This is a genomic window from Faecalicatena contorta (assembly GCF_021531895.1).
Taxonomy (GTDB): Bacteria; Bacillota; Clostridia; order Lachnospirales; family Lachnospiraceae; genus JAFBIX01.
Genome location: NZ_JAFBIX010000014.1, coordinates 1 through 93,675, shown reverse-complemented (window position 1 = coordinate 93,675; position 93,675 = coordinate 1). Strand labels below are relative to the sequence as shown.

91 protein-coding genes, 1 tRNA gene and 3 pseudogenes are annotated in these 93,675 nt (G+C 40.4%); 16 read left to right on the top strand and 79 right to left on the bottom strand.

Translation table 11 applies throughout. The features are described 5' to 3' along the window. Positions 1-78 precede the first annotated feature (78 nt). The 11 genes from JQM81_RS07220 to JQM81_RS07170 all read right to left on the bottom strand — a co-directional run bounded on the left by JQM81_RS07220 (position 79) and on the right by JQM81_RS07170 (position 10,102). Positions 79-1,194 carry a tyrosine-type recombinase/integrase gene (locus JQM81_RS07220; RefSeq protein WP_235232846.1) on the bottom strand — a complete coding sequence of 372 codons (1,116 nt, stop codon included), beginning with the start codon at positions 1,192-1,194 and terminating at the stop codon, positions 79-81. Between the two features lie 3 nt (positions 1,195-1,197). Further along, entirely contained in the window at positions 1,198-2,151 is a 954-nt protein-coding gene (locus JQM81_RS07215; protein ID WP_420370572.1) for a helix-turn-helix domain-containing protein, read from the bottom strand. 99 nt (positions 2,152-2,250) lie between these two features. After that, positions 2,251-2,436, bottom strand: a complete 186-nt coding sequence (locus tag JQM81_RS07210) for a helix-turn-helix domain-containing protein (protein WP_075671598.1) — start codon at positions 2,434-2,436, stop codon at positions 2,251-2,253. 298 nt (positions 2,437-2,734) lie between these two features. Next, on the bottom strand, positions 2,735-3,676 hold the full coding sequence (locus tag JQM81_RS07205; protein ID WP_235232844.1) for a hypothetical protein: 942 nt from the start codon (positions 3,674-3,676) through the stop codon (positions 2,735-2,737). Positions 3,677-3,828: 152 nt separating this feature from the next. Continuing rightward, positions 3,829-5,280, bottom strand: a complete 1,452-nt coding sequence (locus JQM81_RS07200; RefSeq protein ID WP_235232843.1) for a DNA/RNA non-specific endonuclease — start codon at positions 5,278-5,280, stop codon at positions 3,829-3,831. Further along, on the bottom strand, positions 5,277-7,229 hold the full coding sequence (locus JQM81_RS07195) for a hypothetical protein (RefSeq protein WP_235232842.1): 1,953 nt from the start codon (positions 7,227-7,229) through the stop codon (positions 5,277-5,279). Before JQM81_RS07195 ends, JQM81_RS07200 begins: the two co-directional genes overlap by 4 nt. Before the next feature lie 11 nt (positions 7,230-7,240). Continuing rightward, positions 7,241-8,461 (bottom strand): hypothetical protein, encoded by a 1,221-nt coding sequence (locus JQM81_RS07190; protein ID WP_235232841.1) that lies wholly within the window; start codon positions 8,459-8,461, stop codon positions 7,241-7,243. A gap of 57 nt (positions 8,462-8,518) precedes the next feature. Beyond that, positions 8,519-8,737 carry a helix-turn-helix domain-containing protein gene (locus JQM81_RS07185; RefSeq protein ID WP_154580909.1) on the bottom strand — a complete coding sequence of 73 codons (219 nt, stop codon included), beginning with the start codon at positions 8,735-8,737 and terminating at the stop codon, positions 8,519-8,521. A 173-nt stretch (positions 8,738-8,910) separates the two neighbouring features. Beyond that, the gene (locus JQM81_RS07180; RefSeq protein ID WP_235232840.1) at positions 8,911-9,183 is read right to left on the bottom strand and encodes a hypothetical protein; all 273 of its coding nucleotides are present in this window, start codon (positions 9,181-9,183) and stop codon (positions 8,911-8,913) included. A 31-nt stretch (positions 9,184-9,214) separates the two neighbouring features. Beyond that, the gene (locus JQM81_RS07175; RefSeq protein ID WP_235232839.1) at positions 9,215-9,625 is read right to left on the bottom strand and encodes a peptide deformylase; all 411 of its coding nucleotides are present in this window, start codon (positions 9,623-9,625) and stop codon (positions 9,215-9,217) included. Between the two features lie 21 nt (positions 9,626-9,646). Continuing rightward, on the bottom strand, positions 9,647-10,102 hold the full coding sequence (locus JQM81_RS07170; protein ID WP_235232838.1) for a hypothetical protein: 456 nt from the start codon (positions 10,100-10,102) through the stop codon (positions 9,647-9,649). A 365-nt stretch (positions 10,103-10,467) separates the two neighbouring features. Between JQM81_RS07170 and JQM81_RS07165 the strand changes: the two genes are divergently transcribed. From JQM81_RS07165 to JQM81_RS07140, 6 genes are all read left to right on the top strand, one after another. Then, complete coding sequence (locus JQM81_RS07165) at positions 10,468-10,854, top strand: plasmid mobilization protein (protein WP_235232837.1); 387 nt, start codon at positions 10,468-10,470, stop codon at positions 10,852-10,854. After that, a complete protein-coding gene (locus tag JQM81_RS07160; RefSeq protein ID WP_235232836.1) occupies positions 10,832-12,508 on the top strand; it encodes a relaxase/mobilization nuclease domain-containing protein in 1,677 nt (558 codons plus the stop codon). The genes JQM81_RS07165 and JQM81_RS07160 overlap by 23 nt, the downstream gene beginning before the upstream one ends. Further along, on the top strand, positions 12,505-12,825 hold the full coding sequence (locus JQM81_RS07155; protein WP_235232835.1) for a hypothetical protein: 321 nt from the start codon (positions 12,505-12,507) through the stop codon (positions 12,823-12,825). Before JQM81_RS07160 ends, JQM81_RS07155 begins: the two co-directional genes overlap by 4 nt. Then, positions 12,818-13,585: an FAD-dependent thymidylate synthase gene (locus tag JQM81_RS07150; protein WP_235232834.1), complete on the top strand. Its 768-nt coding sequence runs from the start codon at positions 12,818-12,820 to the stop codon at positions 13,583-13,585. Before JQM81_RS07155 ends, JQM81_RS07150 begins: the two co-directional genes overlap by 8 nt. Beyond that, entirely contained in the window at positions 13,582-13,995 is a 414-nt protein-coding gene (locus JQM81_RS07145) for a dUTP diphosphatase (RefSeq protein WP_235232833.1), read from the top strand. Before JQM81_RS07150 ends, JQM81_RS07145 begins: the two co-directional genes overlap by 4 nt. A 65-nt stretch (positions 13,996-14,060) precedes the next feature. Then, entirely contained in the window at positions 14,061-14,345 is a 285-nt protein-coding gene (locus JQM81_RS07140) for a helix-turn-helix domain-containing protein (protein ID WP_235232832.1), read from the top strand. 98 nt (positions 14,346-14,443) lie between these two features. Here the strand turns inward: JQM81_RS07140 and JQM81_RS07135 are convergent, their stop codons facing one another. From JQM81_RS07135 to JQM81_RS06995, 29 genes and pseudogenes are all read right to left on the bottom strand, one after another. Continuing rightward, positions 14,444-15,427, bottom strand: a complete 984-nt coding sequence (locus JQM81_RS07135; protein WP_235232831.1) for a helix-turn-helix transcriptional regulator — start codon at positions 15,425-15,427, stop codon at positions 14,444-14,446. 22 nt (positions 15,428-15,449) lie between these two features. Beyond that, the gene (locus JQM81_RS07130) at positions 15,450-16,625 is read right to left on the bottom strand and encodes an HNH endonuclease domain-containing protein (RefSeq protein WP_235232830.1); all 1,176 of its coding nucleotides are present in this window, start codon (positions 16,623-16,625) and stop codon (positions 15,450-15,452) included. Continuing rightward, entirely contained in the window at positions 16,586-17,182 is a 597-nt protein-coding gene (locus tag JQM81_RS07125) for a class I SAM-dependent methyltransferase (RefSeq protein ID WP_235232829.1), read from the bottom strand. Before JQM81_RS07125 ends, JQM81_RS07130 begins: the two co-directional genes overlap by 40 nt. Positions 17,183-17,286: 104 nt before the next feature. After that, on the bottom strand, positions 17,287-22,557 hold the full coding sequence (locus JQM81_RS07120; RefSeq protein ID WP_235232828.1) for a DEAD/DEAH box helicase: 5,271 nt from the start codon (positions 22,555-22,557) through the stop codon (positions 17,287-17,289). Positions 22,558-22,560: 3 nt separating this feature from the next. Beyond that, positions 22,561-23,580 (bottom strand): hypothetical protein, encoded by a 1,020-nt coding sequence (locus tag JQM81_RS07115; protein WP_235232827.1) that lies wholly within the window; start codon positions 23,578-23,580, stop codon positions 22,561-22,563. A 19-nt stretch (positions 23,581-23,599) separates the two neighbouring features. Next, entirely contained in the window at positions 23,600-25,507 is a 1,908-nt protein-coding gene (locus JQM81_RS07110; RefSeq protein WP_235232826.1) for a hypothetical protein, read from the bottom strand. Continuing rightward, complete coding sequence (locus JQM81_RS07105; protein ID WP_235232825.1) at positions 25,508-27,058, bottom strand: hypothetical protein; 1,551 nt, start codon at positions 27,056-27,058, stop codon at positions 25,508-25,510. Positions 27,059-27,078: 20 nt separating this feature from the next. After that, the gene (locus JQM81_RS07100; protein WP_235232824.1) at positions 27,079-27,819 is read right to left on the bottom strand and encodes a PmeII family type II restriction endonuclease; all 741 of its coding nucleotides are present in this window, start codon (positions 27,817-27,819) and stop codon (positions 27,079-27,081) included. Then, the gene (locus JQM81_RS07095; RefSeq protein ID WP_235232823.1) at positions 27,809-29,014 is read right to left on the bottom strand and encodes a DNA cytosine methyltransferase; all 1,206 of its coding nucleotides are present in this window, start codon (positions 29,012-29,014) and stop codon (positions 27,809-27,811) included. The genes JQM81_RS07100 and JQM81_RS07095 overlap by 11 nt, the downstream gene beginning before the upstream one ends. Continuing rightward, the gene (locus JQM81_RS07090; protein WP_235232822.1) at positions 29,014-29,223 is read right to left on the bottom strand and encodes a phage regulatory CII family protein; all 210 of its coding nucleotides are present in this window, start codon (positions 29,221-29,223) and stop codon (positions 29,014-29,016) included. Before JQM81_RS07090 ends, JQM81_RS07095 begins: the two co-directional genes overlap by 1 nt. A gap of 259 nt (positions 29,224-29,482) precedes the next feature. Then, positions 29,483-30,100: a GNAT family N-acetyltransferase gene (locus tag JQM81_RS07085; protein ID WP_235232821.1), complete on the bottom strand. Its 618-nt coding sequence runs from the start codon at positions 30,098-30,100 to the stop codon at positions 29,483-29,485. 29 nt (positions 30,101-30,129) lie between these two features. After that, a complete protein-coding gene (locus JQM81_RS07080) occupies positions 30,130-30,474 on the bottom strand; it encodes an HIRAN domain-containing protein (RefSeq protein WP_235232820.1) in 345 nt (114 codons plus the stop codon). Positions 30,475-30,488: 14 nt separating this feature from the next. Continuing rightward, positions 30,489-30,737 carry a hypothetical protein gene (locus tag JQM81_RS07075; protein ID WP_235232819.1) on the bottom strand — a complete coding sequence of 83 codons (249 nt, stop codon included), beginning with the start codon at positions 30,735-30,737 and terminating at the stop codon, positions 30,489-30,491. Positions 30,738-31,098: 361 nt separating this feature from the next. Then, positions 31,099-31,953, bottom strand: a complete 855-nt coding sequence (locus tag JQM81_RS07070) for a DUF4316 domain-containing protein (protein ID WP_235232818.1) — start codon at positions 31,951-31,953, stop codon at positions 31,099-31,101. Then, positions 31,943-32,203 carry a transposon-transfer assisting family protein gene (locus tag JQM81_RS07065; RefSeq protein WP_235232817.1) on the bottom strand — a complete coding sequence of 87 codons (261 nt, stop codon included), beginning with the start codon at positions 32,201-32,203 and terminating at the stop codon, positions 31,943-31,945. The genes JQM81_RS07070 and JQM81_RS07065 overlap by 11 nt, the downstream gene beginning before the upstream one ends. Beyond that, positions 32,200-34,197 (bottom strand): YodL domain-containing protein, encoded by a 1,998-nt coding sequence (locus JQM81_RS07060; protein ID WP_235232816.1) that lies wholly within the window; start codon positions 34,195-34,197, stop codon positions 32,200-32,202. The genes JQM81_RS07065 and JQM81_RS07060 overlap by 4 nt, the downstream gene beginning before the upstream one ends. 63 nt (positions 34,198-34,260) lie before the next feature. After that, positions 34,261-35,316, bottom strand: coding sequence for a DUF5688 family protein (locus tag JQM81_RS07055; protein WP_235232815.1), 1,056 nt, complete (start codon positions 35,314-35,316; stop codon positions 34,261-34,263). Between the two features lie 28 nt (positions 35,317-35,344). Next, complete coding sequence (locus JQM81_RS07050; protein ID WP_235232814.1) at positions 35,345-37,453, bottom strand: DNA topoisomerase 3; 2,109 nt, start codon at positions 37,451-37,453, stop codon at positions 35,345-35,347. 73 nt (positions 37,454-37,526) lie between these two features. Beyond that, positions 37,527-38,228, bottom strand: a complete 702-nt coding sequence (locus JQM81_RS07045; protein WP_235232813.1) for a DUF4366 domain-containing protein — start codon at positions 38,226-38,228, stop codon at positions 37,527-37,529. Beyond that, the gene (locus JQM81_RS07040; protein WP_235232812.1) at positions 38,197-38,505 is read right to left on the bottom strand and encodes a DUF4315 family protein; all 309 of its coding nucleotides are present in this window, start codon (positions 38,503-38,505) and stop codon (positions 38,197-38,199) included. The genes JQM81_RS07045 and JQM81_RS07040 overlap by 32 nt, the downstream gene beginning before the upstream one ends. A gap of 26 nt (positions 38,506-38,531) precedes the next feature. After that, complete coding sequence (locus JQM81_RS07035) at positions 38,532-40,781, bottom strand: CD1108 family mobile element protein (RefSeq protein ID WP_235232849.1); 2,250 nt, start codon at positions 40,779-40,781, stop codon at positions 38,532-38,534. 49 nt (positions 40,782-40,830) lie between these two features. Then, a complete protein-coding gene (srtB, locus tag JQM81_RS07030; RefSeq protein ID WP_235232811.1) occupies positions 40,831-41,610 on the bottom strand; it encodes a class B sortase in 780 nt (259 codons plus the stop codon). Beyond that, positions 41,607-44,066, bottom strand: a complete 2,460-nt coding sequence (locus tag JQM81_RS07025) for a VirB4-like conjugal transfer ATPase, CD1110 family (RefSeq protein ID WP_420370571.1) — start codon at positions 44,064-44,066, stop codon at positions 41,607-41,609. Before JQM81_RS07025 ends, srtB begins: the two co-directional genes overlap by 4 nt. After that, complete coding sequence (locus JQM81_RS07020; protein ID WP_235232810.1) at positions 43,963-44,352, bottom strand: PrgI family protein; 390 nt, start codon at positions 44,350-44,352, stop codon at positions 43,963-43,965. The genes JQM81_RS07025 and JQM81_RS07020 overlap by 104 nt, the downstream gene beginning before the upstream one ends. Before the next feature lie 27 nt (positions 44,353-44,379). After that, entirely contained in the window at positions 44,380-45,252 is an 873-nt protein-coding gene (locus tag JQM81_RS07015; RefSeq protein ID WP_154432965.1) for a VirB6/TrbL-like conjugal transfer protein, CD1112 family, read from the bottom strand. Positions 45,253-45,271: 19 nt separating this feature from the next. Next, on the bottom strand, positions 45,272-45,487 hold the full coding sequence (locus JQM81_RS07010; RefSeq protein ID WP_154580940.1) for a Maff2 family mobile element protein: 216 nt from the start codon (positions 45,485-45,487) through the stop codon (positions 45,272-45,274). 159 nt (positions 45,488-45,646) lie between these two features. Next, the gene (locus JQM81_RS07005; protein ID WP_235232809.1) at positions 45,647-45,949 is read right to left on the bottom strand and encodes a hypothetical protein; all 303 of its coding nucleotides are present in this window, start codon (positions 45,947-45,949) and stop codon (positions 45,647-45,649) included. Further along, a pseudogene (locus tag JQM81_RS07000) lies at positions 45,939-46,799 on the bottom strand (VirD4-like conjugal transfer protein, CD1115 family); the annotation flags it as partial. The pseudogene JQM81_RS07000 and the gene JQM81_RS07005, both read right to left, overlap by 11 nt. Positions 46,800-46,909: 110 nt before the next feature. Beyond that, complete coding sequence (locus tag JQM81_RS06995) at positions 46,910-47,101, bottom strand: transposon-encoded TnpW family protein (RefSeq protein ID WP_235232808.1); 192 nt, start codon at positions 47,099-47,101, stop codon at positions 46,910-46,912. A gap of 294 nt (positions 47,102-47,395) precedes the next feature. On the opposite strand from JQM81_RS06995, the gene JQM81_RS06990 reads away from it, so the two are divergent. Beyond that, positions 47,396-48,607, top strand: coding sequence for an IS110 family transposase (locus tag JQM81_RS06990; RefSeq protein ID WP_235232807.1), 1,212 nt, complete (start codon positions 47,396-47,398; stop codon positions 48,605-48,607). Positions 48,608-49,096: 489 nt separating this feature from the next. Here JQM81_RS06990 and JQM81_RS06985 read toward each other — a convergent pair whose 3' ends face one another. The 22 genes and pseudogenes from JQM81_RS06985 to JQM81_RS06885 all read right to left on the bottom strand — a co-directional run bounded on the left by JQM81_RS06985 (position 49,097) and on the right by JQM81_RS06885 (position 71,510). Then, positions 49,097-50,356, bottom strand: coding sequence for a virulence-associated E family protein (locus JQM81_RS06985; RefSeq protein WP_235232847.1), 1,260 nt, complete (start codon positions 50,354-50,356; stop codon positions 49,097-49,099). Further along, positions 50,307-51,059, bottom strand: a complete 753-nt coding sequence (locus JQM81_RS06980) for a CHC2 zinc finger domain-containing protein (protein WP_235232806.1) — start codon at positions 51,057-51,059, stop codon at positions 50,307-50,309. The genes JQM81_RS06985 and JQM81_RS06980 overlap by 50 nt, the downstream gene beginning before the upstream one ends. 102 nt (positions 51,060-51,161) lie before the next feature. After that, entirely contained in the window at positions 51,162-52,406 is a 1,245-nt protein-coding gene (locus JQM81_RS06975) for a serine/arginine repetitive matrix protein 2 (protein WP_235232805.1), read from the bottom strand. 606 nt (positions 52,407-53,012) lie between these two features. Beyond that, complete coding sequence (locus JQM81_RS06970) at positions 53,013-53,843, bottom strand: methyltransferase domain-containing protein (RefSeq protein ID WP_083655179.1); 831 nt, start codon at positions 53,841-53,843, stop codon at positions 53,013-53,015. A gap of 165 nt (positions 53,844-54,008) precedes the next feature. Beyond that, entirely contained in the window at positions 54,009-54,881 is an 873-nt protein-coding gene (gene ant(6) / locus JQM81_RS06965; protein WP_002582178.1) for an aminoglycoside 6-adenylyltransferase, read from the bottom strand. A 53-nt stretch (positions 54,882-54,934) separates the two neighbouring features. Next, positions 54,935-55,702 carry a nucleoside phosphorylase gene (locus JQM81_RS06960; RefSeq protein ID WP_002582179.1) on the bottom strand — a complete coding sequence of 256 codons (768 nt, stop codon included), beginning with the start codon at positions 55,700-55,702 and terminating at the stop codon, positions 54,935-54,937. 174 nt (positions 55,703-55,876) lie between these two features. Then, the gene (locus JQM81_RS06955) at positions 55,877-56,170 is read right to left on the bottom strand and encodes a hypothetical protein (RefSeq protein ID WP_235232804.1); all 294 of its coding nucleotides are present in this window, start codon (positions 56,168-56,170) and stop codon (positions 55,877-55,879) included. Between the two features lie 2 nt (positions 56,171-56,172). After that, a complete protein-coding gene (locus JQM81_RS06950; RefSeq protein ID WP_235232803.1) occupies positions 56,173-56,454 on the bottom strand; it encodes a hypothetical protein in 282 nt (93 codons plus the stop codon). A 25-nt stretch (positions 56,455-56,479) separates the two neighbouring features. After that, on the bottom strand, positions 56,480-56,773 hold the full coding sequence (locus tag JQM81_RS06945; protein ID WP_235232802.1) for a hypothetical protein: 294 nt from the start codon (positions 56,771-56,773) through the stop codon (positions 56,480-56,482). Between the two features lie 15 nt (positions 56,774-56,788). Further along, entirely contained in the window at positions 56,789-56,977 is a 189-nt protein-coding gene (locus JQM81_RS06940; protein ID WP_235232801.1) for a hypothetical protein, read from the bottom strand. 10 nt (positions 56,978-56,987) lie between these two features. Continuing rightward, positions 56,988-57,371 carry a TnpV protein gene (locus tag JQM81_RS06935; RefSeq protein WP_235232800.1) on the bottom strand — a complete coding sequence of 128 codons (384 nt, stop codon included), beginning with the start codon at positions 57,369-57,371 and terminating at the stop codon, positions 56,988-56,990. Further along, positions 57,368-59,242 (bottom strand): DUF4368 domain-containing protein, encoded by a 1,875-nt coding sequence (locus tag JQM81_RS06930; RefSeq protein ID WP_235232799.1) that lies wholly within the window; start codon positions 59,240-59,242, stop codon positions 57,368-57,370. The genes JQM81_RS06935 and JQM81_RS06930 overlap by 4 nt, the downstream gene beginning before the upstream one ends. Positions 59,243-59,431: 189 nt before the next feature. After that, a pseudogene (locus tag JQM81_RS06925) lies at positions 59,432-60,430 on the bottom strand (type IV secretory system conjugative DNA transfer family protein); the annotation flags it as partial. 287 nt (positions 60,431-60,717) lie between these two features. Beyond that, the gene (locus JQM81_RS06920) at positions 60,718-61,278 is read right to left on the bottom strand and encodes a PcfB family protein (protein ID WP_235232798.1); all 561 of its coding nucleotides are present in this window, start codon (positions 61,276-61,278) and stop codon (positions 60,718-60,720) included. Then, positions 61,279-62,031, bottom strand: a complete 753-nt coding sequence (locus tag JQM81_RS06915; protein WP_235232797.1) for a phage antirepressor KilAC domain-containing protein — start codon at positions 62,029-62,031, stop codon at positions 61,279-61,281. It abuts the gene before it with no gap. Continuing rightward, entirely contained in the window at positions 62,003-62,314 is a 312-nt protein-coding gene (locus JQM81_RS06910) for a hypothetical protein (protein ID WP_235232796.1), read from the bottom strand. The genes JQM81_RS06915 and JQM81_RS06910 overlap by 29 nt, the downstream gene beginning before the upstream one ends. A gap of 108 nt (positions 62,315-62,422) precedes the next feature. Then, positions 62,423-67,714 carry a SpaA isopeptide-forming pilin-related protein gene (locus tag JQM81_RS06905; RefSeq protein ID WP_235232795.1) on the bottom strand — a complete coding sequence of 1,764 codons (5,292 nt, stop codon included), beginning with the start codon at positions 67,712-67,714 and terminating at the stop codon, positions 62,423-62,425. A gap of 456 nt (positions 67,715-68,170) precedes the next feature. Then, positions 68,171-68,827: a sigma factor-like helix-turn-helix DNA-binding protein gene (locus JQM81_RS06900; RefSeq protein WP_154433122.1), complete on the bottom strand. Its 657-nt coding sequence runs from the start codon at positions 68,825-68,827 to the stop codon at positions 68,171-68,173. Positions 68,828-69,336: 509 nt separating this feature from the next. Beyond that, complete coding sequence (locus tag JQM81_RS06895; RefSeq protein ID WP_154580941.1) at positions 69,337-69,573, bottom strand: hypothetical protein; 237 nt, start codon at positions 69,571-69,573, stop codon at positions 69,337-69,339. Positions 69,574-69,618: 45 nt separating this feature from the next. Continuing rightward, positions 69,619-69,747, bottom strand: coding sequence for a hypothetical protein (locus tag JQM81_RS13585; protein WP_268825326.1), 129 nt, complete (start codon positions 69,745-69,747; stop codon positions 69,619-69,621). Between the two features lie 59 nt (positions 69,748-69,806). Next, complete coding sequence (locus JQM81_RS06890) at positions 69,807-70,223, bottom strand: YolD-like family protein (protein ID WP_235232794.1); 417 nt, start codon at positions 70,221-70,223, stop codon at positions 69,807-69,809. A 15-nt stretch (positions 70,224-70,238) separates the two neighbouring features. After that, positions 70,239-71,510, bottom strand: coding sequence for a DNA repair protein (locus JQM81_RS06885; RefSeq protein ID WP_235232793.1), 1,272 nt, complete (start codon positions 71,508-71,510; stop codon positions 70,239-70,241). A 316-nt stretch (positions 71,511-71,826) separates the two neighbouring features. Here JQM81_RS06885 and JQM81_RS06880 point away from each other — a divergent pair, with 316 nt between their 5' ends. From JQM81_RS06880 to JQM81_RS06870, 3 genes are all read left to right on the top strand, one after another. After that, positions 71,827-72,237 carry a helix-turn-helix domain-containing protein gene (locus JQM81_RS06880; protein ID WP_235232792.1) on the top strand — a complete coding sequence of 137 codons (411 nt, stop codon included), beginning with the start codon at positions 71,827-71,829 and terminating at the stop codon, positions 72,235-72,237. Positions 72,238-72,320: 83 nt separating this feature from the next. Beyond that, entirely contained in the window at positions 72,321-72,845 is a 525-nt protein-coding gene (locus tag JQM81_RS06875) for an ImmA/IrrE family metallo-endopeptidase (protein WP_235232791.1), read from the top strand. 490 nt (positions 72,846-73,335) lie between these two features. Further along, a complete protein-coding gene (locus tag JQM81_RS06870) occupies positions 73,336-74,796 on the top strand; it encodes an Lsa family ABC-F type ribosomal protection protein (protein WP_002584327.1) in 1,461 nt (486 codons plus the stop codon). A gap of 235 nt (positions 74,797-75,031) precedes the next feature. Here the strand turns inward: JQM81_RS06870 and JQM81_RS06865 are convergent, their stop codons facing one another. Further along, the gene (locus JQM81_RS06865) at positions 75,032-75,433 is read right to left on the bottom strand and encodes a DUF188 domain-containing protein (RefSeq protein WP_268826466.1); all 402 of its coding nucleotides are present in this window, start codon (positions 75,431-75,433) and stop codon (positions 75,032-75,034) included. Positions 75,434-75,470: 37 nt separating this feature from the next. Here JQM81_RS06865 and JQM81_RS06860 point away from each other — a divergent pair, with 37 nt between their 5' ends. From JQM81_RS06860 to JQM81_RS06835, 6 genes are all read left to right on the top strand, one after another. Further along, positions 75,471-75,845 carry a TnpV protein gene (locus tag JQM81_RS06860; RefSeq protein ID WP_015535394.1) on the top strand — a complete coding sequence of 125 codons (375 nt, stop codon included), beginning with the start codon at positions 75,471-75,473 and terminating at the stop codon, positions 75,843-75,845. A gap of 366 nt (positions 75,846-76,211) precedes the next feature. Next, positions 76,212-78,131, top strand: a complete 1,920-nt coding sequence (tet(O), locus tag JQM81_RS06855; protein ID WP_235232790.1) for a tetracycline resistance ribosomal protection protein Tet(O) — start codon at positions 76,212-76,214, stop codon at positions 78,129-78,131. 253 nt (positions 78,132-78,384) lie between these two features. After that, positions 78,385-79,605 carry a tetracycline efflux MFS transporter Tet(40) gene (tet(40), locus tag JQM81_RS06850; protein ID WP_235232789.1) on the top strand — a complete coding sequence of 407 codons (1,221 nt, stop codon included), beginning with the start codon at positions 78,385-78,387 and terminating at the stop codon, positions 79,603-79,605. A gap of 251 nt (positions 79,606-79,856) precedes the next feature. Next, complete coding sequence (locus JQM81_RS06845; RefSeq protein WP_420370570.1) at positions 79,857-80,711, top strand: hypothetical protein; 855 nt, start codon at positions 79,857-79,859, stop codon at positions 80,709-80,711. Beyond that, positions 80,708-81,010, top strand: a complete 303-nt coding sequence (locus JQM81_RS06840; protein WP_071132118.1) for a hypothetical protein — start codon at positions 80,708-80,710, stop codon at positions 81,008-81,010. The genes JQM81_RS06845 and JQM81_RS06840 overlap by 4 nt, the downstream gene beginning before the upstream one ends. Before the next feature lie 108 nt (positions 81,011-81,118). Continuing rightward, complete coding sequence (locus JQM81_RS06835) at positions 81,119-82,777, top strand: recombinase family protein (RefSeq protein WP_235232787.1); 1,659 nt, start codon at positions 81,119-81,121, stop codon at positions 82,775-82,777. On the opposite strand, the gene JQM81_RS06830 is transcribed toward JQM81_RS06835, so the two are convergent. From JQM81_RS06830 to JQM81_RS13795, 16 genes and pseudogenes are all read right to left on the bottom strand, one after another. After that, positions 82,765-82,956: a hypothetical protein gene (locus JQM81_RS06830; RefSeq protein ID WP_235232850.1), complete on the bottom strand. Its 192-nt coding sequence runs from the start codon at positions 82,954-82,956 to the stop codon at positions 82,765-82,767. The genes JQM81_RS06835 and JQM81_RS06830 overlap by 13 nt on opposite strands. Next, a complete protein-coding gene (locus tag JQM81_RS06825) occupies positions 82,953-83,291 on the bottom strand; it encodes an MmcQ/YjbR family DNA-binding protein (protein ID WP_154432774.1) in 339 nt (112 codons plus the stop codon). Before JQM81_RS06825 ends, JQM81_RS06830 begins: the two co-directional genes overlap by 4 nt. Positions 83,292-83,305: 14 nt before the next feature. Continuing rightward, positions 83,306-84,025 carry a hypothetical protein gene (locus JQM81_RS06820; RefSeq protein WP_154432773.1) on the bottom strand — a complete coding sequence of 240 codons (720 nt, stop codon included), beginning with the start codon at positions 84,023-84,025 and terminating at the stop codon, positions 83,306-83,308. A gap of 57 nt (positions 84,026-84,082) precedes the next feature. Beyond that, a complete protein-coding gene (locus JQM81_RS06815; RefSeq protein WP_235232786.1) occupies positions 84,083-84,406 on the bottom strand; it encodes a helix-turn-helix domain-containing protein in 324 nt (107 codons plus the stop codon). 171 nt (positions 84,407-84,577) lie between these two features. Beyond that, positions 84,578-85,009, bottom strand: a complete 432-nt coding sequence (locus tag JQM81_RS06810; protein ID WP_154432771.1) for a hypothetical protein — start codon at positions 85,007-85,009, stop codon at positions 84,578-84,580. 15 nt (positions 85,010-85,024) lie between these two features. Continuing rightward, positions 85,025-85,321: a hypothetical protein gene (locus JQM81_RS06805; RefSeq protein WP_154581414.1), complete on the bottom strand. Its 297-nt coding sequence runs from the start codon at positions 85,319-85,321 to the stop codon at positions 85,025-85,027. A 17-nt stretch (positions 85,322-85,338) separates the two neighbouring features. Beyond that, positions 85,339-86,331, bottom strand: coding sequence for a DUF6017 domain-containing protein (locus tag JQM81_RS06800; protein ID WP_154581413.1), 993 nt, complete (start codon positions 86,329-86,331; stop codon positions 85,339-85,341). Between the two features lie 47 nt (positions 86,332-86,378). Then, positions 86,379-86,729: a replication initiator protein A gene (locus JQM81_RS06795; protein ID WP_154432768.1), complete on the bottom strand. Its 351-nt coding sequence runs from the start codon at positions 86,727-86,729 to the stop codon at positions 86,379-86,381. Beyond that, complete coding sequence (locus tag JQM81_RS06790) at positions 86,729-87,646, bottom strand: ParB/RepB/Spo0J family partition protein (protein ID WP_235232785.1); 918 nt, start codon at positions 87,644-87,646, stop codon at positions 86,729-86,731. Before JQM81_RS06790 ends, JQM81_RS06795 begins: the two co-directional genes overlap by 1 nt. Further along, on the bottom strand, positions 87,636-88,421 hold the full coding sequence (locus JQM81_RS06785) for a ParA family protein (RefSeq protein WP_235232784.1): 786 nt from the start codon (positions 88,419-88,421) through the stop codon (positions 87,636-87,638). The genes JQM81_RS06790 and JQM81_RS06785 overlap by 11 nt, the downstream gene beginning before the upstream one ends. Positions 88,422-88,439: 18 nt before the next feature. After that, the gene (locus JQM81_RS06780) at positions 88,440-89,315 is read right to left on the bottom strand and encodes a ParB/RepB/Spo0J family partition protein (RefSeq protein ID WP_235232783.1); all 876 of its coding nucleotides are present in this window, start codon (positions 89,313-89,315) and stop codon (positions 88,440-88,442) included. A gap of 579 nt (positions 89,316-89,894) precedes the next feature. Further along, a tRNA-Arg gene (locus JQM81_RS06775) sits at positions 89,895-89,966 on the bottom strand. A 788-nt stretch (positions 89,967-90,754) separates the two neighbouring features. Then, positions 90,755-91,630 (bottom strand): DUF3881 family protein, encoded by an 876-nt coding sequence (locus tag JQM81_RS06770; RefSeq protein WP_235232782.1) that lies wholly within the window; start codon positions 91,628-91,630, stop codon positions 90,755-90,757. An 18-nt stretch (positions 91,631-91,648) separates the two neighbouring features. Continuing rightward, positions 91,649-92,935, bottom strand: a complete 1,287-nt coding sequence (gene serS, locus JQM81_RS06765) for a serine--tRNA ligase (RefSeq protein ID WP_235232781.1) — start codon at positions 92,933-92,935, stop codon at positions 91,649-91,651. Positions 92,936-92,967: 32 nt separating this feature from the next. Beyond that, positions 92,968-93,504 carry a DUF4446 family protein gene (locus JQM81_RS06760; protein ID WP_235232780.1) on the bottom strand — a complete coding sequence of 179 codons (537 nt, stop codon included), beginning with the start codon at positions 93,502-93,504 and terminating at the stop codon, positions 92,968-92,970. Between the two features lie 3 nt (positions 93,505-93,507). After that, positions 93,508-93,675, bottom strand: a pseudogene (locus JQM81_RS13795) (chromosome partitioning protein ParB); the annotation flags it as partial.

Below are 93,675 nucleotides of genomic sequence, written 5' to 3'. Positions count from 1 at the left end.
TAACTTAACTGCCTGTACTTTGTATTCATGGTCATATTTACGTGCCATTTTGAGTACCTCCTTATTCTCTTGATTCTATCATGAAATCCTTGAGAATAAGATGTCAACTTTTTTTATACCACACCAGTGGAAAACAACCGGTGGGAGATCATAGTCCTTAATCAACTGATTTAATGGCTTCCGGATCGCGCCATCCCCCAAAGGAAGACCAAACGTACTTGCCATGACCAGGTTATAGTCCATGTATTCATCTCCAAGAACTTCCTTTGTCTCATCCTGTTTTTCTTTCCATTCGATCAGCATCTTTGCGACAGACTTTGGAAGGAAAACCTTTCGGACACTGCTGTCTGTCTTCGGTGTTTTCAAAACACGGACTGTTTTATTGGTCTTGCTTTTTTCTGGAAATATCAGCAGCACATCTTTTGCATCCAGCTCTTTTAAAGCGGATTTGCTCACCCGCTGGGATTCCTTATTGATAAACAGATATGCCCGGTTTTCCTCAATTGCTTCCTCCGAGATGTCCACACAATCCCAGGTAAGCCCCAGAAGCTCACTGATCCGGAGAGAGCAGGAGAAGGAAAGATTCATTGCCAGCTTTAGCCGATCATCCTCACATACTTCCAGTGCGTACATCAGAGTTTCGGCAGTCCAGATCTCCCGTTTCTTTGTTTTATGTTTTGGTACGGTCGCATAGATACAAGGATTCTTCTCCATCAACTCCCATTTGACAGCCTGTTTAAAACAGCTTCGGAGGAGTTTATGGATATCTCTGATGGTACTGGTAGATACATATTCATTCTTTCTTTTCCCAATCATAGGATTGACCACAGCCGGAGCTTTCAACAACCTCTGATAATATTTTTCAATAAAACGGGTATTGATCTCCGACAGTTTTTCATCCCCGATGATCGGAAGGATATAATTATTTATGAGAGAAACATTTCCATCATACGTAGATAATGCCCAGTTGTCTTTTCCATACAGGGCAACGTATTCTGCCAGAAGATCCTTCATGGTTTTACACTGCGGGATTATCATGGATCCCATTTCTTCTTTATACTCGATTTCTTTCTTGCGTTTCTTTGCCTCTGCCTTTGTAGCATAAGTTTCCCATTTCTGCTTCCGTTTCCCGTCTGCATCAGTATAGGAATAGATCACATTAAATTTTCCGTTTCGTTCTCTGATCGATGCCATAATCTAACAGCCCCTTTCTGTATTTCTCTTTTCCAGCCATGCTTCAAATTCTTTTCGTTTGATCCGAACATGATTCCTTATTTTTACAACCGGAAAATATCCTTTTGTGTACCAGACATTTATCATGGACCGGCTGACCTTTGCCATAAAGGCTGCTTCATCTATAGTAAGATACTGCAGATTGCCATTCCTTCCTCGTTCCCCGGTCTGTGCCAGTTTCTTTCTCCGATAATTCGCCAGTGCCACATTTTCTTCCATTGCCAGTTCTTCATAATCGTTCGCCGGATCCAGATGATATTCATCCTGCCCGTCCAGAAACTTCTGAAAGCTTTCCTTCGTGATTCTTTTTCGATCAGCGATCGTGACGAACTCAAAGAAATGCTGATACTTTTGACTATTCAGGATGCCATATACCTGATTTCTGGTGATTCCCAGCTGTCTGGCCATTTCCGGCATAGTGAGAGTAGCGGCCTCCATTTCGGCATCCCTCTTTTTATCATCCTTCGTGCGGTATCTGGACTGTCCGTCATACCATTTCTGAAATACAGCTTTTGGTACACGTTTCCAGTAATCCACAATCACGACTTCGATATTATTTCGCTTGATCAGGTCATAAACGACACCATCCGTAACTTCCAGCATTTCTGCAAGTTCCGGAACAGAATAAGACCATTCTTTCAATTCCTTTCCCGGTTCTTCTCCGTTGACTTTATGATATTTAATCTGATTTGCATACCACTTTTCAAAACTCTCAATATTGACCCGCATCTTTCCGGCAATCTCTTTGGTCTCAAAAAAGTTTTTATGTACCAGCCAATACCGATCCGTCTTTTTAAGCCCTAAAAGCTCGCCCATCTCAGAAACACTCATCCATTTCTTTTTTGCAGAAGACAGTCTCTTGTATGGGCTGTTTGCTTCCACTCCCTTTATCAGTTCTTCGTATTCCCCAGTATTCATTTTTCCCTTCTCATCCATGAAGCTTTCCTCCTTCTTCCCATACCATACCGCACTTTTTCAAAAAAATTTAGGATGTCGATTTTTCATCCGGATAGGAGATTAGTTGGAAGATTCCGGCAGCTTATCCAGCCAGTCATCAAAGCTCTTTTTGGAAATACGGTACTTTCCGCCATCCAGCTGGATCCACCGGAACTCATTTTTCTTCAGAAGGTTATATATTGTCGGTCTGCTGACTCCAAGAATTTCCTGTAACTCTTTTACTGTATAACATCTTTTCTCTGACATATGTCATTACCTCACATTTCATTATTTTGGAGGCGACATGCCAAATACTCCCGCAAGTGACGGGGCATTTGGCTCTCGCGGCAGTCGCCAAATGGGCATGCAAGCATGTCCGCTTGGCTCGTTGCTCGCGGATATAAATGTCCCTCTATATATCCAAAGTTTCAGAGGGGCTTATACAACATGTTTTAGTAAAAAAATGTCAAGATGAGAAAAATTGGCAAAAAGAAACCTCCGTATGAAATGAATTATACGAAGAAAGGGCAGATACCATTTGAGATATCTGCCCATGCATTTAATTTTATTTAACTTTAATCAATTCATCTAATATTTTCTGGGTAAGCTCTTTTTGCTGAGTTCCGTTGAGATAATTAGAAGTTCTAATTACAAGTGTTCCGTATACGTAATGAGATCCAGAAGCAAATCCTGTCGAATCGAATGTGCCAAGATAATCGCTTCTTGATGTTGCCTCTTCTTTGGTAGTATATACTTCAATCGCTCCGCCGCCGTCTGTTCCGATATCAATAACGTTATCTTTTTCAATATATAATTTGGAACGATCTACCTGCGTGTCCCTAAAATAAATACATCCAATGTAACCACCTTGCTTATTTAATTGTCCATTTGGATCATGGGCTTCTGTAACAGGTGCCATTTCTGCAATTGTTTCAATATTTTTTAATCGATCCATAACAAAGTCATCTGTTGGTGCAGTGATTTGTTTTAATCCTTGAATGCTATCTTCGTAAGCCTTTTTTGCCTCATTAATTGCTGTAATGTTTTCAGAATAATTTGGAACTTCTGGGATTTCATCTGGAACAGCAACTTCTTGAATTGCTTTTGTATCAGATTCTGCCTTTTCTTTCATAGCTTTCAAATCTTCCTTAGAAGCATTCTCATCTACTGTCACTTCTTCATATACTGGAAGAAGTTCAGGATCAGCTACCTGTTTCTCAGAGGCCGTACTGATTGCTGCTTTAAGAGTGGCAAGTGTTTCTTCGTCAAAAGGTTCTTCTCCTTTGTTAATTACCTCCTGGGCGGCAGTCATAGCGCTATTTAACTCTTCGTTTGCATCAACCGTTGCTTGAGATGCAGTTATATATTCTCCAGCTTGTTCGTTGTAGGTTTTAACAGCCTCATTATAAGTTTCAACTGCCTTTTTGGTGTTATCAACTGCATTACCACATGCGGTTAAAGAAATCATGGTCATTGCTATAACAATCGTTAATAGTTTCTTTTTCATAGTCCAACCCCATTCCTTAATAATGTTGTATTTAATTATATCATGTTTTATTGTGTTATCAATAAATATATTACGGCAAATGCTCGTTGCTTGTTTTTTGACTGGCAATCAAAAAAATGGCTGAAGACTTACGTCATCAACCATTTTTTAGTTTATTGAAATGCTGATTTAAAAAATTCCTGTTTTTCTAACATCATTGGAACATAAGTTTTCAATACTTCAAAATATTCATACTCTAGTTCCTTTGTTTCAAGATAACATTTGGCAGGATTTTCGTCGTTTATTCCGACCTTTCTTGCATCTGTTGCTATTGCATCAATCTGACTAATCATAGAATCATAGGTCATTTTTGTATCTGGATTATCAAATAAAATCTTCAAATGCTTTTTCATTTCATAAATCAAATCAGGATTCTGTTCACTTGGATTGTATGTTGCAAATGGAAGGACATTGTCTTTTTCGAATGTTACATCAGAAACTTCACTTTTCCCATTCATATAATTAATACGAACCCCTGGTTGAACATTATAACAATATCGATTAAAACAAATTCCTTCACCAGAATCTTCTATCGAATATGCTTCCATTTGAACCCCCGATGCCACAAGATTATCACTCTTATATACTGGCGTCACTCTGTATAAAACATGATTCCCAGTTTTTTTTATATAATCCATGACATCACTTTCTAATGGTTTCATGATATCTGCATTCATATAACGAGTTCCCGTAATCAGATTATTCTTGTCGTCTGCACCGCCTAGTCCATGCGCAATAAGATGACATCTATTATACAGAAATGCAGCACCGGCATCAGAATTAACTATATTAGGGTATTTGTCAAAACTCCATCCAGACGGAGTAATGCGTGTGATGCTTTTTCGTGGACTAGATTTGGTTACTTCTTCTTTGTCTAAACAAGCATAAGCAACGCCACATCTTCCATAAGAATCCATACCACTATACTCATAATATGATCCAATATTCTTTTTTTCTTGTGCGGTAAAATAAGGCTTATCGCCATTAATTGTTACATACGGTTGACCGGAATATCCTTCAATAGCTTTTCCTTTTACATTGGCAGTTGTTTCAGACGGATCACTTGCTAAATAATCTGACAAAATATGAGAGTAGTAAAGAAGTGCTGAAAAGCTTTCGCACTTACCACTTGAACTACCAAATAAGTTGTTAATGAATCCAAAGTCAAAAACCTTATTTACGCTGTTATTAAGTATTTTCTTTCTTGTATTCTTAACCTCAACGTTGTTTTTATACTCATATTCCCAACTGTTGTGAGAGCAATCCAACAAACAATCATTTTTTATATTAATGTTTGATAATGAAGGTACTTTTCTTACTTTGTGCAACTTCAAATTATCGAGCTTCTCTTGCCCCAAGTTATCAGATTGCTCACTGCACAAATATAGTGCGTCCATCAGCAACTTTACATTATCGTCTGATTGGCGTTGCAAAGCATTGTCTCCAAAAATAATTTGTGTAACATAGGTTTCGCTTTGCTGATTGTTACAGGCGGCATAGGTCGTTATAGGAACACTTGATACCAATACCAATGAAAGGCAAAAAGCAGTTATACGCTTAATCATTTTTTCTTCCTTTCAAAAGCAATACTATTTATAATAAATGCCTTTTTTACTTTTTTGGTGTTATATACAAATACTAGATTTTTGTCAGGTGATTCTGCTACTGGTGTAACGGAAATAGTAATAACGTCACCATCCTGATATTTGTACTTTTCAGCTTTCTCGCTCATGTAAGTAACTGTGTAATCAGATACACCAGCTTTTTTTGGTCGCTTTACTTCATCTACTATCCAATCATCTATAACGGTATCTTTTTTTCCATTTGAAATGGTAAGTGAAATAGTTGAGCGATCGGAAATACATGTTGCTGGAATAATCAACTTTTCGCCATTGAATTCGATAGAAATATCGTCTGCTTTAATATCGCCAGTATTTTTCCCAAACCAAAATCTATTATCTAATGCTTCTGTCAGAAAGATTGGATCACTATTTTCGTGAAGAATAGAAACGATTTTATCTTTTTCTTTCTGCGAAATATCCATTTCATCAGCTAAGGCAAATAATAAATCACAATTTAAATAAAGAGACTCGTTTACAGGTGGCAAAGCAATTTTGCGTTCTTTTTCCAAGGCTTTGTTATATTCTTTGGCTTCTTCTTTCTCTCTTTTGGTTGATCCTTTCTTGACTTCTACTTTCTTAATATCAGCCAAATATATTTCATTCTGAGCTCTTTGACCGTCCGCAAGAATATTTACATTTTCAAATGCAATAACATATGCATTTTCTAGGTATGCGCGATTTTCAGTTTTTGCAAAAAGATCAATATATATCTGAGCTGTAAAATATCGAATACTCCAATCGAAATCTTCTCCATCTTTATATTTTTTTGTATTTGAAAGAATCAAATCACAATACTTATCAGCAAAGGTAATATAATCACTCTCTGACATTGTTTCTCTAGCTGCAATTATTGCCATTGGTAACACTTTTGCGTAATCTAGATCCTTACGGAAAATTCTTGTAGAGATACCTTCATATTTGTATAGAGCATTTAGGCAGTTCGCATACTCTTCAGAATCATAATAATCTTTAACAAGTTCCAACCAATAAGGGCCGAATTGTTCGTAGGTGTTCTGATTACTTTCTAACCAAGAGATTTTGCTTACAAGATTATCCTTTGCGGTCCATGTTACAAACGCTTCCACAGATTCATCATTCAAAGCATAATCACCTGGAAGATCATAATCCCTAACCATGTTATACATGTAATTCAAAGCATTTTTAGTACTATTATGTAATTCATCTGCTGATTCATCATCTAATTCCCATCCATCCTTCAAGTATTGAAGATCTGCCTGAGACGTAGCTGAATCGTAACTGCTCTTAGCATCAACAGCCATATATAACACGGATGCTGCCATTTTCAGTGTACTTCCAGACTGAACTGCACTTAATAATCCCATCGGATTGGGAATGGCCTGCCTTAATGCCTGAGCTCGATTTTGCTCATATATGTACTCTAATCGATCTCTTTTAACGGAAATCATTCGATAACCATTAATGGTATCAAGAAGATTTGTTGATTGCGCTTGCGTTTTACTATCAACAGCATTTGGATAAAGATCATTCTTCAAAGAAGAATAAACATCTTCAAGAAATGCTTGATTATTAGGTGCCTGATTAATTCTTTGAGTCAAAACAGTCATGTAATTCAACATGTTTACGGAATTGCGCTGTGTATTTGATAACACTTCTTCAGCTTCTTCTGTTTCAGCAAGTTCAGCTCCTTCATCTGTAGTTAATGTATTTTCATAATTTTCTCCAATTATATTATCATCTACAGACTCACTCACTTCGGTAGAATCCTCTTCGGTTGGCTCCACTACAACAGATTCTTCTTTTGTATCTGTTGTTGAAATTGATGAATCAGAAGGAGTGGTGTTTCCACCACATCCTACAATTGAGGCCGTCATTGACATTGCCAATAATAGTACAATAATTTTCTTTTTCATAACTCTTATCCTTAACCTGCAATTAAATAAATTTTATTTTCATCAAAACAAATCTGTTCTGTATGATTATATATCTGAATCATATCCTCCATTTTGGCTGTATAAATACCAGTCTGGGGATTGCTTATAAGCGCAAATTCCTGCAAAATTCCAGATTCAATAGCTTCTGCACTCTCTCTAATAGAAGCTCCGCTTTCTTCAAGGAATTCATCCACAGGTCCCTCTTTAACAACCGGTATACTGCCAATTAATTTCCCAACAGCCTTACTTGCATTTCCAATGCCTTTGAGAATATTTGTATCAATAGAACCCTTACTCATTTTTTCAAGGAATACTGAACACTGTTGAAATAACTCACGATATTCCATGGACATCTTTTCAATTTTAGTTTTTATTCCTAAGATATATTCCTCTCTAAAGTTCCCGCTTAGCATTATTTCCATCAATGACGCCATTGAAAATGTATAGAGAGATAGGCGATAGTATTTAAATTTCTTTAACAGGTCTTTTAATGTCATGTTTACCTGTACATGTGCAAGTGCCAATTTTTTCCCTTTTAATATGCCATTGACTTTTTTCTGATATCCATCAATATTTTTTTGTGCTGTACGTTGAATATCAAGGACCAGCTTATGATTATTAGATATAAAATACTCATTGTCCCAATTCGTTTTGTATTTTTCAAGAATATCTGATAACACTTTAACGTCTGCTTCAATTTCAGCTTCCTTTTCAATCTCAAGAAATGCGATTATCTGTTCTTGCATCTCCTTTATTTCTCCCAATTGCTGTTCTACAGAAAAAAGTGCAACAGCCATCAGCATTATTGCAGGATTTACTGCAGCGACAGCTTCCGTGGTAGCTGTGAGAGGTCCAGCTGCTTGTAGCTGAGCAAACTTTGACGTACCTTCTGCTGTTTTGAAAGCACCCCAAAAATTTCCGTTTTTGGCTACCTTTAATGTATCTCCGACAGCTTCATTTGCAAGCCTATATAATCCCTGTGTTTCAATTGTTGTTGTCTGAGTGATTGTTCGTAAAGCTGGTAGCAATGATGACACACCAGCACCCAGAGTTGCTAATTGAGCAATAGGCATACTCAGTGTTTTTCTATTTGTTGTATCGGAAAGGGTATCGGATAGAATGTTTTGTGCACTTTCCATGATTCCCCTTTCATCTCGAATCATTTCTGTATCTCCTTGATTCGCAGAATCAATCTTTATTATTTCTCCCATAGTAAACCTCCATTTGTATTTTACATAGGATATGTAATTTTAGCGTACTATAATAGGTTATTTAGCTTCTTTACGTTCGACATAACGAAATTCGATATCATACCCTAAAGATTCTATCATCTGAACAAAGGTCTTATTTAAAACGCCTTCTTGCTTTTTGATGATACGATTGACATAAGGAGCTGTTGTTCCAATGTCTTCTGCCAGTTGAGCTTGAGTAATTCCATTTTCTATACATTTTGTTTTTACATCAACTTCGATATTATTTCTTATCATATTAGTTCCTTTTCATAAGTTCATCTTATCCGATTCAGACAATTTATTATATCACAACTATAGTGACTAATAAATAAAAGAGTCTCAAATCTCATTTAGTTGCACGGCTTTTGGCAGAAAAAAAGCCCAGGAGAAATTTACTTCCCCTGCGCCTTGAAAGTTTCACTGATTTCCTACAACCCATTTCTGTAGATCTCATTGATCACCGCCTGGGCATGTTCCATCTCTTTTTTCTGGATAATCGCATCCCGGTCACTTAAGATCGCCAGCATCTCATCCACCAGATCTTCAATCCGGGGATTCGTCACCCGGTACAAATATCCTAGCATCCGGGTTGCGGTATAATCTGTATTCATATTTTTATAGGCTATTTCCGCACAGAACTCTTTTGGATATCCTCTGTCCAGCAAAACCTTGTACAATTCGTCCGTTCGTTCCGATGCCATAAGCAGTCACTCCTGTTATTTCAAAAATATCTTAAATCAAAATCCCTTCCAGATGATCCAGCTCATGCTGGCAGATCTGTGCCGACCAGCCGCTCAGTTTCTGCCGCTGCTTTTTCCAGTTCATATCATAATATTCCACTTCGATATTTTCATATCTTGTGGTTTTTCTCACGCCGGTAAGAGAGAGACATCCTTCTTCTGTCTCATACGGAGTATCCTTACTCAGCAGTACCGGATTAAACATCACGATATCTACAAATCCCATATTCACAATAATGACTCTTTTTTTCACACCGATCATATTTGCCGCCATACCCACACAACCGGCACGATTTGCCTGTAAGGTATCCTGCAGGTCTCTTCCAACCTGGATATCTGCCTTTGTCGCCGGTTCTGATTTTTGTCCCAGAAAGAACACGTCTTTCATTATCGGTTTTACCATCTATCGTTCCTCCACGTCATTTCATTTCTTCTTTTTCTTTGCATCACTGAACTCATCCATCATATAAGAAGCACCAGTCACTTCCCAGAATGCATCCTGCTTTTGCTTTCTTCTCTGCCGGATATTTGCTTTCTGTGTTTCGTTTCTGCTTTCAATCTGCTGATTCAGACAATCGATCTGTTCCATTGCCTCATCATATAATTTCAATTGATCCGCATCTGCAAAGGGAAGCAGAGTTTTCAGGTGCTGATATCTTTCTTCAATTAATTTTTTCCGTTCTTCACGAACCTCATAATCAGAAGAACGCATGACGATCTGAACACTTTCTCTAATAATCCGGCAGTCATTTCTGATGCTCTGGTCAGTTGCCTGCTCCAAAAGTGCTTTATCTATCGGCATCCCCTTCTTATATCCCTGGATCATGGCTTTTGCCCATGCATCTATGTCAGATCTTCCTTTTTTCCGAAATAATCCCATCTGTTCACCCTCCAGAATCATATTCTGATTATATCAACAAAATCATATTTCTTCCATAGCGAGGTTTTTTTCATTTCCATGTTGTATAAGGTGCTCTCATCTCCCATATAAGTGAGAGGTTCTTTTTCTAAGAGCAAGATCCACCCGTGTTTAACAGTAGTGCCATTTTGGCAACTGTTACACTTACGGGTTTTCATCTTGATGGGGATTCCGTTTCCCCATGCCCTCGTTTTTGACATCACAGATGTCTTTTGGCTTCCACTGAAAAAGTGGTCGCAGCAACAATGGTACAAATGGAAGGGACAGCCATTTATACCTATGTTGGCATCACAATGTGATGAATGATTCCGTTGGAAGGGAGGAATATGGAGAGAACAAATAAAAGAAAAGAAGTTACACATCCAAATTTTGTAGCTGTACGACTTACTGATGCAGAGATGGCTCTTTTAGATCAGGGGGCATCTATTCTTCGAATTTCCAGATCAGAGTATCTAAGAAAATTACTTCTTGAAAAGGAAATTACAAACACCATCGAGGTGATAGCTGACATGGATGAACTTCGGAAGCTGGTCAGTGAATACGGAAAAATCGGATCGAATCTCAATCAGATTGCAAGGTATTTTAACACCGGCGGAGAATGGTCTGAGGAAATAAAGGATGAAATCCGGCAATGTATTTCCGAGCTGTTCTCTTTGAGAAAAGAAGTATTACGAATGGCAGGTGAATTACATGGCCATAATCAAACACATTAAAAGCAGAAATGCGAACTATTCTGATGCTCTGGAATATTTGCTTTTTCAACACAATGAAAAAACAGGAAAACCGATTTTCGATGATTCCGGCAGAAAGATTCTGCGGGAAGAATTTTATATGGATGGACTGAATTGCGATCCGATGTCTTTTGACAAAGAGTGCGAGAGGACTAATCAGTTTTTTCACAAAAATCAGAAAAGAGGAGATATCAAAAGTCACCATTACATCATCAGTTTTGACCCGGCAGACGCAACAGAATGTGGACTTACCGGAGAAAAGGCCCAGGCTCTTTGTCTGGAATTTGCCCGCAAAAACTTTCCCGGCTATCAGGCATTGGTAGTCACTCATACGGATGGACACAATAGCTCCGGTAATATTCATACCCACATCGTCATCAACAGTGTTCGCAAATATGCGGTTGAACGACAGGACTACATGGATAAGCCTCATGAGCAGGAAGCCGGTTATAAGCACCGGTCCACAAACAAATTGCTGGATCATCTGAAACAGGAAGTCATGGATATGTGCAACCGGGAAGGGCTGCATCAGGTAGATCTTCTTTCTCCTGCACCGGCAAAAATGACCAGAGGAGAATACTGGGCGAAAACCCATGGACAGGATGAACTGGATAAGGTAAATGCGAAAATCCGTGCTGCCGGACTTAAACCGGCTTCCACCGTATTTCAGACACAGAAACAGTTTCTGCGGGAAGCGATTGATGAATGTTCTCAGATGTCCAGAAGTTTTGAAGAATTCCAGTCGCTGCTTTTGGACAGGTTCAATATTTCTGTCGTCGAGAAAAGAGGGAGTTACCGTTATCTTCATCCGGATAGAGACAGACGGATTTCTGCAGAATCTCTGGGTGCCAATTATGAAAAAGATTTTCTGGAACAGGTATTTCAGAATCATGAGAACAGCAAAGCTCTTTCTCACAAAAGCACACTCAAATCGAAGAGTGCTTCAAGTGTCGATTATCATACAGATCCATTTGTCATCTTCTACATAAAATCAGAGCTTCGTCTCGTGACGGATCTCCAGACAAATGTAAAGGCAATGCAGAATCAGGCATATGCCCGGAAGGTGAAGATCAGCAACCTTCAGCAAATGGCAAATACCCTGATTTATATTCAGGATCATGGTTATGACACTAGAAAGGATCTGGAAAAACAGACCACAGACATTCAAGTAAAAATGGAAGAGGCTCAAGAGCAGCTTTCTGATCTCACTTCCAAAATGAAAACTCTGAACTCACAGATCCACTTCACCGGTCAGTATTTTGCTTCAAAATCAGTGTATGCAGAATTTCTGAAATCACGAAATAAAAAGAAATTCCGGCAGGAGCATTCTTCAGAAATCAGATCTTATGAGGAAGCCCGCGACTGGTTAAAAGCATTCTATCCGGACGGAAAGATGTTGTCGATGAAGACACTGAAATCCCAGAAATCAGAATTACAGGAATCTATTGATGCCCAGAAATCAGTTGTAAAACAATTCCGGGATTATCACAAAGAACTGGAAATCGCCGGTGCAAATGTAGATGCCATTCTCGGAATGGAAGAACCATTCGTTCACAATTCTCATGAACAACCGGCACAAACAGAAAAATCAAAAACCAATACACAACACAAAAAGAAGGAGGACAAGACATTATGACACAAACAGAATTTCATTTGATCTTTGAACAGCAGGTGAAACGTTGTGAAGAAACCCTGTTGAACAAAGCAAAAGAATATACCGGAAACAGCCCGGACAGGCTCAGCGCATTTAAAACAGCTGCAGCCTTACAGGAATGTACACCAGAAAGGGCTCTTGCCGGAATGATGGCAAAACACATCATCTCAATTTATGACATGTGCTTTTCAGAGCAGGCAGATTATGATCAGAGTATTTGGAATGAGAAGATCACAGATACCTTAAATTATCTGTTCCTGCTCAATGCATTGGTCAAAGAGGAGGGCAGCCATGAATAAAATAGAAACAAAAATCCTGAACTGCTTTGCAGTAAAAGAGGCAGAAAAGAATATGGTCTTTGCCGCAAGGCTGACCCAGAGAGGGCATATCATCCATTCCATGAATGACCTGATGGATCTGTATAACCAATCCTTTACGAATGAAACATTAACCAATCTGGGAGAACTTCCGCACCCCGCCATTCAGAAATTTACAGTAATTACGCTGGCTGTCGTTGGTGCCAGCAGAAGATTCCTTTCCCAGATCGCTCGGCACCAGAACGAAGTAAAATTCATGAGCGCATCATTACAGTACAGCAACTATTCCGGAGAAGCTGATTTTGCTATTCCATATGAGATCATTTCCGCATCTCCGGAGATCCAGGCACTTTATCTGGAAAGCTGTCAGGCAGACATGGTCTGTTATGACCGTCTGTGCAATGCCGGGATCAGCCATGATGCTGCCGGTTATGCAACACCACAGGGATTAAGAAATGTATTGATCATCAGTGCAACTCCATATCAGTGGAAGCATATGATCGGTCAGCGTTGCTGCCGCAGAAATACTGATGAAATGAGAATTGTGATGCTTATGATCTGGCAGAATCTGTATGAATTGAGTCCAGCTCTTTTTACTCCAGAACAGACAGGTCCATTTTGTCAGAAAGGAAAATGCCTGGAAGGAAAAATGAGTTGCGGCCATCCCATTGACCATATCCTGCTGCCCGATGAAATTCTTCATATGGATTATCCATTACTTTTCAGAGGTGACGCGGTATGAAAATAAGGCTCATTGATTTTGGACTTACTCCCGGACACAATCCACTCCGTGTACATGAAAACGATGCCGGTGCCGATGTGTATATGCCTTATGACTGTACCATCAAGCCAGGAGAAATTGTAAAAATCCCTTTGGGATTCGGATTGATTCTTCCAGACGGATATGCCGGATTTGTATTTCCCAGAAGCAGCATGGCAGAGAAAGGATTGACCTGCGAACTACCGCCGGTTGACTCCGGATACCGTGGAGAGATCCATGCCATCATCAGCAATGTCAGCAATAAAGCTCAGACCATCTCTAAAGATACGAGAGTAGGCCAACTGGTGATCACCCCCATCATTATTGCAGATTTTGTATTTGATCTGGGAAAAGAGAGAGGCACGGATGCCTTTGGAAGTTCCGGAGAATAATTGTTACTTAAAAACTGAGGTGCCAGATCGGCACCTCAACATATATAAAATATGAGGATATGACTATGATTACATTTGGAGAAAAATTACGATATTTAAGACGTAAAACCAATCTTACCCAGAAAGAACTTGGCATGGCAGTTGGATTTCCTGAAAATACCGCTGATGTCCGGATTGCTCAGTATGAGACCAATGCACGTATGCCTAGAGAGGAACTATTAAAAAAGTTGGCACAAGCACTTGGTGTACAGAAAGAAATTCTCACTGTACCGGTACTCACAAAACCAAAGGAATTTTCTGCAGCATTCTTCTGGATGACAGAAATGGGAGAGGATAGATTTCATTTATAATAACAAGATGGATTTACTTATTTCTCATTTAAGCAAATCCATCTTTTATTCATTTTTGAATAAAAGAGATAACTCAATATTCAAATAGCAATACTAATCTAATAGTTCCCCAACACATCCTGTAAATATTCCTTATATTGCTGCTTTACATTTTCTGGAGCAATAATTCTCATTCCAGTCCCAATACCCGTTACCCAGCCGAAAAACTGTGGACTTACTGATACAAGAACTCTTGTTTTAAAATGATCTTCTCCCTGAGGAATCAGCCATACATCATGACCAAAACGGTCAATCACAACACCAGCCAACTCGTTTTTGCATTCCAGTGTAACCTCTGCATCAACTCCACCATACATTCCAAATGTCTTCTTAGCAAAAGAGGCAAGATCAAAATTCTTGAAAGATTCTTCCCCTTTTCGATTTGTTTCCAATATTTCTGTATGCTGCATCTTATCAACACGGTAATGCTTAATAATTCCGGCTGCTGCATCATAGGCTACTAGGTAATAGTTCTCATCATCCCAAGTCAGTGCCCATGGACTGACAACATAGAAAGCACCGTCTTTTTTCAGTTTAAATTTCTTCTCAACGGTCCACTCTGCATAATGGAATTTGATTTCTTTGTTCTCATAGATTGCAGTATGAATGTAATCCACGTTGTAATAAACCGTCTCGTTCTCTGTCTTCGGACGGTTTACGATGAACACATATTTGGAAAGTATAGCAGCATCCGACCTACAACAAAGTTTCTCTAATTTCGTTATCAATTCTTTGGATTTCTTCTCCGTAATAAACTTCGATGACTGCACAGCATCTACCAAAAGCTTTAACTCCGGAAGCTCAAATGCTCTGGAGCCGACATAATACCCTGGATTCTTTCCCTTCTTCTGAATTACATCCAGACCATATTTTTTCAGAATATCCATCTCGGAATAAATCGTCCGGCGTTCAGCGGAGATACCATATTCATTTTCTAATATACTGCACAGCTGAGAAGCATTCAAAAGATGCTCTTCATCCGTGCGCTCCAGCATGATATCCATCAAATATAAGGTGCGGAGCTTCTGGTCCATGGTGGCCATGATATATCACCTCTTTGATTCTTTATACATTCCAAATTTCATAGCCCTGTCGTCTGGCCGAGTCGTACACCGGTTGCATATTTTTCTGCAAAATATGATAAAACTCTTCTTTCGTATTTCCCGGTCGGTATAACTCCTGTCCCGCCCAGATAGAATGCAGATTATCCTTATAGCAGGCTTCGAAACGTTTATGTAACGCTTCTCTTTCATGGATTAGTGTATACATGCTGTACTGATTCTCTGCAAAAACTAGGAAAAACGGATCCCATTGGGGAAGCTTATTACTTTTCGAAGAATTCAGTGAGGAATCCATCGGCATCAAATTCCAAAGTTCATCGTTCATGACAAAGGACCACGGAATAAAATGATCCACGTCGTACTGCTTTACATTAATCGGATTACCGGTAAAGACGTCACGTACTTCATGTACATCCAAAATACCTTCCCAAAGTTTCCGTACATTATTCAGCTTACGCATCTTCTCATCCATCGGTGCTAGCTTGTAAATAAGCCCCGGAACTTCCGGATTATTATTCTGCAGCCATTTTACTTTCTCATACTGGATCCAACCCAGAATATTTACTGTATTGTCCTGGATCATCTTCATCCATTCCGAATTAAAATGAACTTCCTTTTTAAGCCTACTTCTATCACCAAATGTATAGGGCAAACGAGTTACCGTACTATCGATCCGCTTGATGTACTCCGTCAGCCTACGGATACTTCCCCAGGGAACTTCCTCCGCACTCTTCGAAAAAAATCCTGCCAAGGCACGTCCCGGAACCATGTTAGTCAGCTGCTCCTTGGCTTTCTTCAATTCTTCATTATTCTCTCGAATCGCATTCTTAATTTCCACTTTCGATGCATTCGCCGGCAAATCACTCAGTTCTGTCAATGTGAGTATCGCTCGCTCCAATCCGTCCCTTACAAGCCCATCTGACTGTATTCCACTAAGATGAATATGAAATTCCCTTACCGAATACCAGGCATTGCAAATCATCTCATCAATGATTGTATCAAAGGTTGTATCCTGAATACCTTCCGAAATAAGGTCTACAATTGCCTCCAGCCAGTAGAATTTGTAGCAGTAGGAAGGGTCCTTCATCATCTGAGAAAAGCTTTCAATATCCAGGGTGTTATGATATTCTCCGTTAATATTTAGAGAATATCCGATTTGCGAAGTATTAAATTGAGCCATTTCTCATCCCCCCTTCCCGGTCTGACATCCCCAGTGATCCAATGATCTTCTATCATAAGTTCCGGGATATCTTGAATGAATTCCCGAAAAGTATCTTCTGTAAAATCTGTAAAATAGCGACCATTTCTCTCCCCCTCGAAATCACTATATTTGAAGGAGGTATAGATTACGCCTGCGCTCTTAAGTGCAGCACACATCTTGCGAATAACCGGAAATAATTCCTTTTTTGGCAAATGCAGGATAGAAGAACAGGCCCAGATACCATCATATTTATTAATATCATCAAGTTCCTGAAACAGCATTTCTTTTACCTCTATACCGGTAAAAGCACTGGCTAATCTGCAAAGTTCTGCAGAGCCATCGGTTGCGGTTACATGGTAACCCTTTTCCATGAAGTATTTTGTGTCACGACCAGAACCGCAGCCAAAATCAAGGATAAATGATTGGGGATCCAAGAGTTGAAGAAACTTATCCTGAGTCAGATGCATGTCCACGTTCCGGGTATTCTCTATGAAGTTTTTGGCATTCTGATTGTAGTAATCAATTATTCCTTCCATCTAAAACACTCCCTGCCCAATCAGTGCTAGTCTGTCCAAGCCAGTTCCTGCATCGAAGTATATAAAACAACATAAGCAGGGAGTCCGCTACCCCCTTTCCTTTTTTAGATTCCATCTCGTATCTTTGAATACGCATATGGCATCGCACTTAAAATCATTTTATCCGATATCGCAATACAGCCACGTGGAATATTACTATTATTTTTAGTCCACATTGCAGGATAAATATACAATCCGACTTTTTTATTTCCTTTTTCTATCCACATCTTTTCAGTCGAAGACTTTATAACAAAGTCTGCATCCAATAGAGCGGTTTCTTTTATTCCTGAAACGATTCTCAACTGTTTATCAAATGGTATTTCTGTTGGAAGTTGTTCTGCCGTACACCAATCAAGTAACTGTTTTGCCGCATGTCTATCTAATCTATTATGAACTCTTTGATTCCAATAATGCTTTAAACAATCGTGACATGCCGTTGTACAATTAGTCTTGCATTGCAATACTTTGTAAGTTTCCTGTACTAATTCTGGTATCTTATCAGTAAGCATAGAACTGTAGCCTGCTCCACTAGAAAGACTATCAAATAAGAAGATATCGACATATACCCTATCATCTGTATATCGTAATCGATATCCACCCTTTAGGTCATTAAACTCTACATCAAGCAGTGACCCTGCTGCTAAGACCATTGCCTCCGATAAACTTAATGCAGCATTATCAATCCACAACTCTTCTTGTCGTGTATTAACGTTTTTCGGATCCAATTCAATTTCAATCAGCATCATATCCGTCAAAAATTGATGTCCCAAAAAAGCATGTGTTATTCTATCACTAGGATGCGAACACTTTACCATACGCCCATATGGATGTCGATAAGGCTGTGGTATCTTTTGAAGACCAATTTCATCATCCCCTGGTACTGCAGCTCCACAATCTTCACAAATTGTAAAACCTGTGCTATCAGGCCCTTGATTCATTATAGTTAACGGTTGATCCATAAGTCTACCGTAACGCATATGTGCGAACCGGGATTCTTTAAACATTTGTTCATCACTAATAGGCGATGCATAACTAGGTAATTCTGCATACGACATTTCAGCCTCAGCTTCGGCCTCGCGAATACTAGTTCCACCGATTGGTGCAAATCCCCACGGCTTCACCATTTGTTTGCATTTGATGGATTCCTGCCTACAAAATGGGCAAACTTTCCCTGGATCTTTTTCTCCAACCCAGTTACATGATTGATTCTCGCAATAAAATATCCATTTATGATATTCTTTGTTTTCAAAGTATTTTCTTGCCGGATGTTCTTTTCCATCTTCACTAAATTTAGAGTGAAAACTATAAATTCCACCCGACTTATATGTCTTTTTATTTACAACGATGAGACGACCAGGCGCATATTCACTAATTGCCATATCCAGCGATCGGTCAGGTTCCTGTTCAACTTTGTCGCCTTTGCTGTTTTCTATGCTGAATCCGACAACATTTCTTGGGAATGAATATGTAGGAAAAATACCTTCTTCTAATAAAACATCTAGTAATTTTTTCTCATTATTGTTCGAATCATAATAATCATCTTCAAATTCAACAACCTTTTGGGTTAATGCCTCAATTGCAGTTATCAATTCTTCTTTTTGAGATTTGACATAACTCCTCAACCCTTCTGGCACTAATGTTTTTAATTCAGCCTCTGAAAGATTTTTGGTTTTAATATACTCAAAGAATTCTAACTCATAATCTTTTGAAAAAGCAATAATTCCTATGTCATTTGCAGAAACATTATACCTCTGCAAAAAGTCAGCAAAATAAATTACATTAAGGTGTCTATACAAGAGTTTACGATTATCAGTATCTATTGATGGATATCTCGGATCTCCTGCAATAATTTTCTCAGGATTATTGAAATAATAACTATCATGGGGACCATTGTCCGTATAGGTAACAATAGTTGAAATAGCTGATCCTCTTCGGCCGGCACGTCCAGCTCGCTGTTGATAATTTTCACGCATCGGTGGTATATTTCTCAATCCGACAGCCGTCAATGATCCAATATCGATACCGACCTCCATTGTCGTTGTACAACTAAGAACATCTACTGGCCCTTTGTCATCAATATACACATTTTGAAACCTAAGTTCATATTCCTCAGTCGTCGACCACATATCTATTCTCTGATCCTTATGTGATAACTGTGCAGTATGCTCCTCTGTATTGATACGTGTCATCAATGCATCTTTTTTTCCTTCGATAGCATCAAGAATAGGTTGTCTCCAAAATTCCAAGCCTTTGAACTCGTTTTCTGTCATGACCTTGGGCTCGCCTTCGCAACACCATGCACATTTTCCCCACAGAGTATACGGAAAAACTCGTCCACAACTTGGACATTTATACCATTCTCTTTTGTCATCAAATCGTAATGCAATTGCGTGTGGATTCAAATATACATTCTCATTATCATCGCTTCCTTTTTGTGCGAATTTGACAAATTGTTTATAAAGCAATTTTTGCTGCTCATCATTGATGCCATTATCATTTAAAAGCTTTTTAAAACGATTTGGTAACTTTCCTTCCGGATCAATCCCAAAACGAGGTACATTTGTTAAACTTCTTCGCACATTACGATTTATATCGTAATCATAAGCATAACTATCAGTTAATACTTCTGCTGCCCATGCTGTAAATAATGCAAAAAATTGCTCTTCATCTAAATTGATTTTAGAATTTTCAATCTCATCTAATACTTCGTCAATAAGCATATAATTGCAAGGTTCTACCCAACACAATCCCAAATCTGTAAACGATCTGAAATTGCTACACAATATTTTTAGCAAATATCTTGAATACAAATCTGGTACTGTTGCAAATTTCTGATCTTTTAATTCTTTATAGTCAATCTTGCTATATCTTCTTCCTCTCCTTGCCTGTTTTGCATATCTCTCTAATGTTGATCTCATTACTTCAAGATGGTTATGCAGATCTTCTTCATCCGTACCATAGAAGAATCTCAATCTATGATCCAATGCAACTTTTAAGAAGGACACATATAACAAATCCATACTTGGTGCTTTGTCATTTTTTTCTGCCCACTCTTCGAGTTCCTTGGCAGCAACCGTTAAGGCTTTTCTCATCGCATCCTCATCCGCTACAGATGTTAATTCCTTAGCTAATGTTGCCGCTCTCTGTCTACTATCTGAAAACAATAACACTTTTCTTCCAGCATTTGGTGTCAATTCCAGTTTGGCTTCATCCGTAATAACAGGTGGCTGAATCATTAACTGTTCTGATACCAAATGGAAGAATGGTTCATTACCTTTAGTTGAGAAATCACTTACTTTTAAATGCATCTTTTGACATCTTGGACAAGTAGCAAATGTCATTTTGTTCGGCTCATCCTTTGGGGACTTAGTACTATATGCAACATGTATGTAGTTTTTTTCACCAGCATGGGAATCATCTTCCTCGATTCTTCCCGCTAAAGCATTTAGCCATCCCACTCTGTAATCCTTTTTAGGCAGAAATACTACATTGTTCGGAATGACATAATAATGAATCTCTTTAAAATTATTTCCAGATATTGCACCCTTTTTATTCCAAATAAATCTATCTTCCGGATAATCTAAGTCCATATATCCTCTTAAAAAAAGAGCTCCACATGTTCTATCATTCAACAACTCATATACTTTTCCGCCACACTCACAAATATCTGGATGATTACCAATATATATTTTCCCAAGTGGTAAATTTGTAACGTGTTTTTTTGCATGACAATTAGGATTAGAGCAAGCATAAATGCCTCTAATCCCTCTGAACATCATGTGCAAACGTGATGGAAACAACACTTGTCCCTCTTTGTTTTTCGCCAACGGCGCAACAGATAGTAGTACACTTGTTGCTTTTTTTGCCACTGTAGAATTTGCATCAGGAAATACTTTCTTAGCCAGCTCGTCAAAAGCTATTGCGTTTCCACGACAGTTTTTCATAATTGACAGGAGTGGTTTGATTTTTACTAATTCCTTATATAACCAGTTTTCAACTTGCTTTTCATCTGAAAAATCACATGAATCGACATCTAATTTAGCCAGTTTACCAAACTGTCTTATCCCCGTCATTCTTGATTTGCCGTGTAATAAATCAATATCAAACTGAGCTAGTAATTCAGCATCTAACTTAATGGAAGAATGATTGTCAATTATCTCCTGGCTTCCTCTTATAATAGCAATATTTGAACTATCATTATCATCCATAGCTGTTAAATCCGCGATGAATTGCTTTACTTTGTTCTCCTCGTTCTTAGGAATACTTGCACTAGTTAAAATAAATTGAATCTTCTTTCTATCAACACCCAGTTTATTGATAAAACGGCGAATTAATAATGCTACTTCTCCGCCTGAAGCACCTCTGTACATATGTGCCTCATCTATGATAAACAACAACTTATTCTCATCATCTGCTTTTAACCATTCAGATGTATCTTTCCATATGCTTTGTTCTTCCTGACGCATTAACATATATTCAAGCATAGAATAGTTAGTAATCAAGATGTCTGGGGTATGTTGTTGCATTTCAAATCGAGTGATCATTTCAGCATCTTTGTCATTTGTTATATGCTTCTGCTCTAATAATCCATCTATAAAATGCTCCAGGTCATGTTTCGCTGGATATTTTCCCATCTTTTTTAATTGATCAACGGTTTCTTGATCTCGGTCAATCAAATTCGCCTGTAATGTAGCCGCTAATGCTTTATCCTGCTGGTACTTTATCTCTCCAGCATAAGGTGTTCGTCCAGTGTACATACCAAACTGTGGACGTCTGTTTTCTTTGGTATAGTCTACAAACAGGTTATAGAATGCATCTGTGCCTATCATTTTTCTTAATCTACCAAGCTGATCTGATACCAATGCATTCATAGGATATAACATCATTGCACGAACGCCTCGCTTTGACCAAGATTCTGCGCTCATTTTTGCTTCTCTTACCAGTTTACTTATCATTGGCCACATAAAACATTCTGTTTTACCAGAACCGGTTCCTGTGGCAACAAATAAGTCCTTGCCACTATAAAAAGCCTCTAAAGCTTCGATCTGATGAGAATATGGATTTTGGTAGACACCTAACCCACACTCTATCATCTCACCAAGTATTTCTTTTACATCTTCAGGTATGCTCTTACTTTTACTTATCCCGCTAATTACTGAGACATATGCTGGATTCGCTTCTATATACGGCTCTTTCCACATAACGCCCTGTAACTCCAGCTCATCCTTGCATAAATTTCTCAACTCATCATTCTTTCCAAAATAGGCTGTTTCTATATATTCAATCAACCGACCTTTTAATGCCTTATGAGTATTTTCGATACTATATTCATCCATAACTTATTGCTCCTCAATTTTCATTCCAAGGTTTACTTCCAATGTGTGCTTGATATTGGGCCACACTTCTACTGGAACAATATAATTTAATTTATCCATATAATAACGTAAAGGCCAACAATACGTCTCCATAAGAATTTCTTCCTTTATTGGCAAACGACACATCAATTTTAATTCAACAACATCGCCTCTAGTTTTATATTTAACAACAGCTTTATTATTGCACATCATTCGCAAACCCAATATAATACGTCGTTCTTCTTTTGTTTCACTTAATAATTCCTGAAGCTGAGAATTTAACCATTCTCCCTCTTTATTCTTTTTGAACAAGTAGTATTCATGAAGTCCATTATAAAGTGAGATTCGACCCAAATGATAATCCATTCCATTTGGAGGGAAATCCACCCAAGACTTATAGGGAGCTTTTTTACTATATGCATCAAAGAACTCAAATTTATCAATATCCTTTACAGTATTCCAAATTGCTGTTTTCAGAATCCATGCCATATATTGTTCTAAGGAAAATTCATCATAATCTTTTTTTACAGCTTCCGTTTTGACAATTTTTGTAATTCCAACATATTTAATTTGATTAGAAATACTGTCCACCGAAGTTCCAATCACTCTATCAAAACGATCATTTATGTTAATTCTCTCAGTTGATGGTATCGTCAAATCATGCGATGGAAGGAACTCAAAATATTCTCCAGCCAATAGCATACGATCTCTAATTTCTTTTACTGGAGCATCGAATTCATGAACCCCTTTTTCATCTTCTAAAAACCATTGTTGCAACGCAGGGGAAGATCCGATAAATGAACGCAATACTTCTATTCCCCTGCGAAGTATATATGCTTTACTTTTACAGAAATAATCGTCCGTCACCTCATCAAAAACCGTAAAGCGCATCCATTCAGCAAGTGCTGAATAGATCAATCGACATTCATAATATGTAGTTAGTTCTCCTTCATACGTATTAACTTTCAAATCTTTTCTCAACTGAGCCATTAATTCAGAATTCATTTATCTAAACCTTCATCCATTATATTAAGTCTTTCAGCAATACTTGATTTTCCTTTTCCTCTTCTAGATTGCTAAGGAAAAATCTTATAGTTTCTTTTGCTAACCCTGACACCTTTCCCCCATTTTCTAGTGCTTTATATATCTCAATGAATTTAGTCACTTCCAAAGCCAAACTTTTTGTCAAATATCCTTCCCTATACAACTTTGAAAAATGTTTCTTATAGATTTTTTTGCACTCTTCTATATTAATGTCAGGCAAATTATCTTGATAAATCTGATTACTGAGCAATATTGGTTCACTAGATTCTAGAGTGATTTTTTCTTCGAAACAAAATGGAATAGCATATTGCAAATAAGCTTTTGAAAGCATATCCAACGTAGCCTTTTCTGCGTAACTAAATATCACTATCGTACCGGGACAACCATGATAAATCGAAGCTATAACTTTATCATCAAAGCGATCGATCAGACCTTCTACAAGAATTGTAATTTCGGGCCTATTATTAATAAAATCGATGACTTCTTTTATTGTATATTTACCATCACTAAGATCAATTGTTGTGACACATTTTCCATCAGTAAGTGCAGATATAGAATCACCTATTTTTCTTGCAGAAAAAGAATCAATAAGCATCACCTTACCTAAACTCTGAGCAGTTAATACAAGCTTTGCTATTTCATATGGATCCTCGAAATACCTGCCAATATTTTCTTTCAAATCCATCAACATATCTTCAAGTTCTTCGGCCGGATCTATATAATCTCCATTTTTAATTGGGGTTCCCTCATGCACAAGCAATTCATTCACATTCTCATGAATTGTTTGTGTTCTTACACCTAATTCCATCTGAGAAGAAGAAAAGGCATTTTCAGCAAACTTGGATTTAAGTAATGCATCCAAACTCATCTGAATTGCGTGTTCTTCAAATTGCTGAAAATAATGATCTATATATGCTTGCAAAACAGATTTTCTTGATTCTAAGGATTCAATCTCTGATTGCAAAACACTTTCTTTTTCAGATAAACTTCTAGCACGCGATTCAAGATTCTGTATATCTTCCGATAATGTTTGTTTCCTTGTTTCGTATTCCGCTTTTAATCTTTCTGTTTGTTCCTCAATCTCAACCAGTAAACGATTCTTCTTTTCTTGATATTCACACTCCAATTGATTGTTGCTTTCATGATATTGTTCTTCTTGTCTTACCTTTTTCTGCTCATACTCCTCATCAAGAGTTCTCATTCTTTGGACGTGTTTCTTATCAGTTTCTCGTTCCCATATTTCTTCCAAAGAATCTTTTTTCCCTTGTATCAAATCACTCAAGCTTCTTATCTCTTGTTGCAGATCCTTTATCTCTTTGGAATGCTTCTTTTTTAACTGTTCTATTTCGACTTGATGTTCTTGTGTCGACTGTTCAATTCTATTTTCATAATCAGCAACCATTTGAACATTGTTTTCTTGTTGCTCGACGCAATATTCAATTCGTGTTTGTTCCGTTGCATCTAATTCGTCACCAACCAATTTAAGCATTATCCAAAAGTATGATAAATCACATGATTTATCAACATCTTTTCTGTACGTCCAATACAAAGATGCGTAACTTTCCGGAACATCATGAGACAATGCGTTTCCTATTTCATTTTCCTTCAGATAATCCTCAAAATGACGTCTAGTATCACATAAATACTTTGATATGATTTCGGTATACTTAACGTCCTGTTTTTTCATAAGCGTTAGAACCATTGCTGGCAACATTTTTTGTACGAGTGGAGATTTTGCATCCATTCTTCCCAATCTTTTTATTTGCTGAGAATACATTTTTTGATTACTCTTTAATGGGATTAAAAGAAGATTAGTACTCATATGCTGAACAACGACTTTAATCTCTTCTTCATCCAATGATTCCAATATTTTTTCATCCAAACTCATTTATAATTCCTCCAAAATCTTAAGGACTGGAACTGGAATTTCATCCTTTTTCAAAAGTTTCTTTATTTCAGCTGAGTTTTCAAATTTTTTATGTAACTTCACCTGATACTTATATGGTATTTTTATTTTTTTTGTATGCGTATAGAATAGAATTGCTTTCAATAGCTCTTCTTCACTTAATCCATTCTCACAATTTGGCGCCTCATCAACATTAAACTCAAATGCGAAATACACAGTTTGATTACTGATAATAATAAGCCAATCTTGATTTGCTATATTTTCAAGTATGATTTCTTTAACACGTTTTTTATACGTTGCTTCTCCACTTCTTTTTAAATATATGTAGTCGAATTCATATGGAAGCATGATTTTAACATCCTCTTCACTATTGTCCAAATCAATACTCTCATATCCTCTTGATTTCATTTCTTGATTTAATTCCAAACTTATGCACTTTTCATTTATCTGGAAATCATGTTTCAAAATATCAACTCCACCAGACACATATTTTCTATCTATGCTAATATAGGTGTCTGAGAATGTTATTAATACTTTTGCTACTCTATCTTTTAAATCCACCTGTTCTGGTATTGCATTGATTCCTCGATATATATACATTTTCGGATCATCATTTCCCGATTCTACCCGTCCGTAAATCCATCTATTATTATTTTTCGTAATGTATCCATTCTCTGTCTTTAGACAAGGCGGCCAAATAGGGATAAATTCCGGTTGTTTTTCTAACAAATGTACTTTTAGCGACTCCCTTAAATATGTGGTAAGTCTAGAGAATTCTGAATCGCTTATCGATGAATCAAATTTTCCTTGAAACACACTGTATTTACTATCTTTCAGGATCAAATTACCTACTCTCTTCATTTTGATTCCTGAAATATAACTAGGAAGACTCGCACTTCTTCTAATCCAATAATACTCAATATCTGTAGAAACCGTGTCACCATGTCTTATTTTCTTTCCACCAAGACCTGTTACAGAAAACAATGCTCCATCGTAGGAGAAACCATCAGCTTCATCTGACCAATAACTCAAAATACTAGCCGAACAATTCTGTGGCTCGTATTTCAAATGGTATTTAGCCTGTCCTAACGGTATATGCAATATAGGAATTAATGTTGTCTCACCATCAATGAAACGTTCACGAGTAATTCTATATTTTTGCTCTGTACCGATGATATGAAAGAACATTTTGTTTTTTTCAGCTTGTTCAAGCACGCTTTTCGGCAAAGTTCTAAACCCCATAAACAGCCTAAAATCACCATTATCATCTTTTCTTAGATATAGTGGCAATCCTATTCTTTCGTACACTGATTGCGTTGGCATTCCATCAACTCTACGATCACATTGAGCTGACACATCTGTTTTTTTATAATGAGCAAAATGATTTGAATACCTGCTTCCTGTAAGATGAACTAATTCACCACATTCAGGACAAATGAATCTTCCTTGAGAATATGATCTTGCTCTAGAGTATTCATCTGCATTTGCTTCTCTCTGTTTTCCTCGCGCGTAACAATCGATAGCAGTTTTCATACATCAACATTCCTTTATTATTAATCTCCGGAATTAAACTCAACTAACTTTTCCCAGTCTATACTTCCATCTTCCTTACAAAAATCAGTTGCAAATTCTCTCAACAAACGATTTGCTGCTTTGTTATAACTTTCCTTATACGATGCAACGTACTGTTCTGGCATTGTTCCCATAAACGTAATTATTTTTTTATAGAATTCTTCATCTCCGGTTAATTCTGCCCAAAATTTCTTTCCAGCAAGTTCCTGATACATCTTTGGCTTACCACGTCCACTTTCTTTTTTCTTTCCGTAGCAGTAACCAATATATGCCTCATATCTTGCTTTAGCCTGTTGTGCCAATTTTGATGCTGCCGTAAAATTTTGTTCTTGACGTTTTTTACTATCAGCATTGAATACAGAGGGCCCACTTTTAACAGCCACAGCATAGATGACATTATTTTCATTGTCTTGAATCATAAGATCGATTCCTTCTGCGAGCGCTTTATTTCCACCACTCGCAGCTATAGCTATAGGCTCAAAAAAACAATTTCCAAAAATAGTTTCTTCGCTAGATGAAACAAATGCGCTTAAAACAGATTCCACTATCTCTGATGCACTCTCCATAGCTTTAGCTCGATACAGATATGGATTTTTTCTTTTCATAACCTTCTTAATATCTAAACCATCAATTTTCACAATCAATGATCCATAAAAATTTTCCAATGCCTCTGCAATAGCCTTTGTAACCGCCTGTTCATCATATGTATTATTAATTGCCATTCTGAGTTCCTCCTATTTCAATTGCCTCCTTAATCTTACTATGTACTCTAGTTCCTCTAAAACGCTTAGTAGGAACAACTGCCGAATTTTCTGCAGTAGAAAGAATAGCTCGTCCTATCGCCTCTGCCAATCCAACAGGTACCGCATTACCAATTTGTCTATATTTTGCAGATGTGTTTCCAACAAACTTCCATTCATCAGGAAACTCTTGGATTCTTGCATATTCTTTTACCGTTAAAGTACGGTCTTTAACCGGATGACACAACATTGTTGCTTTTTGTCCTGGTGACGTTGTTACAGTCGGAGATGGTTGGTTATAAGCTAGTCTTCTATAAAATCCAACTTTTCCTCCCCCCGACTTATATGCTCCTCCCATCGCTTCAGGAATTATCTCTTTTGGTAAATCTTTCCAGTTTCCACCTTCAGGAACCATCTGCAAATATCTTTTTCTATCTGCACTCAGTGTTGCACATTCTGTATCATCTTCTTCAATATCTTTTATTACATCCCCTATAGTTCGCCAACGATAATTTTTGTTCTGATGCTTTTGAAAATGTGTTGGATAAGGCAAAAAGATATCTTCATAATCTCTACTACCAATCAAAACAAATCGTTCCCGAAATTGTGGAACACCATAGTTTACAGCATCTAATACTCCGTACACCGTTTTATATCCTAACTTTTCAAATTCGGACAATATTACTTCTAGTACAGTTCCTAATTTTTGTTCAGGGTCTTTTTCATCTTTTTCTGCTGACGAAACATGCTTTAAACGTGCAGACATAATGCCCTTCACATTTTCCATAACAAAAAACCTAGGGCGAATATAATCTATCATTCTTATAAAATCCATGAATAAACTTCCCCTGGGATCATTTATTCCGAGACGTTTTCCAGCCGTTGAAAAAGGCTGGCACGGCGGACCACCACAAATCATAAATGGCTCTCCTCGATGAAGCCCCGTCATTTCTAGAATAGTTTCTGGGTTAATTTCTCTAATATCTCCGCCTAAAACGTTATGTCCATTTGCCTTCATTGTCTCCACACAAGCTACGTCAAAATCCTGCCCTATGACAACATTGAGTCCTGCTTTTGACATTCCAATATCTAGTCCCATTGCTCCAGAGAATAGTGATATTACATCTCTATTATCCTTATACATTTTTCTTGCATTAGTAATATCAAAATCACTCATTAAACACTTTCTCCATTTTCTAAAATAAATTTTCTTTCAAATTCAGTTCCTGTAACTTCCGCAATTAATTCCAAATCTGCCACGGTAAAACTTTCTCTTCTTAATTTAGCATTAAAGTTCTGTGGAGATGTCCCAATCCTTCTTGCCAACTCTGAGACACTTATGCTTTGCCGCACACATAAGATGCGTATTTGTTCGGAAATTGTCATAATGGTACCTCTTTCAATAATCAACTTTTTTTTTCTTTTTTAAACTTATAATTTTAAACATCACACTATTATTATATACCATACTCACATAATGGTCTATCAAAAAGGAAAAAGGAAATTTGAAAACTTGAAAATTGTAAAACGATACGGACTTACAGTTTGTAAACTTCTTTCTATTTATGCATCGCATCAGAATATATGTTCTTTATATCCAAATACAACATTAGCTGAGATCCTACAAACGATCTCAGCCTCTATATTACTTCGGAATGTATCTGTATTGCATAATGTATCTCTCATTTGCAATTTTTTCAACATCCGGATTACGAATTAAAAATTCTTCGTATTCTTCTTTTAGCTTTTTTTTCATTTGAGACAATACTTCCATAAACTCACTTGGTTCTTTACCAATTTGTGTTGCACCAAGCTTCTCAAACAGTTTCTTACTTGACTCATTATCTGAGTAAATTCTCACCATGAAATATTCTACTGCTCTGAGCTCTAATACTCTTTTCGCAAACATCGGAATAGTTTCATAAGCAATTCCATTTCTACGATATTTCAATAATACATCCATTCCAATTTCAGGCGTTTCTGAAGACAGATTTTGCATAGTAATATTCCCAACATACGAATTATCTGTTTTTAAAAATACAGATATATAAATTGCATCATCTTCAGGAAGTTTCTCCCAGACATACTCAGCAAATTCTTCATAATCCACATTACTCATCTTCGAGGAAGCTTTTGCAACAATAGAATTCTCTTGATATAGTTTCAAATAATTAGCTTTATCTTCCTCACATAAAGCTTTCAGAATATATTTATCATTCTGAACAAAAACTCCATCTTTTAAAAAGAAATCTGTTTTCTTCATTCTAACCCTTCTTTCCTATCTGAATAGTTTTATTCACTAACATCTTCCTCAACGTTCTTTCTCTTATGATCTACCATACTTTTCTTACAAAGCTTGCAGATAGTTCCATGCTCTGTTACCATCACAACCTTTGCCTTGGCAGTGTCACCGATCTTGTCATAAATTCTCCCGGCACTCATGCTTTCACCGATTACGGTATGAGTACTATTTGCTACATGACCAATGTCACCAAGGCCTTCCATCCTGACAACGATTGCTTCTTTATCATATTTGTTGTTCGGCTCTTTCTTTAGCTGTAAAGTTATTCCTGGCTTTAGAAATTCTTTACCGTAGTAATATTTGGTTCCTGTCAATGTAAAATAAATCTTTGCCATCGTATTTTCCCCCTTTAAAAATCATATTCATCCGGATCTAGTCCTGCGTCTTCCAGAGCTTCTCTTCTTTCTTCCGGATCCATCATTTCCAGTTCATCATAATCAAGACCTGCGTCACCGAAAACATCACTTTCGTCATAGTCAGAAGAGCGACTGTCTTCGCTTAACATCTCATCCATAAATTGGAACTGTGTTGCTCGTTCCCAGTTATCCAGTTTTCCATCACCATTGAAATCAAACATCTTGTCAAATCCAAACATCATACTTCCTCCTGGTTTTATCTTATAACTTTTGTTTTTTCATGTGGTCGCTTAGGCGGCGACTTAGTCTTCTAGGTACTCTCTGTAATCAGATTCATCTGCAAATAATCTGTAGCTTCCATTGATGTAACCCATATAACCATTATCTGTGTAATATCCTTTCATCATCGAGTACCTCACTTTCTTCAATTTCGTTTCGGTTTTATTTGATGTTATCAGTTTACAACAAATAGCTGTACAAAAATCCTGACAACCAAGATAACCGTTATTTTGGCGTATAAAAAAAGATCCAGAGAGAAATAATCTCCCCAGACCTTTAATCTCCTTGTTCGGGTAAAGACAATATATACTTCATATCTTCATACTATTTCCTGCTTCGTACCTGTACCATCTGCTGTTCCAAATACCTCGGCACCGGCTTCCCGGATCTTTTTGCAATAGCAATCTGTTTCTCATGAAGCTTCCTGATTACAGAAGTTCTTTTCTTCGGATGATTCGATTTTGGTTTCTGAACTTTTTCAACAGCCTTTTTCTGGTTATTGACTTGACCATCCACCATATCATAATTGGCTTCTGTCCCGGATTCATGGCTACGTTCATACATCCCGTTCTGGAAATATTTCTGATATAGTTCCATCTTTATCTGCAGCTGTTTCATTCTTTCCGAATACTTATTCTCAGGATGAATATATTCACGGATCTTCTGCTTGGCAGTTTCATCAAAACCTCTGATTCCGGTTTCTGCCACATATTTTCCGTAACTGTCGAGAATAATCCTCGCAGCCTGTTCCCGGAATTCCTGATGCTCCAGAAGATAAAACTGTTTTCCATCAATAATGATGTAGTCTGTGACCCTCCAGTTTCCGGAATAGCCATCAATCTTATAATCTTTGGTATCCACGGACAGAACGCTTCCTGTTGTACCCATACGGATGAATCCGCTGATTCTTCTGGGATGATCATCACTCAGATAAAAGCAGGAGATTTCTCCTTCCTGGTTAAGCACCAGCACATCACTGACTTCTGTTTTATTCCGGATCCGTTTCCAGATATCATTAGCAGTTTCATCCGGCCTCATTTCACCGATCATCATATGCCGGTAAAATTCTACACGAACAGCAAGATTCTGTTCCCGGACCTCGTTGTAGGATAGATGCCATAGCTTCCGCCCGGCAGTCATCTTATTGACACGATAAAGGGCAAATTGATTAATCTTCATACTCATCATCCTCCGATGCCAAGAGATATGAATCCAGATCCAGTGTATAATAATACTTGTCTTCAATCTGCTGCAGTTTCTCGATCATCGAAGATACAATCTCAATCATTTCTTCATCGGATACATCCTCTTTTGTTTCTTCCAAAACATCCAGTGTTTCCTTTAATGCCTCTACGGTATCCTGTCTGGTTTTTTCGGCAAAGATCGCCATTACCATTAATTCATTTTCTTCAAATTTTACTGGTTTCATAAACTCATCGCCTCCCTTCTGTGCTGTGATTTTGTCTTCTGTCTTTCCGGTTTCTGTCTTTCTTCCGGCATTTTACTTTCTGTTTTTTCTCTTTCTTTCTGCCTTTTCTCAATGATCTTCTCTGCATCTGACAATGCTTTTTGGACCAGCCTGTTATCCCGGTATCCGGGAATAGAGTTGATGATTTCTTTTTGTAACGTCTTTCCCACATAAAGATCAAACATTCCCGCATAATCACTGTCATCTTCCAGATTAAAACCAATGCTTTTTATTCCATTCATCCGGCCGCCCGGTATCTGGTCAAAAATAGCAAAAGCCTGTTCCAGAGTCAGATCCTGATGAAATTCTCCCAGAACCGGAAATTCGGAACATTCTGCCACATAGAAACTGATGCGAGATTTATCCTCATCCGGATGCAGTGGAAGAGTAGTATCTTTTATTCCAATCATTTCCTGTCTCTGTTTTACAAAATCCGGCAGTTCAGTAAAACCAAAGCTGTCAACATAGAAAGCCCGGATATCACCATTTCTACTTGTAATAACTACATCACTGACTGACATGGAATGTCCTCTAAAATCAGCCGGATGATTCTGGTTAAATACACTGTAAAGAGTGTCCAAGTTATCCGATGGCTCAAGAATCCCGGAGTACACACACTGATAATCCCCGGCAGTGACTTCCATTCCCTGGGATTTTACAAAATCCATCCCCATAAACTGATATTCCATTGCTTTTGAGCCATGATTAATCTGATAAATGGCAAAACGCTCTTCTCCATCAAACATCAATTCTTCCGAAGTTTTTTCAAATCGTTCCGGATGCAGTACACGCTCCAACCGCTCTGCTGTATCCGGATCTTCCAGGACAACACCTTCCAGCCATTCCTTTACATCATTCCATGAATCTGAAATCATGACACCGCCGATTTCATGGGTTCCATCCGGAAGGAAACGAAGATTTCCATCTGAACTTTCAAGCTCATCAAACTGATATCCGGCAGCTTCCATTGCCGGTATCAGTTTTTCTTTCTGTTCGGATTCCAGCAGTTGCTTTTTCTCTGTGAACAGTTCCTGAAGCTTCTCGGATAATTCGTCGATCATTTCTCCTGCAGTCTTTCTGATCGTGTCCATAGATGTTTTTAATTCTTTCATATCACGCCCGCTGCTCCATCCGGCAATATACGGGAAACTGTATTCAGAAGTATCTACACCAAAGGCAGAGCAGACACAATAAGCGACAGATTCAGCTTCAACTTCTTTTGTCAGCCGGTCCTTTTCAATGCCCTGTTCTGCCATCAGATCCTTATCATGGAGTCTTGCATGTCCGGTTTCATGGATTGCTGTTTTGATTGTCTGGCTGTCGCTCATCCCTTTTTGAATTACGATTTCTTTATCGACCGAATGATAATATCCCTTTGCTTCGCCTTCGATCTCATCAAATCGGATCGGAACAGGAGAGACCTCTTTGATTGCTTTCATAAACAGCTCATAATCAGCAACCGCCTCAGTTAATTCCTCAGGAGCCAGTGTTTCAATGGGTTCTCCATCCGTCTGACTGATGTCGAAAACGGTTGTTGGCTTAAAACGAGGGATGATCACTTCCACTTCCTCTGTCTTTGGTTTTCCATTCCCGTCAAGAAATGGCGTGTTATTTTGATCCAGAATTTCCTGTTCCCGTTTTCTTTTTATTGGTGCCGGAGCAAGAATTGTGATTCCTTTTTCTCCCTTTTTCACCTGGCGACCCATCGTCTGCCAGTTCCGGTATCCTGTGACTAGAGTTGCATCCGGTCTCTGCATAGCAATCAAAAGAGTATTATTAAACGAATAACGATGAAATTTTGACATCGTTTGCAGATACTGGGCATATTTATCACCGGTAAAGATATTCTCTACACCTGTTTCCAGAGATTTCAGGATACTATTCATATCCTTTCCTGCGACAGGAAGTGGGATAGTAGCTGACTGAACTGCTTCAATATTATTTTCTCTGTTCATTTGAACTCCTTTCCAAAGCCCCGCCGGTTTTGGTTCCGGCGGGGCTTTCTTATACACATATTTTTAGAGTGACATATCATTTGCTTTATGCTTCGGTTTATGTACCGGCTGTGACATATTCGACTCTTTTTTATTGGGCATTATCTGTTCCTTTCCCTTTGCTTTCTGGCGTTCCTCAAAAGCTGTTGCCTTTTCAAAAATCTTGTCTCTGGTATCATAGTGATACACTTCATCTGCCAGCTTTTCTGCCGGTTGTACCTCTGTGTTATTTACAGCCACTACCATGGCTTTTAACTCGTGAGAAGTCATCCCTCCATCATCAGGAAGAACCAGCATTTCATGTACGGAAGAAGGTAATATATAATAATCACCCTTTAATTGTTCTCCGATCAGATCCATATATCCAGGATAAAAAAGAACTGCAGCACCATCCATCGTCTGTTCATTCGTAACAATAGTAAGTGGGACTGCCGTATCCTGAGACATCCCTTTAATCATCATTTCAATCTCCTGTTCCGGCACACCGGCAGCCCGCATGTCACGTCTTGCCATGTTCTCCATCATTGTATTCAATGAATCTATATGGGCAGGAAATAATCTGGGACTGCTATTCAGCGCATCAATATGAAGCTGTTCTTTTGAAACACCAAAAAGTTTCATCATATCATTGTTCACAATCGAAGATGCAATTCCTCCTGCTCCGGACTCAATTAACACATGATAAGTAATCGCCAGATTTTCCACTCTTGTATGCGGAACATTAGACAACATTTCCTGATTTCGATCTGCATCAGATACTCTGATAAACAGATTATTTTTTGCAAAATCATAATCTGTGAGAAGCCCCATATGAACAGACATCGGGGTCATCTGTACCACCTCTGCCATCTGTTCCATAAGCTGATCCAGATTAAATCGCCCCTTTTGTAACTGTTCATAGAACATATTCAGATTGATTGTCGGTGAAATATTCTGATTCTCGTTTCTTACTGTCATCCCCAGATAACTTTCATTCAGCTTTTCATGGGGATAGAGATCAACAATGGCATTTTCATACTCCATCGGAAGATAATCTTTGATTGTTTCTTTTACGTTTTCTACAAATTTTTCAAATTCCATATTCTTCATCCTTTCCTGATTTCATTTTCTATTTCTTCTTGCCTTTTCCGGAAGGCTTTTTACTCGGAAATTCCAGAGAAAAATTCACACGATCTTCACTGGCATCCATGATCAAATCCGCTTCAAAATACAGATTTTTCTTGGCAGAATACAGATCCTTTACCCGGACTTTTCCACTTTTTAAAAGCTCGGCAGCCATACGTTTATCAATGGTTTTCTGCATCCGCTCCAGATATTTTGTTTCCTTCCAGAGTGCAAAACGACAATCTCTGTTACTGCAGTAGAAGTTCTTCTTCCCTTCATACACCAGACTTCCGCATACCGGACAAGTACCAATGCTTTCCCTTGTCTGGAATCTTCTGGTTTCTTCCTCCGGAATCATGTCACATCCGTTCAGCATCATAGTGATCATATTCTTAATTCCGGTCATAAATCTGTCCGGGGTGATCTTACCTTTTTCCATTTCAAGGAGCTGATTTTCCCATTCCGCAGTCATGCTGGCTGATTTCAGAAAGTCGGGCAGGATCTCAATCAGCACCTTTCCATCTTCTGTAGGAATGATCTGTTGTCCCTTACGGACGGCATACTGGGAATGAACCAGTTTTTCAATAATCCCTGCTCTGGTCGCAGGAGTTCCCAGACCCTTTTTCTCTGTATCCTCATCGAATTCTTTATTCCCGGCTGTCTCCATAGCCGCAAGCAAGGTATCTTCGCTGTACTGTTTCGGTGGGGAAGTGAAATGCTCCGATTTATCAGCTGTCACATTGTAAAAGATCTGTCCGGGAGTCAGATCAGAAAACCTGTCTGTCTCCATATTTTCCGGATTTTCCATCGCAAGCCCATCTTTGTTCTTGAAGCACTCTTCATAAAGCTTCCATCCCATCTGCTTTACCGCTTTCTTTTTTGCGGAAAACAGCTCGTTCTGGCACTTCACGGTAATATCGGTTTCTGTGAAAATATGATCTTTTTCAGTGGCTTCCACCATACGGACACAGATGAGGAACAATACTTTCTGTTCCCAATCCTTTAACTGTGACAGATCACAATCTGCTAATTCCACAGTGGGAATAATTGCATGATGATCGGATACCTTCCGGTTATTCAGGACAAGCCTGATATTCGGCTTTTCCGGCTGATCAAAGGGACCTGTCAGCTGATACTTTTCATGAATTCTCCGAATCACATTTCCTGCAGTTACCGCCATATCTTCCGTCAAATACTGGCTGTCCGTTCTTGGATAGGTGATCAGTTTCTGCTCATACAGAGACTGTGCCGCATTTAAGGTCTGCTGGGCAGTCATGCCATAATGCCGGTTCGCTTCCCTCTGCAAAGTAGTCAGATCATAAAGCTTTGGTGGTTTTACGGTCTTATCTGTTGAACGGATTTCTTCCACAACCGCATCACTTCCCTGGCATAGAGCTCTCAGCTTTTCTGCTTCCTTTTCATCAAAGATTTTCTGTCTTTCTACCTGAAGACCATCCAGATCCAGCTCTACATTGAAATACTTTTCCTTTTGGAATGAGGAAACAGCCCTGTCCCTGTCTACCAGCATGGCAAGCGTTGGTGTCTGGACACGCCCCACAGTCAGCTTCTTATAATATTTACTGGTGTAAGCTCTGGTTGCGTTCATTCCTACCAGCCAGTCTGCCTGGGCTCTGCATACAGCAGCATCGGCAAGGTTTTCATATGCAGACGCATCTTTCATTTGAGAAAATCCCTCACGGATAGCTTCATCTTCCATAGAACTGATCCACAATCTTTTTACCGGTTTTCTGCTTTGGGAAAGATCATAGACCCTCTTGAAAATCAATTCTCCTTCCCGTCCTGCATCACAGGCATTTACTACATAGTCGATATCCGGACGGTTCAGCAGTTTCTTCAACACATAGAACTGATCCTTCTTGTCCTTTGGTACTGCCAGTTTCCACTCCTGCGGAATAATGGGAAGATCCTCATAGTTCCAACTGCTGAATTTCTCGTCATAAGCATCCGGAGCCACATATTCAGCAAGATGGCCGAGACACCAGCTGACGATGCAATCCTTTCCTTCCAGATATCCGTCTTCCCGTTTCTGTACACCGATCACATCCGCAATAGATCGGGCTACACTTGTTTTTTCTGTAATCACTAAATACATATTCTTACAACTCCTTTCACTTATATGGGAGCTGCGTTGCCCTTATACAACATCAGCTCCCATATTTTTGGATTTATTCCTGTGATTCGTCTTTTTCTGCCGGATTATCGGACTCCTCATCCTCATTGATGGTCTCCAGCCCGTCATCCATTTCCAGACCTTCATTTTCAGAATCATCTTCTTCCTGCTTCGGTTTGTAGATCTTGAAGTAGTAATAGCCTGCAATACCTGCTACAGCCAGAAGAAGGATTACAAACAGACCGGAATTTGTTGCAGCTTTATCCTGTTTATCTTCCTTCGTTTCTTCTTCAAGAGCCTCGCTGTTTTCTGTATCATCTGTATGCTCATCCTCCAGGACTACAGAGGGAGCAGTCTCTAAAGTCTGCTGCTGGTCCTCATCCAGAAATTCTTTCAGATCATTTTCATCAATCTGAGACAGCATATACACGTTATTCGTTGTTGCCGCCCGGTCAATTACGATATAAAAGGTATTGTTATTCTTCGTTTTAATGGTCAGAAATTCCTTACTGGAATCATCGGTAATGTCATCCCTTACCTCTCCGTTACCCGGGACAGAGAACGGATCTCCATTTTCCTCAGTATGAGTATCCTCAACCACCGGTTCCTCCGTTTCTGTTGTTGATTCCTCCTGAGTAGCTTCTGTACCCTGATCCACATAGGCAAACGCAGTAGCCTGACTTCCAAAAAGCATCATTGCTGCCGTCAAAAGCATCACCAGTTTTTTATTCAGTTTCTTCCATTTCACCATATTCATTTTCCTCACTTTCTCTTTTTTCTTCCTGAACAACAAAGGAGCCAGATTCTTCTGACTCCCCGCTCGCTACAAATGATATCGTTCCATCCTGGATTCCATTTAACAGGTCAAATAATTCCTGCCCTTTTAATTTCATTCCACGGATGCTTTTAATCATTTCGTTATTCTCTTCCTCTTTCAAAGCTGACCGGACACCTTTCAGGTACATTTCCAGATCAGCAATCTTTTTTTCGGTCTTTTCAATCTCATCCAGATACTTTTTGATCTTCCGATTCAAATTTTCACCTTCCTTCTTTTTTATTTTTAAGGCAGCCTTCCAAAGCACATAAAATGCTGCTGCCAGTAGGATGTATTGATATTGGCATATTGGATCGGATCCCCGCAGTGGATCATCATTCCATCACCAACGAAAATTCCCACATGGCTGGCACCACTGGTATTATAGGTTCCCTGGAAAAAGATGAGATCTCCCGGCTTTGCCTGAGACGGTGGAACATAAGTACAGAGACCGCGAAGTCCATCTGCTGTCCGACGTCCATAATTCCATCCATTTCCACAATGATTGACTACCCAGGATACAAAACCGGAACAGTCAAAACTGGTACTCGGTGAAGATCCGCCCCATACATAGGGATATCCCAGATATTTTTCTGCTTCCCGGATCATTCTTGCAAAACGTTCATCCGACAGTGCTTCCGGCGGGATCTCATAGCTCATGCCGCCTCCGGCTCCGGTGATTCGGTTTACATCCCACAAATAATCCCGGTTGCCCAGTGTGGTATTTAATGCATCATACAGAATTTCCTGTTCCTCTGTCAGATTTGCCCTTGCCACTGCATCAAAATTCGTATTCGTGAGAGTGACATAGAGAACTCTCTGGGTGGTAGTGGTAGTAATCTCCACCTCCCGGCTGCCATTATCATCCGCCAGAAATGCTTCCCAGGTCTGATGTCCATGTGCACTGGCCGCAGAATGGCTGTCGTAATACACATCAAAAGCAACTCCATATCTGGCAAAATTTCCGGTATCCTCTACCGTATATTCCACACCGTTCATAATCACTTTTGTCCCCATGGGTACGATTGGATTGTTCGCATCAACGGCAATGGTATGGTTTGCAGTCGGGTATGCACCGCTGGCTGTCGGCCCTCCGGACCACCTTCCACAGCAGATAGAACAGTTGCAATATCCGCTGGTGACTACATTTCCCAGTGATTCTCCAACACGGACAGTTCTTGTTTCTGTGACTGTTTCCGTTCTTCCATGGGTAGACAGATGGTATTGTGCCTGGAAAAGATCCTGCAGCTCATCCCTTATATCCTCATAGGTGTATCCGCCATACTTTGCAGTCAGGTATGAAGTCAGATGATACGGATTATGCCCGATTTCACTGACATTGTACTGATAGGAATCGTAATCCGGATATGTAGACTCCATATTGTTAATCTGCCGGTTTAATGCCTCCTCCATGGCAGCATAAGCATTTTCTGCCGCATAGATATCTGCATCTGTGCTGGGATAGGTTGTCATACCGATCACGGAAGCTCCACCCTGAATCGAAGCACTGCAGCTTCCCAAAGAAACTGCAATCAGCATAAAAATGAGCGAAAAAATGCCGATACCAAGAAACACGGTACGGTTTCGCCTTACGATTTCTTTTAAAGCAATCTTGGCTTTTACCGTCATGTTCTCGACACCGGCAATCGTTGTTGCCCCTCCGAGACTTCCTGCTGTTTTTCCAGCTCTGGCAGTCCGGTAGGTATCTTTATATTTTTTTCTCTGGAAGAAGCGGTTTAAGAAACGCTTCTTTTCTGCATTTTGCACTGAATCCCTGGCAGTTCGGTCTGCTGCTTCCTTCGCAGCATAAAACTTCAATCTGGAAGTCTCCGGAGCATCCAGATTCATCCCTTTTCTGTGTGCTTTCACATCACTTCTCTGGCTTCTTAACTGTGCTCTGCGAAGACTGTGGGCTGCTTCATCAGCAGCTGCAATCGCTGCACCGGAACCATCTACAGCAGCATTATCATCTCCATTCTCTGCCATTTGATTTCTGGCATATAGTGCCGCACCGGCTGCTACCTTTCGACCCATTCCTGTTCCGGCTCCATGAATCATGCCGGATCCTTCATCTTCAAAAGAAAGTCTCCCCGATTTTTCCTGTTCTTCTGTCAGTCTCTTTCGAGCACGTTTCTTCTTTACTTGATCTTTCTGATCCGAGATACCGGATACTTCCGGAATCTGTTCCTGAGAATGAAGCTTTCCCTGGTACCGGCTGTCCTTTTTTTCTATGATTCTTTCACTGCTTGCTTTTGAAAAAGTTCTTGCAGGTCTTTCTTCAGATACAATATCCGAAGACATTCTTAATTCCTGCACATACCTTCTCATGCGTCGGTTATCAGTTCTTCCGGAACTGTCCGACAGCCTTTTGCCGGGAGTCGTATTTTTCTCATCCCGCTCCTTACTGTCAAGTTCAGGTTCATCCCGACTTTTCTGGCTGATTTTCTTCACAGAACCATCCCGGAGTGTTTCTTCTGTCAGACCTTCTCTTGTCATTTTAGAAAAGATCTTGTCTTTCGCTGTATATTCCTTTCCTGCCAATCATTCACCTTCTTTCATTCTCAATTTGTTTACCAATCACAACCATCCGCCCGTTTTTATGGGAATACTCACAGGTTGACAGTGTGATCAGCTTGTCTCCATACTGTGCTGTATAACCAGTGTCATAATATGACCGTTTCTTGCATTCTTCAATAAAAGTCATATAATCCTCAGCATCTTCTGCCTTGGTGAAAGAGTAGTATTCAAAATCATATCCTGTATAAACCGGTATGGCAAATGCCGCTATAATCTGATATTGTTCTTCCCCATGCAGTGTGCTGTATTGGATTACCGGGTGTTCCTGAAAGAATTCTTCTGACTTATATTGATCCAAAGCTGCAAACATTTTCCCGGAACTCATGTGATGGCCATAAATAATCAGATTTTCTGCATCCTCTGGATCACACAGTTCAGAAAGAAATGGAGTACCGCTTACGTCATATTCCTTCTCAAAATTTCTCCTGAGATAGTAATTCTTTTCTTCCGGATGATACATGACTGGATAATCAATTGCTGTCCCTTCAATTTTAATCCAGCCGATGCAGTCCGGATTCATTTCGTGCAAAGCCAGAAGGCCAGGATCAACAATAGCAGGAGAATTACTGTCTCCCTCGATATCATCTTTATTATCATTAGTTTCCTGTTCTTCATGGACTTGTCGAATAGAGTCGAATCCTGTTTCGCTTTTTTGATCTTGCAGATACATACCCATCAGAAAGTAGAGGCTGATGGTGAGAAGGATAATGGAAACTACAAACAGAATCCTCGATATCCATTTTCTCATTTCCTTTCTGCCTCCAGTTTCTTTCGTTCCTCCACTTCTTCCGGTTTTGTTGTCATCAGCGAATACAGTTTCAAGCTCTTATCAAACTTATCCTTAAACGGAATGATGATATTTCCGTAGAACAAAAGTCCTTCGCCTTCCCCGGAATTCGTCACATAGGATAATTGATATGGTGAAATGTTCAGTTGCTTTGCCAGAATCTGTCTGTCGCCTGCAGCCTGATTCAGCATCAGGATGAAATCACTGTTTTCAAAGATATTTTCAATCTCCCGGCTGGCCAGAAGGTCTTTGATATTCTGAGTGATTCCTGTGGGAATTCCACCCCATTTGCGGAATCTCTTCCAGATTTCCACAGAATAAGCTGCGGTCTGTTCCTCTTTCAGAAGAAGATGGAATTCATCGATATAGTATCTGGTAGATTTCTGTGAGCCCCGGTTAATGGTAACACGGTTCCATACCTGATCCTGGACAATGAGCATTCCCAGTTTTTTCAACTGTTTACCCAGCTCCTTGATGTCGAAGCAGACAATCCGATTATTCAGTTCCACATTTGTCTGATGGTTAAACACTTTCAGAGAACCATTAACGTAGATTTCCAGTGCTGTTGCGATACGCTGGGCCTGGGGCTCTTTCTGCTTTCTCAGGCAGTCATACAGATCTCCCAGTACCGGCATATTTTCCGGTTTCGGATCTGCAAAATATTTCTGATATACAAGGGGAAGACACCGGTCGATCACTGATTTTTCCTCTGCCTCAATACCATTTCTGGTTCCCATGATCAGCTCACACAACGACAGGACAAAATCTGACTTCACACCCAGTGGATTATCATCATCGGAATAATCCATATTGATATCCATGGGATTAATATAATCCTTGCTGGTCGGAGAAATGTGGATAACCTGACCCCCAAGGGCATGAACCAGTGGATAATATTCTCCCTCCGGATCACCGATGATAATATCGTCATTTGTCACGAAAAATGCATTTGTAATTTCTCTCTTAGCCGCAAAGGACTTTCCGGATCCAGGTGTACCGAGGATCAGCCCATTCGGGTTTTTCAACTTCTTCCGATCTACCATGATCATATTGTTGCTGAGGGCATTCAATCCGTAATAAAGGGATTCTCCACCCATGAACAATTCCTGCGTTGTGAAAGGAACAAAGATAGCAGTGCTGGTCGTAGTCAGTGCCCTTTTGATCGGCACATGATTGACACCAAGCGGAACACTGCTCATCAGCCCTTCCTCCTGTTGATAATCCAGTCGCCTTAACACACAGTTATATTTCTGAGCGATGCCGGCAGTCTGGAATACTGCATTTTCCAGATCCTGTTTACTTTTTGCTGTATTCAAAAAGAGCGCAGTTACCAGGAACATACGCTCATTTCGTGACTGCAGATCTTCCAGAAGTCTCTTTGCCTCGCCACCATACGTATTCAGGTCTGACGGGATGATGTCCATATCATATCCGGAACGAACTGCCTTTTTCTGTTCTTCAATTTTCATGCGGTTGATATCCGTCACCTTGCTTTTTACAAGCTTGATGGCTTTCATCTGATCCACCGACTGCACATGCAGGTTTACGATCAGATCCTTATCCATATCCAGAAACTCAGCCAGCATTTTATCGGTAAGCTCCGGAGCAAGAATCTGCAGATAGGAGACTGCGCCAATCGTTATCCCCATCTGGAATGTCTTCCCTTCTTTAAATACAAAGCTGGTCGGTGCCACATAATCCTTTGTGCTGAGACCGGTCCGGATCATGGAACCATAATCAAACTGGAAATCGGCACTGGCATCCGGATTAAATGTTTCATACATAATCTGAAGCCGCTCCACACCATTGAGTGGATATGCCGGTACACCAAGCACCTTGAAATTATTCAGTATATCCGACTCGATACGTTCCAGCTTCGGTTTCGCCAGCTTGATATTCTCCGCTTCGATAGAAAACGTGATATATTTTGACTTTACCAAACCGTTATTGCCCTTTGCCAGTTGATGCTTCAGCATCTGTGCATATTCCATGCGGACATCATCAAACTCATCATGCTGAGGCCGGATACGGATCACATTCTCAAATTCCTTCATATTACTTTTGTGATTGATAAAGCTCAGCTGGAAATGGATGCTGCTGTCAAAATAGTTGAGGAAATCACACCAGTTTTCAAAAATAGCATTCTTATCCTCATTCTGTGCCAGCTGATAGTTGATATCATAAAACCGGATACATTTGGAATATGTATTTCCCTGTACCCGGCAGATCCCATCCTTTCCCATCTCTTTGTATCGGATCGTCTTTTGTACCGAAAGGCGCTTTTCTTCTTTTTTCTTTGACCTTTTGGTGCTGTTATTTTTTCTTTTTGACACCTGTCTTTCCTCCCTTCTTTTCTCTGGATGCATTTTTCGAACCGGTTGTTTCCGGATTCGATTCATAATAATTCTCTGTTTCATAGGTTCTGACCGGTGGCCGGAACACTTTTACATTCAGGATGTGCAAGATCATATCCTCCAGATGCATCCCGTCTTTTTCATACATAGCAAACATAAATGCCGGTAACATCAAAATCACCATAACAGTAGCCGCATTTGACATCCCAAGTATTCCTCTTGTGAGGAAATAAAACGGAATACCAATCGCTGCACCGATACCGATGCAGATAATCTGTCTCTTTGTCAGATTAAAAGCCACTTTATTTTTTACGTTTGTCAAATCTTTTGGAACACTGACATATGCCATGGTTTATCTCTCCTTCCTGTGATTAATTTAATGGGCATTAAAAATCGACTTGCTCAGGGATCCTGTCTTAAACAAACTGAAACACAGGATGACTGTATAAGCCATTACGCCAAATAATGAAGAACTCAGATTATCTGAATACTGGATACCCGCTACCAGCACAGCATAGATAGCGACGCAAACCATCATCAGAAATGCCTGGAATGCCAGGGCAAAGAGTCCTCTGAAATAATTGGTTCCGATCTGTCCCCACTCTCTGTTGCTCATTGTGGCGAACGGAATCGGCGCGACCGAAGTATAAAGGTAAATCTCAATCATACGTCCATATAGAATTACGGTGATCAATACAGACATGATTCTCATACAGAAGCTGACGATCAGGGTTTCCAATGCCAACACTACTAATTCTCCAATCTCCATGGCTTCCAATGTAGCCTCCAGATCGGTCAGTGCCGAGCTGATATCAATGGCAGTACTGCCTGTGACCACACCGGATGCAGCATTTACTACATGCTGACCCACATCAAAAACAGCCATTGTAATGGTAAAAGTATTGCTTACCAGATACACTGCGATCCACATCTTCACAAAGTATTTGAAGAACATCCATGTATCAATATCATGCATGTTATTACGCTCAGTAAGCATGGAAATTAGTTCATAGCAGAGCACAAACGTAATGATGATACCTGCAATCGGTAAAATTACCGAATTGGACAGGTTCTGGATCATACTGAATATGCTGCCATTCCATCCCTGGGGAGTCTGTCCAACCTGGCTTGCAATCTCACCAGTTTTCTGATTGACATCAGTAAACATCTGATCCAGGTTGGAATTGATCATCCCTGTCAGGAGTTCCCTCATCCATTCTTCGATCGCATCAAAAATCTGATCGAACATGGATAACTACTCCTTTCTCTTAACCAAACAGTCCACTAAGAAGCGGAATTAACTGAGTACCGATGAGAATTACACCACCACCGCTCATAAGCTGTTTGATTCCCTGAGACTTTGCCCCCGGATTGTCATTTCCATAACCTTCCATCAGGTTGATGACACCCCAGACTCCAAGGCCGGCCCCGATGGCAACTACCAATGTCTGCAAAATATTAATTGCGCTCGTAAAAAATCCCATATATTTTTTCCTCCTTCATTTGATTTTTCTTTTCTTCTTTCTTTTTCCGGTGTTCCTGTCTCCCCAGGAACAGGGCGATCTGTTTCTTATCCTCATACAAACCTCCATCAAACAAAAAAATCCGCTCCCTATGGAACGGTTCTTAATACTGTCTGCTTCCTATTTCTTTACAGGCTCCACAAGCAGAAGCAGATATGCCATATGAGTTGTCAGCTCTGCCATTTCATCATCAAATAAAAATGTCGAAGCTACCACCTCTCCTGCGGCATATCGGTTATCACATCTGGACCGGAGCTTATCGATCAGCTCACCAAAATATGCTTTACACTTTTCCGTGGGGATCAATGCTGCAATCTTCTCCATGTGAAAGATAAACGGAATATAATCCTCTTCAATAGAAGTAAATTCAAATACAAAGAGGGATTCACTTCTCCCCCTGCGTCTCATTGTTCTAATCCACATATCGTTCTCCTTCCTCAGCCTCTATGGCTGCAATGTCTTCTTTCGTTATTTCGTATTCATGCATTTCAAATGCTGTATCCCTGGAAATAACCAGCTTGTGTTCCAGATACTTTTCGATATCGAACTCATTTTTCCTGTTGTAATCAGAAAGTTCCTTATACCTTCTGTGCTTCGTAATATCATATTTGTCACTGAAAAACGGACGAACACCCCGAAGCTGCAGGATACACTTATTGCCATCCATGACTGCCAGCTCATCCCGGCTCATCAGATCTTTTCCTGTCTTCTGATAATTCAGTCCATAGGAGCGGTTATTCCCTCTGGTATCTGATGTGTTATACAGATCAATGGTCTCTTTCCCCAGTGTCTCGGATATCTCCTTTAGGGTAGAACTTTCTTTTCCACCAAGAAATAAGACCGTATCACAGTTGCCTATGATGGTTTCTGCCGCATCCTTATAGATTGTTTTTAGCTGGGACTGTGACTGCAAAATAATAGAAGCCGATATTTCGCGGCTTCGGATCGTAGCAATCAGCTTGTCGAATTTTGGAATCTGCCCGATATTACTGAACTCATCCAGCAACAGACGGACATGATAAGGCAATCTTCCTCCATGCTCATCATCTGCTTTATCGCAAAGCAGATTGAAAAGCTGGGTATACATGATAGCAACAATAAAGTTGAAGGTGTCATCTGTATCACTGATAATGACAAACATGGCTGTCTTCTGGTCTCCCAGCATGTCAAGCTCCATCTCATCGTATCGTGTCAGCTCCCGAAGCTCTGCAATATCAAATGGGGCTAATCTGGCACCACAGCTAATTAAGATAGATTTGGCAGTTTTTCCTGAAACAAAATGTCAATAGTTTTTTCATCAAAAAAGGCACTTTTTCGTGTCAAATCAGGGGTAAAACAACCAAAATACTGATGAAAACGTTCTTTGTTGTTACAACCACAAAGTTACTCAGCCATTTTTTCCTCTGTTTCCATGAAGTCAGAACGATTAACTTCATTCACCAGCATCCGGTTGATTTTCTCCTGCATCGTCTCTCTTGCGTTCTCATTGTAATGGAAGCGGACAACATAGGTTGTCTGCCCAATCCTTTTTGTAAATGTATTACTTTCCGTTTTCGGATTCATAACCTGTCCCATAAGCTTCTCCTTTCTACTACAATATAAATATGGTTAATATCCCTTACAGCCAGTAAGGAATTACCCATCTTGTTGCTTAAGCTGTATAATGATGGAGCAATCGGTATATCGTCTACCTTTCTTGGACTTCGCGTCCGCATCAAAGACTGATAACCAGCTCCTCATTCGCAGCGTTCGTTTTATGCAGGTTGAACTGCCAATAGGTACGTTCGTGTCACACCACAGTAGATTGAATAGGCAATGAGTAAAACTGGTTCTTATCCATTGCAATAAATCTTAAGGAGTGACTAATTTATGAACGCAGTAGGTATCGATGTTTCCAAAGGTAAAAGCATGGTGGTAATCTTACGCCCTTTCGGTGAGATTGTTTACAGTCCTTTTGAAATCAAGCACACATCCCATGATATTAATTCTCTTGTTGATCTCATCCATTCCGTTGATGGTGAATCCCGTGTCGTGATGGAACATACTGGACGTTATTACGAAGTCCTTGCTCATCAGCTTTCCGAGGCAGACATTTTCGTCAGCACAATCAATCCCAAACTAATCAAAGACTTTGATAATGATTCTCTTCGTAAAGTCAAATCCGACAAAGCAGATGCAGTGAAGATTGCTCGCTATGCTCTTGACAAGTGGCAGAATCTGAAACAGTATAGTCTTATGGATGAATTACGCAACCAACTTAAAACCATGAACCGTCAGTTTGGTTTCTATATGAAGCACAAAACTGCCATGAAAAATAACCTTATTGGCATCCTTGATCAGACTTATCCTGGCGTAAATACTTACTTCGACAGTCCTGCACGAAGTGACGGCAGCCAGAAATGGGTTGATTTTGCATCTATATACTGGCATGTGGACTGTGTTCGTAAAATGTCTTTAAACGCCTTTACTGACCACTATCAGAAATGGTGCAAACGCAAGAAGTACAACTTCAGCAAATCAAAAGCTGAAGAAATCTATGGAAAAGCTAAGGAACTTGTTCCTGTACTTCCCAAGGATGAAATAACCAAACGAATCATCAAACAAGCAGTTGAGCAACTCAACAGTGCTTCCTCTACTGTTGAGGAACTGCGCACCTTGATGAATGATACAGCCTCAAAGCTCCCTGAATATCCCATTGTTATGGCAATGAACGGCGTCGGTCCATCTCTTGGTCCACAGCTTATTGCGGAAATCGGAGATGTTACTCGCTTTACTCACAAAGGTGCTATTACAGCATTTGCTGGTGTTGACCCTGGTGTAAATGAATCCGGAACCTTCTCACAGAAAAGTGTTCCTACATCAAAACGTGGCTCTGCTGATTTACGGAAAACGCTGTTTCTTGTAATGGATGTTCTTATCAAAACAATGCCACAGGACGATCCTGTATATCAGTTTTTAGACAAGAAGCGTTCCCAAGGTAAGCCTTACTACGTTTACATGACTGCCGGAGCTAATAAATTTTTGAGAATCTACTATGGGCGAGTGAAAGAATATCTTGCATCACTTCCTCAATCAGAATAATATATACATACCTTTCTGATAGACCAGCACAATGTGGTGGTCTTATTTTGATACCCTTTTGCAACCTATATAAAATTTTCAAAGTTCTTTCAATTTAGCCTTGACTTTTTATTTGCAGGCTTTCATGTGATTTACTGGCGGGCAAGGTGGCAGACTAATCTGCCAAATTGCCTGCCAGTATCCTGTTCATTTGCCCGACAGAGAGGACAGTTATTATCCCAGCCGGGACGGTATCTCGATCTGGGATTCTGTCTCTGCGTCAATGTCAACAAGGCACTTGAAACTTTTAATAAAATAATATCTTTATCAAAGTCATCCCTACTCTAAATAATATTTTCTTTTTTAAATATCTTTGTTGACAGTTAAGAAATATGCTGAAAAAGCTGATATTTAAAGGCTTTTCCCAGTCAACAAAAATGTCAACAAACAGTACACAAACAGTCAAAAAAATGGAAATTCAGCTGTTATGACCACCCTCTCCCTGTCAGGCTAATCAAAAGGTATCTTCATCTGCTCACCTTCCGTAAGTTTTATAAAGCCATCTTTGTCCGGTTGGTTGACAGTCTCTGTTTCATCCTTTCCCTCTCTGATCCAGCACCGCTGTGTACCAAATCCTTCTTTTGAGAAACGATGATAACCGCCTCTTTTCCAGCCAATGATCTGTGTGTCCATGATCTGGCATATCTCATTGGTCTCATATTTCTTTGGTTCGCCATCATAATGGTTAAATGCCTCTTTCCAGATCTGTCTGGAACAGACATAAGTCCCGGCATATCCATCCAGCCATCCCTGAACCTGCCCTGCCATCGTATCTTCCTGCATGAACTGCTTCCGGTATTCAATGATCTGCCCCTCCATTTCTTTTGGAAGTTTCAGAAGACTTCCTTTGTCCTTGCAGGAATTGAAGATGACCATTGCTTCCGCCCAAAGCTGGTCGAAGTATGCCCTCGATTCTTCTTCATTATCAAGAAGATGTTTTTCCGCCTTTGAGGAATCGACCTCGATTACAAGGAAACGTCTTGCTCCTGTACGGTCAAAAGGCAGAAACTGCTTTGTATTGGTTGTCCCGGCAAACAGACATTGCCTCGGTCTGTCCTCTTCAAATTTTCCATAGGAATTCCGAAATGTGTCTTTCTGCCGGCTCAAAAAGGACTTGATCTCTTCATTGCTTTTTGCACTGATCGCAGCAATCATCTCCGACATTTCCATGATCCAGTGACCCCTGAGCTTTTCATAAATCTTTTTATCTCCCAAATCCCTCAAGTCATCTGAAAACCACTCATCCTTAATAGCCAGAAACCGGAAAAATGTAGATTTTCCTACCCCCTGTGTTCCTACAAGGCAGAGCATTTCATCTGCCTTACACCCCGGCTTAAAAATACGGAGCAGTGCTTCCATCATAAAATGCTTCAGGCATTCATAGACCATATCCGAATCATCTGCCCCCATATACCGCTTCAATACATAACGGATACGTTCTGTGCCATCCCACTCTAAGCGGTTCAGGTATTCGCAGATCGGATGATACTGTTTGCTGTTTGCTTCCGCTCTCAGGGCTTTATCCATGTTTTTCTCATTGCCCAGACTATAGAACTGTTCAAAATACAGATAAAAGAAATCTCTGGCAGCATCTGTCATAGAGGTGATTCCATCATTCCACCAGAGTTTCCTGACGATATCGATCCTCTGGTTCAGGAGATTAAATTTCAGGCTCCCTTTCAGGAGCGGGTCTTCTCGAAGCACGATCATATAATTCTGCATCGTCCCTTTGATGGTTCCCTGATTTGTCACCGCCAGATGGGATCGGATCTCCCTTATGGCATCCACATCCGCCATCTGCTCCATCACCTGCAAAGCGTCCTGCTCCTTTACATTCTCGCTCAATCTTTTCCACCTCCTTTCCTTTTTCCTTAACGAGCATTTTCTTATCCTCTTCATCACCGAACAGAAGAATATCCAGATAATATTCAACGATACTCAACTCCCTCAGTGCGGTAACAAAATGCCCGTCCCATTCTTCCTCTGGTGTTTTGGGTTCATAACATTCTTTCCATTCCAGAAGCAGGGTGCGGTAATCCAGATATGCTTTTGTAAGTCTGGCATATTCTGTTTTCCAGTCTGTTTCTGGTGTCTTCCCTTTTTCTTTCACCAGAGACTTTTTCCCAATTTTGGGAGAATCCCTTGCCCTGTTCCCATAGGAAATCCCAAAATCATCTGCCAGCTTCAAAGCAGCCTCTCTGGATTTTAGTCCGAAGAGCTGGGCGGTAAAATCGATCACATCCCCGGTACACCCACACCCAAAACAGTAATATCTGCGGTCAACTTTCATGCTCGGTGTACCGTCATTATGAAAAATGCACCGGATCAATCCGCTCCTGTTGGGCTTAAATCCATAAAGTTCCGCAGCCTGCCTGACCGTCACATTCTGCTTTACTTCTTCAAACACATTCATTTTTTATCCACTTCCTTTCCAACCCGTTCAGATATGACCGGGTTCAAAATAAAAAAAGAGCATCCTGACTTTTATCCAAAACTGAATAAATCAAAATGCTCCTTACAGGGGATCCCTGTCATGATATTTCGTTTTTGTTTTCTTTCTAGCTGCATTTTCTTCTGCGACCCGCTTTTTATTGGCAGCCAGTTTTTCAAGAACACTCGTCCTTGCCTTCTTCTTGATCTGTTCCGTATTCGCTTTCCTGACCTCTGGCTCCTGAAGAGTTTTCTGCACTTTTTCAATAACTGCATTTGCTGCATTCCGTAATTTCTCTTTCGCCAGCTTAATCACATTTTTGGTAATTGTTTTTGCCTTATCGGAATTATTTGGATTCTGGACAATGTTATTGCACAGCTGATCCAGAAGCCTGATATCCTCTTCCTGTGTCTGTGCCTTTACTTTTTCCGTAACGACTTCCACCGCCTTGTCATAAGCAATCTCCGACACTTCATCGATCAATGTTTCATTATCCATGATTTTCTCTTCCTGCTCCTTTATCATCTGTTCCTGCCGGGCAATCTTTTCTTTCTGTGCCTGTATGATAAATTCCTGCTTTTCCAGATACTTCTTTCCGCCATATTCCGGTGCTTCCTCAATCTCCAGCCCATACTGCCTGCAAACATCAAACAGAAGATTCCTGCAGATCAGATCAAAAGTCATCTTCCGGTTATTGTTTCTTCCTCTGGGCTTATCTGGATCGGGAAGAGGAATTCCAAGTGCTTCCAATGCCTTTTCCTGTTGCGGACACAGTTCCCCATATTTATTCTCGCAGTCAAACACGTGACGTTCATGGATATGGGGAGTGGTCTCATCCATGTGGAGTGCAAAATCCAAAATATGCACATGGTCTCCAAACATCCCCTCGAACCTTTTCATAAAAGAATCCGCAATATGAAAAAGCTGTTCTCCCGATATATGCTCCCCCTCCTTTCCAATCTGGAATATCGTTTCTTCCGGACAGGTCATTTTATTTTTTAACAGATCTTCCGTTATCCGGTTTCTTTCCGGGTGGCGGTTTTTCTCATTTCTGGCATTCTGCCCTTTTATAAAATCGCTGTAATGGTCTTCATAATACATCTTTTCAATATCATGAAAACTTGCTTCCGGCTCGACCGGTCCCCAATCCCTAAGTGTCTCATCTGAAGGGTTCTGGACATATCCCCGGTAACAGTCCCAATAGATATTCTGCTTTTCCCTCTCCGCATCAATATGCTCACTGTTGGCAATATCGAATTTTCTGTCATTGTGCTTTGGATTATAAACACCATGTTTCCCCGATCTACCATTATGCCTTGTAGCTCTCATTTTTCTGATTCCCCCTTTCATCCATTCTGCATTTTTTCATTTTTCTTTTTCCCATTCTGCCCTCCTCTGTGGTCTTTCCATTATCTGTCTCTTGCGTTTCACATGCTTTTTTTCATGTGGCGGTCATCCCCGAAAATGATTTTTGGTAACACAATTCGCCAGATAATACCCAGTACGACTTGACGCAGGCATCAAATCACTGGGCAAGGCGTTTCACCCTTGACCCGATAATGGGCTTTGCCCCTTAACCCCAGCATGGAGCTGCGCCCCTTTGCATTCCCTGAACAAAGGGCTCCGCCCTCTGTACACCCGCCGGACAAAATGGAAATTCCGACACTGTCCCATCTGTCAGAATTCTCGTTTCGCCCGGTTTTTCAAAAATCTTCAAATAGGATTTTCTCAAAAAATAAGAGCCGATACTTTGTCTCTTTTTTGGAAAAAGTCCAATTGCATCGGCTCTCGTATTTGACCTTATCAGTCATATTCAGTTTTTCTTTACATCTCCTCTGAGCATTAATGAGCAAAACAAAAGGCACCAACTTTTTACGGTTGATGCCCTTTGGGTTACTCACTATTCTCTTTTCACAAAACTGAAAGTTTCAAGCGTTATAGACTTCCCACAAATATCTCTGCATCAATCGTCAAAGTTTTTAGCTTTTTGAAATCAATCTCAGTTTTATCTACATGGAAGAGCAGTGGGGTCATGTCTGCAAAAATTTTAATATCCTCTAACGGCATTTCATATGATTCTGAAACTCTTTTTTGGTAAATAACAGAATACTGCTTCTTGAATAAGTTAATCACATTCTCATTGGAATACTCTTGATTTTTCAAATGTTCTTTTGCAATGTTTCTGAACTCCATCAGATGTTTATTCCCAGGAATAACCTTTACAATATAGCCGCTATCCGTCAGAACTCTATTGAACTCCAAATAATTAGCTGGTGTAAATATGTCCAGTATACAGTCTACTGAGTGGTCTCTAATTGGCATATTTTCCAAATCACCCACAAACCACTTTATAGACTTACTACCGTCTCTTTTTGAAGCAAGGGAAATGGCATCTTTTGAAATATCAAAAGCAACTATATCTGCTTGAAATAGTTCTTTGATTTTTCTAGAATAATATCCTTCACCACATCCGACATCAAGAATAGTTGTTATGTTTTCAAGCTTGCTCAATATATGTGTTATCTCCGTAAGAATATGTGAATAGTATCCCTTTTCTAAAATATCCATTCTGCTTTCAAAAGAAGTTCTGCTATAATGCTTAGATTGCTTTTGATTTAATGCAAAATTCACATATCCTAATTTAGAAATATCGAAACAATGCTTATTACTACACAGCAAACTATTGCCTACCATCTTTAACTTTCGTTTACATATTGGACAACGAAAAAGCTTTTCGCTGTCATTAAATCTAATAATTTTATTCATGACATCCTCCATTATTACATTCTTGCCCGAAAGCGAGTTATGTAATACGGATGTACCGCAACACAACTCGCGGTATTATCTTAATCTCATATATGCTGTCATCTTATCACCTCCTCAAATTCAAATCTTCTGTTGCATCCAAGCTCTCCATAAGCTTGGAATTTGTCAATACCTATTACCATAAAGATATTTATTTGAAATTCTCTTTTGTGTTTCCAAATATTTTGTAACGTTTTCATCATAATCAGGATAATTATAACCAAGTGAATCTGCCACTTTTTTAGATATTTTTTTGAACAAACATAGACACAAATCAAACGATTTCCACATTTCTTCATACGAACTCATTGAATATGTATTTAGTAAGTTATCCCACAATTCTTTTGAAATATGCTTATCTAAAAATTTATAGTTTTTACCCAAACTGAAATTAAATCCTTTTTCAGTACCGACATACCAACTAATCATCCTAAGAAGCTCATGACGTAATACTTCATTCATATGGTCTATTGCAAATAGTATTTCACCACGAAGTAAGCCCTTGGATACATATGTTGCAACATTCCAAAATTCGTTACAACAGTCATCAAACTTTCTTTCTGTTGGACACTTAATGTAATAATCTTCATCTGTGGGAACTATTTCTGTTTTAATCATATTATCTTTATCTAACATGATTTTTACAAGTTTATCGCGAGTAAGATACTCCTCAAGCATTGAAACAGGTAACAAAGTTAAATCAATCTTTACACCATCATCAAAAAGCATTATATAAGAAAATCCTTTTTCTTCTGGAGGAAATAATTCCATATCTTCAGGTTTTTGCATCATAATTCTGTTACCAAAAACACTAAGCCAGTCATCGCTTTTCAAAAATTCTCCCATATCTATAACAAAAAAAGTAATATCATAATCTTGAAGATTGTCTTTTGGTATATTAACATTAGTGCGAGACCCCTCAAGAGTTACAATTCTAATTCTCTCATCTTGAAAAGCAAAATTCAAAACTAAATCGTATATTTCTTTTTCAGTCCTCATTTCATTCACCTCAATAAAATTATATCACAAAAAAAGATTGATTCTAACTGTTCTTATAATTTGATAACCGCATCAAGGCAGAGCGTAAGTGCATATTCGTATGCATTACCGCCCCAGTTTCTTTCGTCGTATTTGTCAACATCTGCAAGACTGTCTGCGGTATAAAGTATCATACCCCAGGTTGCCCCTCTGAAATCAGCACAGGCCGCCAGAGCAGAACATTCCATTTCTACAACTGCACAGCCTTCACTTTTGCGATAAGCCACCTTTTCTTTGGTTTCACGGAAAAATCCATCCGTTGACCAGGTTATAACCTCCTGATATTTCATACTATGCTCAAGAATGGTTTCTTCAATTGCTTTTCTTGCCTTCTCGCTGATTTCCACAAATCGAGAAGGGGGCGCATAGTGATAAGATGTTCCCTCATCACGCAGAGCCTTGTTTGGTACGAGGAATGTACTTTCGGGGAACTTTTCCAGAGCACCGCAACTACCTGCCGAGATTACCTCTCTTACACCATAACCAATCAGCCAATCAAGTATCTGTGTGGCTGCTGCCGCACCAACGGGTGCTTGACAAAGCACAATGTCCTCACCCTTGTATTTGGTGATGTAAATGGGATAATGCTTCGTTGCACTCTCAAAAGTGGATACCTGTTTGGTATCACTTTTACTGGCATATTCATCTATGTAAGCACCAAGAAATGCGAACACACATTTCTTGGGTAAGTTCAAACCAAGATTTTCATGAGTGGGATTAAGAACTGCTGTCTGCTCTGTATCAAACTCCAAAATCGGTATTTCGTTTTTAATAATAGCCATACTATCTCTCCGTCAAATTCAAAGTTTCTGTTCCCTATAAAATAATCTATCGGGATTCACCAAATCGCCAGACAACGATTTTTAGAACAGTATATCACAAAAAAATTCCTTATTCCATACGTTTTCCGAGTTATGGTAGCACATGTGAATTTTAAATAACATTTTCCAATCCATTTAAGATATTCCCTTGATGATACTTTTTACTGTCTTATACAACCGAATTCCATCCTTCAGTCCCAACCGATAAAAGAACTGCTCAGCATCCGCACCGCTGTCAAAAATAGCATCACAGTATGCCCTGACTGCCTGTTGCTTATCCTCTGGCAGCAATGCCACCGCTTCCTCATACTTTTGTTCCACATCATCCTCGTCATCTGGTTTTTTCCCGGCTTTCATCTGGCTGAATGCGCTCTGCATCCGTTCCTGAATGACATTGTCCACAAATTCCTTTAATGCTTCCTCTTTCATCTTTATACATCCCTTTCTATCTCACACACCAGACGTTCATAATCCAAAAATCCTCGGATATACATTTCCCGGCTAATATAGGCTTCTACTGCGTGTCTTGCCGATACGATCCGATCAATGATCGTCCAAAACTCATGACCATATTTTTCAATGTATGGCTTCAATTCATCCATTGTTGCCTCACATTCTCTTTCCAACTCGATCAGCTCCGGGTCAATCCGTAAATATGCCTCCAGCCTGATCTCATTCCAGTCGAAGTAGCTTTCCACTAATTCTCTTTTCATAATCGTGTCCCTTTCTTCCCTCTTCCTATGTTATAAAGCGAATCCATTCTTCTAAAAAGACGATTCCCGCAATCACGATTTCAACCGTACATGGCAGGAGATAAAACAGGAAGCCAGCCAATACCATTTTCAGGCATTCCCCGGAACTTTCCAGCCCCAAGCCATAGCTTAGCAGGGCGGTCAGAAGAAAGATTCCTGCAATTACCCGGAAGATGACTGCTGATATTCCTGCAAGGAACTCCGCAAACAGTCTTATGACTCCCAGAGCAACCATCACAGGCAGGAACATGATTTTAAAAATAAAATGTATGGCTTTCATCCTGTCTTCTCCTTCCTATCCGGCATTTCTGTTCACATAGTTTCGATACTTCTCAAGTACGGAATCTGTCACACCGTTTTTGTAGATTTTCCGAATATCTATGATCTCTTCGTCCTTTAAGAGTTTCAGCCATTCCAGAAGTTCTTTCCGGCTGTTGGCGAAATTACAGCACCGACCATCTGCATATTCAATCCGGTATCTCATAAGCATCCCCCTACACATAAACCAGTTCATTCAAAATAACTTCATCCACTCTGTTGCGGATGTTATTTACCCTGCGGAGCCATTCCATCTGGTCTTTTCCCTTTAATTCCTCTGTGACACCCTCTGCTTCCATCATCTGATCCATCATGTTATCCCTGCGTTCCACACAGATTTCATTCAAATCAGCAAGATACGACCAGAGCTTCCCAGTCAGCATCAGCTGGGAATACAAAGCTTGCCGGTAGTCTTTCAGAAAATTCCTTCGGAGGCTTCCATAAAAACCAATATCCCGGGGTTCTTCCGCCACACGGATCAGCGGGATATAATAATCTCCCACAAGGATATAATCCAGTCCGTTCTTTTCATCATGTATCATCGGTTTCAATTCTTTCATGCATTTGCCACCCCTTTCTTTGGTTCTGCAGCCGGAAGCATCGACACTGGAACAAACACACCTTTCGCAATATCTTCCTGCCGGATTGCTTCCTTCTTCGCCTCGATCTCGGCTTTTCTTTTTTCTTTTACTTTGTCTTCGTATTCTTTCTGTTTTCCATTTGCCTTCCGCCTCAGATAATTCTGGTGCAGCCTGTCCTTCCTGGCTTCTCGCTTTCGTAATTCTTCTTCCTCTTCCGTTGTCAGCTGGACTTCTCCAAAATGCGGTGGAAGATACCTTCCCACAAAATTAAAATAAATCTCAATCTCCTGTGTGGTCTGCTGGCTTCCTTTCCTGTCCCTCTCATGCACCAGAATCTTTTCCACGAACTCATTCAGCATATATGTGGTCAGTTCATCAAAATTCTGATATTTGTCCACCAGTGCAATAAATCTTTCCGCAGACCGTCTGCCATTTTCATATCCGGCTACCTCTGCTTCCAATTCTGAAATTTCCGCTGTCAGTTCTTTCTGTTCTTTGGAATACTGCCCATCAAGGACTGCGTAACGTTCGTCCGGCAGCTTACCAAGGATATTATCCTCATATATTCGGCAGATCAGTTTTTCCAGTTCCTGCAGACGCTTTTTCGCTTCTGCTATCCTGTTTTTCAGCCTCACGATTTCACTGGACTGCTGGGAATTCTGTGTTGTCTTCACTGTCTCAATGAACTCTTCCCGGTTCAGATGGGAATATTCTGCGATAGCTTTCAGCAGGTCTTTTATCAGCTCCATCACAATATCCGCATTAATCCTGTGCTGTGTCGGACAGAGTGTTCCAACCGGAACCTTGCTATATGCAGAACAGGTATATTGTGGGATTCTTTTCCCATTATTTACCCGGTGCACATACATTTTTGCCCCGCAATCGGCACAATACATCAGCCCTGTCAGTGGATGTGCTTCTCCCCATCCGTCCGGGTATCTGCGGACATTCTTCCGGATTCTCTGGACATTATCAAAGGTTTCCTGATCAATGATCGCTTCCTGCGTGTCCTCAAATACTGTCCAGTTATCTTCTGACACATAATGGCTCTTTTTGTCCTTAAAATGCTTTCTGGTCTTGAAATTAACAGTGTGACCAAGATATTCCCGCTTTTTCAGGATCCCTGCCACCGTCGACGAACCCCACGCATAGGGGTCTTTGATCTCGTCCACTCTTCCCTGCCATAATCCTGCCCCATGCCTTGCCATGTGTACTGCCGGGATCTCCACCTGATCTTCTTTCAGCTTCTTTGCGATCTGGTAAGGACCATATCCGTCCATTGTCATCTGAAAAATCCTGCGGACAACCTGTGCAGCCTCTTCATCCACGATCCAGTGTTCCTTATTTTCCGGGTCTTTCAGATATCCGTATGGTGTGGTGCTTGCAACGTGCTTCCCGGAATTGCCTTTTGCCTTAAAGGTAGACCGGATCTTTTTGCTCGTGTCTTTCGCATACCACTCATTCATAATGTTTCGGAAAGGAAGAAAATCATCATCCCCATTCAGACTGTCATGACCATCATTGATAGCGATCAGCCTAACCTGCTTCTGGCGCAGCATTTCCTGAATCTGACCGACCATCAGATAATCACGTCCCAACCGGCTCATATCCTTTATGATCACCGTCCCGATCTGCCCGGCTTTGATGGCATCCATCATGCTGACAAATCCCGGGCGGTCAAACCTTGTGCCGGATATTCCATCATCCGTAAAATGGATATATGGGGTAAGTCCATGGGATTCTGCATATTCTGAAAGCATCTGCTTCTGGTTCGATATACTGTTGCTCTCGCCCATAAGGTCATCATCATGGCTGAGACGCTCATACAATGCGGTAAGTTTCTCCTGCATCCGTTTTCCTCCTTCCTTTCATTTTTCATTGCCTGTTTTCATTCCATATCCGTTCCTGTACCGGGTTCCGATGTTTCCGGGACGTATTTGCCAGAAAAGACATGCTGGATGCACATTCAAATCTGGTATCACTATAGACAGGCTGCTCCGTTGTCAAGGTTCGTGTAAGGATCTTCAAAAAAGTTCCTCTCACTTAACCCATCTTTCGGACGCTGTTTTACAAGGTAGTAACGTAACTTTTTTAAATTTCTCTGGATTTTTGTGTCGGTTTGAAAAACTCCTTACACTATATCCAGACTGGCGAGGCAAAATGTTGCCATCCTTTGAGAATGTTTTTAAAAAAGTACAATTTTGTATTTTGGGCAAAAAATAAGCCTCAAGAGACTTTTTAATCATCTTGGAGCTCCAATTTCCTAAAAAATAGTGATTAAGAAGTCTCTTCAAGCTTATAACACCGGCTGCCAGCTTATATTTGCGGTACTGGCGTACTGCAAAATGTTCCGGATTCTCCGCTTCCAGTTCCTCAAACAGTTCATCCACAGCATTTTTAAATTCTTCATCCTCTTCCCTGGTTTCACTGGCATTGATAAATTCCAGAAGAGTAGCAAAGTTCTGTTCTTCCTCCGGTGCTTCATACCAGATATATCCAATAAGGGCGGTGTACAGAAGACGTTCCGCTTTTATCCAGAAATCCTCAGCTGCTTTTTCACCTTCTCCTTTCGTATTTGCAATGATCGTATTCACCAGTTTCAAAATGTCTTTCTCACTCCGAATATAATGGAATGGGTTGTAATGCATGGACTTTTTGAAATTGATCGTATTCAGTACCTTGATCCGGTATCCATGCCGGACTAACATTGTGCCGCATTCAACAATAATGGTACCTTTCGGATCTGTGACCACATACGATACGTTATCCGGCATCTGCATGAGGTTGGGCTTCACATAGAATCGTGTTTTACCGGATCCGGATCCACCGATGACGATCACATTTTTGTTTCTTGCATACTTCGGAAGTTTCGGGCGGCTGTTCATAGTCAGCCTCTCCGTCTGTGTCAGGATGATATTATTTTCAAATACCGGATCAATAAATGGTTCAATGTCTTTTTCATTTCCCCATCTTGCAGAACCGTATTCTTCGCCCTGCCGGAACTTTTTTGCATTTTTCCCTTTCATGTACACAACACAGCGGAGAAGTAACGCCCCGATGATACCGGCTAAAAGATCCCGGATGTGGAAGCTTGGTATCCACGACCGGAAAGCTACTGGAAGATTCATCAGCATAACACCAAGCTTTTGAACCACAGTTCCGCCGATACAGTGCCGGTAAAGCCATGCACATTTCTCTACCACATAGAAAGCGATGAGATAGGGAATATTCATAGCAACCAGCTTTTTAACACTGACCTTTGATAAGCTTTGCTGGATTGCTGTTTCCAACTTTCCCGGACTTCTGGCTTTTGGTTTCTTTTTACTCATCGCTGCTGTCCCCTCACTTTCTGTTTCACTTTTTCTCTCTGGCGGTGTTTAACGTTCATCTTCTGCACAGACTTCTGCAGTTTCTTCCGCACAGAAGGCTTTTTGGATTTCTTCATGGAAACTCCTGCATATTCCTTAAATGCAGCTGTCATCACATCCACATCCTTCGCCTTAAAGAACACCAGATATCTTCGTGGTGTCACACTGTCGTCCCTTTTCAGGCTGTAATCAATGCCATATTTACGGGCAACCCGGTCAAAGGATTTGATATTCTGGTTTGTGATCTGAATATTGGTCAGCTGCGCTCCCTGTTCCTGCAGCTGCTTGATTGTCTGCTTGCCATGGGGCTTTTTCTTTTCCTGTCTTTGCTTTTCTTTTTCAATCCCACGCTCCCTGGCCTGTCCCTGCTTTTCTGCCTGTTTGATCTGCGATGATTTCTGTCCTTCACGCTCCAGCTCCATAAGAAACTTTCTCATGGCTGCTTTTACCATAGAAGCAGTAATCCTGGCTCCCTGTACACTGAGCGTAATAATCTTCTCATTTACCTCTTCCTGCATTTATCCACCTTCCTTCTCAATCAGGGGAAGAATTCCCTGTTCTTTTAAAAACTCATATAAAAATCTTCTGCCTTTCTGTGTCCATTCTGTCTGGATCCTCACGACCGGGCCGGTGCGGTTTGGATGCATATAGATTGTTCTGCTCTGGACATAACCCTTCCCGGCATAATCAGCATATAACACCCATTGGTCATTAACTTTATACTGGATCCTAAAATCATGAAGAAGCCGGTTAAATGAAACCGCGCTGTATCCATAATCTTTTGCAATCTGTGTGACCAGAACAGATGAGGGGGAATTCATGATCAGATCCAGATAAGCAGCCTTTGGTGCCATATCTTCCAGAAGCATCTGATGTTTGATCAGCTGGTCGCCAAGCTCCGTACATTGTTCCTGCAGCTTTGCAATCTGGGAATTGGCCAGCTGCAATGCTCTTGCCATCACCTGTTCCGGCTGATTCCATGCTTTTTCCAGCTCCAGAAAATACTGGCGATACAGTTTTCCTTTCTCATTTCGAAGGAGCATACAGATGTGTTTTGCCATATCCACTGTAATATAATGATCAACACTGCATCTGCCACCGGTACTTTTATTCATTTTTGGATAAAAGTCCTGACCACTCACAAAACCAAGGGAAATAATACGGTCGATCCAGACACTGTACTGTGTCTTAATACCCAGAGCCTCATACAGTTCTCTGGCACAGATTAAGGGACGGTCATTTTTAACTTCCACTCGCAGCATCGGTATCATAGCATCCGCCTCCTTTTTTCCCGCGCATTTCTTTTTGGAGCTTTGCAATACAGTATCCGATACAGGGTGTATGCTTCCCATAAGGGCAGGTTCTGCAGTTCCCTTCCTCATAATCATTTGGCTCCTTCTTTTCCTCCGGCATCAGGTAATAACATTCCGGCAGAATACAACCTTTGTTTTTGCCCTGCCACCAGTAGCAGTAGTCACAAGACTTTGGCTTGTCTTCCAGATACTTTCTTCCATCAATCTTTGCTCCCGGTAATATCGTTTCTTTTCTTCCCATGTTTTTCCTCATCTTTCTGAAATGCATTAAGGGCATTCATGGATCTCCTTTCCGATTTCCACAAATGCCCTTATGCTTCTGGTTCGTCATTATTTTGTTTCTAAGTTACTATTTACGCTTTCTTCTGATTCCAAAAGCGACTCCAAGACCACCGGCACCGATACCGAGCAGGAGCAGCCACAATTTCATGTTGCGTTCATCCCCTGTTTTCGGTGTATCAGCCTGAACAGCCGGTTTTGCTTCATCCACCATTGTTACATGCTGAACCTCTCCGGTATCCTTCACTTCAAATTCCACATCATTGGCAACCAGATATCCATCCGGTGCGGTTTCTTCACGAAGCGTGTATTTTCCAATCGGAAGCATTTCAATATGATGTGCTTTTTTTGTGGAAGTCCAGCTTTCCACAACCTTTCCATCCTTGTCCAGGATTGTGAGTTTAGCACCCGGAAGTTCCTTCCCTGCAATATCCTGTTTAGAGATTTCCACTTTTGTCACATCATCCTTCATCTGATGCTTCTGAATCTCAGCAGTATTCTCTACGGTAAACTCTATACTTTCTGCTGTCACGTATCCATCTGCAGGCTGCGTTTCTACCAGAGTATATTTCTTACCAACTACCAGTTCTTTGATGACATGAGCCTCTTCTGTGGAAGTCCACTCTTCAACGGTATTTCCATCCTCATCCACCAGTTTCAGCTTGCAGCCCGGAATTTCCTTTCCACCAGTCAGATCGGTCTTCGTGATCTCAACTGTCGTTGCTTCATCCTCAAAAGTAAGATCGACAACAACAGAATCTTCATTTTCACCGGCATAGGAAACAGTAAATTCCTGTACTTCCTCTGCATTTACAAATCCGGCTGGCGCATATAGCTCTTTTACATAGTATTCAGCATCAATCGGAAGATCTGTCATAAAGGTGATCTTTCCTTCAGCATCAGTTGATTTCAGCTCGATAATCTCATCTGCCTCAATCAGTACTTTTCCGGTGGTAGAAGACTTGATATCCTCTTTGGCATAAAGACCAAAGACGCCGCCTTCCAGAACACGATCCTGATCTTTTTCCTTTTTCACAAGATTAATGATCACTCTCTGACGGTGATTCTTCCAGTCATCATTATAGGTTACAACCGGTGTATTCTGATCCACATAGCTTAGATCCACATGACGGATTTCTGAATCCAAAACATATCCGTGAGCTGTTCCCACTTCTTTGACATAGTATTTGCCCAGTGGAAGATTACTCAGTTTTGTAATGCCGGTTTCATCTGTCGTCATCGTTGCCACCAGCTCATCTGCCTTATAATAATCTTCGCTGACACCATCCGCAGCCTTGATATCTTCCTCTGCATATACTTCGAAAGTAACATCGGTCAGGCTGCCGGTAATATAATGGAAAATATGTTCCACCACACCTTTGATCTGATCTACAAGAGACACCTCATTCAGGAATTCTCCCTTTTTATTCAGGATTAGTTCTGCAACCGGCACCTCGTCTTTCATTTCCACTTTCTGGATTTCTGCAGTATCTTCAATCGTAAAGGTGATATCATTTGCAACAAGATATCCATACGGAGCAAATTGTTCGCGAAGTATATAGGTCTCTCCAACGGTCAGACGTTTGATCACATGGGATTCGTCTTTGGAAGACTCCCAGCTGTCGATGATATTTCCATTCTGGTCAAGTACCTGCAGGTACGCACCATCCAGTTCTTCGCCTGTGGTGATATCGGACTTCGTGATTTTCACAACTGTCGGCTCGTTTTTCTTAACTGCTTTCAACTCAACGGTCTGAATGTCCTGTCCCTGATAAGAAGCATCAAAGCTCAGGATCTCATCAGAAGAAACAAAACCGGCAGGAGCATGAAGCTCTTTCACATAATACTGTCCGAGAGGCAGATCCAGTGTACATTTTGCCTGACCATCTTCATCGGAAGTCATCTCCTGAAGCAGGGTATCTGCTTTTATGATTACCTGGCCATCTTTATTGATGATATCTTCGGCATTGTAGATTCCGAAGACAGCACCCGGTACGACATTTCCATTATCTGCATCCTGTTTCTCGACAGAAATCGACACTTTCTGTCTTTCATTGGTGAAGGACACCTGGTCAAATACAACCGGGGTATTCTGATCTGCATATACAAAAACAGCTTTTTCACTGTTCTCATTGTGAACAAATCCTTCCGGTGCCTTGGATTCTTTTACATAATATTCGCCAAGAGGAAGATCTTTCACATACGCATATCCATCTTCATCCGTAGTTACTTTTGCCACCAGGGCATCCTTTGCATAATACAAGGTACGGTTTCCATTTTCATCCATCTGATGATCGGCAGTAAAAATATCTTCTGCAGCATATACTTCAAATGTAACGCCTTTCAGTCCACACAGCTCATACTGGAAATCATGATCATAACCGGCAAGAAGTTCTCCCTGTTTGAAAATGGTCAGGTCTCCCTTAACCGGATGATTCTCATATTCCACTTCGATAATGGCATCTTTACTGGTCGGATCGATCATATAGGCTGTGTTAGTATCTACAGATACCGTTACATAAGCAGAAGACTGTGTATATCCCTCCGGCGCAGTCACTTCTTCGATTCTGTAATTTCCGATCTTCAAATTGTTCGGAAGGATCAGATATCCATTCGCATCGGTAAAATATGATTTGTGAACTTTGGTAGAAGGATAAGTAGTAACCTGCTCGACATATTTCTGATGATCCAGATCATATACTTTAAATTCTGTATTTGCCAGAAGCACACTCTTCTTTGTTTCATCATCTTTCTTGATGATCTTCAGCTTTGCCTCAAATTCCTTATCTAGAAGCACACGCCATACCTGCGGAGTGTCTGGGTGATTCTCATTGATTGTAACGATAAAATCATCCACCGGTTCATAGTTGTGTTTACTGGTTGTCTCTTTTACCACGTATGTTCCATACGGAAGTGGAATAGAGCAGGCATAACCCTTTTCATCTGTAAACATCTCTGTTTTTCCATCTGCTGTGATAACAACTGGATTCGCAGAAGAGAAATCATAAGACCCATCTGCTTTTACTTTCAGATCACTTGCCAGCCAGGCAGAGAAACCAATACCTTTCAAAAGATCGGCATCTGTTTTCCCGTTATTCGCTGCCTTGATAATCTGAAATGGCTGTTTGATCACATCTTCTTTGGAAATTGCTTTTCTTTCTACAACTGGTACATTTGCACCTTCGTAAGAGCAGTCTACCTCATGTTCTTCCTGATCCAGCAGATATCCAACCGGAGGAGTCAGCTCTTTAAAATAATATTTTCCCAGATACAAATTGGAAACCGAAGCCTGTCCGTTTTTATCTGTAGTCAGGGATGTGATCTGGGTTCCTTTCTTATAAAGGACACCTGTTTTCCCATCCGGATGTACAATATCCTCACGTGCAAATAAGCCATAAACAGCACCTTTCAACGTTGCATCACCCTGTGGGGTATTTCCTGTCTCGGCATCCTGCTTATGAAGGGAAATCGTTGCTGTCACTCGTTTATCGGTCACATTCATATTGGATGTTTTTCCAATATTCAATGTTACATTGTAAGCTTTTGCATCAATCGTATATCCTGTCGGAACGGAGATTTCTTTCAGATATACAACTTCCTGTGTCTTCTCAATCGTAACTTTTGCTGCACCATTGGCATCCGTTGCCGGCATCTGTTTGATCAGCTGTGTACATGCAGCATCGCTATAGATACCATAAACCGCACCGGCCAGAGTATTAGATGTCTCACTGTCTTTTTTCACGATAGAAATATAACATTCCTTGGTCCATGTTACTTTGAAATCCACATACTTTTCATTTCCGACACCTTCACCAAATACCAGTGCAAGATCCTGTGTGGAAGATCCTGTTGTTATCTTATAGGCAGAATACTCTTTATCAATGCTTCCTTTCATCTTTGAAGAGAATAAAGCACCCACATCCTCAGCCTGAGATAGTGGGGCAGTAAGATAGAACTGTGTTCCACCGCAGATTTCAACACTCGCACCTGCCGCACTGGTTTTGCCGGTAGTCACATTCACAAGCTTTACTCCCTGTGGAAGTTTAAAGGTAATGGTCTGCAATTCATCTGCTTTGAATGTAATCGTCTTTGTTCTCTGGATATTTCCTTCCACATAAGCGTTCACATCACTATCAGAAAAGCTCATATCCACATCCGGGATATCCGGCATATTGATACAGTAGTTATAAAGCTCCTTAGCAAGAGACCGTCCGGTTGCGTTCGTACCGGAATCCCAGTCACTGGATCCGTTGGCATATGCTGCCGCAAGGTGTGTGATAATAAATCTCTTACCAGCAGAGAAATCCGGGTGTTTTTCATCAAAGAATCCATTCTCGTCACTGGCTTTTGTTCCATAGTAACAAACCTTTGCCAGAGTCTTGCCATCAGATAATTTTGTAATAGAGTACGTACCATCATCCGGTCCATTCTTAGATGGCTGAACACAATATGCTGTCGCTTTGATTCCACCCCAGGACACATAATATGGTGCTGTAATGTAAGAACCTAATCCATAATCAGCATAATGATACCAGCTGCCTCTTGTAATAGATACGGACTGGCTACCGGTTTCTGCAGCCGCTAAAAGCATCGGCATTTCAAAAGTGACCATTTCTCCGGCTTCCAGTTCATTTAAGGCAATTCCCTGATCTACCGCCTCTTCCATAACTTCTGAAAGAGTAGTACCGGTTTCCGGATCAACCGTCTCCTGATTTTCCGTTGATTCGATCTCTGCATCAAATTCTTCCTCGGTGATTTCTTTCCCGGTAACCTCTGTTTCTGTCTCAGCTTCTGATACATTTACCGCTTCATCCGTTTCCGGCTGTTTCATTTCGGAAGAATCCGTTTCCGATTCATCATCACTATCCTCAGATTCTTCTGTTTCCCCGGTACCGGAATCCTGATCTGAAGAACTATCCGAATTCACAGTAGTGTCAGCTTCTTTTGAAACATCTTTTACCGTAATGTTTCTGCTGATCTGATACACCGGATGATCTGTTTTCTGGGGTTCAACAGAATATACCGTTTTATAGATATCTGCATGATCCGTAGAAAACTCTTTCCCTTCATCATTCTGGGCTGCCATGAGCTTCACTTTGGCTTTTTCACTGTCCGGAATCTCAATTCCGGAAAAGTCTGCTTTTACATCGAATCCAGACCCAACCGTTACTTCGATATCTCTGGCAGTTACCACTTCATCCTGATCCAGCTGATCTTTAATTTCCTCGTAATAAGGGATTCTACTGTCAGCTTCATCTGCGGGAGCAGCATAAGCAATTACCGGAGAAAGGGCATTGGTAAACAGTGTAATAGCTGTCAGCATACCTGATACAATTCTCATTGTTTTTCTTTTAAATTTCATGTTCTCATCCTTTCTTATTTGTCTGTATACGAAATGTTTCAGTGTAAAATTTCATATCACTTCATTTTCCTCACATCCTCCTCTCGTTTCAGATTTGTACTATTTGGGACAGTCAGCACTCACGCAAATCTCGTGATTTCTGAGATAACAGCACAAAGATGTGGCGGTATTCACGAATCTCTGTAAACACCGCCACATGGTTTCTACTGTCATCCTCCGATTTGGATTCAGACAAATAAATATTCTATTTTGAGCATTTTCCTGTTTTCATTCCCAGACCCGTTCCTGTTTCGGTTTCCATATTTCCGAAACGTATGCTCTGGCCAGATACGCGAAAGATGCATATTCAAGCCAGGTATCATTCTGGGCAGGCTATGAAGTTTTCAAGGTACGTCGGAAATAAATCCTTATACCTATCCAAAGATTCAGAGCCTCTTATACAACATGGATTGAAAATTATTTTTTATTTCTTTTTCTTTTGACATCACTTGGATTAACTTGCATATAGTTACGGATAATCACAAGTGCTCTCTGGATCAGTCCACTAGCTGCCTGCTGAGAGATTTCGAGATTCTTTGCAATCTCAGCCTGAGATGCACCTTCACAATAATATGCAATTACTGCATATCTCTGTCGTTCATTCAAAAGATCTGAAATTTCTCTCATCATTTCATTCCAAAGCACTTTTTCTGTCATATCAGGTACACAACGGGCTTTGATACTAAAGAAATCATTCTCCTCAATATCAATAGAAATCACTTTATGATTTGACAGAATTCTCCGTCTGCTGTCTTCTACACGATCCATACCAACCATCAGCGGTAAGATGTACCAGTTTTCGTTTTCAAAAAAGTCTGCTCCAAAAGCATCTTTTCTGCCATCTACCGCGCTGTAATCATAGTCCTTACATTCATGTAAGCGAAAAACAGTTCTATGTCTTCCCTCTTCATACAAAACATATCCGTTATCATAAACACTGATTTCCACACCATCTTCGATAATTTCTTTTACAACAATTTCCGCACCTGTATTCAAAAGCTCCTTTTTTCTCAAAATCACTTTTTTCTCGTCTGCAACCGGAACTCTCTTCTTTAAGTCTTTTAATGTCATCATATGGACCACCTTTCTGCCTTGCGGCTACGGGTGATCCAGTCTGCATTTGTTTGGAATATAAAAATTGGTAGCGGAAACAGTCCCGGACCAACCCGTTTTTTTTAAACGGGAGTCCGCGACTCCTCAGCTACCTTTTTCTCTGATGTGTTCTACCTCCTTATTCTCTTTTCATTGCATAATAAACAACTTTTTGAGGCCTTTCATTTTTGCAGATATTCTGTTTTTCATATTTTTCCTGTGTTTTCAGAATAAAAAATCCCTCTATCTATCCAAAGTCTCAAGGGTTCTTATACAACATGGATCTTGAAAAAAATAAAAAAACCGGCAAAACAAATGCACTTGATCGTACAGAATCGAAAATGATTCCATAAACCAGTTACAAATGTTTTGCCGGGCTCTTAATGATTCCAGTCAGATTCAGCTCCTTGACAAACTCTTGATATCCGGTGCAGTCTTGATGGTTCCAGCCAAATTCACCGCCCTGCCGGATATCTCATTCTTATTCACTTTTATGATTTCTTTCCGGAAGGATTCATAAACTTCCTGGAATAAACGGACATCCTTTCTTTCAACTGTTCATCCCGGATGACCAGAGGACGGACAGAGACAATATCATCTTTGACCAAAATTTCCAATGTACTCCTGCATTTTTTGCAATCCACTTCTGAATCGCTCTGTGCACTTTTCTCCAGAAATGCTCCACAGACAGAGCAGTGTACATGCCATTTAATATTACCTGATCCCATAGGCTTCCTCCTTTAAGCAATAACATATGATCTTTCATTTATTACTCAACGGATCCAAGGGAAATAAAAATCCGCCTTATGAGCATCATGGTTGTCCATTCCGTAAGCGCCAAAGCTGCGCGGGCAATCACGATTTCCATATTCAGACTGGCTTTGACAATCTGTTGTTTTCATTTCCGCTTCCTGTCAGCTCCCACTCGCCGCCGGTTTTGCGGAAACTTCCACAAAAATAATTAACAGGGTTCTTCTAATATTTCAAACACATTTCCAGACAGATCTGTAATATCTGAAATTGGTATCTCTGTATCTCCAATCCGGAGATGGATCTGCAGATCAAAGAATTCCACAGTTCCTTCAATGGTACAAAGCTTTCCTTTTCCCGGAAATTCCATACTCTCGACAAAATATGTTGCCTGAATCCACATACCTGTAGAAAGATACTGTAACTTTCTGTCCAGTTCCTGCTTCTTTTCCTCAGACAGATCCTTTCTGGATTCATAAAGGATCTCTTTTTTCCGGACCGACTCTTCAAATCCCCGAAGAGCAGCAAACGGTGCAAACTGCTTTGCCCGGTGTCCCACATCCATCTTTCGCCGGTTGGACACCGGTCTTGGCATATAAATTAATTTTGCATACGCACTTGCCATCATGATCTATGCACCTCCTTATGCACGATGACCGCCAATCTGATTATTTCGTTCTCTGTATGTAGAGCAGTCAAGCAGATTAGCTCCCCGCATAATCGCATTTTTTCCATATTTCTTTTTTACATCCAGAATAGCCTGCTGTAAGTTCTTTTCCTTTTCGACTGTAGCCGGATCTGTAAACAGATCATACTGCAGATATCCTTCCGGCATGACCCGATTGGCGCAGATCTCGATCCTCCGGATCCCTGTATGACGGTCTGTAATTTTCTGATACAGTTTATCCACTTCATCCATGATAGTGCTGGAACTGTTTGTCAAAGATGTCAGCCGCACGGTCCCATGGGATGAAGGCCGCTCATATCGATGATCATAAGCAATCCAAAGTGTGACAGAGCCAGTGATCAATCCTTTAGACACCAGATCCAGAACAAGAACGTCTGTCATTTCCCGGACAACCACCGCTGCCTCCTCAAAAGAGTAATTCCGCATGAGGACCTGCCCGTTAGACAGGCTGTGTTCCTCCGTGTGGTAATTCTTGATATCATGAATATCACAGGATTCCAGCCCCCAGGCATGATCAATCAGCAGTTCTGCATCGATTCCAAACATCTTATAGAGCCACTCCTCAGATGTAACAGACGTATAAGCAATATCTCCCATGGTATGGATTCCATAACCGGCAAGTTTCTTTTCTGTTCTGGAACCAATCCTCCAGAAATCACTGAGCGGACGATGATCCCATAACTGCTGTCTGTAGGATATCTCGTTCAAAATACCAATGTGATCCTCCACATGTTTTGCCACAATATCCATGGCAACCTTTGCCAGATACAGGTTCGTACCGATCCCTGCAGTAGCAGTAATACCGGTTTCTTTCATCACCGCATCCATAAGCTCAACCGCCATTTCCTTTCCTGTCATATGATAAAGGGACAGATAATTCGTCACATCCATAAAACATTCATCAATACTGTATACATGAATGTCCTCTTTGGAAACATACCGGAGATAGATACTGTATATTCTGGCAGAATAATCAATGTACAACTGCATTCTCGGCATGGCTGTAATATATTCAATACCTGCCGGAATCTCATGGATGCGGCACCGGTTCTTCACCCCCAGCTTCTTCATAGCCGGAGTAATAGCCAGGCAGATCGTAGACTGTGATCTTGTCGGATCCGCAACGACCAGATTTGTCTTAAATGGATCAAGGCCTCTTTCTACACACTCGACGGACGCATAGAAGGATTTCAGATCGATACAGATAAAAGACTTCTGACGTCCCATTTTTTCACCTCTTTTGCACGTAATTTCCTATTTTCTCTTCTAATTGCTTCTTCCTACGTCATTTATTCACATTCCAGATGCAATAATACAACTGAAAACCCGCTAAAATAGGCAATTTATAAGAGATTAATATTGACATTATAGGAAATATTGTTTATATTATATGCAAGTAATTGCTTATCTGTTGTGATTCACATTATAGGCAATCAATTTCGCATTGTCAAGAGTTAACTTGCGTATTTTAGGAAATTACTTTCCTGCTTTTGCTCCGGGATAAGTCAATAAACCTGAAATAGCTTAGAAATGAGGTATTGTTATGACATTCGGTGAGAAAGTAAAAACATTGAGAAAGACAAAGGATATGAGCCAAACCCAACTGGCTCAGGCAGTCGGTGTATCTTTAAGAACAGTGGGCGGATGGGAGAAAGAAGGACGTTATCCAAAACAGCATGAACTTTATCAGAAACTTGCGGATACTTTGGGATGTGATGTTTCTTATCTCATGACAGAAGAGGAATCCTTTATTACAGAAGCCACAGAACAATATGGATCCAGAGGAGCCAGACAGGCACAGCAAATTCTGGAACAGGCAGCCGCTATGTTCGCCGGTGGAGAATTATCTGATGAAGATAAAACCGCTTTCATGGATGAGATCCAGATGCTTTATCTGGATTCCAAAAGACGTGCCAAGAAGTTTACACCGAAAAAGTATCTCAATGAAAAGTAAGTGTCCTTTTTATTGTACAGCATTTGGAGTACATTATACTTGTGGGGAACTCTCCGCATCTTTGAGATAACGGATCTTTTGAGGTGATTTATTTGGGAAATAGTTATATCTACGCAAAAGTGGAAAAACTGGTCAAACGCTTTAAGACCAGAGACCCTTTTGAACTTCTCGACTGCATGAACGTCGTAGTCGGAGAAACATCGAATTATAAGAAATTAAAAGGTTACTGCTTCATGAGCTGCCAGACGATCTATGTCATGATCAGCAGTTTCCTTTCTGAAGAAGAGCAGCGCATCGTTGCTGCACACGAACTGGGGCATATCATCCTGCACCGGTCACAGCTGAAAATGGCTCCCATGAAGGATGATGTGCTTTACAATATGATGGATTCTACAGAATATGAAGCCAATCTGTTTGCTGCAGATCTTCTTCTCGAAGACGACGATGTGGCTGAAATGTCCAAGAACGAAGACCTGAATTATTTTGGATTCTGTAGCAGCCTGAATGCCAGCCCGGAACTCATGAGCTTCAAGCTCTACAGCCTGATGAAACGCGGGCAGGCTTATCATATGCCGATGGAGATACAGAGTAATTTTCTGGCGAAATAGAATAAGAATTAAACAAATCGGAATTTTACGGTCAGTAAGGAATGCGTAAAGTTATATGATTGTATTATAAGCGATTTGTTAAATTTTTATAACCACTTGTATTTGCCTGCGATTTATGGTATAATATTTTGAAATTTAGAAAGAGGTGGGAAGATGATTAACTTTTCTTGCAAATAAAATCAAAATATGCGGTAGTGCTATACTTTGGCATTATTGTGTCTATTGCAAGAAAGTTATATGTCTATCTTACTCAATATAGTGCTGTTGCCACTTTTGCTTAGTGGTGTTATTTTATGCTATGACGAGCTGCAAGGATAAACTTTCTTGTGGCTCTTATTTTGTTTTGGAGGTGCTTTATGAATAGTGCAGAACAGATAGTTACACATGATTCACTCCGTATAGTGTCGGTTCCTTTTGGTGAAATCTATACGTAGTAAACATTCACCGAACCGACTTTGTATCGTATGACATGCAAAGGAGGATAATATTTATGTCAATGATTAAAATTGAAAACCTTACGTTTTCATATCCGACAAGTTATGATAATGTTTTTGAAAATGTCAGTTTCCAGGTTGATACCGATTGGAAGCTTGGTTTTGTGGGCAGAAACGGACGAGGTAAAACAACCTTTCTGAATCTTCTGCTTGGGAAATATGAGTATAGTGGAAAAATCCTATCATCCGTACAGTTTGATTATTTTCCTTATCCCGTTTCAGATAAGAATCGTATTACAGAGGATATATTGCAGGAGATTTGCCCACTTGCGGAAGAATGGGAACTTATGCGAGAACTTTCTTATCTTGATGTTGATGTCGATGTGCTTTGGCGACCTTTTGAAACACTTTCCAACGGAGAGCAGACAAAGGTTTTGATTGCCGCTCTTTTTCTTAATGAAGGGCATTTCCTACTGATTGATGAACCTACCAACCATTTGGATGCCAAAGCGAGAAAAAGTGTGGCGGCATATCTGAAAAAGAAAAAGGGATTCATCTTAGTTTCTCACGATCGTCGCTTTCTTGACGATTGTGTTGACTATATTCTATCGATTAACCGAGCGAATATCGAAGTGCAAAGAGGAAACTTTTCATCATGGATGTCAAATTTTGAGCGACAGCAAGAATTTGAACTGGCTCAGAACGAACGTTTGCAAAAGGACATCAGACGATTACAGCAGTCGGCAAAACGCGCTGCAGTATGGTCTGAACGTGTAGAAGCTTCCAAAATTGGGGCAGCAGATAAAGGTTATGTCGGTCATAAAGCCGCCAAAATGATGAAGCGTTCAAAATCTATAGAAGCGAGACAACAACAGACAATCGAACAAAAATCAGCATTGCTGAAAAATATGGAAACCGCAGAAGCCCTCAAGATACAACCGCTTAATTACCATACAGATTTGCTTGCATCATTATCGAATGTAGTAGTTTATTATGATGGCATTTCAGTTTGTGAACCCGTTTCGTTTGAAATAAGACAGGGAGAACGCATTGTGCTTGATGGAAAGAACGGCAGTGGCAAAAGTAGCCTGTTAAAGTTGGTAGTCGGGCAGTCCATAGATTATACGGGTACAGTAACACTTGGCTCTGGGCTTGTAATTTCTTATGTGCCACAGGATACATCGTATTTATGTGGAACCCTTTCCGAGTTTGCAGAAGAAAACAACCTTGATGAAAGTTTGTTCAAGGCAATTCTTAGGAAAATGGACTTTGAGCGTGTACAGTTTGAAAAGGATATTAAAGACTTTTCTGGCGGGCAAAAGAAGAAAGTCCTAATTGCGAAAAGCCTTTGTGAAAAGGCACACTTGTATGTATGGGATGAACCGCTCAACTTTATTGATGTGTACTCACGTATGCAGATTGAACAACTCATAACGGAGTTTGCCCCGACCATGCTCCTGGTAGAACATGACAGTGTTTTTCGAGATACTGTGGCAAGTAAAATTGTGAATATCTAAATTGGTTCTTCCGCAATTTTACGTTTTTCGCTTTAATAAAAATGGAGAATGCTGATTTACACTGGCATTCCAGTATTGAAAAATTACAAAATACGGATAATTGCGTAAGAACCTCTAAATTAAAATAATTGTATGGGTTAATTCCAGCTTTACAGAGACTCAAATTCCAGTTTGTAGAATTGGAATAAAAAAATCAGGACGTAGGGGATTGAAAACCTACGTCCTGATTTTTGTACTACCTATCCTTAATATACATCTCGATCAATTTATTCAAAGACACTTCAAACCTTTTATCGTCTGCCTCTGTCCGCTTTGCCGGACCTTTCAAATGATGTTTTTTCTTTGAGTTTCTGGCTTTCTTCGTCAAATGTCGTTCCATCAGCATCTGATCTATATTTTCATCTGTATACCATTTACCGCTCTGATGGATACCATATGCACCTTTACCCAGAATCATTGCCGCGACACCATAATCCTGCGTTACAACAATGTCTCCTTTCTGGCACAGACTGACCAGTTTAAAATCTACTGCATCAGCACCGGCTCCCACTGTGATTACTTCACTGTAATCTGAATATAAAACATGTATGAAACCAGATAAGGAGAAAACGTAAATTGTGTTAATGATAGCAGACATGAGTATGGAGTGAATATCTTATTTGGAGGAAAAACAAATGGTACAATCAATCTTTGAGGAAATGGGCGGCAGATACGAACGGCAAGGCGAATACATTTTACCCTGCCTTACCATACCACCCGAAAAGGAACAGTCGATAGACTTATTCGGACGGCGGCACTTGGACTATCTGCGGGAGTACCGCAAAATTACATACACCAATCTTCTCACAAGCGGCAGGCTCAATGCTTACCTTGCCGACATTGACAGACAGGCACAGGAACACTTTGAACGGCTCATAGAGGGCATGAAGCAAGCACAGGGCATAACGGAATGCCTAAAGGAAGAAAACGCCTTAGAATGGACTGGAAGAACGAATAACATAAGGGCTTGTGCGAGGGAGATTGTGGAAAAGGAAATTATTTTTGCATAAACAGATGATTAGTGGCAGGGGGAAATCCTGCCGCTTTTTCTGCTTTAGTTTGTCAGCTTGACAAATAAAGGGTTAAGGAATATAATTAGATTCAGTATTATACAAGGAGTTAATAAATATGCGGCAAGGTATTCTTAAATAAACTGTCAATTTGATAGTGGGAACAAAAAGTAGCAGTCCCGTTTCACTTTTAATATGGGGCTTAGTTTTTTGTACCCAGTTTAAGAATACTTTTATCATGTAATTTTATATGCCCGAAAACATATAAGTGTTTTGGGGCTATTGGAGTTATTTACCCAGTGATAGGAGTATTTATCACTGGGTATTTTTATGCCCTTTTTTGGGTGTTGATAGGAGGAAAATCACATGAAAATAATTAACTTAGGCATTCTGGCTCACGTTGACGCAGGAAAGACAACATTAACGGAGAGTTTATTGTATACCAGTGGTGCAATTGCAGAACCAGGGAGCGTAGATAAAGGCACAACAAGGACAGATACAATGAATTTGGAGCGTCAAAGGGGAATCACTATCCAGACAGCAGTGACATCTTTTCAGTGGGAGGATGTAAAAGTCAACATTATAGATACGCCAGGCCATATGGATTTTTTGGCGGAAGTATACCGTTCTTTATCCGTATTAGACGGAGCAGTATTATTAGTTTCTGCAAAGGATGGCATACAGGCACAGACCCGTATACTGTTTCATGCACTACAGACAATGAAGATTCCGACAATTTTTTTCATCAATAAAATTGACCAAGAGGGGATTGATTTGCCAATGGTATATCAAGAAATGAAAGCAAAGCTTTCTTCGGAAATTATAGTGAAGCAAAAGGTTGGGCAGCATCCTCATATAAATGTAACGGACAATGACGATATGGAACAGTGGGATGCGGTAATTATGGGAAACGATGAACTATTAGAGAAATATATGTCAGGGAAACCGTTTAAAATGTCAGAACTGGAACAGGAAGAAAACAGGAGATTCCAAAACGGAACGTTATTTCCCGTTTATCACGGAAGCGCTAAAAACAATCTGGGGATTCGGCAGCTTATAGAAGTGATTGCCAGTAAGTTTTATTCATCAACGCCTGAAGGTCAATCTGAACTATGCGGGCAGGTTTTTAAGATTGAATATTCAGAGAAAAGGCGGCGTTTTGTTTATGTGCGTATATATAGCGGAACATTGCATTTGAGGGATGTTATTAAAATATCTGAAAAAGAGAAAATAAAAATCACAGAGATGTGTGTTCCGACAAACGGTGAATTATGTTCATCCGATACAGCCTGCTCTGGTGATATTGTAATTTTACCAAATGATGTTTTGCAGCTAAACAGTATTTTGGGGAACGAAATGCTGTTGCCGCAGAGAACATTTATTGAAAATCCTCTCCCTATGCTCCAAACAACGATTGCAGCAAAGAAATCTGAACAGCGGGAAATATTGCTTGGGGCACTTACAGAAATTTCAGATGGCGACCCTCTTTTAAAATATTATGTGGATACTACAACGCATGAGATTATACTTTCTTTTTTGGGGAAAGTGCAGATGGAAGTCATTTGTGCCATCCTTGAGGAAAAATATCATGTGGAGGCAGAAATAAAAGAGCCTACTGTTATATATATGGAAAGACCGCTTAGAAAAGCAGAATATACCATCCACATAGAAGTCCCGCCAAATCCTTTCTGGGCTTCTGTCGGGTTGTCCATAGAGCCGCTCCCTATTGGAAGTGGAGTGCAGTATGAAAGCAGAGTTTCACTTGGATATTTAAACCAATCGTTCCAAAATGCGGTTATGGAGGGGGTTCTTTATGGCTGCGAGCAGGGGCTGTATGGATGGAAAGTGACAGACTGTAAAATCTGTTTTGAATATGGATTGTATTATAGTCCTGTAAGTACCCCCGCAGACTTTCGGCTGCTTTCCCCTATCGTATTGGAGCAGGCTTTAAAAAAAGCAGGGACAGAACTATTAGAGCCATATCTCCAATTTGAAATTTATGCACCGCAGGAATATCTCTCACGGGCGTATCATGATGCCCCAAGGTATTGTGCAGATATTGTAAGTACCCAGATAAAGAATGACGAGGTCATTCTGAAAGGAGAAATCCCTGCCAGATGTATTCAAGAATACAGGAACGATTTAACTTATTTCACAAATGGGCAGGGAGTCTGCTTGACAGAGTTAAAAGGATACCAGCCAGCTACTGGTAAACTTATTTGCCAACCCCGCCGCCCGAATAGCCGTATAGATAAGGTTCGGCATATGTTCCACAAGTTAGCCTAACAGCTTTACATTGACAACACAAGCCCATTTGCTATAATTCCGTGAAGAAGAACGGTCATGTTGTTCTAATTTCAGTATCGGAGGTATTCATTATGGCAAACTGCAAAAACGGAAACAAGTCTTTTAACGGCGCTTTGGGTACTTTGGGAGGTCTTTTCTAAAATCACCGTTAGAAAGGGCTGAGAAGTTTGCCCTTCCTGCGCGGCAGTCGGGCTTGTTTCACAAATTAATTCGTAAAGGAGAATGTAACTTCATGTTTTCTAAAAATTCAAAGGCATATTCTGTCTATCTGCTGTTCCGATTTGTCTTTTCCCTGGCGGCTTCTATGGCCACAGTGCTTTCCATCGTGTACCACCTGGAGGTGGTGCAGCTGGATGCTTTTCAGCTTGTCCTGGTGGGGACTGTTCTGGAAACCTCCTGCTTTCTGTTCGAGATACCCACCGGTGTGGTGGCGGATTTGTATAGCCGTCGGCGCTCGGTGCTGATTGGAATGTTCCTCTACGGCCTGGGCTTTCTGATGGAGGGTGCGCTGCCGTGGTTCGCGACGGTTCTGCTGGCCCAGGTTGTCTGGGGTTGCGGTGATACCTTCATCACCGGCGCTCTGGAGGCGTGGATTGCCTCGGAGGAAGAGGACAAGCCCATGGATAAGGTGTTCCTGCGTGGCAGTCAAATGGGGCAAATCGGCGGCGTTCTGGGCGTGGTGCTGGGCACACTGCTGGGAAACATAAACCTGCAAATGCCTATCATCTTGGGGGGCAGTTTGTGCTTGCTGCTGGGGCTGGTGCTGGTTCGCATCATGCCAGAAACCAACTTCTCCCCTGCTATTGAGGAACGGCAGGGCTTGCTTAAAGACTTTGTCTGCCTGTTCAAGCTCAACCTGGGCTTTGTGAAAGGCGCACCTGTGTTGCTGGCGCTCTTAGCAATCACACTGTGCGGGGGACTTGCCAGTGAAGGCTTTGACCGGCTCTCCACCGCTCATTTTCTGGATGACACGGTAATACCCGTTATCGGGCCACTGAACAGCGTCACTTGGTTCGGTGTTATCAGTCTTATCGGCAACGGCTTAGGTATTCTGGCTTCTCAGTTGCTCATCGCCCGCATGGAGAAAAAAGGGACTGTCAGCCGAACCAGTGTGGTCATGTCCACCAGCGCCGGGTATATCCTGTGCCTAGTTCTCTTTGCGGTGGGGCGGAGCTTTTGGTTCATGTTGTTGATGTTCCTCCTGGCGGGGCTTATGCGCACCATCAAGGAGCCGGTGCTGGCCGCCTGGATGAACGACCATGTGGAGGAGAAAATGCGCGCCACAGTCTTTTCTACCAGTGGACAACTGGACTCTTTCGGGCAGATCATCGGCGGGCCTATTGTGGGGCTGGTAGCCCAACAGGTGTCCATACCCTGGGGGCTGGTCTGCACCGCTTTCCTGCTGTTGCCCGCGCTGTTCTTGGTGCCAGTGGCGGGAAAGAAGCGGGATTGATATGGCATAGTTAAGTTTACTGACGAGCGGGAGATTACTTCCGCTCGTCTTCATTTAGCAGCGCAAAATTTGAGGACTCTTTATCTCCTTATTCGGCATAGCGGAGGCGGCTGTCAATTCGACATAATTTTCTTGTGATACTTTACCACACATGAGCATATCTGGATGGGAGCAAATATAATTACTCAAAATCGGAGCAGAAACGGCTAAGGGAAACGTCAGACCGCTTGTGCAGAGAGTACGGATTATCGGTGATTGAGAACCCGAAGAAAGCCCCTTCAAGACCGCTGTATCTGGATGAAAAGAGCGGCAAGCCGACACGCTACAACGTCTATCTGGAAGATTTGGCGGAGGCAATCAGCGGCAGTCGGGATATTCCGCACATGATGAGATACCTTACCGACAAAGGCTACGAGGTTGATTTTTCGGGCGGGCATTGGAAGATGAAGCTGCCGCAGTATAAGCATTTTACAAGATTAGATACGCTTGATGAACGCTTAACGCCCGATTTTATCCGCTCACATTTAGGCACAAGGGCAAGGTACGGGAACTATAAAGCGAGGATTTCCTACTCTCCCCATATGCCAGAGGAATATAAAAAGGCTTGGAAACCGCACCAGAAAACCACGGGAATCTTAGCGTTGTATTATTACTGGTGCTATCAGTTGGGGATATTCCCGAAAGGCACGGACTACAAGCCGACAAGCCCGCTGATGAAAGAGGAGCTTCGGAAACTGGACGAGATTACCGCACAGGTACGCTATATGTCAGAGCATGACATCTCCACCCTCTCCGATTTGCACGCCGACAGGGAGAAAAACCAGACGGAAATGGACATGCTTACCGACTATCGGCGGCACTTGCAGAATAAGATACGGCGTGCTTCACCCGCCGAGAAAGAAACGCTCCGAGAAGAAAAAAACGGAGTGACGGAGCAGATAACAGAACTGCGAAAGCGGCTGAAATATGCGGATGGAATTGAAAAACGCTCTGCCCACATTGATGATTGTTTAAACCAAATCCACGATACGGCTGAAAAACAGCGTTCAAACCAGAACGGGAGGGCAGGCAAAACAGACCGCAGGAGGGAGGAATCATTGCGATGAGCAGAAAGTCCGAAGAAGAAATACAGGCAATCATGGAGGAATACAGGGACGCCCCTATGGTAAATCCCGATAAAGTATATCCCCCTCTGCCGCCCGTCCAAAACGTCACTCCCCTTGTCCGTGTTCCAGAGCAGATGAGCTTTACCGAGAAAATCGGCGGCACGGAATACACCGTCGACGCCCATTTCCGAAAGGACGGGCGGGATTTGCTTTCCAAGCTTACGGATATTTTTATGCGTGGCATGCAGGGATATGAATGTTATAATGACGGGGATTGGAGTGGCGATGACGGAGCATAGCAGACCGCAGAAGAATTACCGCTTTAAAGCGTTGAAGTTTGAGGACAGGTATGGTACACTGTACCTACACTTCACAATACCGTGTCTGCTGTCGGAAAGGAGAACCTTATGAAAAGACAGCAGGAAAAATTTACCGCCTTGTACTGCCGTTTAAGCCAGGACGACGGACGGGAAGGCGAGAGCAACAGCATTGTAAACCAGAAAGAATATCTGATGAAGTACGCAAAGGAACACGGTTTCCCTAACCCGAAATTCTATGTGGACGACGGCTATACGGGTACGAATTTTGACCGCCCAAGCTTTAAGGAAATGTCGGCGGATATTGAAAAAGGGCTTGTAAAGACAGTCATTGTCAAAGATTTGTCACGCTTCGGCAGGAATTATATTGAGGTCGGCTCTTACTCCGAAATCATCTATCCCGAAGCGGGCGTGAGGTTCATCGCCATCATGGACAACGTGGACACTGGCAGCCTTGAGAGCAATGAATTTGCCGCCTTTACCAACCTTTTTAACGAATGGTATCCCAAAAGCACGAGCAAAAAGGTAAAGGAAGTTAAGAAAGCGAAGGGGCTTGCAGGCGAACATCTGGGTGCGCCGCCTTATGGATATTTACGGAATCCAGATGACAAGACCCGATGGCTTGTGGACGGGGAAGCGGCGGCAGTCGTCCGCAGGATATTCTCCCTCTGCATGCAGGGAAAGGGCGTGTCTGCCATAGCCACAACCCTCTGGAAAGACAGGACGCTTACCCCGTCAGCCTACAAAGCGTCAAAGGGAATCGGCGTTGCAAAAGTGTCGGAAGACCCGTATTGCTGGGAAACATCTGCCGTAGCCGCCATTCTGGAAAACGTAGCATATATCGGCATAACGGAAAGCTTCAAATCCACAAGGCTTGGCTTTAAGAGCAAAAAACGCATCCCCACCGCAAAGGACAGGCGGGCGTATATCGAAAATGCCCATGCCCCCATCATTGACAGGGATATATGGGAAAAGGTACAGATAATACGGGAAAACAAACGCAGACCGAACAAAAGCGGGATTACGAGCATGTTTTCTGGACTGCTCTATTGTGCCGACTGCGGGGCAAAGTTAAGCCTTGCCACTGCCAACGGATACGCCCATTTCCGCTGTTCGCAGTACAAACGGACGAGCCGCACGCAGAACTGCACGCAGCATTATATCCGAGAGGACGCATTAAACCAGTTGGTTTTGAAACAGCTTCAGCATTTCCTGTCCTATTTACAGCAGTTTGAGCGGGTATTTATCCGACGGCAGATAGACACCACCCTTGCGGAACGCCGATACGAACTGTCCGCAAAGCAGAAACAGATAGAAAAAGACGAAAAGCGGATGGATGAGCTTGACCGCCTGTTCCGCAAAATCTACGAGGACAATGTCAGCGGAAAACTGAATGACGAACGCTTTTGCAAGCTGTCAGACGGATATGAAGCGGAGCAGGGACAGTTAAAGCGTGAAATCGAAGCGTTGACCGCAGAGGTCAGCCAAGCCGATATGGAAGTGACCAATGTAGCAAAGCTGATAGCCGTCACGAAGAAATATACCCGCATTGACGAACTCACGCCCGAAATCCTAAACGCATTTGTGGATAAAATCGTAATCCATGAGCGTGAGAAAAAGGACGGGAAACGGACACAGCAAATCGACATTTACTATTCCTATGTCGGGATTGTGGATATTCCCACAGACGAGGAAATGCGGGAAATGGAGCGGGAATATATGCGGCGTACTACACGTCAAACCGCCTGAATAAAGGCGAAAGCAGGAGTAAATCTGTACTCCTGCCGATACATATCTATTTTTATCCCTATCTGGTTTAACTCATGGTTTGTATCACATAAAAGAACAACAGGGATTTCATATTTCTTTGCTGTTTTTTCTACGATTGACACCACAGGACAGGAATCCGCATCTACTAATATCCTCATTTTTTCTTTCCTTTCGTCAGATCATAACTTTCCCCGATCATCCGCCAGATATCTTTATCAGGAACAGAGCCATCCAAGATAATAGAATTCCAGTGTGTCTTGTTCATATGATAAGCTGGGATCACAGATTCAAAAGCATTTCTCCAGAACTCTCTCCATTCCGGATCACATTTTACATTTATCCATACATAACCATCTTTATCATAAATAAGCGCAAATGTTTTCTTATTTCCCTTATGACGCATAACACACCAGTTATCATCATGAAAAGGATAATCTTCATATACATCTTGAAATGAATGGCAATATTGTATTGCCTCCTGCCTTGTCTGCATAGTTTCCTCTTTTCTTAACCTTCCTCTCCCCGGATCGGAGCATAGAAGATCAGCAAATCTATATATTTTTCTCCGTCTCCCTGTTCTCTATAATCATACCGGATCATATAATCCCGAATACTATATCCCCGATACGGATCAGATAGGGTATAAAGTTCTCCTGTTGTAAAATCAATTAGTGAGTACCCTGTGCTTTCCAGATATTCATCATTATCACTGTTTACCTGATCTTCATAAAATTCACACACCTTATCCAGACAATCCTGACACAATTGATCTTTGAGAGTTTCACAGTCTATCGTATCTTTCTCTCCAAGGTGTATATTGGGTTCCGCAATACATCTATCCGGTTGAGAGTGTGTCATAATAGAACCATAATCCTCTCCAAAAGAATTTACCATTGTGCTCATATGCCCAGAATCAATCTTTTCATTTCCATCATCATCATATTCTCGGATCCGGGTGTCAGTGACTGACATATCGGCCCAATGGATAATCCCAATTGAATCGAATTTTCTATAATATTCCAAAAGTCCACCAGCCGGTGTTCCGCAAATAAAGCATTGTTCTTTACCGATTGATGATTGAAGAGACAGTTCAAAGTCATCATCAGATTCATAATCCATCTGATCCAACTGTTGTTTTGTTGTTGATGTTTTTGCAGGCTGCGTCTGACAACCACAAAGAGTAATCCCTAATATAAGTACAAAGCATAAAATATTACTTCTTTTCATAAAAACCCCCGAAGCTGAAATAAGGACGTACTATGCCATCCCTCAGCACAGACGTCCCTATTTTCTAATAATGCCCTGTATATACGCTTTTACCAGCTCTTTTTGATGTTCGTCCATCGCATTCCAGTCATAAAGCAACTGTTTCTGATCTGCTGTTAAATCAGGAATTTCTTCATCACCTGCAAAAAACTGGGCAAGGGTGATATCGAATCCCTCACATATTTTCTCAAGCGTCTGAATCGTTGGAACACTCTTCCTGTTTAGCAATGTAGAAATAGATGACTGGGCAATTCCAGATTTCTGAGCGAGTCTGTACCTACTAAATTTCTTTTTTTCACACAACTGCTCAATCCTGGCAATAATATAGTTCTCAGCTTGCAAGTATTCTACACCTCATTTCCGATATGATACCCTTATTGTACTTATAATTAAGGAAACTTATCAGATTGTATATTCCAATGCAAAATACTTAGGTATAACGAAGTATACAGGTAAAAAAATAAGGAACTACATTAGTATATCATATTTGTTCCCAGTTCTGCATCAATTTACTCATGATGGTCTGATATTATTACTATCGTTATCAGGAATATCTATGTATTTATCAAACATAGAGAATAGAGCAGCAATAAACTGTTCTGCGCTTCTATTCTGCTCCACAATCTGTTCCAATGACAATCCTTCTATAAACTTACAGACATATACCCAACAAGCCAGATCACATGCTTCTACAATAATGTCATTAATAATCTTTCCCATAACTTTATCAAAATCATTGATATCTTCAACAGGAAGTGATTGCAGATAATCAAGTGGGGGAAGCTCCCCACTTGGATTATACTTTTCTGATTCATCTAAAAATGCTAAGACCTTTTGCCTGGATTCTTCTGGCATCTTTACATATTCCCACAATGCCATAACCACTTTCAAATCCGTATCTCTACGAAGCGGTGGTAATTGGATATAATTATTTTCTTTAATCATGGTTCTTCTCCTCCTCTATGCTAACAATATTCTCACTAATTTTTCCCGGGCCAGATCAATCGCAGCATCTATAAATACACTTACATACAAAACCAGAAATGCTGAAACGATCAGGCAGAACAAAAATACAACCTGCGCCCAATCCTGGTAACAGATAATCGTTCCTATTGCCAAAGCTACCAGTCCAAGCACCACGAATGATTTAGCAATTGAAACCATATTCACAACCAGCTTAACGAGTATTCCCACGATTATGAGAATAAACCAGACCGGAATCAATAATATTTTCCCAATGAGCTTTAAACAAAACATCTTTCTCCTCCTCTCAGTCAGACAGCAAACTGCGGCATGTCATGATTCACTTCTGCCTTATAGTACCCATCGATCGTTGTCGGGGCATTGAATAATGCTGCCAGCATATATTTCTTGATATTTTTCACCTTTGATGTATTCTTCTTGAAACAGTCAAGAACATACTCGATGTGGGAATAATTCAGTTTTAAAAACTTGCCGCGTACCAGTTCTGCCGGATACCAGTTACTTGCGATCAGGATCTTTTCGCTACTGCACAGAACTGTTTCCAAAATAAGCTCATAAATGCCCTGAATCAATGCTTCGTCATACTGATACGCAATAAGTAATGACTCATAATCTATGTTTTCCTTGATGAGATCCTGATAAGCGGATACCGTATTCATCATATCAACATCTGATCTCTGTCTATCGGATATGATTTGATCTGATTTATTCTTACTCTCTTTAATATCGCTAGTATTATTATAATTAGAGTTTGAATTGCAAACTTCTTGAAGTTTATTTTCAGGACTTCTTGAAGTTTGTTTTTGGGACTTCATGGAGTTTGTTTTATAAACTTCTGCATCTTCCAGAGTATCAACATTGGTTTGTTTTGTAAACTTCTGTGCTTCCTCTGCTGATTGTTCCGCCTGTTCCTCATAGACCATGAAGCTTTTTACATATATGATGTTAGCTTTTCCAAATCCCTGCCTGCGCTTTTCAATCAAACCGATTCCATTCTCATCATCCAGTTCCTGCAGCGATTTTACAGCTTTATTCCTTCCACAGTTCAACAGTTCCATGATATCTTCAATGGAAAAATAGATGTATGCCCGGTTCTGTTCATCAAACCACTGATTTTTGATGGACAAAGACATTCTATCCAGCATCAGACCGTATAATATCTTTGCATCACTGCTCAGATTTTTAAAATATTCATTTTTGAATAAAAGTTTTGGTATCCGGTAGAAGCTGTACTGATCAGCTTCATTCCCGTAAAAGTATCGAAATGTCAATTTCTGATCCATATTTTCTCCTTTCCTGCGGTAGTAGTTCCATAATGGACATTTCTTACTCACGCTACCGCAAAGTCTTTTACGTAATAAATGCTTGGCAGCCCCATGCCTCTAAAATGCTTTTCTATAAGTCCGGCATTTTCAAGCTCTGTCAGACATTCCCTTGCTTTTTTTCTGGTTACTCCCATGTCTTTCTGGATTTCCTGAATCGGATAAACAACATACATCCGGTTTCTTTCATCGACCCATTTATTCTTCACCGCCATTCCCATACGGTCTAAAAGAAGACCGTAGAGAACTTTTGCATGAATGGTAATTCCCGTAAATATTTTTTCAGTAACCAGCATCTTTGGAATATGTATAAAAGAATACTGATCCGCCTGTTTTCCATACATATATTTAAAATCCATCACATTACCTCCTGTTCCTGTTTCCATTTCTCCAATAATGATTCAATCACTTTCTCCACGTCTTCCGATGTATAATTCTTTGGAAAATATTTCGTCAGCTTCTTTTCATTCAAAGTTACCTTTCTTGCCGGAGCCTTTACCGGAATATGGCTATTCAGAATACTGATCATCAGACTCTGGGTAACCGGTCCTTGTCCAAGATAATTTCTTAAAGCTGCAATTTGATTTGGTTTGATAAATCCATTGTCACAGATATATTCATAAATCCATTCCTGCACATCCTGCGGAATATATGAGATATCAACAGCAATGGTAAAGTTCAGACGTTTCTTATCTACCAATTCCAGTAAATCTGGGATAAGTTCTGTCAAACGGATGAAACGTTGGATCTGTTTTGAACTTTCTCCAACCTGTTGGGCTAAAACATCCCTTGAAACCAGTCCAGATAAATTCTGGTCATTTTGACCAGAATTATTTTTGGATGGTCTGCCAGCTTGACGTTTCATTGCTTCAAGTTTCATCTTATAAGCAAATGCCTTTTCACTCGGAAGTAACTCCTCCCTCTGAATATTGGCATCTACCATAGCGATTACTGCATCATCATCCGTCATTTCCCTAACGATTGCTGGTATGGTTACAAGACCTGCCAATTGGGCTGCGTGCATTCTCCGGTGTCCGGATATCATTTCATAACCATCATGATTGTCTGGACGGATCAGAACAGGAGTAAGTACACCATTTTCCTGAATACTGTCAATCAGATCCTGCATTTTTTCATCATCAATCACTTTAAATGGGTGTCCGGCAAAAGGATGTATTTTATCAATCTCGATCTCCATTGCAGACTCTTCATTTACAACTCCCAGAAGTTCATCAATACTTGTCAGTTTGATTTTCTCGCCGCTTCTATTTTTCATTTTCCAAAACCTCCTGTGTAAGATTCTTATATGCATTGGATACTTTACTCTTAGGGCAGTGGGCATAAATGCTGATTCCCTCTGCACTTGTTTCTGCCGCTTTTACGGATAACGGTATTACATTTTCAAAAATCGTTATCTTTGATCCGTATGTAACATGGAGCATCATTGAAATATCCTTTGCATAGTTTGTTCGGAAATCTACCATCGTCAGCAGAATTCCCATAATCTGCAATTTCCTGTTCAGTCTTTTCTTTACCATAGAAATGGTTTTGATCAGCTGCTGGAGACCTTTCACCGGCAAATATGCTGCCTGTACCGGAATCAGAACTGCATCCGAAGCAACCAGTGCATTGATCGTCATCATGCCAAGGCTGGGCATACAGTCGATCAGGATATAATCGTATCGTTCTCTCATCATTTCGATATAATCTTTCATGATCATTTCCCGGCTCATCACATTTCCCAGTGTTACTTCCAGGGCTGACAATTCAATATTTGCCGGTAACAGATCCACATTTTCCTCATGATGAAGAATTCCATCCTCCGGTTTTATTTCTTCCTCATTAATAACTGCCAGCATAATTGTTGCCAGGGTAGTACCAAGATCATCCGGTTCCACATACCCAAGACTGGCTGTCAGGCTTCCCTGGGGATCCGCATCAATCAAAAGCACCTTTTTCCCTTCTTTCGTCAGGCCGATCCCTAAGTTTACTGTTGTCGTTGTCTTTCCGACCCCGCCTTTCTGATTTGTAACAGCGATTACTTTACACATTCTTCATTCCTCCGTTTCTTATTTGTCCCAGTATTGTTCCATCCATATTTTTAAGATTGCTACGATTTCACGCTTCATCATTTCCGGTGTATAGTTGTTGGGAAAATATCTGTGAAGCTGTTCATTTGTAAATGTGACTCTTGTTATTTCTCCTTTTTTTATTTCACTGAGAATTTCCTGCATCTTTTCTAAAGTCAGCTTTCCATCTTTGCTCAATTTTTTTATTCGCTGTGCCTGAGAAAGAGAGGGCACTGACTGAGCATAATCCATGGCTTCGATTAGCTGTTTTTGTTCCTTTTCCTTTAATGCTGCCAGTTCAACTGCCGGATTGAAGGAAATAAGTTCATCATCTAACTGCTGTAAAAGCTCTGGAATCAGATTCGTGAGAGTAATATATCTTTGCACCTGCTTTGGACTTTCACCTGTTTCTTCTGCGATTATTTCCACTGTTCTCTTTCCTTTTAAATTGTGGTCGATTTGGCTACGCGGTCTTCCTGCAGTCCTTTTCATAGCATCATTCTTCATTTTGTAAGCAAAAGCTTTCTCGCTGTAACTGATCCGTTCTCTTTGTAGATTAGCATCTACCATTTTAATAATGGCTTCTTCATCGTTCATTACTCGTATAATCACCGGTACTTTTCGATATCCAAGCTGCTGAGCCGCATATTTTCTTCTGTGGCCTGAGATAATTTCATATACTCCATCCGGCACTGGCCTTACGATCAGCGGATTCAATACACCATACTGTTTGATACTGTCCTTCAGGAGATGCATTTCTTTATCGTCAGTCACTTTAAATGGATGGTCTTTAAAAGATCTGAGTCTTTCAATCTCAATTTCTATGACTTTCTCATCCTCAAACAGCCTGTTTGATTCGTTTTCTTTTTCTGCCATTGAACTCCTCCTTTTCCTGTAATCCAAACAACATTTGCTGCAACACGGATTGTTCCGCTTACGCTTCCACAATCCTGAGAACATTCGTATTTCGCATTATCATGCTCCATACTCATGTTCTTGCGGGTCGCTAATAGATTCTTCTTCCTTTGTGCAAGCACAGTCATCAGAATCTATTGCTCCCCTGTTGCATCAAAAAATGCCCGTTTAGATTAGATTCTTATATTTGAATCTGATCCAAACGAGCATCCCGTTTGCATTAGCTACAGCTAATGAAATATTCTATTGTTTCAGCTAATGGATGTTTGCAGAAGTTCCTTTCAGCGAGGGATTTTACTCCATTTTACCTTGTTTTACATCCCCGATCTGAGGTTTCAACAGGAACGAACCCCGATGTTAGCAGAAAGTCCATTTTTTCCTGTTTGCAAAACAGCATTTTTGATTAGCTGCCAGCTAACAAAAATCACTTCAAATTAGCTGGAAATTCATTCCCTGCCTGCCTTTTCTTATCTCATTGCAAAGAAAAAAGCGGCTCATGACATAGCATTTTCTGCTAATCATTACCGCTTTTTTAGTAACCGTCCCCTGCGGGAATCGAACCCACAGCTAGCGCTTAGGAGGCGCTTGTTTTATCCGTTAAACTAAGAGGACATTACCGATTTTTGGCTTAAACACTGGGTTTTTGCCACTTTGGTTCGGTAACCGTTTTATGATTTTCAGCTAATTTTGATTAGCTGGATATCATCAGATTATTCATTTTATTAACAGTAGAGCATCCGCCAGAATGGGGAAAGCTCCGTTGTTAATTTTGTCTCTTCCAGAATAGATTCGAACTCCAAGTTCTTTTTTCATTTTTCCTTCAGGGTTCAGCCGCGGCTCCTTCTTAGGAGGCGTGTGCTCTATCCAGCTGAGCTATATGGACGTGTCTGATATATGATTATAGCCCGATCAAAGTCGAACTGCAATCCCTTATTTAGTTTTTTTTGAGGTGGCCGTTGTAACGCAACCTTAGGAGGCGAGTGCTCTATCCAGCTGAGCTATGACGACATGCCCGATTTTTGGCTTATTTACAGGCTTTTTCAGCCCTTCACAAGTTCCGGCTCGGACTCCGGTTATTCTATTGTTTAATGCCTTCCGGATGAATTGTATCATCTTTTGACAATGAAACGCTACCCTTTGGTGGCAAGCTATTATCATGTGTCCCTTGCTGGATTCGAACTACTGAGTCATTTTTTCTAAACTCAAAGGTCGCAGTCAAGCTCCTTCCTTAGGAGGCACTTGTTATATCCATTTAACTAAGAGAACATTTGCACTTTTCATATTCTAACATTTACAGAAAAGAAAATCAAGTGTTGGTTGGGTACAGGGTATTTTACGTTTAGGTACACCACATTTTTTAATTGGGGACGTAGACTTTTTAAAAAAGTCTACGTCCCCAATTAAAAGTTTATTCTACCCTGCATCCACACATTTCCTTTGAATCTTCTGCCAACCGCCGGTTCCCCTATCACTTCTTTTACCGGAACACAGATGTCAAAATTCAACCCATTAACTTCTAATTTCATTACATAAATCTGTTCTTGTGTTTCTTCATTAATGATCTGCTGCAATTCTAATATCTCACCTAAGATTGCATAATGATCACACTCAATGCCATGTGGCATGATATATGTGTCTACAATACTGAATACATCTTCCGATGCCAGACGCCTTGATACTTTCGAGTATGTATCAATATCATCCATTGTAAGACTTTCGATTGCCGAAGGATCTCCACTTTTCGCAGCGCTTACAAGCAACATTCTGTTATGAACTTCTTCTTGTTGTCTTCTTTCTTGTTCTTTATCTTTCAACACCGGAAGCAATATTGTGCCTCCGGTGGAAAGTCCAGATAATGTAACGGATGTATACTTAATTCCTTTTTTTGACATCTGTCTTTCTTTCATGTATTCTATTGTATTTTGCAGATGAAAGATTAAGTTAATCCCTATCTTTACATCTTCACAGATTCCAACATATGCTTCTTTGTCCATTCGTTTCTCTATACACACATCGGCATATGATGTAATTCCTGTTCCAAAAAAGTATGGATAATAATATTGTCTTTCAAATGATTCATCGACATTCATATCACCACACAGGGCAATTCCCATCCCCGCACCATATTTTTTTTCATATTCACAGAAATCAGTTTCTTCATCCTGTCCGATCAGATTATGCTGGGTAAATGAATTTTCAACTTGTGTAAGAATCTTATTCAGTTCTTTTTTACTGCTGATGTTTCCAAATCCAATAGCTTTCAGATATTGATGCATATTATTTCCTTACAAATACTATTTCTTAGGTATCAGTTTTTCTGTTCCACCCATATATGGTCTAAGTACTTCCGGTATTCTTACTGTTCCATCTGCCTGAAGATTATTTTCCAGGAATGCAATTAACATTCTCGGTGGAGCTGCAACTGTATTATTGAGAGTATGGGCAAAGTATTTTCCATCTGCTCCTTTTACGCGGATACCAAGTCTTCTTGCCTGTGCATCACCAAGATTTGAACAGCTTCCTACTTCAAAGTATTTCTTCTGTCTTGGAGACCATGCTTCGACATCACAAGATTTTACTTTCAAATCTGCAAGGTCACCAGAACAGCATTCCAAAGTACGTACCGGAATATCCATAGAACGGAACAGATCTACAGTATTCTGCCATAATTTGTCATACCACATCTTACTTTCTTCTGGCTTACATACTACGATCATTTCCTGTTTTTCAAACTGGTGAATCCTGTATACTCCACGTTCTTCAATTCCATGTGCTCCTTTTTCTTTACGGAAACATGGTGAATAGCTAGTCAATGTCTGAGGAAGCTGATCTTCTGTCAACATTGTGTCAATAAATTTTCCGATCATAGAATGTTCACTGGTTCCAATCAGATACAGGTCTTCACCTTCAATCTTATACATCATGGCATCCATTTCAGCGAAACTCATAACACCTGTCACAACATTACTTCTGATCATAAATGGAGGAATGCAATATGTGAATCCACGTCCAATCATAAAGTCACGCGCATAAGCAAGAACTGCAGAATGAAGTCTCGCAATATCACCCATCAGATAATAGAATCCATTACCTGCTACTCTTCCTGCACTTTCAAGATCAATTCCATTAAAGCTTTCCATAATCTCTGTGTGATATGGAATCTCGAAATCTGGAACCACAGGCTCACCATACTTTTCAATTTCAACATTCTGACTGTCATCTTTTCCAATTGGTACAGATGGATCGATGATATTTGGAATTGTCATCATGATTTTCTTTATCTTTGCTTCTACTTCTTTTTCTTCTGCAGACAAACTTTCTACTCTGTCAGCATTCTCCTGAACTTTTTTCTTTAATTCTTCTGCTTCTTCTTTTTTGCCCTGTGCCATACATGCACCGATTTCTTTTGAAATCTTATTTCTGTCAGCACGGAGTGCTTCTACTTCTTGCTTAATATCTCTGTTTTTCTGATCTAATTCTAATACTTCATCAACCAGTGGTAATTTTTCATCCTGAAATTTCTTTTTGATGTTTTCCTTTACAACATCTGGATTCATTCTTACAAATTTAATGTCTAACATGTTCATTTCCTCCTCATTTTTCGTATGTTGAATTATTTATTCTTTATATCTTTGATATCCATATCATAGTTTTCGAAGATTGCTTTATCTAATGCTTCTGCCTCTTCTTCAGCTAACTCGACATAGCTCTCACCCTTTAGGATTTCCTTTACATAGGTATAACATCCTTCTCTACTGTGCATTGCATTGATGACCCAACCACTATTGTTTCCATCTAACATTGCTAACGCAAAGCTTAATTTACCGCCCATCTCATTAAACGCATCGTATTTTACAATTCCAACTTTTTGATAATTTCTATCTATTTTTTTGTTGATTTCTTTAATTTCCATACGATTTTGTTTTGTTACTTTAAGAATAGATTCTATTTCTTCTACTCTTTCTTTCATACTCTCTTCAAGAGTCTTTCCATCTTTCCCCTTCATAAACGTGTTATAACTACTTTTTAATCTATTATATTTTAATGTAACATTCACATATAACACGAATAGAACAATAATTAAAATTAATAAGAAGATAAGTATGAATGCTGGATCAATTCCCAGTGCTTTCAGTATCTTACTTTCCATATTTTATTCTCCCCTTTTTATGCTCATTATCATTTCGAACATACGTTCTAATTCTTTATCAGAATAATATTCTATTTCTATTTTCCCCTTACCATTCCCTTTTGATGAGATGTTTACTTTTGTTCCCATCACTTCTTTCATTTTTTCGGCCAGATCATTGTATATAAAATC

Excerpts from the sequence above, each read along its gene's own strand:
- JQM81_RS07185 (WP_154580909.1), bottom strand. The coding sequence starts at position 8,737 with ATGATAAGAAATAATATCGAAGTTGATGTAAAAACAAAATGTATAGAA.
- JQM81_RS07050 (WP_235232814.1), bottom strand. The coding sequence starts at position 37,453 with ATGTATTTAGTGATTACAGAAAAAACAAGTGTAGCCCGATCTATTGCG.
- JQM81_RS06770 (WP_235232782.1), bottom strand. The coding sequence starts at position 91,630 with ATGCATCAATATCTGAAAGCTATTGGATTTGGAAACATCAGCAGTAAA.
- JQM81_RS06970 (WP_083655179.1), bottom strand. The coding sequence starts at position 53,843 with ATGAATAAAATTATTAGATTTAATGACAGCGAAAAGCTTTTTCGTTGT.
- JQM81_RS07015 (WP_154432965.1), bottom strand. The coding sequence starts at position 45,252 with ATGTTCGATCAGATTTTTGATGCGATCGAAGAATGGATGAGGGAACTC.
- JQM81_RS06890 (WP_235232794.1), bottom strand. The coding sequence starts at position 70,223 with ATGATGGCAAGTGCGTATGCAAAATTAATTTATATGCCAAGACCGGTG.
- JQM81_RS07115 (WP_235232827.1), bottom strand. The coding sequence starts at position 23,580 with ATGAATTCTGAATTAATGGCTCAGTTGAGAAAAGATTTGAAAGTTAAT.
- JQM81_RS07130 (WP_235232830.1), bottom strand. The coding sequence starts at position 16,625 with ATGGCTCAATTTAATACTTCGCAAATCGGATATTCTCTAAATATTAAC.
- JQM81_RS07215 (WP_420370572.1), bottom strand. The coding sequence starts at position 2,151 with ATGAATACTGGGGAATACGAAGAACTGATAAAGGGAGTGGAAGCAAAC.
- JQM81_RS06880 (WP_235232792.1), top strand. The coding sequence starts at position 71,827 with ATGACATTCGGTGAGAAAGTAAAAACATTGAGAAAGACAAAGGATATG.
- JQM81_RS07045 (WP_235232813.1), bottom strand. The coding sequence starts at position 38,228 with ATGAATATGGTGAAATGGAAGAAACTGAATAAAAAACTGGTGATGCTT.
- JQM81_RS07150 (WP_235232834.1), top strand. The coding sequence starts at position 12,818 with ATGAATAAAATAGAAACAAAAATCCTGAACTGCTTTGCAGTAAAAGAG.
- JQM81_RS06985 (WP_235232847.1), bottom strand. The coding sequence starts at position 50,356 with ATGATCGTGCTTCGAGAAGACCCGCTCCTGAAAGGGAGCCTGAAATTT.
- JQM81_RS06905 (WP_235232795.1), bottom strand. The coding sequence starts at position 67,714 with ATGAAATTTAAAAGAAAAACAATGAGAATTGTATCAGGTATGCTGACA.
- JQM81_RS06895 (WP_154580941.1), bottom strand. The coding sequence starts at position 69,573 with ATGGGATCAGGTAATATTAAATGGCATGTACACTGCTCTGTCTGTGGA.
- JQM81_RS06990 (WP_235232807.1), top strand. The coding sequence starts at position 47,396 with ATGAACGCAGTAGGTATCGATGTTTCCAAAGGTAAAAGCATGGTGGTA.
- JQM81_RS07220 (WP_235232846.1), bottom strand. The coding sequence starts at position 1,194 with ATGGCATCGATCAGAGAACGAAACGGAAAATTTAATGTGATCTATTCC.
- JQM81_RS07085 (WP_235232821.1), bottom strand. The coding sequence starts at position 30,100 with ATGAAGAAAACAGATTTCTTTTTAAAAGATGGAGTTTTTGTTCAGAAT.
- JQM81_RS07200 (WP_235232843.1), bottom strand. The coding sequence starts at position 5,280 with ATGATTAAGCGTATAACTGCTTTTTGCCTTTCATTGGTATTGGTATCA.
- JQM81_RS07180 (WP_235232840.1), bottom strand. The coding sequence starts at position 9,183 with ATGGCATCGGAACGAACGGACGAATTGTACAAGGTTTTGCTGGACAGA.
- JQM81_RS07105 (WP_235232825.1), bottom strand. The coding sequence starts at position 27,058 with ATGAAAACTGCTATCGATTGTTACGCGCGAGGAAAACAGAGAGAAGCA.
- JQM81_RS06865 (WP_268826466.1), bottom strand. The coding sequence starts at position 75,433 with ATGTCTGCTATCATTAACACAATTTACGTTTTCTCCTTATCTGGTTTC.
- JQM81_RS07065 (WP_235232817.1), bottom strand. The coding sequence starts at position 32,203 with ATGAAACCAGTAAAATTTGAAGAAAATGAATTAATGGTAATGGCGATC.
- JQM81_RS07125 (WP_235232829.1), bottom strand. The coding sequence starts at position 17,182 with ATGGAAGGAATAATTGATTACTACAATCAGAATGCCAAAAACTTCATA.
- JQM81_RS06955 (WP_235232804.1), bottom strand. The coding sequence starts at position 56,170 with ATGAAAGAGGAAGCATTAAAGGAATTTGTGGACAATGTCATTCAGGAA.
- JQM81_RS06805 (WP_154581414.1), bottom strand. The coding sequence starts at position 85,321 with ATGTTTTGTTTAAAGCTCATTGGGAAAATATTATTGATTCCGGTCTGG.
- JQM81_RS06790 (WP_235232785.1), bottom strand. The coding sequence starts at position 87,646 with ATGAAAAATAGAAGCGGCGAGAAAATCAAACTGACAAGTATTGATGAA.
- JQM81_RS07175 (WP_235232839.1), bottom strand. The coding sequence starts at position 9,625 with ATGGTAAAACCGATAATGAAAGACGTGTTCTTTCTGGGACAAAAATCA.
- JQM81_RS06840 (WP_071132118.1), top strand. The coding sequence starts at position 80,708 with ATGAGCAGAAAGTCCGAAGAAGAAATACAGGCAATCATGGAGGAATAC.
- JQM81_RS07195 (WP_235232842.1), bottom strand. The coding sequence starts at position 7,229 with ATGAAAAAGAAAATTATTGTACTATTATTGGCAATGTCAATGACGGCC.
- JQM81_RS07165 (WP_235232837.1), top strand. The coding sequence starts at position 10,468 with ATGGAGAGAACAAATAAAAGAAAAGAAGTTACACATCCAAATTTTGTA.
- JQM81_RS07120 (WP_235232828.1), bottom strand. The coding sequence starts at position 22,557 with ATGGATGAATATAGTATCGAAAATACTCATAAGGCATTAAAAGGTCGG.
- JQM81_RS06785 (WP_235232784.1), bottom strand. The coding sequence starts at position 88,421 with ATGTGTAAAGTAATCGCTGTTACAAATCAGAAAGGCGGGGTCGGAAAG.
- JQM81_RS07095 (WP_235232823.1), bottom strand. The coding sequence starts at position 29,014 with ATGAGTGATTTTGATATTACTAATGCAAGAAAAATGTATAAGGATAAT.
- JQM81_RS06950 (WP_235232803.1), bottom strand. The coding sequence starts at position 56,454 with ATGAAAAGAGAATTAGTGGAAAGCTACTTCGACTGGAATGAGATCAGG.
- JQM81_RS06945 (WP_235232802.1), bottom strand. The coding sequence starts at position 56,773 with ATGAAAGCCATACATTTTATTTTTAAAATCATGTTCCTGCCTGTGATG.
- serS (WP_235232781.1), bottom strand. The coding sequence starts at position 92,935 with ATGTTAGACATTAAATTTGTAAGAATGAATCCAGATGTTGTAAAGGAA.
- JQM81_RS07210 (WP_075671598.1), bottom strand. The coding sequence starts at position 2,436 with ATGTCAGAGAAAAGATGTTATACAGTAAAAGAGTTACAGGAAATTCTT.
- JQM81_RS07145 (WP_235232833.1), top strand. The coding sequence starts at position 13,582 with ATGAAAATAAGGCTCATTGATTTTGGACTTACTCCCGGACACAATCCA.
- JQM81_RS06915 (WP_235232797.1), bottom strand. The coding sequence starts at position 62,031 with ATGATACCGATGCTGCGAGTGGAAGTTAAAAATGACCGTCCCTTAATC.
- JQM81_RS06800 (WP_154581413.1), bottom strand. The coding sequence starts at position 86,331 with ATGGATCAGAAATTGACATTTCGATACTTTTACGGGAATGAAGCTGAT.
- JQM81_RS06830 (WP_235232850.1), bottom strand. The coding sequence starts at position 82,956 with ATGAGGATATTAGTAGATGCGGATTCCTGTCCTGTGGTGTCAATCGTA.
- JQM81_RS07205 (WP_235232844.1), bottom strand. The coding sequence starts at position 3,676 with ATGAAAAAGAAACTATTAACGATTGTTATAGCAATGACCATGATTTCT.
- JQM81_RS07020 (WP_235232810.1), bottom strand. The coding sequence starts at position 44,352 with ATGGCATATGTCAGTGTTCCAAAAGATTTGACAAACGTAAAAAATAAA.
- JQM81_RS07055 (WP_235232815.1), bottom strand. The coding sequence starts at position 35,316 with ATGGAATTTGAAAAATTTGTAGAAAACGTAAAAGAAACAATCAAAGAT.
- JQM81_RS06870 (WP_002584327.1), top strand. The coding sequence starts at position 73,336 with ATGTCAATGATTAAAATTGAAAACCTTACGTTTTCATATCCGACAAGT.
- JQM81_RS06810 (WP_154432771.1), bottom strand. The coding sequence starts at position 85,009 with ATGATTAAAGAAAATAATTATATCCAATTACCACCGCTTCGTAGAGAT.
- JQM81_RS07035 (WP_235232849.1), bottom strand. The coding sequence starts at position 40,781 with ATGACAAGAGAAGGTCTGACAGAAGAAACACTCCGGGATGGTTCTGTG.
- JQM81_RS07025 (WP_420370571.1), bottom strand. The coding sequence starts at position 44,066 with ATGAAACAGAGAATTATTATGAATCGAATCCGGAAACAACCGGTTCGA.
- JQM81_RS13585 (WP_268825326.1), bottom strand. The coding sequence starts at position 69,747 with ATGAAAACAACAGATTGTCAAAGCCAGTCTGAATATGGAAATCGTGAT.
- JQM81_RS07140 (WP_235232832.1), top strand. The coding sequence starts at position 14,061 with ATGATTACATTTGGAGAAAAATTACGATATTTAAGACGTAAAACCAAT.
- JQM81_RS06975 (WP_235232805.1), bottom strand. The coding sequence starts at position 52,406 with ATGAGAGCTACAAGGCATAATGGTAGATCGGGGAAACATGGTGTTTAT.
- JQM81_RS07090 (WP_235232822.1), bottom strand. The coding sequence starts at position 29,223 with ATGACAATTTCCGAACAAATACGCATCTTATGTGTGCGGCAAAGCATA.
- JQM81_RS07170 (WP_235232838.1), bottom strand. The coding sequence starts at position 10,102 with ATGGGATTATTTCGGAAAAAAGGAAGATCTGACATAGATGCATGGGCA.
- JQM81_RS06920 (WP_235232798.1), bottom strand. The coding sequence starts at position 61,278 with ATGCAGGAAGAGGTAAATGAGAAGATTATTACGCTCAGTGTACAGGGA.
- JQM81_RS07100 (WP_235232824.1), bottom strand. The coding sequence starts at position 27,819 with ATGGCAATTAATAATACATATGATGAACAGGCGGTTACAAAGGCTATT.
- JQM81_RS07160 (WP_235232836.1), top strand. The coding sequence starts at position 10,832 with ATGGCCATAATCAAACACATTAAAAGCAGAAATGCGAACTATTCTGAT.
- JQM81_RS06980 (WP_235232806.1), bottom strand. The coding sequence starts at position 51,059 with ATGAATGTGTTTGAAGAAGTAAAGCAGAATGTGACGGTCAGGCAGGCT.
- JQM81_RS07135 (WP_235232831.1), bottom strand. The coding sequence starts at position 15,427 with ATGGCCACCATGGACCAGAAGCTCCGCACCTTATATTTGATGGATATC.
- JQM81_RS07080 (WP_235232820.1), bottom strand. The coding sequence starts at position 30,474 with ATGGCAAAGATTTATTTTACATTGACAGGAACCAAATATTACTACGGT.
- JQM81_RS07110 (WP_235232826.1), bottom strand. The coding sequence starts at position 25,507 with ATGAGTTTGGATGAAAAAATATTGGAATCATTGGATGAAGAAGAGATT.
- JQM81_RS07005 (WP_235232809.1), bottom strand. The coding sequence starts at position 45,949 with ATGTGGATTAGAACAATGAGACGCAGGGGGAGAAGTGAATCCCTCTTT.
- JQM81_RS07190 (WP_235232841.1), bottom strand. The coding sequence starts at position 8,461 with ATGGGAGAAATAATAAAGATTGATTCTGCGAATCAAGGAGATACAGAA.
- JQM81_RS06835 (WP_235232787.1), top strand. The coding sequence starts at position 81,119 with ATGAAAAGACAGCAGGAAAAATTTACCGCCTTGTACTGCCGTTTAAGC.
- JQM81_RS07155 (WP_235232835.1), top strand. The coding sequence starts at position 12,505 with ATGACACAAACAGAATTTCATTTGATCTTTGAACAGCAGGTGAAACGT.
- JQM81_RS06860 (WP_015535394.1), top strand. The coding sequence starts at position 75,471 with ATGGTACAATCAATCTTTGAGGAAATGGGCGGCAGATACGAACGGCAA.
- JQM81_RS07070 (WP_235232818.1), bottom strand. The coding sequence starts at position 31,953 with ATGAAGATTAATCAATTTGCCCTTTATCGTGTCAATAAGATGACTGCC.
- JQM81_RS06900 (WP_154433122.1), bottom strand. The coding sequence starts at position 68,827 with ATGATGACATTAAAAGACTTAAAGAAGAGAGTTCCGGTTGCAGACGAG.
- JQM81_RS07060 (WP_235232816.1), bottom strand. The coding sequence starts at position 34,197 with ATGAACAGAGAAAATAATATTGAAGCAGTTCAGTCAGCTACTATCCCA.
- JQM81_RS07075 (WP_235232819.1), bottom strand. The coding sequence starts at position 30,737 with ATGATGTTTGGATTTGACAAGATGTTTGATTTCAATGGTGATGGAAAA.
- srtB (WP_235232811.1), bottom strand. The coding sequence starts at position 41,610 with ATGAGAAAATGGATATCGAGGATTCTGTTTGTAGTTTCCATTATCCTT.
- JQM81_RS07010 (WP_154580940.1), bottom strand. The coding sequence starts at position 45,487 with ATGGGATTTTTTACGAGCGCAATTAATATTTTGCAGACATTGGTAGTT.
- JQM81_RS06820 (WP_154432773.1), bottom strand. The coding sequence starts at position 84,025 with ATGAAAAGAAGTAATATTTTATGCTTTGTACTTATATTAGGGATTACT.
- JQM81_RS06885 (WP_235232793.1), bottom strand. The coding sequence starts at position 71,510 with ATGGGACGTCAGAAGTCTTTTATCTGTATCGATCTGAAATCCTTCTAT.
- JQM81_RS06760 (WP_235232780.1), bottom strand. The coding sequence starts at position 93,504 with ATGGAAAGTAAGATACTGAAAGCACTGGGAATTGATCCAGCATTCATA.
- JQM81_RS06995 (WP_235232808.1), bottom strand. The coding sequence starts at position 47,101 with ATGGGACAGGTTATGAATCCGAAAACGGAAAGTAATACATTTACAAAA.
- JQM81_RS06910 (WP_235232796.1), bottom strand. The coding sequence starts at position 62,314 with ATGGGAAGAAAAGAAACGATATTACCGGGAGCAAAGATTGATGGAAGA.
- JQM81_RS06960 (WP_002582179.1), bottom strand. The coding sequence starts at position 55,702 with ATGGCTATTATTAAAAACGAAATACCGATTTTGGAGTTTGATACAGAG.
- JQM81_RS06795 (WP_154432768.1), bottom strand. The coding sequence starts at position 86,729 with ATGGATTTTAAATATATGTATGGAAAACAGGCGGATCAGTATTCTTTT.
- JQM81_RS06780 (WP_235232783.1), bottom strand. The coding sequence starts at position 89,315 with ATGGCAGAAAAAGAAAACGAATCAAACAGGCTGTTTGAGGATGAGAAA.
- JQM81_RS06930 (WP_235232799.1), bottom strand. The coding sequence starts at position 59,242 with ATGCAGGAGAAACTTACCGCATTGTATGAGCGTCTCAGCCATGATGAT.
- JQM81_RS06940 (WP_235232801.1), bottom strand. The coding sequence starts at position 56,977 with ATGAGATACCGGATTGAATATGCAGATGGTCGGTGCTGTAATTTCGCC.
- JQM81_RS06935 (WP_235232800.1), bottom strand. The coding sequence starts at position 57,371 with ATGAAAGAATTGAAACCGATGATACATGATGAAAAGAACGGACTGGAT.
- JQM81_RS06825 (WP_154432774.1), bottom strand. The coding sequence starts at position 83,291 with ATGCAGACAAGGCAGGAGGCAATACAATATTGCCATTCATTTCAAGAT.